This is a genomic window from Flavobacterium cryophilum (assembly GCF_048286555.1).
Lineage (GTDB): Bacteria > Bacteroidota > Bacteroidia > Flavobacteriales > Flavobacteriaceae > Flavobacterium.
In genome coordinates, this window is record NZ_JBLVPZ010000004.1 from 57,672 (window position 1) to 173,014 (window position 115,343).

The 115,343-nt window shown below is 34.8% G+C and carries 102 protein-coding genes, 1 tRNA gene and 3 pseudogenes (2 of these 106 cut by a window edge); 60 read left to right on the top strand and 46 right to left on the bottom strand.

The genetic code is table 11. The features are described 5' to 3' along the window. From ACNQGJ_RS08170 to ACNQGJ_RS08250, 17 genes and pseudogenes are all read left to right on the top strand, one after another. Window positions 1-670: the 3' portion of a glycosyltransferase family 4 protein gene (locus ACNQGJ_RS08170; protein ID WP_417974865.1), read on the top strand. 470 nt of this gene lie to the left of the window's left edge; the window shows 670 of its 1,140 coding nt (coding positions 471-1,140); the start codon falls outside the window, past its left edge; its stop codon occupies window positions 668-670. 294 nt (window positions 671-964) lie between these two features. After that, entirely contained in the window at window positions 965-2,215 is a 1,251-nt protein-coding gene (locus ACNQGJ_RS08175) for a glycosyltransferase family 2 protein (RefSeq protein WP_417974863.1), read from the top strand. After that, entirely contained in the window at window positions 2,212-3,207 is a 996-nt protein-coding gene (locus tag ACNQGJ_RS08180) for a glycosyltransferase family 2 protein (protein ID WP_417974861.1), read from the top strand. The genes ACNQGJ_RS08175 and ACNQGJ_RS08180 overlap by 4 nt, the downstream gene beginning before the upstream one ends. 89 nt (window positions 3,208-3,296) lie before the next feature. Beyond that, window positions 3,297-4,133 (top strand): class I SAM-dependent methyltransferase, encoded by an 837-nt coding sequence (locus ACNQGJ_RS08185; RefSeq protein ID WP_417974859.1) that lies wholly within the window; start codon window positions 3,297-3,299, stop codon window positions 4,131-4,133. Between the two features lie 17 nt (window positions 4,134-4,150). Further along, window positions 4,151-5,248: a glycosyltransferase family 4 protein gene (locus ACNQGJ_RS08190; protein ID WP_417974857.1), complete on the top strand. Its 1,098-nt coding sequence runs from the start codon at window positions 4,151-4,153 to the stop codon at window positions 5,246-5,248. Beyond that, on the top strand, window positions 5,245-6,381 hold the full coding sequence (locus tag ACNQGJ_RS08195; RefSeq protein WP_417974856.1) for a glycosyltransferase: 1,137 nt from the start codon (window positions 5,245-5,247) through the stop codon (window positions 6,379-6,381). The genes ACNQGJ_RS08190 and ACNQGJ_RS08195 overlap by 4 nt, the downstream gene beginning before the upstream one ends. Next, window positions 6,382-7,377 carry a glucosamine inositolphosphorylceramide transferase family protein gene (locus tag ACNQGJ_RS08200; protein WP_417974854.1) on the top strand — a complete coding sequence of 332 codons (996 nt, stop codon included), beginning with the start codon at window positions 6,382-6,384 and terminating at the stop codon, window positions 7,375-7,377. Next, window positions 7,374-8,447, top strand: a complete 1,074-nt coding sequence (locus tag ACNQGJ_RS08205) for a glycosyltransferase family 4 protein (RefSeq protein ID WP_417974852.1) — start codon at window positions 7,374-7,376, stop codon at window positions 8,445-8,447. Before ACNQGJ_RS08200 ends, ACNQGJ_RS08205 begins: the two co-directional genes overlap by 4 nt. 1 nt (window position 8,448) lies before the next feature. Further along, window positions 8,449-9,792 carry an O-antigen ligase family protein gene (locus tag ACNQGJ_RS08210; protein ID WP_417974850.1) on the top strand — a complete coding sequence of 448 codons (1,344 nt, stop codon included), beginning with the start codon at window positions 8,449-8,451 and terminating at the stop codon, window positions 9,790-9,792. A gap of 631 nt (window positions 9,793-10,423) precedes the next feature. After that, on the top strand, window positions 10,424-11,818 hold the full coding sequence (locus ACNQGJ_RS08215) for an exopolysaccharide biosynthesis polyprenyl glycosylphosphotransferase (RefSeq protein WP_417974848.1): 1,395 nt from the start codon (window positions 10,424-10,426) through the stop codon (window positions 11,816-11,818). 128 nt (window positions 11,819-11,946) lie between these two features. Further along, window positions 11,947-12,177, top strand: a pseudogene (locus tag ACNQGJ_RS08220) (sugar transferase); the annotation flags it as partial. 469 nt (window positions 12,178-12,646) lie between these two features. Continuing rightward, complete coding sequence (locus ACNQGJ_RS08225; protein WP_417980337.1) at window positions 12,647-13,069, top strand: endonuclease domain-containing protein; 423 nt, start codon at window positions 12,647-12,649, stop codon at window positions 13,067-13,069. 104 nt (window positions 13,070-13,173) lie between these two features. Next, entirely contained in the window at window positions 13,174-13,596 is a 423-nt protein-coding gene (locus tag ACNQGJ_RS08230) for an endonuclease domain-containing protein (protein WP_417974843.1), read from the top strand. A gap of 66 nt (window positions 13,597-13,662) precedes the next feature. Beyond that, a complete protein-coding gene (locus ACNQGJ_RS08235; RefSeq protein ID WP_417980346.1) occupies window positions 13,663-13,818 on the top strand; it encodes a DUF559 domain-containing protein in 156 nt (51 codons plus the stop codon). 119 nt (window positions 13,819-13,937) lie between these two features. Further along, a pseudogene (locus ACNQGJ_RS08240) lies at window positions 13,938-14,342 on the top strand (endonuclease domain-containing protein). Between the two features lie 103 nt (window positions 14,343-14,445). After that, window positions 14,446-14,868 (top strand): endonuclease domain-containing protein, encoded by a 423-nt coding sequence (locus tag ACNQGJ_RS08245; RefSeq protein ID WP_417980338.1) that lies wholly within the window; start codon window positions 14,446-14,448, stop codon window positions 14,866-14,868. Between the two features lie 66 nt (window positions 14,869-14,934). After that, on the top strand, window positions 14,935-15,090 hold the full coding sequence (locus tag ACNQGJ_RS08250) for a DUF559 domain-containing protein (protein ID WP_417973877.1): 156 nt from the start codon (window positions 14,935-14,937) through the stop codon (window positions 15,088-15,090). Window positions 15,091-15,158: 68 nt separating this feature from the next. On the opposite strand, the gene ACNQGJ_RS08255 is transcribed toward ACNQGJ_RS08250, so the two are convergent. Together ACNQGJ_RS08255 and ACNQGJ_RS08260 are read right to left on the bottom strand one after the other, a co-directional pair. Beyond that, window positions 15,159-16,295, bottom strand: coding sequence for a lipoprotein N-acyltransferase Lnb domain-containing protein (locus ACNQGJ_RS08255; protein ID WP_417973645.1), 1,137 nt, complete (start codon window positions 16,293-16,295; stop codon window positions 15,159-15,161). 25 nt (window positions 16,296-16,320) lie between these two features. After that, the gene (locus ACNQGJ_RS08260; RefSeq protein ID WP_470303341.1) at window positions 16,321-17,391 is read right to left on the bottom strand and encodes a putative type IX sorting system protein PorV2; all 1,071 of its coding nucleotides are present in this window, start codon (window positions 17,389-17,391) and stop codon (window positions 16,321-16,323) included. Between the two features lie 192 nt (window positions 17,392-17,583). On the opposite strand from ACNQGJ_RS08260, the gene ACNQGJ_RS08265 reads away from it, so the two are divergent. Both ACNQGJ_RS08265 and ACNQGJ_RS08270 read left to right on the top strand, forming a co-directional pair. Beyond that, window positions 17,584-18,300, top strand: a complete 717-nt coding sequence (locus ACNQGJ_RS08265; protein ID WP_417973647.1) for a CDP-alcohol phosphatidyltransferase family protein — start codon at window positions 17,584-17,586, stop codon at window positions 18,298-18,300. Window positions 18,301-18,309: 9 nt separating this feature from the next. Next, entirely contained in the window at window positions 18,310-19,173 is an 864-nt protein-coding gene (locus ACNQGJ_RS08270; RefSeq protein WP_417973649.1) for a glycoside hydrolase family 25 protein, read from the top strand. 157 nt (window positions 19,174-19,330) lie between these two features. On the opposite strand, the gene ACNQGJ_RS08275 is transcribed toward ACNQGJ_RS08270, so the two are convergent. The 7 genes from ACNQGJ_RS08275 to ACNQGJ_RS08305 all read right to left on the bottom strand — a co-directional run bounded on the left by ACNQGJ_RS08275 (window position 19,331) and on the right by ACNQGJ_RS08305 (window position 23,668). Then, entirely contained in the window at window positions 19,331-19,678 is a 348-nt protein-coding gene (locus ACNQGJ_RS08275; protein ID WP_417973651.1) for a HepT-like ribonuclease domain-containing protein, read from the bottom strand. Continuing rightward, complete coding sequence (locus ACNQGJ_RS08280; protein WP_417973653.1) at window positions 19,671-19,970, bottom strand: nucleotidyltransferase family protein; 300 nt, start codon at window positions 19,968-19,970, stop codon at window positions 19,671-19,673. The genes ACNQGJ_RS08275 and ACNQGJ_RS08280 overlap by 8 nt, the downstream gene beginning before the upstream one ends. 418 nt (window positions 19,971-20,388) lie before the next feature. Then, window positions 20,389-20,619 (bottom strand): DUF5808 domain-containing protein, encoded by a 231-nt coding sequence (locus tag ACNQGJ_RS08285; RefSeq protein WP_417973655.1) that lies wholly within the window; start codon window positions 20,617-20,619, stop codon window positions 20,389-20,391. Window positions 20,620-20,703: 84 nt separating this feature from the next. Continuing rightward, window positions 20,704-21,444, bottom strand: a complete 741-nt coding sequence (lptB, locus tag ACNQGJ_RS08290; RefSeq protein ID WP_066082639.1) for an LPS export ABC transporter ATP-binding protein — start codon at window positions 21,442-21,444, stop codon at window positions 20,704-20,706. A gap of 97 nt (window positions 21,445-21,541) precedes the next feature. Next, on the bottom strand, window positions 21,542-21,895 hold the full coding sequence (locus ACNQGJ_RS08295; RefSeq protein WP_417973657.1) for a carboxymuconolactone decarboxylase family protein: 354 nt from the start codon (window positions 21,893-21,895) through the stop codon (window positions 21,542-21,544). Further along, window positions 21,888-22,703 (bottom strand): twin-arginine translocase subunit TatC, encoded by an 816-nt coding sequence (gene tatC / locus ACNQGJ_RS08300; RefSeq protein ID WP_417973659.1) that lies wholly within the window; start codon window positions 22,701-22,703, stop codon window positions 21,888-21,890. Before tatC ends, ACNQGJ_RS08295 begins: the two co-directional genes overlap by 8 nt. Continuing rightward, on the bottom strand, window positions 22,703-23,668 hold the full coding sequence (locus ACNQGJ_RS08305) for a KpsF/GutQ family sugar-phosphate isomerase (protein ID WP_417973661.1): 966 nt from the start codon (window positions 23,666-23,668) through the stop codon (window positions 22,703-22,705). Before ACNQGJ_RS08305 ends, tatC begins: the two co-directional genes overlap by 1 nt. A gap of 85 nt (window positions 23,669-23,753) precedes the next feature. On the opposite strand from ACNQGJ_RS08305, the gene recQ reads away from it, so the two are divergent. Next, complete coding sequence (gene recQ / locus ACNQGJ_RS08310; protein WP_417973663.1) at window positions 23,754-25,949, top strand: DNA helicase RecQ; 2,196 nt, start codon at window positions 23,754-23,756, stop codon at window positions 25,947-25,949. A gap of 98 nt (window positions 25,950-26,047) precedes the next feature. Here recQ and ACNQGJ_RS08315 read toward each other — a convergent pair whose 3' ends face one another. Further along, on the bottom strand, window positions 26,048-26,287 hold the full coding sequence (locus tag ACNQGJ_RS08315) for a hypothetical protein (protein ID WP_417973665.1): 240 nt from the start codon (window positions 26,285-26,287) through the stop codon (window positions 26,048-26,050). 188 nt (window positions 26,288-26,475) lie between these two features. Between ACNQGJ_RS08315 and ACNQGJ_RS08320 the strand changes: the two genes are divergently transcribed. After that, complete coding sequence (locus ACNQGJ_RS08320) at window positions 26,476-28,038, top strand: NAD(P)/FAD-dependent oxidoreductase (RefSeq protein ID WP_417973667.1); 1,563 nt, start codon at window positions 26,476-26,478, stop codon at window positions 28,036-28,038. Window positions 28,039-28,184: 146 nt separating this feature from the next. On the opposite strand, the gene ACNQGJ_RS08325 is transcribed toward ACNQGJ_RS08320, so the two are convergent. From ACNQGJ_RS08325 to ACNQGJ_RS08355, 7 genes are all read right to left on the bottom strand, one after another. Next, window positions 28,185-28,562, bottom strand: a complete 378-nt coding sequence (locus tag ACNQGJ_RS08325; protein ID WP_417973669.1) for a cupin domain-containing protein — start codon at window positions 28,560-28,562, stop codon at window positions 28,185-28,187. Between the two features lie 624 nt (window positions 28,563-29,186). Further along, window positions 29,187-29,672: a nuclear transport factor 2 family protein gene (locus ACNQGJ_RS08330; RefSeq protein ID WP_417973671.1), complete on the bottom strand. Its 486-nt coding sequence runs from the start codon at window positions 29,670-29,672 to the stop codon at window positions 29,187-29,189. A gap of 51 nt (window positions 29,673-29,723) precedes the next feature. Further along, complete coding sequence (locus ACNQGJ_RS08335) at window positions 29,724-30,809, bottom strand: glycoside hydrolase family 130 protein (protein WP_417973673.1); 1,086 nt, start codon at window positions 30,807-30,809, stop codon at window positions 29,724-29,726. 428 nt (window positions 30,810-31,237) lie between these two features. Next, entirely contained in the window at window positions 31,238-32,548 is a 1,311-nt protein-coding gene (locus ACNQGJ_RS08340; RefSeq protein WP_417973675.1) for an amidohydrolase, read from the bottom strand. 635 nt (window positions 32,549-33,183) lie between these two features. Then, window positions 33,184-33,810, bottom strand: a complete 627-nt coding sequence (gene msrA, locus ACNQGJ_RS08345) for a peptide-methionine (S)-S-oxide reductase MsrA (RefSeq protein ID WP_417973677.1) — start codon at window positions 33,808-33,810, stop codon at window positions 33,184-33,186. 85 nt (window positions 33,811-33,895) lie between these two features. Continuing rightward, window positions 33,896-34,456, bottom strand: coding sequence for a peptide-methionine (R)-S-oxide reductase MsrB (msrB, locus tag ACNQGJ_RS08350; protein WP_417973679.1), 561 nt, complete (start codon window positions 34,454-34,456; stop codon window positions 33,896-33,898). Window positions 34,457-34,820: 364 nt separating this feature from the next. Further along, window positions 34,821-35,282: a GNAT family N-acetyltransferase gene (locus ACNQGJ_RS08355; RefSeq protein WP_417973681.1), complete on the bottom strand. Its 462-nt coding sequence runs from the start codon at window positions 35,280-35,282 to the stop codon at window positions 34,821-34,823. A 166-nt stretch (window positions 35,283-35,448) separates the two neighbouring features. On the opposite strand from ACNQGJ_RS08355, the gene idi reads away from it, so the two are divergent. The 7 genes from idi to ACNQGJ_RS08390 all read left to right on the top strand — a co-directional run bounded on the left by idi (window position 35,449) and on the right by ACNQGJ_RS08390 (window position 39,243). Next, window positions 35,449-35,976, top strand: coding sequence for an isopentenyl-diphosphate Delta-isomerase (idi, locus tag ACNQGJ_RS08360; protein WP_417973683.1), 528 nt, complete (start codon window positions 35,449-35,451; stop codon window positions 35,974-35,976). 265 nt (window positions 35,977-36,241) lie between these two features. Then, window positions 36,242-36,652: a 6-pyruvoyl trahydropterin synthase family protein gene (locus tag ACNQGJ_RS08365; RefSeq protein WP_417973685.1), complete on the top strand. Its 411-nt coding sequence runs from the start codon at window positions 36,242-36,244 to the stop codon at window positions 36,650-36,652. Further along, on the top strand, window positions 36,652-37,110 hold the full coding sequence (locus ACNQGJ_RS08370) for a peroxiredoxin (RefSeq protein ID WP_417973687.1): 459 nt from the start codon (window positions 36,652-36,654) through the stop codon (window positions 37,108-37,110). The genes ACNQGJ_RS08365 and ACNQGJ_RS08370 overlap by 1 nt, the downstream gene beginning before the upstream one ends. A gap of 94 nt (window positions 37,111-37,204) precedes the next feature. Then, window positions 37,205-38,167: a type I phosphomannose isomerase catalytic subunit gene (locus ACNQGJ_RS08375; protein WP_417973689.1), complete on the top strand. Its 963-nt coding sequence runs from the start codon at window positions 37,205-37,207 to the stop codon at window positions 38,165-38,167. A gap of 68 nt (window positions 38,168-38,235) precedes the next feature. After that, complete coding sequence (locus ACNQGJ_RS08380; RefSeq protein WP_099713324.1) at window positions 38,236-38,502, top strand: hypothetical protein; 267 nt, start codon at window positions 38,236-38,238, stop codon at window positions 38,500-38,502. A gap of 77 nt (window positions 38,503-38,579) precedes the next feature. Continuing rightward, window positions 38,580-38,653, top strand: a tRNA-Thr gene (locus tag ACNQGJ_RS08385). A 125-nt stretch (window positions 38,654-38,778) separates the two neighbouring features. Beyond that, on the top strand, window positions 38,779-39,243 hold the full coding sequence (locus ACNQGJ_RS08390) for a hypothetical protein (RefSeq protein WP_417973692.1): 465 nt from the start codon (window positions 38,779-38,781) through the stop codon (window positions 39,241-39,243). 531 nt (window positions 39,244-39,774) lie between these two features. Here the strand turns inward: ACNQGJ_RS08390 and ACNQGJ_RS08395 are convergent. The 9 genes from ACNQGJ_RS08395 to ACNQGJ_RS08435 all read right to left on the bottom strand — a co-directional run bounded on the left by ACNQGJ_RS08395 (window position 39,775) and on the right by ACNQGJ_RS08435 (window position 47,415). Beyond that, window positions 39,775-40,485 carry a DUF4369 domain-containing protein gene (locus ACNQGJ_RS08395; RefSeq protein WP_417973694.1) on the bottom strand — a complete coding sequence of 237 codons (711 nt, stop codon included), beginning with the start codon at window positions 40,483-40,485 and terminating at the stop codon, window positions 39,775-39,777. A 214-nt stretch (window positions 40,486-40,699) separates the two neighbouring features. Further along, window positions 40,700-42,568: a M61 family metallopeptidase gene (locus ACNQGJ_RS08400; protein ID WP_417973696.1), complete on the bottom strand. Its 1,869-nt coding sequence runs from the start codon at window positions 42,566-42,568 to the stop codon at window positions 40,700-40,702. A 54-nt stretch (window positions 42,569-42,622) separates the two neighbouring features. Beyond that, a complete protein-coding gene (locus ACNQGJ_RS08405) occupies window positions 42,623-43,570 on the bottom strand; it encodes an alpha/beta hydrolase (RefSeq protein WP_417973698.1) in 948 nt (315 codons plus the stop codon). Window position 43,571: 1 nt separating this feature from the next. Next, a complete protein-coding gene (locus tag ACNQGJ_RS08410) occupies window positions 43,572-43,916 on the bottom strand; it encodes a hypothetical protein (RefSeq protein ID WP_417973700.1) in 345 nt (114 codons plus the stop codon). A gap of 64 nt (window positions 43,917-43,980) precedes the next feature. After that, window positions 43,981-44,259, bottom strand: a complete 279-nt coding sequence (locus ACNQGJ_RS08415) for a DUF2805 domain-containing protein (RefSeq protein WP_066081282.1) — start codon at window positions 44,257-44,259, stop codon at window positions 43,981-43,983. Window positions 44,260-44,377: 118 nt separating this feature from the next. Further along, the gene (locus ACNQGJ_RS08420; protein ID WP_417973702.1) at window positions 44,378-45,205 is read right to left on the bottom strand and encodes a sterol desaturase family protein; all 828 of its coding nucleotides are present in this window, start codon (window positions 45,203-45,205) and stop codon (window positions 44,378-44,380) included. A gap of 45 nt (window positions 45,206-45,250) precedes the next feature. After that, the gene (locus ACNQGJ_RS08425) at window positions 45,251-45,859 is read right to left on the bottom strand and encodes an alpha-ketoglutarate-dependent dioxygenase AlkB family protein (protein ID WP_417973704.1); all 609 of its coding nucleotides are present in this window, start codon (window positions 45,857-45,859) and stop codon (window positions 45,251-45,253) included. Window positions 45,860-45,863: 4 nt separating this feature from the next. Further along, entirely contained in the window at window positions 45,864-46,217 is a 354-nt protein-coding gene (locus ACNQGJ_RS08430; protein WP_417973706.1) for a DoxX family protein, read from the bottom strand. Between the two features lie 301 nt (window positions 46,218-46,518). Then, a complete protein-coding gene (locus ACNQGJ_RS08435) occupies window positions 46,519-47,415 on the bottom strand; it encodes an EamA family transporter (RefSeq protein ID WP_417973881.1) in 897 nt (298 codons plus the stop codon). 843 nt (window positions 47,416-48,258) lie between these two features. Here ACNQGJ_RS08435 and ACNQGJ_RS08440 point away from each other — a divergent pair. From ACNQGJ_RS08440 to ACNQGJ_RS08480, 9 genes and pseudogenes are all read left to right on the top strand, one after another. Then, window positions 48,259-50,469, top strand: coding sequence for a fasciclin domain-containing protein (locus ACNQGJ_RS08440; RefSeq protein ID WP_417973708.1), 2,211 nt, complete (start codon window positions 48,259-48,261; stop codon window positions 50,467-50,469). A 1-nt stretch (window position 50,470) separates the two neighbouring features. Next, complete coding sequence (locus ACNQGJ_RS08445) at window positions 50,471-53,752, top strand: SusC/RagA family TonB-linked outer membrane protein (protein ID WP_417973710.1); 3,282 nt, start codon at window positions 50,471-50,473, stop codon at window positions 53,750-53,752. 18 nt (window positions 53,753-53,770) lie between these two features. Then, window positions 53,771-55,282, top strand: a complete 1,512-nt coding sequence (locus tag ACNQGJ_RS08450; RefSeq protein WP_417973712.1) for a RagB/SusD family nutrient uptake outer membrane protein — start codon at window positions 53,771-53,773, stop codon at window positions 55,280-55,282. A 10-nt stretch (window positions 55,283-55,292) separates the two neighbouring features. Next, window positions 55,293-57,089, top strand: a complete 1,797-nt coding sequence (locus ACNQGJ_RS08455) for a fasciclin domain-containing protein (protein ID WP_417973714.1) — start codon at window positions 55,293-55,295, stop codon at window positions 57,087-57,089. 48 nt (window positions 57,090-57,137) lie between these two features. Beyond that, entirely contained in the window at window positions 57,138-58,613 is a 1,476-nt protein-coding gene (locus tag ACNQGJ_RS08460) for a fasciclin domain-containing protein (protein WP_417973716.1), read from the top strand. A gap of 20 nt (window positions 58,614-58,633) precedes the next feature. After that, complete coding sequence (locus ACNQGJ_RS08465; RefSeq protein ID WP_417973718.1) at window positions 58,634-61,825, top strand: SusC/RagA family TonB-linked outer membrane protein; 3,192 nt, start codon at window positions 58,634-58,636, stop codon at window positions 61,823-61,825. Between the two features lie 85 nt (window positions 61,826-61,910). Continuing rightward, window positions 61,911-63,602: a RagB/SusD family nutrient uptake outer membrane protein gene (locus ACNQGJ_RS08470; protein WP_417973720.1), complete on the top strand. Its 1,692-nt coding sequence runs from the start codon at window positions 61,911-61,913 to the stop codon at window positions 63,600-63,602. A gap of 72 nt (window positions 63,603-63,674) precedes the next feature. Then, on the top strand, window positions 63,675-63,878 hold the full coding sequence (locus ACNQGJ_RS08475; protein WP_417973722.1) for a hypothetical protein: 204 nt from the start codon (window positions 63,675-63,677) through the stop codon (window positions 63,876-63,878). 17 nt (window positions 63,879-63,895) lie between these two features. Next, window positions 63,896-64,108: pseudogene (locus ACNQGJ_RS08480) on the top strand (IS3 family transposase); the annotation flags it as partial. Here the strand turns inward: ACNQGJ_RS08480 and ACNQGJ_RS08485 are convergent. After that, window positions 64,101-65,018, bottom strand: a complete 918-nt coding sequence (locus tag ACNQGJ_RS08485) for a LysR family transcriptional regulator (protein WP_417973726.1) — start codon at window positions 65,016-65,018, stop codon at window positions 64,101-64,103. The pseudogene ACNQGJ_RS08480 and the gene ACNQGJ_RS08485 sit on opposite strands and share 8 nt — an antisense overlap. A 275-nt stretch (window positions 65,019-65,293) precedes the next feature. On the opposite strand from ACNQGJ_RS08485, the gene ACNQGJ_RS08490 reads away from it, so the two are divergent. Genes ACNQGJ_RS08490 through ACNQGJ_RS08510 form a run of 5 tightly spaced genes read left to right on the top strand, consistent with a single transcriptional unit; the run spans window position 65,294 to window position 69,746 of the window. Then, window positions 65,294-65,596: a hypothetical protein gene (locus ACNQGJ_RS08490; protein WP_417973728.1), complete on the top strand. Its 303-nt coding sequence runs from the start codon at window positions 65,294-65,296 to the stop codon at window positions 65,594-65,596. Next, window positions 65,589-66,425: a DUF6671 family protein gene (locus tag ACNQGJ_RS08495; protein WP_417973729.1), complete on the top strand. Its 837-nt coding sequence runs from the start codon at window positions 65,589-65,591 to the stop codon at window positions 66,423-66,425. Before ACNQGJ_RS08490 ends, ACNQGJ_RS08495 begins: the two co-directional genes overlap by 8 nt. 3 nt (window positions 66,426-66,428) lie before the next feature. Further along, on the top strand, window positions 66,429-67,388 hold the full coding sequence (locus ACNQGJ_RS08500) for an L-threonylcarbamoyladenylate synthase (protein WP_417973731.1): 960 nt from the start codon (window positions 66,429-66,431) through the stop codon (window positions 67,386-67,388). A 3-nt stretch (window positions 67,389-67,391) separates the two neighbouring features. Next, window positions 67,392-68,744: a dihydroorotase gene (locus ACNQGJ_RS08505; RefSeq protein WP_417973732.1), complete on the top strand. Its 1,353-nt coding sequence runs from the start codon at window positions 67,392-67,394 to the stop codon at window positions 68,742-68,744. A gap of 36 nt (window positions 68,745-68,780) precedes the next feature. Further along, on the top strand, window positions 68,781-69,746 hold the full coding sequence (locus tag ACNQGJ_RS08510) for a sodium-dependent bicarbonate transport family permease (RefSeq protein WP_417973734.1): 966 nt from the start codon (window positions 68,781-68,783) through the stop codon (window positions 69,744-69,746). 468 nt (window positions 69,747-70,214) lie between these two features. Here ACNQGJ_RS08510 and ACNQGJ_RS08515 read toward each other — a convergent pair whose 3' ends face one another. Together ACNQGJ_RS08515 and htpG are read right to left on the bottom strand one after the other, a co-directional pair. Beyond that, window positions 70,215-70,739, bottom strand: coding sequence for a GNAT family N-acetyltransferase (locus ACNQGJ_RS08515; protein ID WP_417973736.1), 525 nt, complete (start codon window positions 70,737-70,739; stop codon window positions 70,215-70,217). A 436-nt stretch (window positions 70,740-71,175) separates the two neighbouring features. Next, entirely contained in the window at window positions 71,176-73,077 is a 1,902-nt protein-coding gene (gene htpG, locus ACNQGJ_RS08520; protein ID WP_417973738.1) for a molecular chaperone HtpG, read from the bottom strand. Between the two features lie 179 nt (window positions 73,078-73,256). Between htpG and ACNQGJ_RS08525 the strand changes: the two genes are divergently transcribed. The 3 genes from ACNQGJ_RS08525 (at window position 73,257) to ACNQGJ_RS08535 (ending at window position 75,494) form a co-directional block, all read left to right on the top strand. Then, entirely contained in the window at window positions 73,257-73,733 is a 477-nt protein-coding gene (locus ACNQGJ_RS08525) for a lipocalin family protein (RefSeq protein WP_417973740.1), read from the top strand. A gap of 13 nt (window positions 73,734-73,746) precedes the next feature. After that, complete coding sequence (locus ACNQGJ_RS08530; protein ID WP_417973742.1) at window positions 73,747-74,442, top strand: YiaD family glycine zipper/OmpA-like lipoprotein; 696 nt, start codon at window positions 73,747-73,749, stop codon at window positions 74,440-74,442. 104 nt (window positions 74,443-74,546) lie between these two features. Next, window positions 74,547-75,494 (top strand): ABC transporter ATP-binding protein, encoded by a 948-nt coding sequence (locus ACNQGJ_RS08535; protein ID WP_417973883.1) that lies wholly within the window; start codon window positions 74,547-74,549, stop codon window positions 75,492-75,494. A gap of 217 nt (window positions 75,495-75,711) precedes the next feature. On the opposite strand, the gene ACNQGJ_RS08540 is transcribed toward ACNQGJ_RS08535, so the two are convergent. After that, complete coding sequence (locus ACNQGJ_RS08540; protein ID WP_417973744.1) at window positions 75,712-78,123, bottom strand: alpha/beta hydrolase family protein; 2,412 nt, start codon at window positions 78,121-78,123, stop codon at window positions 75,712-75,714. 287 nt (window positions 78,124-78,410) lie between these two features. On the opposite strand from ACNQGJ_RS08540, the gene ACNQGJ_RS08545 reads away from it, so the two are divergent. Both ACNQGJ_RS08545 and ACNQGJ_RS08550 read left to right on the top strand, forming a co-directional pair. After that, complete coding sequence (locus ACNQGJ_RS08545; RefSeq protein WP_417973746.1) at window positions 78,411-79,418, top strand: 3-oxoacyl-ACP synthase III family protein; 1,008 nt, start codon at window positions 78,411-78,413, stop codon at window positions 79,416-79,418. 147 nt (window positions 79,419-79,565) lie between these two features. Continuing rightward, entirely contained in the window at window positions 79,566-80,561 is a 996-nt protein-coding gene (locus tag ACNQGJ_RS08550) for an isoaspartyl peptidase/L-asparaginase family protein (RefSeq protein ID WP_417973748.1), read from the top strand. 207 nt (window positions 80,562-80,768) lie between these two features. On the opposite strand, the gene ACNQGJ_RS08555 is transcribed toward ACNQGJ_RS08550, so the two are convergent. Beyond that, window positions 80,769-81,599 carry an outer membrane beta-barrel family protein gene (locus ACNQGJ_RS08555; RefSeq protein ID WP_417973750.1) on the bottom strand — a complete coding sequence of 277 codons (831 nt, stop codon included), beginning with the start codon at window positions 81,597-81,599 and terminating at the stop codon, window positions 80,769-80,771. A gap of 29 nt (window positions 81,600-81,628) precedes the next feature. Continuing rightward, window positions 81,629-85,915, bottom strand: coding sequence for a T9SS type B sorting domain-containing protein (locus ACNQGJ_RS08560; protein WP_417973752.1), 4,287 nt, complete (start codon window positions 85,913-85,915; stop codon window positions 81,629-81,631). A gap of 203 nt (window positions 85,916-86,118) precedes the next feature. Here ACNQGJ_RS08560 and argS point away from each other — a divergent pair, with 203 nt between their 5' ends. The 10 genes from argS to ACNQGJ_RS08610 all read left to right on the top strand — a co-directional run bounded on the left by argS (window position 86,119) and on the right by ACNQGJ_RS08610 (window position 98,815). Next, entirely contained in the window at window positions 86,119-87,897 is a 1,779-nt protein-coding gene (gene argS, locus ACNQGJ_RS08565; protein ID WP_417973754.1) for an arginine--tRNA ligase, read from the top strand. A gap of 52 nt (window positions 87,898-87,949) precedes the next feature. Next, window positions 87,950-88,666 (top strand): hypothetical protein, encoded by a 717-nt coding sequence (locus ACNQGJ_RS08570; RefSeq protein ID WP_417973756.1) that lies wholly within the window; start codon window positions 87,950-87,952, stop codon window positions 88,664-88,666. A 129-nt stretch (window positions 88,667-88,795) separates the two neighbouring features. Next, window positions 88,796-90,145 carry a signal recognition particle protein gene (gene ffh / locus ACNQGJ_RS08575; protein ID WP_417973757.1) on the top strand — a complete coding sequence of 450 codons (1,350 nt, stop codon included), beginning with the start codon at window positions 88,796-88,798 and terminating at the stop codon, window positions 90,143-90,145. Window positions 90,146-90,223: 78 nt separating this feature from the next. Continuing rightward, window positions 90,224-91,105 (top strand): bifunctional 5,10-methylenetetrahydrofolate dehydrogenase/5,10-methenyltetrahydrofolate cyclohydrolase, encoded by an 882-nt coding sequence (locus ACNQGJ_RS08580; protein ID WP_417973759.1) that lies wholly within the window; start codon window positions 90,224-90,226, stop codon window positions 91,103-91,105. Between the two features lie 222 nt (window positions 91,106-91,327). Further along, the gene (locus ACNQGJ_RS08585; protein WP_417973761.1) at window positions 91,328-92,254 is read left to right on the top strand and encodes a magnesium transporter CorA family protein; all 927 of its coding nucleotides are present in this window, start codon (window positions 91,328-91,330) and stop codon (window positions 92,252-92,254) included. Between the two features lie 279 nt (window positions 92,255-92,533). After that, a complete protein-coding gene (locus ACNQGJ_RS08590) occupies window positions 92,534-94,177 on the top strand; it encodes a M14 family metallopeptidase (RefSeq protein ID WP_417973763.1) in 1,644 nt (547 codons plus the stop codon). Between the two features lie 59 nt (window positions 94,178-94,236). Continuing rightward, on the top strand, window positions 94,237-95,991 hold the full coding sequence (locus ACNQGJ_RS08595; protein ID WP_417973765.1) for a M14 family metallopeptidase: 1,755 nt from the start codon (window positions 94,237-94,239) through the stop codon (window positions 95,989-95,991). A 472-nt stretch (window positions 95,992-96,463) separates the two neighbouring features. Beyond that, window positions 96,464-97,078: a hypothetical protein gene (locus ACNQGJ_RS08600; protein ID WP_417973767.1), complete on the top strand. Its 615-nt coding sequence runs from the start codon at window positions 96,464-96,466 to the stop codon at window positions 97,076-97,078. 2 nt (window positions 97,079-97,080) lie between these two features. Then, window positions 97,081-97,374, top strand: coding sequence for a winged helix-turn-helix domain-containing protein (locus ACNQGJ_RS08605; RefSeq protein ID WP_417973769.1), 294 nt, complete (start codon window positions 97,081-97,083; stop codon window positions 97,372-97,374). A gap of 55 nt (window positions 97,375-97,429) precedes the next feature. Continuing rightward, window positions 97,430-98,815 (top strand): DUF4153 domain-containing protein, encoded by a 1,386-nt coding sequence (locus ACNQGJ_RS08610; protein ID WP_417973771.1) that lies wholly within the window; start codon window positions 97,430-97,432, stop codon window positions 98,813-98,815. A gap of 36 nt (window positions 98,816-98,851) precedes the next feature. On the opposite strand, the gene rluF is transcribed toward ACNQGJ_RS08610, so the two are convergent. From rluF to ACNQGJ_RS08630, 4 genes are all read right to left on the bottom strand, one after another. Next, on the bottom strand, window positions 98,852-99,664 hold the full coding sequence (gene rluF / locus ACNQGJ_RS08615) for a 23S rRNA pseudouridine(2604) synthase RluF (RefSeq protein ID WP_417973773.1): 813 nt from the start codon (window positions 99,662-99,664) through the stop codon (window positions 98,852-98,854). Between the two features lie 145 nt (window positions 99,665-99,809). Further along, entirely contained in the window at window positions 99,810-100,658 is an 849-nt protein-coding gene (locus tag ACNQGJ_RS08620) for an alpha/beta fold hydrolase (protein WP_417973775.1), read from the bottom strand. Window positions 100,659-100,697: 39 nt separating this feature from the next. Then, window positions 100,698-101,477 carry a zinc ribbon domain-containing protein gene (locus ACNQGJ_RS08625; protein ID WP_417973777.1) on the bottom strand — a complete coding sequence of 260 codons (780 nt, stop codon included), beginning with the start codon at window positions 101,475-101,477 and terminating at the stop codon, window positions 100,698-100,700. Window positions 101,478-101,480: 3 nt separating this feature from the next. Beyond that, window positions 101,481-102,575 (bottom strand): Nif3-like dinuclear metal center hexameric protein, encoded by a 1,095-nt coding sequence (locus tag ACNQGJ_RS08630; protein WP_417973779.1) that lies wholly within the window; start codon window positions 102,573-102,575, stop codon window positions 101,481-101,483. A 115-nt stretch (window positions 102,576-102,690) separates the two neighbouring features. Between ACNQGJ_RS08630 and lpxK the strand changes: the two genes are divergently transcribed. Beyond that, entirely contained in the window at window positions 102,691-103,725 is a 1,035-nt protein-coding gene (gene lpxK, locus ACNQGJ_RS08635) for a tetraacyldisaccharide 4'-kinase (protein WP_417973781.1), read from the top strand. Next, complete coding sequence (locus ACNQGJ_RS08640) at window positions 103,688-104,500, top strand: purine-nucleoside phosphorylase (protein ID WP_417973783.1); 813 nt, start codon at window positions 103,688-103,690, stop codon at window positions 104,498-104,500. Before lpxK ends, ACNQGJ_RS08640 begins: the two co-directional genes overlap by 38 nt. A gap of 187 nt (window positions 104,501-104,687) precedes the next feature. On the opposite strand, the gene ACNQGJ_RS08645 is transcribed toward ACNQGJ_RS08640, so the two are convergent. The 5 genes from ACNQGJ_RS08645 to ACNQGJ_RS08665 all read right to left on the bottom strand — a co-directional run bounded on the left by ACNQGJ_RS08645 (window position 104,688) and on the right by ACNQGJ_RS08665 (window position 110,320). Beyond that, window positions 104,688-106,859, bottom strand: coding sequence for a tetratricopeptide repeat-containing hybrid sensor histidine kinase/response regulator (locus ACNQGJ_RS08645; protein ID WP_417973785.1), 2,172 nt, complete (start codon window positions 106,857-106,859; stop codon window positions 104,688-104,690). Further along, entirely contained in the window at window positions 106,860-107,882 is a 1,023-nt protein-coding gene (gene gap / locus ACNQGJ_RS08650; RefSeq protein WP_417973787.1) for a type I glyceraldehyde-3-phosphate dehydrogenase, read from the bottom strand. It lies immediately after the preceding gene. A 71-nt stretch (window positions 107,883-107,953) separates the two neighbouring features. After that, complete coding sequence (gene lipA / locus ACNQGJ_RS08655; protein ID WP_417973789.1) at window positions 107,954-108,853, bottom strand: lipoyl synthase; 900 nt, start codon at window positions 108,851-108,853, stop codon at window positions 107,954-107,956. Between the two features lie 292 nt (window positions 108,854-109,145). Further along, entirely contained in the window at window positions 109,146-109,967 is an 822-nt protein-coding gene (locus ACNQGJ_RS08660) for an energy transducer TonB (protein WP_417973791.1), read from the bottom strand. 188 nt (window positions 109,968-110,155) lie between these two features. Continuing rightward, window positions 110,156-110,320 (bottom strand): hypothetical protein, encoded by a 165-nt coding sequence (locus ACNQGJ_RS08665; RefSeq protein WP_417980341.1) that lies wholly within the window; start codon window positions 110,318-110,320, stop codon window positions 110,156-110,158. A gap of 262 nt (window positions 110,321-110,582) precedes the next feature. On the opposite strand from ACNQGJ_RS08665, the gene ACNQGJ_RS08670 reads away from it, so the two are divergent. Continuing rightward, window positions 110,583-111,335 carry a glycerophosphodiester phosphodiesterase gene (locus ACNQGJ_RS08670; protein ID WP_417973793.1) on the top strand — a complete coding sequence of 251 codons (753 nt, stop codon included), beginning with the start codon at window positions 110,583-110,585 and terminating at the stop codon, window positions 111,333-111,335. A 111-nt stretch (window positions 111,336-111,446) separates the two neighbouring features. On the opposite strand, the gene ACNQGJ_RS08675 is transcribed toward ACNQGJ_RS08670, so the two are convergent. The 5 genes from ACNQGJ_RS08675 to asnB all read right to left on the bottom strand — a co-directional run. After that, on the bottom strand, window positions 111,447-111,998 hold the full coding sequence (locus tag ACNQGJ_RS08675; protein WP_417973795.1) for an RNA polymerase sigma factor: 552 nt from the start codon (window positions 111,996-111,998) through the stop codon (window positions 111,447-111,449). Next, window positions 111,989-113,095 carry a glycosyltransferase gene (locus ACNQGJ_RS08680; protein ID WP_417973797.1) on the bottom strand — a complete coding sequence of 369 codons (1,107 nt, stop codon included), beginning with the start codon at window positions 113,093-113,095 and terminating at the stop codon, window positions 111,989-111,991. Before ACNQGJ_RS08680 ends, ACNQGJ_RS08675 begins: the two co-directional genes overlap by 10 nt. Before the next feature lie 99 nt (window positions 113,096-113,194). Then, entirely contained in the window at window positions 113,195-113,809 is a 615-nt protein-coding gene (locus tag ACNQGJ_RS08685) for an FMN-binding negative transcriptional regulator (protein WP_417973799.1), read from the bottom strand. A 110-nt stretch (window positions 113,810-113,919) separates the two neighbouring features. Continuing rightward, window positions 113,920-114,933 (bottom strand): UDP-N-acetylmuramate dehydrogenase, encoded by a 1,014-nt coding sequence (gene murB, locus ACNQGJ_RS08690; protein ID WP_417973801.1) that lies wholly within the window; start codon window positions 114,931-114,933, stop codon window positions 113,920-113,922. Window positions 114,934-114,982: 49 nt separating this feature from the next. Beyond that, window positions 114,983-115,343, bottom strand: the end of a protein-coding gene (gene asnB / locus ACNQGJ_RS08695; RefSeq protein WP_417973803.1) for an asparagine synthase (glutamine-hydrolyzing). 1,487 nt of this gene lie beyond the right edge of the window; only the last 361 of its 1,848 coding nucleotides appear in the window; its start codon lies beyond the right edge, outside the window; it ends in the stop codon at window positions 114,983-114,985.

The following is a 115,343-nucleotide window of genomic DNA, read 5'->3' on the forward strand; positions in this document are numbered from 1 at the left end:
AGCGGATACAACAAATGAAGTGTTTGGTTTGGAGAAGGACTTCACTATCATTCCGAACTCAATTGATATAGGTTTGTTTAGGCAGAATTGCACTGACGATACTACTGACGTTATTTTGTATTTTGGCAGTTTAATCCGGAAAAAAGGATTGTTGGAATTGCCCTTCATTTTTAATGTAGTGTTTGATAAATATCCTAAAGTAAAGCTTGTTCTTGTGGGAAAAGATGTTCCTGATATTATATCAGGGAATTCTTCGACCTGGCATATGATGCAGAAATTATTTACGGTACAAGCACTTGGCAATGTGGATTATTTAGGACCCGTACCCTATCAAGATATAAAAAATCACATCAACGAAGCAACCGTATGTGTATTTCCTACTTTTGCAGAGGCACTGCCTGTTTCCTGGATCGAAGCGATGGCATTGCAAAAAGCTATCGTAGCTTCTAATATAGGTTGGGCTCTAGAAGTTATAGATGATGGACTCAATGGGTTTTTAGTACATCCAACCCATCATTTGGAATATGCCAATAAAATTATTCAATTATTGGAAAATGTCCAATTACAAAAAGAATTTGGTATGGAAGCTAGAAAAAAGGTGACTGAAAATTTTAGCATAGCAGTCGTTGCAAAAGAAAGTTTGTCGTTTTATAACTCTTTAATTGGATAAATTTTGATTATTGTATACCATAAAAATGCTAAAATTACAGAAGTAGTAGCTTCCAATAATCAAAAAATTGAATATTATCCTCAAGGGACTATTGGAGGTGGTTTACAGGAGATTGCAAAACAATTTCCGAATGAAAAAATTGTTTGGTGTCACTCAGCGGTCAAAGAACAGTTAGATTTAGAGGGTCTAAAAACGTTGTTTCATCACGATAAAACGATGTTGTCTTTTTCCGCATCAGAACATAATTTTTTTGATACGAAGATAGGCTATGTAGAGGAGTCTTTATTTATTAATGTGAATAAAAAAGTATCCTATCCTACGTGGCAAATGAGCAGTGTTGTTGGTATTATTCATGCTTCTGTTTTAAATGCATTAAAAGATACAGTAATGTGCGATAGTGATTTTGATTATTATTTGTGTTCTATGGCAAAAACAGGAATGCCTTTAGGGTTACTTTGTTATTCGGAACCGAGACTATTACTAGCTGGCAAATTTAATAACCCGCCTAAAGCTAGCATTTATACTCTTTTTCGATTTGTTAAGCAGCACTATAAGACACGATGGGTATTTTTAATGGTGTTAAATTTGGTTTTATATGAATGGAAATTTCCTGTACTACCTTTACTCTTTTCATTTTTTTATAAGAATAGAAAAAACAATACTATAAATTTAGATTCTATACTTGTGCAGTCTTCAAAAAAAGCAATTGATACAGTTGCTGTTGATGTGATTATTCCAACCATTGGGAGGAAAGATTATTTGTATGATGTATTGAAAGATTTTTCGAAACAAACGCTTCTGCCTAACAAAATTATTATTATAGAACAAAATCCTGAAAAGCTAAGCACAAGTGAATTAGACTATATTTATCAAGAAAAGTGGCCGTTTAAAATAGAACATTTTTTTATACATCAAACGGGTGCTTGTAATGCCCGGAATTTGGCTTTAAGCCATACGGAAAGTGAATGGGTTTTCTTTGCTGATGATGATATAAGAATCTCTAAATTATTTATCCAGAAGACATTTGAAAGTATAAATAAATTCGGTGCAAAAGCGGTTTCAATTAGTTGTTTGCGAAAAGAAGAAAGACAAATTTTTAAAAATGTTTTTCAATGGGGAAGTTTTGGTTCCGGATGCAGTTTTGTTGAGACAGCAATTTTAAATAATTGTACTTTTAATATGGGTTTTGAATTTGGCTTCGGTGAAGATTCTGATTTTGGAATGCAGTTGCGAAATAAAGGTTGCGATGTGTTGTACTTACCTAAGCCTGAAATATTACATTTGAAAGCCCCAATTGGAGGTTTTCGGACAAAACCTGAGTTACAGTGGCAAAATGACCGTATCCAACCCAAACCATCACCAACCGTTATGTTATATATCATTTCGCACAATTCCAGCGAGCAGCTTAAAGGATATAAAACCACTTTGTTTTTCAAGTTTTATAAATATCAGAATATTAAAAATCCATACCGTTATTTTAGAATGTTTCAAAAACGATGGGGCCAGAGTGTATTTTGGGCTAGTCAATTAAAAAATGCATCATGAAATTTTCTCTAATTATTTGCACGTATATGCGTTCCAAACCTTTGCTCCAATTGTTGCAATCTGTGCAGGGTCAAATCGTATATCCGAATGAAATTATAATCATAGATGGATCAACAAATAAAGAAACTGAAGTAGTCTTAAATGAAAATCAATTTGAAAATTTAAACTATTTTATGGTTCCAGCTGAGCAACGTGGGCTGACCAAACAACGGAATTATGGAATAGAACGAGTAGGAGAAGAGATGGAAATAATTTGTTTTCTAGATGATGACATCGTTTTAGAAAATGATTATTTTGAGCAACTCTTAAAAACCTATCAAATTTATCCCGAGGCTTTTGGAGCTGGAGGATATATCGTAAATGAGTCTGAATGTGAATTTGTAGGGGTGGACTATCATCCCAAGATAGAGGAATACTATTTTGACGGATGGAAAAGAAAAGACGGCAGTCGATTTGTGCTACGAAAAAAATTAGGACTGGACAGTGATTGTCCGCCGGGCTATTCTTCCTTGTATTCGCATGGGCGTAGCGTTGGATTTTTACCTCCAAGCGGTAAAACCTATGAAGTAGAAATGCTGATGGGCGGTGTTTCGTCATTTAGAAAAAAAGTATTTGAAACTTTGCGATTCTCTACTTATTTTGAGGGTTATGGGTTGTACGAAGATGCGGATTTTACTTTGCGAGTTGCCAAAGAAGGAAAGTTGTATTTGAATACTTCGGCCAAACTGAATCATTATCATGATGCTTCAGGGCGACCTAACCAATATCAATACGGTAAAATGGTGGTGCGTAATGGATGGTATGTATGGCAAACAAAGAATCCAAAACCTCTTCTTGAAGCAAAACTGAAATGGCATTCCATTACGATACTTTTGACGATTATAAGATACAGCAATGCTTTTACCACCACTGAGAGAAAGGAAGCCTTTACCGAAGCCATAGGCAGAACAGTAGGATGGTGGAGTTTGATATTTAATAAACCAAAAAGGTAATAAAAGGATTTTTAATTATTCTAATAATTATGAGTTTATAAAATGATGATGATTTAAAGATTATTTTGAAACGAATACTTTTTTTAAAGATGAATAACTATACAGTATGTAAAGTTTGTAAAAGCGAAGTTACATTGATTAATAAGACGTATAATTTAGGACAATGTAAAAAATGTAAACTGATTTTTTGTTTAACAATTTATTCTCAAGATCAGTTTATTGCAGTTTATGACGAATTATATAATAAAGAGAATGCAATTTACCGGAACCATGCTGTAGTAGAGTATGCCATGCTTTTAGAAAATAAAAAAATTAAAGTTGGATATCACCGGTCAAGGCTTTTAAAAAAGCATGTTCTCAATGGGAAATGTGAATCTGTTCTTGAAATAGGAAGTGGTGTCGGTTTAATTGGTTCTTATATTCGTAATGAAAATGAAAATATTAAATATTTGGGTATTGAAATTGATAAAGAATCATACCAAAAATCTCAATTTTTAAAATTGAATACTATTAATGATGACTTTACTGTTATTGATACTATAGAAGAATCTTTTGATGTAATTATGTTATGGGAAGTAATAGAACATTTACAGGATTTAAAATTATTTCTGGAGTTGGCTTATAAAAAATTGAATAAAAAAGGAAAAATTATTCTTTCTACGCCTAATTACAATAAGATTTTTAATTATCCAAAAAGAGAGGAGGATGCGATATTTCAAGATAAACCACCCATTCATTTGAACTTTTTTACTAAAGAAAATATCACCGCTATATTTGAAATTAGTGAATTTGTTAAGTGTAAGGTTATGGTAAAGAAATTTCCGTATCTTGAAATAAAAAGCAAAAAATTTTATTTTTATTTTTTAAAATCTATATTTCATCATTATAACGGTTCTACTATTTATTTAGAAGTTACAAAAGCATAAAAAACAGGTTTAAATTAATGAAAACAATTCTTATAGCACATAATTACAGTGAAGTTTCGTTTTCAGCAATGAGTTATCATTTAGCGCATTATCTGGCTAACTTGGGACATCAAGTTGTTTTTGTTTCTCATCATCCTTATTTTGTAGAGGAAAAAGTAGTAAAAAAGGAAAACGGTAAAATTAGTATTTGTTCCTGGCCTACAACGAAAAGGCCCACTTTAATTAGAGATGTTTTTTGGTATATTTCCATATATTTTAAATATAAACCAGATATTATTATTGGTCATTTTGTGGGAAGTAATATTTCACTGAGTGTTTCGAAAGTATTGTCATTTGGTAAAGTAAAAACATTCGAATATTATCACACCTTGACTGATCAGCTTTTGGCTGATGTAAAAAAGACATCCACAAAACAAAAGATGTTGTTTTTTAGAAAAAAAATATTCTACAACTTATTTTGTGATATCATTATATGTCCCTCCGCATTAGCAAAAAAAAATTTGGAAGATTTTTATTTAATTGATAAGGGATTGGTACTACTCAATCCTATTAAAGATCGATTTAAAAATAAAATAGCTATCGATCCAGCTTCAATTACTATTTCATACCTTGGCCGATTAGATCCTTCAAAAGGGGTGGTTGATTTAATTATTGCTTTTACAGCTTATAAAAATAAAGTCCGGAATTCAAAAATTATTTTAAATATTGCAGGAACCGGTAGTCAAGAATTGGAAATAAGAGCGATGATAAAGGATAATTTGGACATACATTACCTTGGAGGATTGCCTTATGATACTATTGACGACTATTTGAATAAAAGTCATTTTGTAATAATACCTTCCAAATTTGATAACCTACCCACTGTTGGTTTAGAATCTATGATGAATCAGACCCCTTTGTTACTTTCTAATACAATTGGTTTGGCATCTTATTTAACTGATGGAAAGGAATGTTTTAAATTTGAGCCCAGTATAGATTCAATGGTGTCCTTATTTGATAAAATTGAGAATAATTTTAATCTATATGAACAAATGAGTTTTGACGCGAGAGCCACCTTTTTAGACAAATTTGGTGTGGATACCTACTGTAATGCTATTTCTAATTTGATACTATGAAATTTGCAATCATAACTCATGTACCTCATATCATTGATAAGAATAATTATTTTGCTTATGCTCCCTATGTTAGCGAAATGAATGTTTGGGCAAAGTATGTGGAGGAATTGGTAGTAGTGGCTCCTGTAGTAAAATCAAAAAAAACTGTTGTAGATACAACTTATCAACATCAAAACATTCAATTTATACCTATTGAGGGCTTTGATGTTTTGAATTTAAAAGGCCTTTTTAGTGCGATTTTAAAAATACCAGCAATAAGCTGGAATATTTTCAAAGTTATGCAAAATGCGGATCATATTCATTTGCGTTGTCCTGGTAATGTAGGATTACTGGGCTGTTTGCTGCAGATACTTTTTCCTAATACTCCCAAAACAGCCAAATATGCAGGCAATTGGGATTACACATCTAAACAGCCTTCGACTTACAAATTGCAGAAATGGATTTTAAATAATAGCTTTCTTACTAGAAATATGCAGGTTTTAGTATATGGAGAATGGAAAGGAAGTTCGAAAAATATAAAACCCTTTTTTACCGCGACTTATGTGGAAAAAGATATAGTGCCAATAGTTCCAAAAAAATTAAATGAAGTTATTGATTTTGTCTATGTAGGTACTTTAACGAAAGGAAAGAATCCAATGTATGCGATCCATTTGATAGAAAATTTATATCAAAAAGGGTATTCCGTACGTTTACGTATCTATGGGGAAGGTTTGGAACGGCGATCTTTAGAAGATTATATTTTAATACATCAGTTGGAAACAATAATTTCACTGAAAGGAAACCAAACTCAAGAGATCGTCAAAAAAGCCTATCAGGAAAGTCATTTTGTCATTTTGCCCTCAAATAGTGAAGGTTGGCCGAAAGCAATTGCCGAAGGCATGTTTTGGGGTTGCGTTCCATTAGCAACTCCTGTATCCTGCGTGCCTTTTATGCTAAATCAGGGAAAAAGGGGTGTTTTGCTAGCCATGGATTTGGAAAAGGATGTTGAAAAAGTAGAACTGATTTTGAAAAATCAAGCGGATTTTGATACTAAAAGCGAAAAAGCCTCGAATTGGTCCAGGAACTATACTTTGGATGTTTTTGAACGAGAAATTATAAATCTATTGAAACAAGAATCAAAATTGAAGAATTAAATGAAAAAGTACTACCTATTTGGGTTTCTTTTTTTTGCGATTGCCATGGTTACTGTAATCAACTATAGAACTCCTTTTTTTCAACAGGATGGCGGCGGGTGGTCTATAGGTTTTGGTGAATCAGTTGGTTATCCGGAAAAGGTTGCCGTGGAGAAAAACTCCATTTATTCTATCGAAAAGTTGAAAGCTGAAAATGACAGTACGGTATTTCTTGCAGATCCTTTTTTTGTCAAAGAAAAAGACACTTTTTATCTGTTTTTTGAACATAAGAAAATCAAACGCAATGCGGATATTGGTTTATTGACCTCAGTAGATGGAAAAAAGTATCAGTATCGGGGAACTGTTTTAACCCAAAAATTTCATTTGTCTTATCCTCAGGTTTTTAAATATAGGGGCGCTTTTTATATGGTGCCGGAGTCCAAACAGGCGAATATGGTGTTGCTGTATAAAGCACATCATTTTCCTTTTGATTGGCGGATTTGTGATACTTTGATTGACAAAGTTGCACTCGTGGATCCTTCCATTTATTTGTCGGACTCTTTGAATATTTTAGTTGGCACCGATTATAACAAAAATATGTACCTCTACGAAGCCGACTCTTTATTTGGGAAATGGAAATTACATAAAAAACCAATTGCTTTAATAGGAACTGAGGCACGAGCAGGAGGTCGTTTTTTTACCGATAAAAAAGGATTGCTTTTGCCGGTACAAAATTGTACCAAAGGCTATGGCTATGGGTTATCTTTGTACCGTTTTTCCTTTCATAGTGGAAGTTATAAAGTAAAAAGAGAGCTTCCTTTTTATTTAATGGCAAATGAAAATATAGCAGCGTTTAATGCGGGAATGCATCAATTGGATGTGCAGCGCATAGATTCAACTCATTACTATTATGTTTATGATGGTAATCGATTAAAAAGTAGTTCTAAACATCTCAATATTAGAGGACCGCTAAAATGGAGTTATTTGGATTTGAAAAACTGGATATTACAAAAATGAGAATACTTCAATTAATAGATAGTTTAGAAGCTGGTGGAGCTGAACGTATGGCGGTCAATTATGCGAATGCCTTGGCTAAACAAATTGATTTTTCCGGATTAGTGGTGAGTCGTAGAGAAGGATCCCTTCAGAATCAAATTGATGATGGTGTTTCGTATTTGTTTTTGAATAGAAAAAATGTCATTGATTTTAAAGCTCTTTTTAAGCTTAGAAATTATGTAGCAATACATAAGGTTACATTTGTTCATGCGCATAGTACTTCTTTTTTTCTTGCCTCTCTTCTAAAGTTACTTTGTCCTTCTCTTAAAATAATTTGGCATGATCACTACGGGGAAAGTGAATTTTTAAAGAAAAGACCGCTACTGGCTTTGCGATTGATTGCCCCTTTTTTTAGCGGGATTATAGCGGTCAATCAAAAACTAAAAGTTTGGGCGAATGAAAATTTACATTTTGAGAACTCTATTTATTTGCCCAATTTTCCAACTGAAGAAAAGAATATTACAGGACTTACGGCATTGAAAGGAATGGATGGAAAGCGTATTATTTGCTTGGCTAATTTGCGAACACAGAAAGATCATTTTTTATTGTTGGAAGTAGCTAAGAAATTAATAGTATCTTATCCAGATTGGACCTTTCATTTGGTCGGAAAAGATTTTGATGACGCCTATTCTAAACAGATTAAGTCTTTAATAGTTGAAAATAGTCTTGAAAAAAATGTATTCCTTTATGGCACGAAACAAGATATCAAAAATATTCTGAATCAATCGACAATCGCAATACTAACTTCTCAATCGGAGGGCCTGCCCGTGGCACTTTTGGAGTATGGGTGGCATAAAAAACCTGTAATAGTAACCGCTGTGGGGGAAATACCTTTGGTAATTCAAAATGGGGAAAATGGTTTTCTTATCCTTGCTAATCAGAAACAATTATTTCATGAAGCCGTCGTAAAATTGATAGAAAACGATACCTTACGACTAGATTTTGGGAATTTACTTTACCATACCATTAGAGAAAATTATTCAGAAAAAATAGTACTAAAAAATTATTTATATTGGTTGCACGCTATTTAAAATGAAAAAAGAAGAACAATTTTATTTTTATTTAATACTATCTCATGTTGTTATTGGAGTATTAGGATATGTATTGCCTTTTACCACTAAAATATATGGGTATACCATCTTTATAATTGGAGCTTATTACATTATAAAAAAACAAAACAAGAATAACGAAGCCCTTATAGTAGCAGCCTATGTGGTGGGCAGTGAAGTTTTTTTGAGAATGACAGGGGGGAACCCCCTATACGAAATTTCTAAATATGGGGTAATCGTTTTCCTTTTTATGGGCATGTATTTTAGCGGATTTTCCAAAGGTGCCACACCGTATTGGCTGTTTTTATTGTTATTGGTTCCAGGAGTGGTTATTTCCACTTTTGTATTAAATTTTGATACCAATATTAGAAAAGCTATTGCTTTTAATATTTCGGGTCCCGTCTGTTTAGGCGTAGCGTCTCTATATACGTATAGGAGAAAAATTGCATTAGATCAAATTAATAACATCATACTCAGTATGGGGCTTCCTATTATTGCGTGTATGGTTTACCTAACTTTATATACGCCTAATGTTCGAGATGTAATCACCAGTACGCAATCCAATTTTGCAACTTCGGGAGGCTATGGCCCGAATCAAGTGGCGACTTTTCTAGGGTTGGGCATGTTTATTTTTTTTTCCAGAGTTATATTAGAATCTGGCACTAAATTTATGTTAGTAACGAATTTGATTATTGCATTGAATATTAGCTATCGTGGCATGCTTACGTTTTCAAGGGGAGGGATGATTACAGGATTCCTTATGATTGTTTTATTATTGTTGTTCCTGTATTTTAAATCCAATTACAGAGGCCGAGTAAAATTAAATTACATCATTGTATTTATAATTCTTGCCATGATGGCAACCTGGGGTTATACCTCGTTTCAGACGGGAGGTCTTATTGATAAACGCTATGCGAATCAAGATGCCTCAGGCCGAGTTAAAGAAAGTCAATTTACAGGAAGGGAAGATGTAGCTCAAGATGAGATTAATACCTTCTTGAAGAATCCGATTTTTGGAGTAGGTGTTGGTAAAGGAGCCGAAATTAGAGAAGACGAAACGGGAATCAAAGTTTTATCCCATGATGAGATCACGAGAATGCTTGCCGAACATGGATCTTTAGGGATATTGGCTTTGTTAATTCTAATGATCACCCCGTTAATTTTGTATCTGGAAAACAAATTCAATATGTTTTTATTGTGTTTTGTCGCATTTTGGTTTTTAACCATTAACCATGCTGCTATGCGAACAGCAGCACCCGCCTTTGTGTATTCTTTGTCCTTGCTGAATGTGCAGTTGGGTTTTCCTACAAGAAAGAAGGAGGATTGATTTGTTATTCATTATTGTTAACCCGTTGGGTGTAATTCAAAAAAAATTTCTTTTTACCACATAGAAATAAAACTTATAATTAAAGAAATAATAGAAAATAGCACTATTTTTCGAATAGTTTGACAATGTTAAAAGTGAAACATCAATTAAACTCTTTTTAAACACTATAATTTCTATCTTCTATGTGGTAAAATCAATTACACCCAACGGGTTATTGTTATTTTTTATTAATGAAACCCGTTGGGTAAATTTAGTTTTTGATGATAATTTTTCGTCAGTTCGAGTGATTTTCTCCCGAAGCCTCGGGAAGAAAATCGTATCGAGAACAAAGAAAATTTCGTTAAAAACGGTTCTCGATACATTTTCAGTTCCGTTTTACTACACAAAAAACACTCGAACTGACGTTTTTAAAAATTACACCCAACGAGTTAATGATGGTATGTTACTGATGTATTTTGGACGTATTTTAATACGTGATCAAAGACGCTAATCGGTTTAATTGGTGCGCTTATTTGAAGTCGTGTTGGACTACATCGGTATGTACTATTGTTTTGTTAAAAAAAAGTAACATATCTTCAATTTTCTTCGGTGCAAAAGTACTAAATTGCACTCCTAAACGGAACTATCACCCATGTTGTCAATGGATAAAATGCATTTTGAGATATCAGAACGAAAGATGATTCTTCGTATTTTTGATGTGTTTTTTGTTTTTGGTTCTTTGTTTTTCATTGGAAATGTATTTGATTTTGACTATTTGATAATGTCTACCAATAATTTATATTGGATGATTATTTTGGGCGTTTACATCAATCTTTTCGGAACTATTTTCGAAATGTACAATCTACAGGTTGCCAGCAATCAACTTCAGGTACTAAAAAGTTCCATTCTCACCGTTTCAACGACCGTTTTAGTGTATTTATTAACGCCGTTTTACTCTCCAGAACTTCCTTCGAAAAGAATTCAGATCTTATTGTTTTATTTGGTGGTGTTTTTGGCTTTGTTTTTATGGCGCATGTTTTATGTTGCGTTTTTAGCCTCAAATCGATTTTTGCAAAATGCAGTTTTAATCTGTGATCATGAGCAAGTAGAGGAGTTGATATCGGGATTAGAACAGATTGATCCTCATTATAAAATAATTGCATTTGTCAATGCCGACGCCGCAGTAGATGAGATCGTCGACTATCCCTACGTGAAAAATATCCAGAGAGCGGCGCTGTTTTCTTTTGTAAAACAAAATGGTATCTCTGAAATTGTAATCGCTTCCCAAAAGACAGAAGGAATTACAGCTGAGTTGTATCAACAACTGCTTCAATTACTGGAGTCGGGCGCTGTAATTCGGGAGTACACGCAGGTGTATGAAAGTAAAACGCAGCGTATTCCGGTGCATTATATGTCCAGAGATTTTTATCGCTTTTTTCCTTTTAGCAGAAGTAATCACAATAAGCTGTATTTGATTGGTGCCCGGATTTTTGAAATCAGTGCCTCCGTGGTCGGGTTGTGCATAGGTCTGGTATTGGTTCCGTTAATACTTATTGGAAATGCAATAGGAAACCGAGGAAAGCTGTTTTACACGCAAGAACGTGTTGGTAAAGACGGGGTGGTATTTGAAATTTTAAAATTCAGAACGATGGTTTGCAACGCCGAGTGTAATGGCGCTGTTTTTACCACGACAAATGATTCTCGGGTGACTGCTTTTGGTAGATTCTTACGAAAAACCAGAATTGATGAATTCCCCCAATTTATAAATATCTTAAAAGGGGATATGGCCGTTATTGGCCCTCGTCCGGAACGCCCTTTTTTCGTAAAGGAAATTGCACAAGTGATGCCATTCTATGAAACAAGACATATAATAAAACCAGGTCTTACGGGATGGGCACAAGTGAACTATGCGTATGGAGCAACAATTAATGACAGTTTGATAAAACTGCAGTACGACCTGTACTATATTAAACACAGAAGTATTTTTCTGGATTTAAATATTGCGTTTAAAACAATTACCACCGTTTTGTTTTATAGGGGGCAATAATAGTACCTGTCTAACCCCTTGGGTGTACTTAATAAAAATTTCAATTAATCCTAAATAAAAAAATTGAACCACATAGAAGCATAGAAAAAAAGAGTCGGATAGCCCAAATCTTGTGTTCACATAGCTATTTTTTCGTAAAGGAAATTGCACAAGTGATGCCATTCTACGAAACAAGACATATAATAAAACCAGGTCTTACGGGATGGGCACAAGTGAACTATGCGTATGGAGCAACAATTAACGATAGTTTGATAAAACTGCAGTACGACCTGTATTATATTAAACACAGAAGTATTTTTCTGGATTTAAATATTGCTTTTAAAACAATTACCACCGTTTTGTTTTATAGGGGGCAATAGTTGTCTTTGTTCGGTGGTTGATGGTTCTGGCTCAAGAGAGTAATTACAGCTATAAATAACTCTTAGGGTATGTTAGCCCAAAAAACACACCCCTAGCCCCTCTCAAGAGGGGGAACTGAGAAGTGCAATTACAGCTATAAATAACTCTTATATTTTTATAAAGGTAATGATTTGTAATCAGATAGTTAGGGAATGACCTTTCTCAAAGCAAACTGTACTATATAGAGAACGTTCTGATTTTGTGTTTTTGAATCCCAAAAACGCATTGATTGCGCGGTCGTATTCCCCTCTTGAGAGGGGCTAGGGGTGTGTCCTTTTTTCAAAACAAACAACACCATTTTGAAACCAAACCTATAATGATCACGTGATCATATCCTTCTCTTTAAATCCCAGGGGAGTCGGGATTTTTTTGTTTTATTAAACTGCAAAATAATATAATTAAAAATCTTATTTTTTACCTATCAAAACAGTGACAGAATCTTCTATGTCTAAAAGAAAAATTATACCCTACAATCCAAAACTCAAAGGATTTGCCCGACAGCTTCGTAATAATTCGACAGAAACAGAAATTTTCCTTTGGTTAAAATTAAAAGGGAAACAGATGTACGGTTATGATTTTCATCGTCAAAAACCGATTGATAATTTTATTTTAGATTTTTTCTGCTATGAATTAATGTTAGGAATAGAAGTAGATGGATATTCTCATCAATTTTTAGAAGTATATAATAAAGATGGTATAAAAGAAAAACGAATGAATGAGTTCGGGATTACCGTTTTGCGATTTAGTGATGAACAGGTCTTAAAGGATATGGAAAATGTTATACTGGCTATTGAGTTTTATATTTATGAGTATGAAAAACACACCCCTAGCCCCTCTCAAGAGGGGAATTGAGCAATGGAATTACAGCAATAGATTTCCAGGGAGTCGGGATTTTTTTGTTTTATTAAACTGCATAATAATAGAATTAAAAAGCTTATTTTTAACCTATTAAAACAGTGACAGAATCTTCTATGTCTAAAAGAAAAATTATACCCTACAATCCAAAACTCAAAGGATTTGCCCAACAGCTTCGTAATAATTCGACAGAAACAGAAATTTTCCTTTGGTTAAAATTAAAAGGGAAACAGATGTACGGTTATGATTTTCATCGTCAAAAACCGATTGATAATTTTATTTTAGATTTTTTCTGCTATGAATTAATGTTAGGGATAGAGGTAGATGGATATTCCCATCAATTTTTAGAAGTATATAATAAAGATGGTATAAAAGAAAAACGAATGAATGAGTTCGGGATCATCGTTTTGCGATTTAATGATGAACAGGTCTTAAAGGATATGGAAAATGTTATACTGGCTATTGAGTTTTATATTTATGAGTATGAAAAACACACCCCTAGCCCCTCTCAAGAGGGGAATTGAGCAATGGAATTACAGCTATAGATTCCAGAGGAGTCGGGATTTTTTTGTTTTATTAATAAAGATGGTATAAAAGAAAAACGAATGAATGAGTTCGGGATTACCGTTTTGCGATTTAGTGATGAACAGGTCTTAAAGGATATGGAAAATGTTATACTGGCTATTGAGTTTTATATTTATGAGTATGAAAAACACACCCCTAACCCCTCTCCAGAGGGGAATTGAGAAGTGCAATTACAGCTATAGATTTCAGGGGAGTCGGGATTTTTTTGTTTTATTAAACTGCATAATAATATAATAAAAAATATTATTTTTAACCTATCAAAACAGTGACAGAATCTTCTATGTCTAAAAGAAAAATTATACCCTACAATCCAAAACTCAAAGGATTTGCCCGACAGCTTCGTAATAATTCGACAGAAACAGAAATTTTCCTTTGGTTAAAATTAAAGGGGAAACAGATGTACGGTTATAATTTTCATCGTCAAAAACCGATTGATAATTTTATTTTAGATTTTTTCTGCTGATTAATGTTAGGGATAGAAGTAGATGGATATTCCCATCAATTTTTAGAAGTATATAATAAAGATGGTATAAAAGAAAAACGAATGAATGAGTTCGGGATCACCGTTTTGCGATTTAGTGATGAACAGGTCTTAAAGGATATGGAAAATGTTATACTGGCTATTGAGTTTTATATTTATGAGTATGAAAAACACACCCCTAGCCCCTCTCAAGAGGGGAATTGAGAAGTGCAATTACAGCTGTAGATTCAGGGTAGTAGGGATTTTTTTGTTTTATTAAACTACATAATAATATAATAAAAAATCTTATTTTTAACCTATTAAAACAGTGACAGAATCTTCTATGTCTAAACGAAAAATTATACCCTACAATCCAAAACTCAAAGGATTTTCCCGACAGCTTCGTAATAATTCGACAGAAACAGAAATTTTCCTTTGGTTAAAATTAAAAGGGAAACAGATGTACGGTTATGATTTTCATCGTCAAAAACCGATTGATAATTTTATTTTAGATTTTTTCTGCTATGAATTAATGTTAGGGATAGAAGTAGATGGATATTCCCACCAATTTTTAGAAGTATATAATAAAGATGGTATAAAAGAAAAACGAATGAATGAGCTCGGGATTACCGTTTTGCGATTTAGTGACGAACAGGTCTTGAAGGATATGGAAAATGTTATACTGGCTATTGAGTTTTATATTTATGAGTATGAAAAACACACCCCTAACCCCTCTCAAGAGGGGAATTGAGCAATGGAATTACAGCTATAGATTCCACGGGAGGCGGGATTTTTTTGTTTTATTATTAAAGATGGTATAAAAGAAAAGCGAATGAATGAGTTCGGGATTACCGTTTTGCGATTTAGTGATGAACAGGTCTTGAAGGATGTGGAAAATGTTATACTGGCTATTGAGTTTTATATTTATGAGTATGAAAAACACACCCCTAGCCCCTCTCAAGAGGGGAATTGAGCAATGGAATTACGGACATAAATAACTTTAAATTTAAAACAGAAAAAGAAGGAATAGATTTCCGGCTGTTAAATAATAATTGGAATGCGTTTTTTATTCTGTATTGCGAGTCTGATTAAAACAATTCCGCTAGTAATTATTAATGGCAACACTAGTAAAAAATGCGCTTTGTTGATTACTACAAAGAAATAAATTCCCAACAACAGCAGCGTTACTAACGCCAGATTGTAAATTCCTTTTTTGTTTTTTGTCCAATAAAAGTAAAGCAGCCCTGCTAAAGTTGGATTAAAAAGTAAAATATTATAGTTGTATCCCAATTCCAGATGTGACGAATAAAATCCGACAAACGCAAAAAACATTCCTATTACCGCCATCAGGATGAGGTACAATAAATCGATACTTTTCTTGTTTATCAACACAATAAACCCAAGAAATACAATATACGTATAGGGATTGTTCCACCAAGAGAAGGGAATTTCCTTGTCGAATTCTAGTATTGTTTTGTTTTCCTGCGTCAACGGGTGGTTCTGATACGAAACTTTCTTCAGGCTTTTTTGCAGTTCAAAAGGTAAAAATAGTTGTGTCCCTAAACCATCTACTTTTTTACCAAAGATGATGCTCGTGCCTAATTTCTCGTAAAAGTGATTGTCAAAATACGGGTAAAGGATTGTTCTGTACGTGATGTCAGTATCCGTGTTTTTTACAATTGCGGTAGTGTCTATTGTTTTATTGATGATATCAACAACCATCGATGTGCAGTTTTTATCAATAAACTTATACGTATAATGACTTTCGCCGGAGGCCAATGAAGTGTTCAGATTGTCAAACAGTTTTTGTTTTAGAGAAGATGGGATGTTTAATTCCTGCTCGTAAACGGATCTTTTTTCATATTGATATTGACTAATGAAATCAGGATAGGAGTGCGCTACGGCAAAATATTGTAAGTCCCCTTTTATGAATTTCATGACAAAATTTGGGGTATTAAAATCAAAAGCGCCATAATTATACACCACATCAAGAGCGTTGGCGGTATCGCGTACGCGAATTGCGGTATGTCCAAAAAGAGAATAGGATTCGTTACCTGTTCCGCAAGTAAGGATACTCACCTGTGTGTTTTTTGATAATTCGATGCTTTGGCTAAAGCCGTGCAGAAATGAAAATAGTAATGCGAAAAGCGCTATTTTTTTTAACGAAGGTATACTCATTTGTGGAGGTATTGTTGTTTTTAAATTAATTTCTAAACATTGCCAAATCTACTTTAACTGAAAAAATGTTGGAATATAAAGCGGTACTTTGGTCGCCCAAATCAGTGAGTGCATAATCAATCTGGATGCCTTTGTACTTGAAACCCAAACCAATATTAGGCTGAAATCCTACTTTTTCAGAATTGTCCAGTTGTTGTACATTTTGAAAATTGCCCACACCTGCCCGTACAAATACCAAATCAGTATAGCCAAATTCAAGCCCCAAAGCAGGATCGATACTGACAAAATCGGTCGAGATAAGATCATTCGTTTTGGCAAATCGCATGTTCATATTGGCGGCAGCCAAAAGACTATAATCGTATCGTATGATGAACTTTTTAGCGATGCCTACTTGTACTTTTGGAGCGGTAATCTCCGTGCTTTCCGGTAATTCCTGGTTTTCTCCGGGAATAGAATTGGCAATTTTCTGATATTCGTCTTCATCAATATTCCATACGTTATAGGTGGTCGTTATGTCCCGAAGCATTAATCCAAAGTGCCAATTGTTCTTTTCGAATTGCAATCCCACATCAAAACCAAAACCCCAGGAATTGGCAAATTGGCCAATGATTCGTCGAATAATTTTCGCGTTTACCCCATATTGAAATCCAGGGACAGGAAGTTTTCGGGCATAAGAAAAAGTGAAACCATAGTCAGCCGTCGAAAAAAGACTGATTCTGTTGTAGTCAATATTGCCTTGGCTGTCGATAAGTTCCGTTGTATTTAAAATATCATCGACACCAAAACGAATTAATGAAATTCCCCAAGCGCTCCGGTCATCGATAGGACTTGCGTAGGCCAAGTAATCGTATTGGGCAATATTAGCAAAATAATTAGCATGCATTATTGACACTTGATGATCTTCCAGATGCAGCAGTCCTGCAGGATTCCAATACCCTGAATTCACATCATCGGTAGCGGCAACGACAGTATTTGACATGCCTAACGCAGCGGCATCCACGCCGATATTCATAAACTCATTCGAGTATTTTCTAACGGCTTGACTGTAATTGAGGGTACTAACCAAAACCGCTGCTAATAGGAAGCTTTTTTTCAATGGGGTCATTTTTACAAACGAAAAGTCTGTTTAATTTTTATCAAAAATATAATTTTTTACTGAGCTTATTTCTTCCTTTGGGTAAATATATCCAAACAAGAAATCACTGTAAAAAAAACTCTATTAAAAAACGTACTTCTCCTTCACTTATTATGTTAAATTTGCCAACTCGGGTTCACTAAATTTTACACTATGACTATTAAAAAGCACATCCCCAATACTATTACTTTACTCAATCTTTTTTGCGGTTGTGTCGCGTTGGTTTTTGTTTTTAATCAAGAATTTGAAATGGCATTTTATTTTGTTTGCCTCGGTATCTTCTTGGATTTTTTTGATGGTTTTTTTGCTCGATTATTCAACGTAACCAGTCCGCTCGGCTTGCAGTTGGATTCTTTGGCAGACATGGTTACTAGCGGACTTGTGCCGGGTTTAGTGCTGTCTCAAATGATGATTGATCACGCCTCAACAGCGGCAGTTGGTTATTTGCAACTTTTTCCCTATTTAGGTTTTTTGATTACCTTAGGGTCTTGTTACCGATTGGCTAATTTTAATATTGATACCCGCCAGACAGATTCTTTTATTGGTTTACCCACGCCTGCTAACGCGCTGTTTATTTTAAGTCTGCCGTTGGTTTTAAAATACACCGATTCTTTATTTATTATCGAAATTTTGACAAATCAATGGGTTTTATTGTCAATAGCAGTAGTAAGCGCTTACATCTTGAACACTGAAATTCCTTTGTTTTCCTTAAAAATCAAGAAGTTCAATGTTAAAGACAATGTGCTTCAAATTGTGTTTTTAATTTGTTCTCTTTTGCTATTGATTTTCCTCCAACATTTGGGAATTCCTCTCGTGATTCTCTTTTACGTTTTGCTGTCGCTGATCAATAATAAAGTGCTAAAAAAGTAGTTTTTTTGGATGAAAAGAAAAACGGTCAGAAGAAAAATTATGGTGATTCGTAAACCTAAAAAGAAAGCAACTGTTTTCTCTGGAAAGGTTTTGCGTTATTCTGTTATTACTTTTTTTGTGGTATTGATAGTTGCTTTTAGCTATCATTATAGAGATGGGTTCGCATACTATTTTAGTTTTAAATCGGATAAAATTCTAACAGAGGAAAAGGAAGCCAAGCGCATTTCTGATGTTCGAAACTATCAGGTTTTAGAAAAACACGAAGGGAAAAGCATTGGTTTGGATGTTTCGGAATACCAAGGAAAGATTCGATGGACTTATGTAGATACGTTAGAAAATAAATATCCGCTGCATTTTGTGTTTATTCGCGCCACGGTTGGAAAAGACCGAAAAGACCGTCAGTTCAATAGGAATTGGCTTGGCGCCAAAGAAAATAAAATGGTTCGCGGTGCCTATCATTACTATCGTCCCAATGAAAATTCAATCGAGCAAGCCGCACTTTTTATAAAAACAGTAACACTTGAAAAAGGAGATTTACCACCCGTTTTAGATATAGAAAAACTGCCTAAAAATCAGTCCATTGAAAATCTTAAATTAGGCTTGAAAAGATGGTTAAATGCGGTGGAATCCCATTACGGTGTAAAACCTATTATCTATACCGGCGAGCGGTATTATGATGATTTTTTAAAAGAAGAATTCAGCGATTATCTTTTTTGGATTGCTAATTATAATTTCTACCGGGAAGAAATAGCCGAGGATTGGTTGTTTTGGCAATTCACTGAAAAGGCATCAGTTCCGGGGATAAAAGGGAATGTCGATGTTAATATTTATAATGGAGATTTGCAACAGTTGCGGTATATTAGCGTGGAGTAATTTTTTTTTGTGAGAAGTGGTCAGTGAGCAGTGTTCAGTGGTCAGTGTTCAGTAGTCAGTGATCAGTGAATAGTGAAAAATAAATTAGTGAAAGGTTTTAGCTTCTTATTTGCAACTCTTACGATTTTAGAGTAAAATAAGTTATTGAATTTGTACTTTAGTTATTTTTCAATATTGTATCTATTTCGATTTTTAATTTTGGCAAGTGATTGGTAAGTATAGCCCAAATAGTTTCATCGGATATGTTATCGTAAGCATGAATAACTTGGTTTCTCAATCCAACGATTGCGGTTGCATCAGTAATTTTGGAAGTAAAAGAACTGTCAGTTTTTAAGATTCTGTTTATGGCTTCTCCTATAATTTCAAGATTCCGTTCTACGGCTCTTTTTCTCATTATGTTTTTTCTGTATTCAAAAAAATCCATCTTTTCATCTATATAATAACTGTTTATTTCATCAATAGATACTTTGACATCATAAAGCCATTTTAAGATTTTTTTATCCATAAATCAATTCTTTATTTTCTTCAATGGAACTGATTAAGTAGGGGTTTTTTAAAGTCTGTTCTTCCACTAAATCGATTTCTCGGTGTAGTAAACTTTTGAGTTTGTTTTTAAGGTCGATGTAGTTTATAAAGTATAGTTTTAGATCAAAAGATTTAAATTTTACTAAAAAATCAATATCACTTTTTTCATTAAAAGAAGAAGTTGTTGCAGAACCAAAAAGATATAACTTTTCTACATTATGTGTTTCACATAAATTTTTAATTGTTTCTTTATTTTGGCTTATTAGATTCATATATCAAAGATATAGATTTTTTCTTATATGTTGTGAGTTTCTGAAAAGGTCGCAGCTCAAACGCATTAAAAATTGAACCACACTTCGACTTTGCTCAGTGCTGGCTCGAAACATAGAATTTAATTTAATTTTTGACTTATATCTATTCCGAACAGTCAAAATTTAGGTAGCATAGAAAAAAAGCCAATGCTTTTTTTTTCTATTGTTAATCTTATCACCTTCATTTTTTTTACAGGAATAAATACTATGCTTCTATGTGGTTTAACTTAAATTTATTTTAATGCGTTTGATCGGAGGAGGTTGTTTTGGCAATTCACTGAAAAGGCATCAGTTCCGGGGATAAAAGGGAATGTTGATGTTAATATTTATAGTGGAGATTTGCAACAGTTGCGCTATATTGCTGTGGAATAAATTATTGCTATTTTAGGATAGAAAAGGTTACAAAGGTAAAAAATAATAGAGCTCCAATCAGAAAAAGTATTGATTTTGGATTGGCAAAGTTTATGGTGTTTCCCATCCAAGCATTTTTTTTAGGCGGTAAAATACGTTTATCTCCTTTGTTGTAATAAAACACTCCCCAAATCCAGTTGTCGGGATCTTTACTCCATTTCTCTAATGTCTCTTGACTTGGGTTGTCTTGATCTACCATTTTATGAATTTTAGGTTGTAATAAAAAATTATGAAATAGTAATTTTATACCCAAGCCTCTGATCACTCAAGAATTGACTACTTTTTAAAACTCCAATTTCTTCTTTCTTAATTCGAAATTTTGTCCAAGATAGACGCGACGTACCATTTCATCCTCTACTAATTCTTCCGGAATACCCGCTTTTAGGATTCCACCTTCAAACATCAAATAGGTTTTATCTGTAATAGCTAATGTTTCCTGTACGTTGTGGTCCGTAATAAGAATGCCGATATTTTTATTTTTTAATTGCGCCACAATTCTTTGAATGTCTTCAACGGCTACCGGATCTACACCAGCAAAGGGTTCATCCAACAAAATGAATTTGGGATCCGTGGCCAGACAACGCGCAATTTCGGTACGACGACGCTCCCCGCCGGAAAGTAAATCGCCACGATTGGTACGAATGTGTTCGAGGCTGAATTCATCGATTAAGCTTTCCATTTTAGCCTCTTGTTCTGCTTTGGAGAGTTTTGTCAATTGCAATACGCTTAATATGTTGTCTTCGATGCTTAATTTTCTGAAAACAGAAGCTTCTTGTGCCAAATAACCGATTCCTTGCTGCGCTCTCTTGTACATTGGGTAATCAGTGATATTCAAATCATCAAGGAATATGTTGCCTGAATTTGGTTTAACCAACCCTACAATCATATAAAAAGAAGTTGTTTTACCGGCACCGTTAGGCCCCAAAAGCCCTACGATTTCGCCTTGATTCACTTCTACCGAAATGCCTTTTACAACACTACGTCCTTTATACGTTTTGATTAAATTTTCGGCCCTTAATTTCATATTCGTTGGTTTAATCGTTTAAACGTGTTAATCGTTTATTTGTTTATTCGTGTCAAATAAACGAATAAACAAATAAACGATTATCCTTCTTAACAAATTATTTGGTTGTACTTTCTTCTAATGCTTCCCAAAATTCGTACGCTCTTCTTAAATGGGGTACTACTATAGTTCCGCCAACAAGTGTAGCAATTCCCATAGCTTCCATCATTTCCTCTTTGGTTACGCCTTCTTTAAAACTGGTTTCCAAATGGTATTTTACACAATCATCACAACGTAAAACCGTCGAAGCTACCAATCCCAGAAGCTCTTTGGTTTTCACGTCTAATGCTCCCGCTGCATACGCATTGGTATCGAGATTGAAAATTCGTTTTACAATTTTATTATTGTCGGCTAATAACTTTTCGTTCATTTTAGCACGGTACTCGTTGAATTCTTCTATTATATCAGCCATTTAATTTTTTTTGATTTTTTACTACTATTTTTGAAATTAAGATACTCGCTTCGTAGATTAACAACATCGGAATCGTTACTATGATTTGACTCACCACATCTGGAGGTGTAACAATTGCTGCAACTATAAGAATGATGATTACGGCATATTTCCAATATTTTCTTAAGAAAACCGGTGTTACCAATCCTAATTTGGTCAGGAAATAAATGATAATCGGCAGTTCAAAAAACAATCCGCAAGCAATAACACTAGTTTTTACCAAGCCAATATAGGAATCGATACTGAACTGGTTTATTACTACAGTACTAATCGTGAATGTAGCGAAAAAGTTGACAGACATGGGTACAATTACGTAATAGCCGAAGAGTACACCCAAAAAGAAAAGTAACGAGGATGAAAAGATAAAAAGTTTGGCATGTTTTTTCTCCGCGTCGTATAAGGCAGGGCTGATAAATTTCCACAGCTCCCATAGAATGAATGGAAAACCAAGAATAAATCCGGCTGTTACACATGTCCAAATCAAAACATTGATTTGTCCCTCCATGTTCGTATTTTGGATTATAAAAGGCATTTCGGTTACGCAAATACTCTCAGCAAAGCCCAATTGATTGGAGAGCTCGCAAAAAAAGCGGTAGGTTACAAAATTTGGACTTGTGGGGCCAAAAATGACGACATCAAAAATATAATCACTGATAAAAAAAGTGGCCGTAGCCAAAATTAGTATTGCAGCAGTGCTGCGCACCAGTAGCCATCTTAATTCTTCAAGATGATCTAAAAACGACATTTCGTTTAAGTTTTTTTTAGCCATTATAGTATCCCTTCTTTTAAAATATCGTGTAAATGTAATACTCCTTTGTACTCGCCATTATCAACAACTACTAATTGTGTGATGGAGAAGTCTTCTAAAACGTTCAATGCATCAGCAACCATAGCGGTTGATGGTATTAATTTTGGGTTTTTTGTCATAATATCCTTGGCCGTCAAATCAGCGAACGAATCTCTGTCGTTTAGCATTCTTCGAATATCACCATCGGTAATAATACCGATAACTTTTTCTTGATCGACTACCGCAGTTACGCCAAGACGCTTTTCAGAAATTTCGAAAATCACTCTTTTTATTGATGCGTCAGGCGATACCATAGGTTTCAAGGTGTGTTCTAACATGTCTTTCACTCGCAATAGTAATTTTTTGCCCAACGCACCTCCAGGGTGGTAAACAGCAAAGTCTTCCGGTTTGAAATCGCGCATTTCCATCAGGCAAATGGCAATGGCATCGCCCATAACTAATTGTGCAGTTGTACTGTTAGTGGGAGCGAGATTATTTGGACAGGCTTCCGCCTCTACAGCGGTGTTTAAAACAAAATCAGCGCCTTTAGCAAGAAAAGAAGCTGTATTTCCAGTGATTGCAATCAATGTGTTTCCAAAACGTTTTAAAAGCGGTACTAAAACTTTGATTTCGGGACTGTTGCCACTTTTTGAAATACAAATGATACTATCTTCCTTTTGGATCATTCCTAAATCGCCGTGAATAGCCTCTGAAGCATGAAGAAATAATGACGGTGTCCCGGTAGAATTAAAGGTAGCTACCATTTTTTGAGCAATTATAGCACTTTTTCCAATCCCTGTAACCACTAACCTTCCTTTAGAGTGGTAGATGTTTTGAGTTGCGTCAATGAAGTTTTCATCTAGAAAATCAGTTAGTTTGGCAATAGAGTCGCTTTCCGATAAAATAGTTTTTTTGGCACTGGCCAATATATTTTCTTTAGATATCAAAACAGAATGATTAAAATTTGTATGTGTAAAAGAAATTTGTACCTTTAGGTGTTGCAAATTTATACAAAATACCACATAATAAAGAATGAATTCAAACGAAATTGACATCCATAAAGAATTAAAGAAATATTTTGGCTTCAGCCAATTTAAGGGGTTGCAGGAACAGGTCATAAAAAGCATCCTAAATCAACAAAATACATTTGTGATAATGCCCACCGGAGGAGGAAAATCACTGTGTTATCAGTTACCTGCTTTAATTCAAGAGGGCACTGCAATCGTAGTGTCGCCCCTTATTGCTTTAATGAAAAATCAAGTCGATGCCATCAGAAGTCTGTCTTCTGAGAATGGTGTTGCCCATGTTTTAAATTCCTCTCTCACTAAAACCGAAATTACCCAGGTCAAAAAAGATATTACTTCGGGATTGACGAAGTTGCTGTATGTGGCTCCCGAGTCATTGACTAAGGAGGAGTATGTGAACTTTCTTAAAAATGTTCCGATATCTTTTGTAGCTATCGATGAGGCACATTGCATTTCGGAATGGGGACATGATTTTAGACCGGAATACAGGAATTTAAAACACATCATCAAGCAATTAGGCGATGTTCCTATTATTGGGCTTACTGCGACAGCTACACCAAAAGTACAGGAAGACATTCTGAAAAACTTAGATATGTCTGATGCGACTACTTTTAAAGCATCATTTAACAGACCTAATCTGTATTACGAAGTACGGACTAAAACTAAAAATATAGAATCGGATATTATTCGTTTCATAAAACAACATAAAGGTAAATCAGGCATAATTTATTGCTTAAGCCGAAAAAAAGTGGAGGCTATTGCCGAAGTTTTGCAGGTAAACGGCATCAGTGCCGTGCCGTATCATGCGGGGTTAGATGCGAAGACCCGTGCTAAACACCAAGATATGTTCCTTATGGAAGATGTAGATGTGGTGGTGGCGACCATTGCTTTTGGGATGGGAATTGACAAACCGGATGTGCGTTTTGTGATTCATCATGATATTCCAAAATCACTGGAAAGTTACTATCAGGAAACTGGACGCGGGGGACGTGATGGTGGAGAAGGCCATTGTCTGGCCTATTACTCGTATAAAGATGTAGAGAAATTAGAAAAATTCATGTCGGGGAAACCCGTGGCGGAACAGGAAATTGGATTTGCTTTACTGCAGGAAGTTGTGGCTTACGCCGAAACGTCTATGTCCAGAAGGAGATTCCTGCTTCATTATTTCGGTGAAGAGTTTGATGATGTCAATGGTGACGGTGCTGATATGGATGACAACGTTCGAAACCCGAAAACAAAAGTAGAGGCCATTGATGAAGTGGTGAAACTACTGGAAGTGGTTCGTGATACGAAACATTTATACAAATCGAAAGAAGTTGTATTTACCCTGATCGGTCGTGTCAATGCAGTTATAAAAGCACATAGAACCGATACACAGTCTTTTTTTGGATGTGGTTCCGATCACGATGAAAAATACTGGATGGCTTTGTTGCGACAAGTGCTAGTTGCAGGATTTTTATCGAAAGATATTGAAACGTATGGCATTGTAAAAATCACCACGAAAGGATTGGATTTTATTAAAAACCGAGAATCCTTTATGATGTCTGAAGATCATGAATACAATGAATCTGAGGATGAGGCGATTGTAACGGCTTCCAAATCTACCGGAATTGCTGATGAACTACTGATGGGTATGTTGCGGGATTTACGTAAAAAAGTGGCTAAGAAATTAGGCGTTCCTCCATTTGTGGTTTTTCAAGATCCATCATTAGAAGATATGGCTTTGAAATATCCTGTTTCTCAAGAAGAATTGATTAATATTCACGGCGTTGGGGAAGGAAAAGCTAAAAAATACGGAAAAGAATTCTTAGAACTGATCAGCCGATATGTAACAGATAACGATATCATCCGTCCTGACGATTTAGTGGTAAAATCGACAGGAGTAAACTCAGTAAATAAACTTTATATTATCCAAAATATCGACAGGAAATTATCTCTTGATGATATTGCTTCTGCCAAAGGCATTAATATGGATGCTTTGATTAAAGAAATGGAGCAAATTGTGTATTCCGGAACTAAACTGAATATAAAATATTGGATTGATGACATGCTTGACGATGATCAGCAGGAAGAAATTCATGATTATTTTATGGAATCGGAATCCGATAATATAGAAAACGCGCTCAAAGAATTTGATGGCGATTATGATATCGATGAATTGCGCTTGATGCGAATTAAATTTATCAGCGAGGTTGCTAATTAGTTAAAAAGTCGAAAGTCATAAAGTCATAAAGTCTAAAGTCATAAAGTCATAAAGTTGTACAAGGTTTGGCGTTTTTTACGTATTTCGACTTTATGACTTTAGACGACGTATAACTCTCCACGATGCGGTTTCAAAGCATCTCGAACCTGAATCATGTTTTCATCCGTTACAACCATAAAAGCAATGGCTTGCATTTCGCCTTGTATTTCGAAACCTGTTATTTTCAACGGTAATTTCTCAAGTGCAATGTATTCTTTTAGATGAATTTCATGGTGTTCAGCAGTTTTTGCAGCAGCTGGACCGCGGAAATCCCATATTAATTTTATTTGTCTAGACATTTTTTATGAGGTAGAAAGGTTTGTCGATTTAAAGTCCCAAAGTTACAAAGTCTATTTTGAAAATTAGGCATTTTGAAAATTTGAAAATGGATTCTCCTTTCAATAACAAGAAATCACTTCAAAATACTATTTTTGCACTTTGTTTTTCGAATAATCGATTAAACAAATCAACGAATAAACAGCACATAATGCCTCAAGAACTCTTATTACAAGTATCTCCAGAAATTGCAGCAAATGATTTGCTGCTGAAAAATTATTTGTCGAAACAAATTAAGGTCTCTGTAGATGAAATTCAACATGTATCTATCTTAAAAAGATCGATAGATGCACGGCAAAAAGCGATAAAAATAAATCTTAAGGTTGTACTCTATTTAAGAGGAGAATCTTTTCAAGCGCAAAAAATACAACTGCCAGATTATGGTAATGTGGCTGCAGCTCCAGAAGTTATTGTTGTTGGTGCCGGACCAGCTGGACTTTTTGCAGCGTTGCAATTGATAGAAGTGGGTTTGAAGCCTATAGTTATTGAGCGCGGAAAAGACGTGCGCGGCAGAAGAAGAGATTTGAAAGCCATCAATGTGGATCATCTTGTGGACGAAGATTCTAATTATTGTTTTGGCGAAGGCGGCGCAGGAACGTATTCGGACGGAAAATTATACACACGTTCTAAAAAAAGAGGTGATGTAACACGAGTTTTGGAATTGTTTGTCGCTTTTGGCGCTTCGGAGGATATTTTAATTGATGCGCATCCGCATATTGGGACCAATAAATTACCCCAAATCATTCAGGACATTCGGGAGAAAATTATTGAATGTGGCGGACAAGTTTTGTTTGAAACCCGATTGACCGATATTTTAATAAAAAACAATGAAGTGCAAGGGATCGTTACTCAAAAAGGAGATACGATTCTTGCCAATAAACTTATTTTGGCCACCGGACATTCTGCCCGTGATATTTTCGAATTATTGGATAGGAAAAAGATTTTTATCGAGGCCAAACCTTTTGCCCTGGGCGTACGGGCTGAGCATCCTCAATCTTTGATTGACAGTATTCAATACAGTTGCGATTATCGTGGGGAATTCTTACCTCCGGCTCCGTATTCTATCGTGAAACAAGTTGGAGGAAGGGGAATGTATTCCTTTTGTATGTGTCCTGGCGGCGTGATTGCACCTTGTGCGACAAGTCCCGGCGAGGTAGTTACTAATGGTTGGTCGCCATCCAAAAGGGATCAGGCTACTGCCAATTCCGGAATAGTAGTCGAATTGCAACTGGATGATTTTAAGCCTTTTGCTAAATTTGGTGCTTTGGCAGGTATGGAATTTCAAAAAAGTATTGAGCAACGCGCCTGGCATCTGGCAGGGGAAAGCCAAAAAGTTCCTGCACAACGGATGATTGATTTTACTCAAAGCAAAGTTTCATCGGATATTTCTAAAACATCGTATGTTCCCGGAACGACTTCAGTAGAAATGGGACAGGTTTTTCCCGGATTTCTAACGCAAATATTGCGTGAAGGATTTACTGAATTTGGAAAATCGATGCGTGGCTATTTTACAAATGAGGCCATTCTTCATGCACCAGAATCAAGAACGTCTTCGCCAGTGCGTATTCCCAGAGATCCACTGACCTATGAGCACGTTCAAATAAAAGGTTTGTATCCTTGTGGAGAAGGGGCGGGTTATGCCGGCGGAATTATATCTGCCGCAATTGATGGAGAGAAATGCGCATTGATGATAAAAGCGTGCATAGGAAAATAGTTTCCTGAACAACGAATATCAAAGGCTCTTAAAATATCGTATTACTACTGATAAGAAAGACACTAATAAAAAGATACAACCCGTTTTTTTAAAGAAAGCAGCCTTATTGAGGCTGCTTCTGTAGTATTATTTTAAATAGGAGTGGATTATTTTTTCTTGGCAGGTTTTACTTCGGTCACAACAATTTTGAATGTGGTGGTTCCTGTGTTTTTTGCCATGTGCGTTACGGGTGTGAAATATAGTACGTCTCCAGCTTTGATAGTAGATTCGGTTGCAGTCTTACCTTTTTCAGTAATTTTAATTTTACCCCCAGTTAAAGCATACACGGTGTGATGGGGATGGCTATGCCATGGCATTGTTGCGCCTGGGGCAAATTCAGCTGACATGACCCTTACTTTGTCATTGTCAAGGAGGATTTTTTTATACACTTTCGGACCCGCTTTCATAGGATCTTGTGCATAAACACTTGAGCTCAATAGTAGGAATAATCCAATGAGCAACGAGATCATTTTAATTGCTTTCATAGTATTTTGTTTTATAGATTAGACATAAAGTGGACAATGTTTTGTTGTCCATTGAAAAAATAGTTCTGTTGCATTCTGGAAGCATATTGACTTGCGTCAACGCATCATTTTTAAATAGAAATAAGGAATTTCGTGAAACTGTAACTACTATTTTTTTAATTTATTTTCGATGCCGTTTATTATAGAGGAAATTTCAATTCTTACCGACGATATAAATTTTTGCGGATCAATTCATAAGGATTATCGAAACGCGATAAATGATTTTGGGGACTACTAATTTACAAAAAAAATAGGTAAAATACTAAATATAGCATCTTTAAGTTTATTAAATAGCTGTAAGTTAAGTATTTGTGTAAAATAAGAGTACTTGAGACGAAAAAATCCGTTTCTAAAAAATTAAAAACAGATTTTGTACGTAAAATTATATCCAAGCACGATTTTTCAGTTTACTTCTAATCCAGTAGGAATCGATTTGGTTTGATTGCCATACATGATATTGAATGCAACTGCTTCTTCACTATTGTTTTTTGTGAAGTTTTTGTTTTAAGATACAAACAAAGAAAATAAAAGGATGGAATAACATCTTTTTACACTAAAGGGTAAAACAAAATTTGTGATTTAGATTTAATGATCGTAACTGATTACTCGTGCTATTTTCCACTGATTGTCTTGTTTCTTCCAAATCATTAGAAATTTAAACGTTCCGATTTCTTCTTTTCCGTTTTCCATATGTCGAAATTCGTGTACGCCAATTTCAATTGCTCCATAGTTTTTAATAGGATGAACTTCCAGAGTTCCATTGACCAGTTTTCGGGTTAGTTTATTTTCATTTGTAAACATATTCGAAAAATTAGTAAAAACGGTGTCGTACGAAAGCAATCCGTCATTGTCCTGAAACCATTCTAAATCCTCAGTAAATAAAGATTTGAATTTTTCGAAATCTTTTTTGTTGAACGCTTCGAACATTATCTCGTCCATTTGTTTAATTTCCTGATATAATTCTGCGGGTGTTGGAGCCACTTTTTTTTCTTGTGCAGTTACAGCATTGAAAAAAGCTGAAGCAAGAATAACATTTAAAAACAAATAAATTTTGAATCGGTTTTGTTGCATCGGAATTTACTTTGAATTGGTTTTTGTTGATTGCGAAATGCTTGTTTTGCTTTATTTTTTAACGGCAACGGCAATTTTTGAATCAGCAGTTCCATAATACAGAAACCATTGTTTTTTAAAATAAACCAATCCTTCGACAAAGCAAACTTCATTTACCTCCCCTGTTTTTTCATACGGCTTGTCTGGGTGAATGAAATAACCCTCCATTCGGTCTATTAATTTATATGGTTTTTCTTTATCAAATAGCGCTTGACTTGCTGCATACGTGAATTTAGGTAAACTGGAATCATTGTAATTGGCCGCATTACTTCCGTTGTAAATCAGCACAATACCTTGTTTTTGTAGTAAAGCAAAAGGACCGGGTTCTACTAAACGACTATCAAAATACCCCATCCGAGGGTGTAAAACGGTAATCATTTTTTTGCTTTCTTCATTTTCGGCTACTTTCCAATGGATGAGATCGTCTGAGGTTGCCAGATACAAATCAGTATCCCCAAAATACATCCAGTATTTGCCTTTGATTTTTGTAGCGATGATTTTATCTCCATCTAATTTACAAACGATGGCTCCAGATTTTGACCATAAATCTTTGTGTTTTTCCTCCTGTAGCATTAAACCGTGCTTTGTCCACGTTTTTAAATCTTTTGAGCTGGCTAAACAAAGTCGGGCTGTCTTGCCATCATAAGAAGTGTAGGTCATGATATACGTTCCATTTTCACTTTCTATAATTCTTGGATCCTCAACACCGCCTTTCCATTCATACTGTTTCATAGCGTCGTTGTCCGGATAAAATATCGGTGCCGGTTGTTTTTTAAAGTGCAGTCCATCTTCGCTAATGGCAAGTCCTAATCTTGATGTCATGTCCTTGTCCTGAGCTCTATAGATAAGATACACTTTTCCGTCTTTGACAATTGCAGATGGATTAAGGACATTTCGTTCTTCCCAATGTACTTGTTTGTTGCTTATTGGAGATTGAAAAACTTGATTTAATTGCGGTTCTAAAATAGGGTTTAAACTGTCTACTTTTACAAAGTCGAGCATCGCCCAATCCTTGTTATTAGTTTCAGATTTATAAATGGAATTACTGCCGCAACTCGCTAGCATCAAGAAGATTAATAGCGTAATGGTTTGTTTCATAGTTTTATACTATTTTAGAGGGAATACCCGATTCCTTCCGTTATTTAATATAATTTTGGTTTTTATTTTTCTCAAATATTTATAAAAGAGTCTACTAGGGTAAAGTTGCATTTATTTTGTTGAATAACAATTTCTTTTGCAAGTTAATATTACTATGGTTCCTAATACATAAATTAGGATGATCACCGTAAAAATCCATTAGAAAAAAAATCTTTCATCAAAATTATGCTCGTTACGCATGACCGTGTTTAAGTTTTGAAAATCAATAACAATAGGATGAATTTCAGCAGAGATATTAATTTAATGTCTTAGGATTTTTGCTGAGTTAGCTAAAAAAACGCCTCGTTGCAGCGAGACGTTTTATGTTTTTTCCTGCGAGGGATTGCTTGTAAATTTGCAATACTTCGGGATAAAATGGTTGTCGATAATTACTTATTTTTCATATTCATTTCCATATAATCGATTGTTAGGTTAGACATTGCTTTCATTCCTAATACAAAACCGCTTTCATCAATATAAAAATCAGGCGTATGGTGTGAGGCAGTTTCAGCGGGATTTTTTCCTTTAGGCATTCCGCCAAGAAAAAAGAAAAGTCCTGGTATTTTATCTTGGTAGTAAGAAAAATCTTCTGCTCCAGTAGCTGCGGGTGTCAGTATAACATTATTTTTTCCAGCTATAGCTTCCAGTGTTGGCACCATTTTTTCGGTCAATGTTGGGTCGTTATACGTTATTAATGTTTGTTTAGTAATACTTACGTCGGCAGTGGCCCCGGCACTTTCAGCGATATTTGTGGTTATTTGTTTCAATCTGCTGTGAATCATTTCCTGCACTTTTTTATCCAGCGTACGAATCGTACCGGCCATTTCGAGTTCCTCAGGAATAATATTGCTTCGTACACCGGATGTAATTTTCCCCACGCTGACCACAGCCGCAGATTCGGTAAGGTCAACATTGCGGCTAACAATAGTTTGCAAGCCCAGTATTATTTGGGAAGCCGTAACAATTGGATCTACGGATTGCCATGGACTTGCACCATGCGATTGTTTTCCTTTTATTTTAATTTTAAACCAGTCAGATGAAGCCATTGCTCCTTTTGGACGGTAATTAATTTTTCCAACTTCCGTATCTGCACTGATGTGCAAACCAAAAATAACATCTACTTTCGGGTTTTCCAAAACACCTTCTTTTACCATTAATGCGGCACCACCTTCTTCACCTTCGGGCGCTCCTTCTTCTGCGGGTTGAAAAATAAACTTGACAGTTCCGTTTAGTTCACTTTTGAGAGCAGCCAAAATTTCAGCAGTTCCCATCAAAATAGCGATATGGGAATCATGTCCGCAAGCATGCATAACGCCCACAGACTGGCCATTATATTCGCCTTCAGCTTTTGACGCAAAAGGGATGTTTACTCTTTCTTTTACCGGTAGGCCATCCATGTCTGCCCGTAGCGCAACAACGGGACCGGGTTTTCCACCTTTTAAAATGCCGACCACTCCAGTTTTGGCGACACCAGTTTGTACCTCAATCCCAAGAGAACGTAGGTGTACCGCGATTTTTTCGGCAGTTTTAAATTCTCTATTTCCTAATTCCGGGTTTTGGTGAAAGTCTCTACGCCAAGCAATAACCTTGGATTCTAAAGAAGCGGCCTTTTGAGCAACGGTAGCTTTTAGTGCTGTATTTTGCGCAGATACAAAGATGGAGAAGGTGAATATACCTGTAAAAAGAATAATTTTTTTCATTTGTTGTGGTGTGAATTTTGGTTCCCTAATAACAAATATTCCCATTGAAATTTAGGCTTTTTTGATATTAAATAAGGGTAGTTAAAAACAAATATAGAAAAAATATTTTGCCTTGCAGCAATTTAAAGTGTAGCGTCTGGACGAAGGCATGCGTTCCATTAAACGCTGATTCGTTAATTTTTACAGAAATGTACATCTGAAATTAATTGTTTTCAGCGGAAGTACTATAAAGTTCAGCTACTGTCGTAAAATATAAGTTCTAAATAAATGAATTTGCGGCCCAAGCAACATTAGGGAAGCAATCAGTAGTCATTTTATAAAGTGCCATAAGTAGGGCATCAGGATTGTTACGTATCTTGCTATAACCCGTTGGGTGCAATTGATTTTTACCACATAGAAACATAGAAATTATAGTATTTAAAAAGAGTTTAATAGATATTTTATTTTTCACATAGTCAAACTATGCAAAAAATAGTGCTATTTTCTACTACTTCTTTAATTATAAGTTTTATTTCTATGTTTCTATGTGGTAAAAAGAAATGTTTTTTGAATTACACCCAACGGGTTTGCTATAAGAATCATGTATAAAAAAAAAACCGCCTTGTTGTTGATAACAAGGCGGGTAACTTTATACTTTAATTTTTCTTCTTTAATCGGGTTTTAAATAGCTTTTCGAATTTTTCCATTTTGGGTTGAATTACCATTTGACAATAAGGTTGGCTTTTATTGTTTGCGTAATAATTTTGATGGTAGTCGTCAGCTTTATAAAATTTAGCCAATGGTTCTAGCGTTGTAACTATTGGACTGTCATAAACTCCTGCTTTTTTCATTGCAGCAATAATCGTTTTCGCTGCATTTTTTTGTGCTTCATTTTTGTAAAAAATAGCAGATCTATATTGCGTTCCTACATCTCCACCTTGTCGGTTTAACGTAGTTGGGTCATGAACTGTAAAGAAAACTTTGAAAATTTCATCTAGATTTGTGGCATTTTTATCGTAGGTAATTTGAACTACTTCAGCATAACCGGATCTTCCGGTAGAAACATCCTCGTAAGAAGGATTCGCTATTTTGCCGCCTGCGTAGCCTGATATTGCTGATTTTACTCCGATGAGATTCTCATAAACGGCCTCAACGCACCAGTAGCAGCCACCTGCCAATGTAATGGTTTCTAAATTGGATTGCTTTTTTGTTGTATCAGCTGTGCTTTTTTGTCCAAACATCCCAAACGATGTCAACAGCATAATTAAAAATATATTTTTCATAGGAAGCTAGTATTTGTTTTTTTAATGGAATATTGTACTGCCATTTTTCAGTATTGTTTTGACTTTGTACGCTGGTAACTGCATCTTATTTAGTATCAGGGATAAAGTCCAGTGCGATTGAATTCATGCAGTATCTTTTTCCGGTTGGAGCAGGTCCATCATCAAAAAGATGACCCAAATGACCGTTACATCTTCCGCAAAGGGCTTCCGTTCTTTCCATTCCAAGAGAATTATCGGTTTTGTAAATTACGCTGTTTTTATTCTCTTGTTCAAAAAAACTTGGCCAGCCACAATTGCTTGAAAATTTGGCACCTGAACGAAATAGTTTGTTGCCACAAGCGGCACAATAATAAGTTCCTTTTTCATCGGTATTCCAAAATTTCCCTGTAAAGGGTCTTTCGGTGTCAGCATTACGGGTTACCTCATAAACGTCTTCTGGTAAAACTTTTTTCCATTCGGCGTCAGTAACAGTAAGTTTTGTGGTGTCTGTATTAGAATAATACGGATTTCCTGGTTTGTTGATCGAATTTCCCATAGCGATAGATTTTTTTGTATTGTCTTTTTTAGTTGTCGTTTGTCCGCAAGCCGTGAACATAAATAAAGGAAGCAAAAATAAGATGCTTAAAAAACGGGTTGTTGTTCTCATAATTTTCTTTTTTTATAGTACAAATGTAAAGCGCTTTTGAATCAAATAATGTCGCGTACTTTGCAAATTAATAGTTATTTAAGTTAGTTTTAACTATGCTTATTTACGGGTAATATACCGATCTGGATTTAGAATTAACAAAACCTTATTACATTAAAATATGGCTTTCTGTATTCGTGGTAACTAATAGCAATAATTTTGCCACAGCTAACTGTTTTCACAAATTTTTTGTTTGTGAATATTTATGTAACCTGGGTTTCATTTCAGCAATGCCTGCAGCGTTTTGTATTGAGGTACTTTGTTCGGTCTAAATCTTTGAACTTGTAGAGAAAATAATGTTTGTTTACCGCATTGAAAGACATAATTACACGATCATTCGCATGTTAATGAGGTGTTTTTTGAAGCCTGCTTTCTCATAGGCCTTAATTGCCGAAGCGTTGTCATTGTATACATCCAGCCGAAGTTCAAATACGTCCTGAAGAATGCACCACTCCTTAAGCGCTTCAATAATTTTAGCGTTTACTCCTTTTCCTCGATGATTAATTTTAGTGTACATAAAACCTAAATAGGCATAATTCAGGTGATTCAAGTACGGCTTTGCAGTCTCAATCCGCGCATATCCGGAGCCTATGATTTCCAAATCCATTTCGGCTACTAAAACTTCTATATGAGGAACTAAAATCATTTTTTCAATATCGTAATAATTTATTTTTTCGGCTTTTAATGTTGGGTCAAATGGGCGTTCGGCAGTAATAATTCCCTGTTCAAATTCAAGTAATTTTTCTAAATCGTCCTGATGTGCTTTTCGAATAGTTATAGTGTGCATTTTGTACTTTATAATTAGGTATAAAAATACAAAAGAATTTTTGAAAGTAGGGGTCAATTTTATTTGGATAGCCTTGAAATAATTCTGCTTCAACAAATCGAAACAGAACGTTAAAGCCCCCGTCCCTAAGTATCTTTTTTGTATTTTTGACCAGTAATAGATTTATATGTTAGAAGAAAACGTTATATTAGTTAATGAAAATGATGAGCAGATAGGATTGATGCCTAAGCTTGAAGCACATGAAAAAGCAGTTTTACATCGTGCTTTTTCAGTTTTTATTTTAAACAGTAAAAATGAAATCATGCTGCAGCAACGGGCCCATAAAAAATACCATTCTCCTTTGCTTTGGACTAATACTTGTTGCAGTCATCAGCGAGAAGGAGAAACAAATATTCAAGCGGGAAGCCGCAGGTTATTTGAAGAAATGGGTTTTAAAACAGAACTTAAAGAACTTTTTCATTTTATATATAAAGCACCTTTTGATAATGGATTGACGGAGCACGAGCTGGATCATGTGATGATTGGTTATTATGACGATGCACCGGAAATAAACGTAGACGAAGTCGAAGACTGGAAGTGGATGAAAATTGAGGATGTAAAAGAAAACATGGCGGTTCATCCGGAGCTATATACTGTTTGGTTCAAGATTATCTTCGACGAGTTTTATCATTTCCTGGAGCAACATAAAATATAAGTAAGTCGAAAGTTTTAAAGTCATAAAGTCAAAAGTCTTATTGTGGTAAAATAATCACTGTAAAACACAAATAACACCTTTGTTTACAATAAGATACTTTAAATTAATATTGTTTTTTTTCTAAATTTTAAAATACGACATTAAATTACATGTAGTATTTAGAATTGGAAATAGCGGTTCAAAAGTGTATTAACATAAAAAAAATTTCAGATTTCGCAACTTTGAGAAATCTGATCCCGAAGCTTCGGGGCTAAAATCTGAGATTATGAAAGTTACTATATCCCGAAAAGCCCATTTTAATGCGGCACATAGATTACACCGAAAAGATTGGACTTTCGAGCAAAACGATGCCATTTTTGGGAAGTGCAATAATCCTAATTTTCATGGGCATAACTATGAACTAATCGTCAGTGTAACCGGTGAAGTTGATCCGGAGACGGGTTACGTAATGGATGTGAAATTCTTGAGTGATATCATCAAAGAGGATGTTGAGGATCAGTTTGATCACAAAAATCTGAACATGGACGTACTTGAATTTCAGGATTTAAATCCTACTGCCGAAAATATTGTTGTCGTAATTTGGAATAAAATTAGAAAAAGAATCAAGCCTGAATTTCAATTAGAAGTTGTTTTATATGAAACACCACGAAATTTTGTAACCTATAAAGGGGAATAATGGGACTAAAAGTAGGCGATATCATCCCCAATTTTAAAGCGAAAGATGCAAACGGCAATGCTTTTGACAGTCAAAACATTGTGGGGAAAAAACCGGTTGTTATTTATTTTTATCCAAAAGATAATACTCCGGGCTGCACCGCCGAGGCATGCAGTTTTAAAGATCAATACGAAGATTTTAAAGCGTTAGGTGCTGAAGTAATCGGAATCAGTAGTGATAGCGTCAGTTCTCATCAACAGTTTAGCAGCCAATTTAAATTGCCTTTTATTCTTTTGTCAGACACGGACAAACAAATCAAAAATCTTTTTGGGGTTGCCTCCGGATTGTTTGGATTGCTTCCTGGTCGAGTAACGTATGTTGCAGACAAAAATGGAGTCATTCAAATGATGTTCGATAGTATGTTAGCGACCAAACACATCCCGAAAGCACTTCAAGCCATCCAGCAGCTTAAGTCATAAAATTAAATTGTAGTATACATTTGTTTTATCTTAATTTGTTTGGCAATAAAAAACATTGAATTTATATATTTACAATTCGAAAAAAAACACCGAAATGAAATTTTATCCATTACAATTTGAGCCCATTTTAAAAGAAAGAATTTGGGGAGGTGAAAAACTTAAAACAGTACTTCATAAGCCAATTACATCCGCAATTACGGGAGAAAGTTGGGAGTTGTCTACAGTTGAAGGCGATATTAGTGTCATTGCGAACGGAGTATGGAAAGGGAAAACTTTGACTGAAATTATCAATGATTTTCCTGATGAAATCGTAGGAACAGAAGTTCATGCCCGATTTGGAAAACAATTTCCCTTGCTTTTTAAATATTTAGATGCCCGTGAAGATTTGTCCATACAAGTGCATCCGAACGATGAGTTGGCTAAAAAACGACATAATTCTTTTGGTAAAACCGAGATGTGGTATATTATGCAAGCTGATGATGAAGCCGAAATTATTGTGGGTTTCAAAGAAAAATCGAATGCTGATGACTATTTAGAAAATCTAAAAAACAAAACGTTACTTTCAATTCTGGATGCTGTAAAAGTAAAATCTGGAGATGTTTTCTTTTTAGAAACTGGAACGGTTCACGCAATTGGTGCCGGAATAGTAATTGCTGAGATTCAACAAACATCGGATATTACCTACCGTATCTATGATTTTGATAGAGTAGATGCTAATGGAAATACTAGAGAATTGCATGTTGATTTGGCTTTGGATGCAATTAATTACAATACGGTAGAAACTAAGAAAGAGTATACTAAGAACGTAAATGTTTCAAACGGAATTGTTGACTGTCGTTATTTTACCACTAATTTTATTCCGTTAGACGGAGCGATTTCGGTTTCTAAATCCGGAAAAACCTTTACGGTATATATGTGTACCGAAGGAACATTTGAATTGGAATACGACAATTCAAAAATGCACTATAAAAAAGGAGATACTATTTTGATTCCTGCGGCAATGAAAACATTCATTCTCCGTGGAAAAGCTTCAATTTTAGAAATTTATATTTCATAGTCGGTAATAGAAAGATTATGTGTACTTTTGCAGACGCAAATTAAAATTCAAATTTTAAAAAAATAAAAATGGCAAACGTTAAGAATTTAAAAAAAGACATCAACTACGTTTTAGGAGATATTATTGAAGCAGTTTACTTGTTCGAAATTTCTACAACAGGAAAACCAACAACTGAAACTAATGATTTAATTGATGAGGCTATCGCTGCTTTTGACGCTTTAATCACTAAAGTAAATGCAAAAAAGGTAGAAAATAAAAAAGCACACTTCAAGCAAATCAATGTTGAATTGGAACAAACTGCTAATCAATTGATTGCTAAAATCAACGAATTGTAGTGAAAAAAAAGTGAAAAAAGTTTGAATTTGTTTTGCAAAATAGAAATTCAGACTTATATTTGCACCCGTAATGAGTCGCCAGCGTAGCTCAGTTGGCTAGAGCAGCTGATTTGTAATCAGCAGGTCGTGGGTTCGAGTCCCTCCGCCGGCTCTTTGATAAAACCACTTAACTTTTGTTAAGTGGTTTTTTGTTTTTGGTAAAATGAGAATTGAATTCTATTTTAATTGAATGTCGTAATTTTTTTGTTAATTTGATACTTAACTTAAAAATAAACTATGGAAGAGCACTCAATTATTGAAAATTTTGAAATGAAACTAAATGAGTCTGCGAAGGACTTTTTAAAAGAAGCTGCAAAATGGGCTTATTTTTTATCAATTCTGGGTTACATAGGAATTGGGTTTATTGTTTTTGCAGCTTTATTTGCAGGTACATTATTCTCCGCTATGGGGAAAATGAATCCAGCAATGGGAGCCATGGGCTCGTCTTTTGGGATGGTGATGGCTGTTGTTTATTTGCTTATCGCAGCACTTTATTTCTTTCCAGTGTATTACTTGAATAAGTTTGCATCTAATGCCAAAGCTGCTTTTACTAACAACGATTCAGAAACACTGACCACTTCTTTTAGATATCTAAAATCACATTACAAATTTATTGGGATTATGACGCTGGTTATTTTCGCTCTTTATCTTTTAATGTTTGTAGGGATGATTGTTACCGGAATGGCTTTTAATAACGCTTAAGTAGATTTTACGTATAAGTAATTCGAAAGCTTTACAGTCGTAAAGTCAAAAGTCTATTGTGGTAAAAAATCACTATAAAACACAAACAACACTTTTGTTCCCAATAAGATACTTTAAATTAATATTGTTTTTTTCTAGATTTTAAAATACGACATTAAATTAATTTAACCCGTTGGGTGTAATTAATAAAAATTTCAATTAATCTTAAATAAAAAAATTGAACCACATAGAAACATAGAAAAAAAGAATAGGATAGCCTAATTCTTGGGTTCACATAGCTATAGTTTTCTCTAAAAAAGTGAAACGCCTTAAATAATTTTAAAATCGATGTTTCTATGTGGTTAAAAAATTAAACAAATTGAATTACACCCAACGGGTTAAATTAGTACTTAGTTACGATGAAGTTTTATTCAGTCAGGCTTCAGGGTTGGTTACTATACTTCTTCATAAAACAAAAAAATCATCTTGTTGAACAGCAAGATGATTTTTTTTATTCCAATTATGGTGTATAAATGTAGCCTTTAGAACTGTTTACTTTTGGTTCTTAATGCTGGTAACATATTCGGTCAATTTTTTACCATAAAGGGATTGTGCTACTTTAGGTGACATTGATTTTTGAATGGTGTCTAAATATTTGATATTGATGTCATATATTTCTGATAAGGCGATATATGGCGCCACTTCGAATTTTCTGTTGTTTAATGCAAAATTAGTGGCAAATAAGTATTTTCTTTTGATGTTTGAATCTTGTTTTGCGCTTAAACTATCTACTTTTTGTGTGTTTTGGCTTTTGATAGCATTAAATTTTTGCTCAATCAAAGTAAGATTTTCATCTATGAACCGGGTATTGATTTTTTTATATTCTTCAAATATTTCCTGATTTTTTGATCCTTTAATTTTGGCGTCAGACAAATAGTGATCTAAGCTAGTTTCAATAGTTATGTTTCCTGGCTCCGCAAAGAAGGGTAAATTATTGTCTAAGGAATTGCTTACTCCTCGGTCTAAAAATAAATAAAGCATTTCAGGAGACTTTAGGTCTAGATTGCTTTCAAATGAAGCGCTACCGTCAATATTAATGGTATCAATAGCTACCAGTGTAGTATCAACAATTCTTTGGATGTATAAGGTTCCTTTTTTTAATCCTTTAATATTTCCAGTAATATGTAAATTAGTTGTTGGTTCATTCTTGTTACAAGAAGCTAACAGGATAAGCGTAACGAATGCAATAATAGATTTTTTCATGTGCAGTTAAAATTTGTTTTTTTGAAACATGGTATCGCCATTCTTTTATGATTTGTTCCGAAACTTCGGGATTGAATCATGGCAATTTCATTGGTGTTTATATTTTGGCGCAAAATAAAGAAAATTGTTGGAATGATTTGACTAACGCATTCAAATTTGCCAAAAAAAATCCCAATCTATTTCTAAATTGGGATTTTTGGAATTATTTGTAAATTTATGATTTCAACCAAGCTTCTCTCAAAGCAATTTTGGTCGCATCTGTTGCCTTAAGTCCTTCTTTATCCTCATAAGGGAATTTCACTGTTCCTTTGATTAATTGTTCTTTACCGTCTCGTTTTATTTTAATAGAGATGGTCTCGTTTTCTTTCCAGTTTTGACTCTGCGCAATCATATCATAAATGTTGTCTAATGAATACGGTTTTTCATTAATAGAGACCAAAATGTCGCCTCCTTTAAGCCCTAAATTTGTATAAAAAACGTTTAATTCCATATTTGGAATAACAAGGATCTCTTTTGTTTGCGGATTTACCGTGATGTATGGTGATTGTCCCTTCAAGAAAATATTTCCCGGTACTTTCTCCATAAATTTAGTAACGCCAACTTTAGCCAAATAAGTTTCGTAGGGAATTGGTGTTGCACCTGAAACATAAGTAGTCAAAAAGGCTCCTACTTCAGGATAGGTAAATGACGTTATTTTAGCAAAAAGGTCCTTATCATTAAAGGGTTTTGAAACGCCATATTCATTAGATAATTTTTGCATTAAATCAAGAATCCCTCTTTCGCCATTGCTTTTTTCTCTAATTATAATATCCAAACACATTCCGATAAGGGCTCCTTTTTCATAAACGTTCAGGTATTGGGTTTTATAGGGTTCTGTTAATACATTTGCGCTCATCGTAGTGAAAGGCATCGTATCATTCATAGCATTTGCATGTTCAATTTTTTCTGCCATGCGCGTATAAAACTCTTCTTCAGTAATTAAGCCTTGATTGATCTGAAAAAGATTTGCAAAATATTCTGTAACCCCTTCATACATCCATAAATGTTCTGACATTTTAGGGGTGTTGTAATCAAAATTATGAATCTCTTGAGAATGTATTGTTAAAGGAGTTACAATATGAAAAAATTCATGCGAAACCACATCTTTCATTGATTTAACCAATTCTTCTTTTGGCAACATTTCCGGTAAAACAACGGTGGTTGCCGTTGGGTGTTCCAGTGCTCCAAATCCTTTAGCGTCAGTAGGTGTCATGCTTGACAAATACAATAAGACCGTGTATTTTTTTGTTGCATTGATTTTTCCTAAAAACATTTTCTGAGCGGTCATCATCGTTTTCATTTCCGGAGTAATGCTTTCTGCCGTCACTTTTCCCGTAGGAGAATAAACACCAATCAGAATTTCCATACCGTCTACCGTAAACGTTGTATAGTCCGGTTTAGCATACATAATAGGATTTTCAACTAATTCAGCATAGCGAGATGTTGCAAATACATCGGTTGTGGTGCTTGTATCTTGATCTGTCATTGAGGTTGCTCCCCAAAGCGTTTCCGGATGCGAAATAGTTACATTGTACGGAAGGTCTTTTTTGTCTTGAAAATAACCTGCAAAACCATGCATGTTCAACATAAAGTTTTTTCCTGCATCAATGTTTGTACCCGCTGGAGAAAAAATATCATTTTGACCAAAACCACCCCCTTTTTCAGTATCGAATGTGTCGTTTACCAAATACGTTATTTTCACTAACGTTTTTGCATTTTTAATATTCCACGTATTATCATCTGTTTTGGTAACGAGCAATAGATTTCCTTTACTGTCAAAGGCTTTAAAATCGTCGATATATTTTCCATAATCATCCACAGAATAGGTTCCGGGAACAATTTTAGGAATGCTGTATGTAATTTCCTCCGTGTTGATTTTTGGAGCAGTAATCGTGACAAGTACTTTGTCCTCTTTCACGTCATTTAAATTAATGGCAACTTTTACTATATCAGTAACAGACTTCGAGTCATTAGTTGACGTACTGGCAGTTTTACAGCCCATAAGAACCGATGCAACCGCTAGTGTAAAAAATATTCTTTTCATATTAAGTTGTTTTATTTTAGTTGTTAGTCCTTCAAATTGTCAAATTGTTACAATTTAAAGTACTTTCACAAACGTTATTATCGTGCTTGTTAATTTTGATGTTATCGGTACATCAGGACTGGAATAGGATTTCATATTTTCGGAGTCGTCCCCTTTGATTTCTTTAAAAACATGATTCATATTTTCGATTAAAACGAGTTCAGCCCCAGACTTTGCTTTTTTAAGTAGTTCAGCTTCTGGAACAGCTACTTGTAAATCCTTGGTTCCGTTTACTATCAATACTGGTATTTGTAATTTTGTAATTTCTATTTGTGGGTTGTATTTTATCCATGAAATCATATACGGCTGGATACTTTTTCTGAAAAGTGAGGCTAACATTGGGTTTTTTAATTCGAAAGTTTTTCCGCTTTTAAGGATATCTAGATTTTTCTGTACCTCTTCTTTTAGGAAAGGAGCTTGTTTTGCTATTTGCTCTACTAAAACAGCATCAATAGTTCTTCCGGCTCCAGATAATGAAATAAAAGCGTCTGCTTTGTCATTAGCGACTATCATTCCTATTAATGAACCTTCGCTATGTCCCGCAATTATTATTTTATTGTATTTTTTTTGATTTTTAAAAAATGACAAAACTGATGACGCATCGGTAATGAAATCATCAAAAGTTAGTGTTGCCTCATTTACGGTTCCAGTCTTCATTTGAGCAATAATTCTTTTATCGTAGCTAAAAACGGCAATGTCATTTTTTGCTAATTCTTCGGAGAGGTATCGTAAGGAATTATTGATCAAACCTTTTTGATTGCCATCTCTATCGGTAGGTCCTGAACCCGCAATGAGTATGACAAGATTAGTGTTCTTATTTTGTTTTAAAGGCAAATACAACGAGCCATTTATTAATGGATTTACAGCAATTTCTTCTGTATTAAAAGATTTAACTGCAATTTCTGTTTGAGAATAACAAAGTGCTGAAAAAAGTGTCAGGAATAAGAGTAGTGATTTTTTCATTTTATTTTCGGTTTAGTTCGTTCATTATTACTTCCGGATTTTCAACTTCAATGATGAGTTTATTGTAATAGGAATCTTTGAGTTCGACAATAATTGCATTTTTTTTATTGCAAACATCCCAAAAATTGCGTTTTCCTTTTTTTATATAAGTTCCAGCAGTAATAACCCATGGTAATTGGGTACCTGGCATTTTCCAGCCAATCCAAAAGGTAAATTCATCGTTGCTTTGATACGCTCGGATTATTTTATCTTTCGGTACTCTAATCTTATTTTCGAAAGCCCAAAATTTATGACTTCTGAGAATGTCAAAAATAAATTCGTTTTCGTTTGATGTTACTGCAACCATTATTTAGTTTGTAAAAGTTAGTTGGTATAAACGCAAAAACTCCCGAATATCAGGAGTTTTATTTTTAGTCTAATTTGTTTTTTATGTAATATTTACCATCCAAATCTTCATCAAAATCATCAATTTTAACGGGTTTTGGTTTTGGTTTATTCGCTGTTGCTTTCTTTTTCCACATTTCAAATTTTTCTGCCGGCATCTTCTTTTTCATGATTTCAAGAATCTCTTTTTCTGCCAGACCAAATTCTTTTTTGATGATCTCAAAAGGATTTTTTTCTTCTAAAGCCATTGTAACAAGTTTTTCTGTTTGCTCCCAGTTCAATTCTTTTCGGTTACTCTTTTTCATCACGTGAAAATTAATTCAAATAAGTTGTTAATGATTAATAAATTACATTTCTAATTAAGACCAATATTAAGAAAAAAAATAATTAGATTTTCTCAAAAGATGATTTTTTTTACACTTTTCACTTATTTTCTTTTAAAGGCGGTTTATGAAAGGGTATTTTTAATAAATTTTTTAACTGATTGTGCTCTTGAGGATTCGGGTGAGTGTCGATACCGTATCTAATTTCTTCTTTTGGAAGTGTCATAAAAGTTCCGAAAAGCCTGTCCCAAATTGAAAAGATATTGCCATAATTGCTATCCGTATAAGGCAAAACATAATGGTGGTGTACTTTGTGCATATCTGGAGAAACGATAAAATAACTCAAAATAGTGTCTACTTTTTTTGGAAGCGAAATGTTAGCATGATTGAATTGTGTAGCCACAACGGATAGCGTTTGGTAAAGAAAAACCATCCACATAGGACTTCCAATAATTAAGACGCCCATTGCCGTAAATGCAAACCGAATTACGCTCTCTCCAGGATGATGACTGTTTGCTGTTGTGGTGTCGATCCAAGTATCCGTATGATGTATCAAATGGAAACGCCATAAAAATTTAGTTTTATGTTCTACGAAATGGACTAGATAAGCCCCAATTAAATCCAATAAAAGTAACCCAACTACCGCGTAAAGCCACAAAGGCATTTCAAGGAGCCATTGTAAAATCCCAAAATCATTGGCAATTGTCCAGTTAGCTGATTTTAATAATATAAACGCCAAACAAAAGTTGACTACAATAGTGGTAAAAGTCATAAAAATATTAATACCCGCATGATGCCATTTTTTATAAGTAAAGTTAAAGAGTGGAAAAGCATTTTCTATCAACCAAAAAAAAGTGATTCCTCCTACAAGAATTAAACTTCGATGAGACGATGGAATAGTAGAAAAGTAAGCTATTATAGCATTCATAATTGGACGATTTATTTCAAATTTAATACTTTTTATTGAAAATAATTATATGATATCCCGAAAGGTAGCATTTATTCTGGGACCAATAAGTTTCGCTGTTTTTGGAATTTGATGTTTCCAGAAATGTTGCGTCGTTCCTTTCATAAGCAATAAACTTCCGTGTTCGAGAATGATACTTTTTTTTTGGTCTTTTTCCAAATTATGTTTCAGTTGAAACGTGCGTTCTGCACCAAAACTCAGCGAAGCAATTACAGGATTCATTCCTAATTCTTTTTCGTTATCGGCATGCCATCCGTTACTGTCTTTTCCATCGCGGTACTGATTTAGTAAAACGGTTGTAAAATTTACATCAGCGATAGTTTCGATTTCCATTTTCAGCTTTTGCAAAAGCAAATTCCAAGGATGCGGTTGCATGGTTATATTCGAATAGGAATACGATTTCCCTTCGTTTCCAAACAAAGCGGTTAAACGCGGTTGCGGATGAATTTTTCCATACACCCGAATTTCATCCTGTTGCCAGGGGATTTCTTGTAGTAATTCGGCAAAAATAATATCGGCTTGCTCTTTGTCAAAAAACTGAGGGTAATAGATAATTTCAGCATCTGGCAAGTTAAGGAATACAGGTTCTGACGCAGCTTCAAAGAGTGATTTCAATGGATTATGTGTATTGGTAGGCCCAGAAAATGAGCATTAATTGTAGTGGCATTCGTAAAAGTAAAATCCATTTAGGTAAACCCATTCTTGCTTTTTTATTGAAATACATATACAAATGCGTAGGGAAAACAGCAATTAGTAAGGCAATAACTCCCCAAGCGGCATAGTTTGTAACTAATGGAATGCAGAGAACAATGCCCAAAATGATCTCCGCTAAACCGCTGACGTAGTTTAATAATTTTGGATTTGGAAAATACGGAGGAATGATTTTCAGGTACAGTCTGGGGTTTCTGAAATGGTTTATTCCTGCCATAAAGTAAACAAAAGCCATCACGTATAAATGCCAAGGTAAATTCATAATAAATTTATTTGTCACGAATTTATAAAAATTTCAATGAAATTAATAAAATTGTCTTTAAATAGCAGGTCAAACGCATTAAAATAAGTTGAAGTTTAAACCACATAGATACATAGTGTTTATCCCTGCAAAAATAAATTTTGATGATGATAAGAGTTCACAATAGAAAAAAAGCATTGGCTTTTTTTCTATGTCACCTAAATTTCGACTGTTCGGAACCCATTTAAATCAAAAAATAAAATTAATTTCTATGTTTCTATGTGGTTCAATTTTTAATGCGTTTGACCTGTTTAAATAAAAATTAAGACGGTTTCTTTAAATTGACGTTCATCATCACAATTGCCAAGATGATTAAAACAATACCAATCCATTGGACTAAAGACACCTGTTCACTTAAAAGAAAATAGGCCATAAGTACCGATACGGGAAGTTCCAGTGCAGAAACTATACTTCCTAATCCAATTCCTGTTAGCGGAAAACCGGCATTGAACAATAACGGTGGGATTATAGTTCCAAAAAGCGCCAGTATTATTCCCCACTTCATGAAAATCTCAAAATTGAAAGCGGTAGTTTGTGTGGCAATTGCAAATCCGGTTACAATTACTGCACCACCAAGGAGCATAAATAAGCTGCGTTGCGCCGAAGAAACATGTGTTGCAATGCGGTTAGCGGTGAACATTGTAGTGGTGAAGGACGTTGCCGCCATAAGTCCTAAAAGGACGCCGCGCCAATCTAATTCTACTTTGCTTTGAATAAGATTTGTGGCAAGTGCCGTACCAATTAGTACAATAACAACAGAAACTATTTTTTGTGTGGAAGGCCTTTTCTTTTCTAAAATCATTTCAAATATAACGCCCATCCAAACGGTTTGCATCAACAGAACAATACCAATGGAAACTGGAATGTATTTTACGGCCAAATAATAAAAAATACTTGTCATCCCCAGAGAGGTTCCCGCCAGCATTAATTGAGAAATGTTTTTCTTAGATGCTTTTACAACATCATTTCCTTTTTTGGCTTTTTGAAACATATTGATTAGCAGCATTCCCGTGATTCCGTACGCAAATTGTGCAATAGTAACTTCGGGTGTGGTGAAACCTTCGCCGTAGGCTATTTTTACTAAAGTAGCCAGCATTCCATAACTCGTTGCGCCAAGGCCTACTAGGAACACTCCTTTTAATACATTATTGTTTGTCATTTCTTTTTTCATTTTAAAAAGCGGGCAAAGATAGGATTTTGTGCTGATTTATGTCTTTTTAAAATAGTCCTTCCACTACTTTGTTTCGTATTCCGATTTGAGAGGAATCAAAATTAAGATTGTTTTTCAAAAATGTACCATAAAGGCTTCTAAAATCAATCTCCTGTCTTAAGTTCCAATTTGCTATATCCGAAATATTGGGGTTTTATACAACGATTTTTCCTTAGTTATTTTGTCCAATAGTAAACATTGGAGTTGCCGTTGCATGGTCAGTTCCTTTTCCATTGTCTTTTACGCGAATAACTAATTGATCTTATTAATTGAATTAAAAAAATCTAATCTTATTTGAAATATAAATCGGATATGCATTTTTCGCATTTTAAAAAAGGTTAAGCACCGGCGACTTTGTGAAGCCGATATAGCTTCTGAGTCTAGGAGATTCAGTTAATAGTACAGCGTAGCTGCAGTATTAAAAACACTTACAAATTGTTCTCTTTTTGTTGTTGCCCAGGGTCCATAATCTATAAATACTGATGTATATATTTCATTTTTTGGAGTTGTAAAATAAATGTTAAATTATTAATTGTAATTTGCACACTTAAAACTTATGGGCGATCAGGAGACTAAACCCTAATAAACACAAGGGTTTTTATATGGTAAAATAATAGTTAATAGATTATGAAATTGATATTTAATTAACTTTTTTATTTTTAAAAGACAAAAAAACAGGATAGAGCAGGATAGAAGTAGTAATCTGAACATATACATTTGAAAATGTTACTATTCATAAAACAGTTAAAAAAAGTATAAATATTTGTCCAAAATTTTTTAAGTTAATCTATAATGAAGAAAAAAATTAATTACTATTTACTTGTGCTTCCGTTTCTAGCTTTCTTGACTAGTTGTAGTCAGGACGTGTTTGACGAATACTATGCTCGTCCGGAAGGTCTGGAAGCTCCTATTTACCAACAACTGGAGGCGCGAGGCAATTTTAGTAACTTGAAGGCTCTAATAGGAAAAGCGGGCTACAAAGATATTTTGAGCAAAGCAGGATATTGGACTATGATGGCTCCTAATGATGATGCGTTTACAAAATTCTTTCAGGAAAAAGGAATTTCGAATGTGACAGCCATTGATTCAGCTACTGCGGCAAAAATTGTAAGGTACGCTCTGATATATAATGCCTTTCGAGAAGAGCGGCTCTCGGATTATCAATCATCAAAAGGATGGATAGTAGATAATGCCTTTCGAAGAAGAACAGCATTTTATGATGGATTTCTGAGTAAAACTATAAACGGTCAACCCAAAGTGATAGTTGGCTCTAATCGTAATGGTTCTATCAACTATATTTCTGGCGATAATAATAATAAGTATATTACTTATTTTACAAAGGAATATTTTACAGCTAAAGGCTTAAGTTCTTATGATTTTAATTATTTCTATCCTAGTAAAGAATATACAGGATTTAATGTTTTGGATTCAAAAGTGACCGAGGCTGATATCATTGCTGAAAATGGGGTTGTTCATCAGGTAGATAAAGTACACCTTCCACTAGAGAATATTGATCAGTATCTGGAGCAAAATAGTAATTACAGTCTGTTTCGTAGTTTGCTAGAAAATAATCTGGTTACTTATGTTTTTAATCAAACTGCTACAACAACTTATCGTAATTATAGTGGAAAATTGGATGATGTTTTCGTTAAAGTGTATGATCCTGCTTTAGTATTTGCACCTAATAATGAAAATTATCTTAAAATAGACGATAATGATGGTCAAGCTGATGCTTATACTATGATTGTTCCTGAAAATGCTGTTTTGCAGAATTTCATAACTACTATTTTGCTTAAGAATTATTCATCTCTTGATAAACTACCTAGATATGTTTTTCAAGATCTAATAAATGCGCACATGGTACAAGGTGCGGTGTGGCCAAGTATGAAAGGGAATTTTATTAATGGTTTAAACGAGGATTTACGATTTGATTTCAATAGTAATATTACGGATAAAAAAGTTTTAAGTAACGGATTTTTTTATGGTTCTAACGCAGTGCAAAAATCAAATTTATTTTTTAGTGTTTATACTTCTGCTTATTTAGATCCTAAATATAGTTTTGCCACTAGAATATTTAATGACGGTTCAGGTTATCGGGAAATGATTAGTAATATAAATAAAAAATTTACAATTTTCTTACCATCTGACGCGATATTGAGAAGCCTTGGTTATGAATACGATGCTAACCGTTTGTATTGGGTTTATGTTTCTCCAACCAATGGAGCAACCATAACGGGAACTAATGCTAGAAATAGATTATTAAGACTTTTTTACAATTGTATTGTGTATACGCCTAATGGAGAGTTAGATAATATTGCCACTACTTCAGGAATTATTCGTACGGGCGATAGTGATCTTCCTGGTGAATATATAAAATGGAGCAATAACAAAATTTACGCAGCGGGTAATGTAGCATTAGGTACTGCTGTTAATGTTACAGGAAAAGAAGTACAACAGAATGGAGTAGCTTATTATGTAGATAATCTGCCTCAATATTCGGAGGAATTACAAGGTTTAGTAATCAAGCGTTTAGCAGCAAGTAATACACAATTTAATACCTTTTATCAATATTTATTAAAATCTTCAATATATAACGCAACTACTGGCAAAATTGAGGGCGTTGATTTAGGTACATCGTATACTTTTATAGTGCCCAATACTGCAGCTATTGCAAGAGCCGTAACGGCTGGAGTGCTTCCTTCTAATCCTGCTACAACAATACAGGGAGAAAGAGATTTGATTGCCGATTTTATCCATTACCATATCATATCTAATAAGACAGCTTCAAGTGACGGACTTGTTACCGGGCAGTATGAAACATTAAGAAAAAATACTCGAGGGGATAAAACTTATGTTGAAATAATTAGCATACCTGGTACATTATCATTTAAAGATAATTCAGGAAATAATGCGGCTGCTAAATTTATTACAGCCAGTAGTAATAACCTAGCAGATAGGTCCTTAGTCCATTTAGTAGACAACTATCTTAAATTTACCGAATAAAATGAAACAAAAAATTACAAATATATTTTGCAGTTTTACAATTGCCCTTGTTTTGCTGACAGCTATACCGGCATTAGCGCAACAGCCTACTTCTGCTACTTTGGTTCGGGGTCAGGTATTAGATGCAGCGGATAATTTAAGTATTCCTGGAGCAACAGTTGTTGAACAAGATGCTGAGAATCGTACTGTAGGGGGAGTAATAACTGATTCTGACGGAAATTTTGCATTACGTGTTAAAAATCCAAATAATAAATTATTTATTTCAACTATTGGTTATAAATCTCAAAGTGTGCCTATTAATGGCAGACAATCCATTAAGATTAAATTGGTTTCCAGTATTGAATCATTAAAGGAGATTGTTATTACCTCTACTAAGTCCTCAGATAATGGAATAATGAAAATTGCTGATCGTGACCGAACTACCAGTGCTGTCAGTATCAACGCTGCGGATTTAGAAAATACTCAAGCGGCCTCTATTGATGAGGCTTTACAAGGGCGTTTGTCTGGTGTCGATATCACAGCAACTAGTGGGGATCCTGGTGCTGGGATGCAAATACGTATTCGTGGAACATCTTCTATCACTGGTTCTTCTGACCCTTTGATAGTGGTTGATGGTATGCCTTTCGAAACTTCAATTCCGCAAGATTTCAACTTTGGTTCTGCTGATGAAAATGGTTATGCGGCTTTATTAAATATTGCGCCTTCAGATATAGAAACGATTACTATTTTGAAAGATGCTGCTGCTACTGCTATTTGGGGGTCTCGGGCTGCCAGTGGCGTTTTATTGATTACCACTAAACGCGGGGGAGTTAGTGCACCAAAAATCAACTATTTTTTTAAAGGAACTTATGCTGAGTTACCTCCAACTATTCCAATGTTAAATGGAGATCAATACTCACAATTGATTCCTGAAGAATTTATGAACAGAAATGGGGTGCCTTTGAATACATTAAATGTGAAGGAATTTCTATACGATCCACAAGAAGTTTATTTTTATAAGAACTATAGTCAAAATACCAATTGGGTAGGTGCTATTTCTCAACCAGCTTTTACGGGAGAGCACAACCTTGCTGTATCAGGGGGAGGGCAAAAAGCAAGATATTACACCTCCGTGGGTTATTATAAAGGAAAAGGGGTGACTGTAGGTACTAGTTTTGAAAGAATGAATGCCCGATTAAATTTAGACTACGTAGTTTCAGATCGTATTAAATTTAAAACGGATTTGTCGTATTCGTACACCGATACACAACGTAATTATTCTAATTCAAAGGATTCTGATGACCGACTAAGAGGTGTTGCCTACACTAAAATGCCTAATATGAGTATTTATGAGTATGATGCAATGGGAAATCTTACTCCAAATTATTTCTCTCCAGCTACAAACATTCAAGGTACTTATGGTGGAACTTACAATCCGTTAGCTATGGCTGATTATGCGACTAATGATCAAGTTGGAGTTCGTGTAGTTCCTCACTTTAATTTGAGTGTAGATATTATTCCTAAAGTTTTAATGTCAACTTTTGACCTTCAATTTGATTTTAACAGTACCAAGGCTAAATCATTTTTGCCACAAAATGCAACAGGTCGTCCTTTCACAGAAACAGTAGTAAATAGAGCTTCTGATGCTGATATTGATGCCTCTAGTGTTATTACAAAAACGAATTTTATTTATACACCAACTATAGGGATAAACCAAACTTTTCAAACTGTTTTGTCGTTACAATCTCTTGATTCTCGGTATACCTCGCATCAAGCATTAACCTCAAATACGGCTTCGTCGTTGCTTACAGATCCATCAAATCCGTCCAGAACACAAAATTCGGATTTGGCTTTGTTTACGAATAATATTCAATCCAGAAGTGTTGGTGCAGTGATAAGTGCTCAATATGGTTTGTTAGATCGTTATATTGTGAATGTTGGTTTGCGTGCTGATGGTAATTCAAAATTTGGTGCTAATAACAGATATGGTTATTTCCCTTCTATATCCACTCGTTGGAGAATTTCAGGGGAGTCATTTATGCAAAAATTAGATTATGTAGATGATTTAAGTATGAGGCTTAGTTATGGACATTCCGGTAGAGCACCTCGTTATGATTATCGTTATTTTAATATTTATGATAACTATGATAGTCAGTATTTAGGAGTTAATGGAGTTGTCCCAGTAAATATGGAGTTAACTAATTTACGTTGGGAGACAATAATTGGTAAAAACCTAGGGTTCAACTTACAATTGTTTAATAAACGTTTGTCTATTGATGCCGAAATATATCAAAATACTACTAAAGATTTGCTTTTTGAAAATCTTGCTTTAAGTACCGTTTCAGGATTTAATTCTATTTCTGATCAAAACGTAGGAACAATGGAAAACACAGGATGGGAAATAGGGCTTAATACTACTCCGTACAAATCAGGAAAATGGAAAGTAGATTTTAATTTTAATATTTCGGGTAATAGAAATACGATTACAGAGATCTCTGAGTATTATCCAAGTGAATTTGGAAACACCGATAGAAATGGTGAGTTCAAGCGTTTTCTTCAAGTGGACAATCCTTTTGGTTCCTTTTATGGATATAAATTCAAAGGAGTTTATACTGATCTTGAGGCAACAAAAGCCAGAGATGCCAGCGGGAATGTGATTATAGGACCTAATGGTCAAGAAGTATTGATGCGTTTCAATTATCCTAATACGGATTACGTGTTTCAACCAGGAGACGCTATTTATGAGGATATTAACAAGGATGGAAACATTGATAGTCGTGACGTAGTGTATTTAGGGAACAGTAATCCTAAATTATCAGGAGGTTTTGGCCCAAATGTAAGTTTAAACAACCAATGGAAATTAAATCTTTTCTTTACGTACCGTCTAAACTACGATGTTATAAATGGAACTGACATGAGAACTACTAATATGTATGGATACAGTAATCAAAGTACAGCGGTTTTATCAAGATGGCGTAATCCAGGAGATGTGACTAATATGCCGAGAGCTGTTTATGGTGCTGGATATAACTGGTTAGGTTCTGATCGTTATGTAGAGGATGCTTCATTTGTTCGTCTTCGTTCCGTTACCGTTAGTTATAATTTAGGACAGAATCTATTGAAAAAATTAAATTTAGAAGATTTAAGGTTTTATCTGACAGCTGATAACTTGTATACTTTTACAAAATACAAAGGACAAGATCCTGAGGTGAGTATGGGGCCTGGGCCTTTTGGTATGGCGATAGATAATGCTGCTACACCACCTACTAAACGTTTCACATTTGGTCTTACAACTAGTTTTTAAATAAAAAATATTTGATTTATGCAAACTAAAATAAAAACAATATTAGCAATCTTTATCCTTTTCGTTTCGGCAAGTTCGTGCGATGATTATTTAGATTTACGCCCTCAGGACGGAATTGTTCGTGATGAATTCTGGAAAACTAAAGAGGACATACAAGCTGCCGTGATAGGAATCTATTCGTCGATGCTAACCTCTCCTCCAGGAGTGAGAGATTTAACAATGACCCAATATTTATTTATGTATGGGGAATTGAGAGGTGGTATGGTGGTTGAAGATATATTTGTAACCGAGGATGAGAGAGATATTATTAACACTAATATCCTTGCATCTAATGATTTAACTAGTTGGGCTGCGTTTTACAGAACGATCAATTATTGTAATACAGTAATTGATTTAGCGCCTGCGGTTAAAAAAGTAGATCCAACCTTAACGGATAAGCAATTAAAATATTTTCTTTCCGAAGCCTTGGCAATTAGAGGGTATTTGTACTTTACATTGGCACGTACTTTTAAAGATGTACCATTAAAATTAACGGCTACTTTAAGTGATCAAGATAATTTTCAAATTCCGGCTAGTCCACAAAGTGAAGTTTTTGCTCAAGTAATTAAAGATTTGAAATTAGCGGATGAATATGCTGTTGAAGAGTATGGAGATATTGCTTCAAACAAAGGGCGTATAACAACGTACGCTATTAATGCAATGTTAGCGGATGTTTATTTATGGACAGAAGATTATCAATCAGCTCTTGCAGCGACCAAAAAGGTGACCGATTCAGGAAAATTTAAATTGGTAGAAGCTTCGGCTAGTACATGGTTTAATACCGTATTTGCTAAAGGAAATTCGACTGAAAGTATTTTTGAATTTCAATACACCGCATCTAATCGAGGACCATTTTATAATATGTTTCTACTAAGACCAGAATTTAAAGCGGATGGACTTTTGATGGAGAATGTTTTTGGAATTGATTTTGATGATCCTGTTAATAAAAAAGATATTCGTGGGGATAGAGCATCATTAGTTGGCGCAACAGGCGAAATTTATAAATTCACTGGTTTGAATAGTGATGATCGAAAAGCCTTGCAAGATTCTGATACGCATTGGTTTGTGTATCGTTATGCTGATGTGATGTTGATGCAAGCTGAAGCACAGGCAAGAATAGGAGGGAATGATAATGGGCTGGCTGCAATTAAGAATATTACTGATATTCGAATTAACCGTAAAGCCCTTCCGCAAACAGCGCAAGTTGTTGGTTCAAGTGATACTAACGGTATTATTGATTACATATTAGCGGAACGTGCCCGTGAATTGGCTTTTGAAGGAAAACGGTGGTATGATGTATTGCGTGTTGCCCGAGCTAACAACTACGAACGTAAACAGTTGTTAATTGATTTAGCTGTCGCGACTGCACCAGCAAATCAACAACAATCAATTATTGCAAAATTAAGGGATTCAAACAGTCACTATTTACCTATTAATACGTATGAACTTTATACTAATAAAGCGCTGGTACAAAATCCATTTTATAAATAAAAAATAAGTCATGAAAAGATTTTTAAGATTGCCTAGCCTATTGAGACTTACTTTAGTATTTTTTACAACTATACTGTTTCTGAACTGTACTCAAGAAAAGATTAAAGAAAGTACTGATGAAACTCTTAACATAACCGAATATTTAAGAGCGAATGCTGATTATTCTATGTTTTTAGAAATTCTGGATATAACGAATTATGCTTCTTTTATGAATACGTATGGTACGTATACCTTATTTCTTCCTACTAACGATGCTGTAAAGCAATATTTAACAGATATTGGTGCTACTTCATTAAAGGAAGTGCCATTAGTAGATTTACAAAATATAGCTAAACTGCATATTTTAGATAAAAAAATTAGTACTACTGATTTTACTGATGGGAAAATAGCAACGCCTACCTTATATGGTCAATATTTAATAACTGGAGCAGCTAATAGTAATGGCGTTTCTAGTACAACGATCAATAAAACATCAAATATTGTTGCTTCTAACGTAGTAGCAGGGAACGGCGTGATCCATGTCATTGATAAAGTGTTGCGGGTTGCCAATAAAACTTTGGCACAAACTATAGAAGCTGATCCAAATCTATCTTTATTTACTGAAGTTTTAAAAGCTACTGGATGGTATGAGAAACTAAATCAACCAATTACTTATGATGCTAATAAAGTGGGTAGTTTTTTTACAGTTTTAACACAATCTAATGCCGTATTTGAAAATACTACATGGAAAAACCCTAAAAATAATGTTACAATTAAATTAAATACTTTAGACAATTTAAAACTAAGATACAGTCATTTAGGAGATCCTACGAAAGCTGCAGATAGTTTGAATTTGTATGTACAATATCGTGTAATACCTGGTTTAAGTTATTTAGCTGATTTTGCAACAACCCCAGTGTTTATAACAAAGGCTCCGTTGGAAGTAATTAGTTCAAAATTAGTTAAACAAGATATTTTATTAAATGAAGATGTTTTTAATGGAATACTTGAAAAAGGGGTTGGTATTATAAGAAATAGTAGTGACGAGACTTCTTCTAATGGAGTACTGCATTATGTGGATGGAAATTTCTCAATTAAAAAGCGTCTTGCATCACCCGTTTATTTTGATTTATGTAATCAACCAGAAATGGCTGCAAATGTTGCTAATTATAGAAAAGTTGGAGGAGTACCTTTCGGTTTTGTATATGGAGGACTTAGTGATGTTACCTGGACAGGAAATAAAACATATCTTATGGATTGGAATCCGTACGGTGGAGCATTTAATGGAGATCTTTTTAGGATTTTTCGTTTTCGTACTGGTTCAGGAGGTTTGAATGATGTTGAATTTAAAACTCCGGTAATTATTAAAGGGCGTTATAAAATATGGGTTTCTTATCGTCAAAATTCGAGAGGATCTAGTAATACAAAGGTATTTTTTGATGGTGTACAAACGTCTAGAATTCTCAATCAGAAAGAATCTCCAAATGACCCTAGTAATCTTACAACAGGTATAGTTGATAGAGTGCTAGAGTCGCAAGGTTACAAACGTTATATCTATCCACATGTTCAAGCAGATCAGCTTTATTCCAGACTGGTAGGTATTGTAGAAGTACCAACAACGGGTAGACATACAATTAAATTTACTACAGATGCTTGTGCAGGGTGCGGTGGGGCCGATGCCGATAGGTTGGACATGGTTGAATTACGTCCAGTAGAGATGGATCAGATATGGCCAAAATTTAAAAAAGGTTTTCCAGTACCAGGCACTAGTAATTTAGTTCAAAGAGAAGATGCCACAAAAGGCGATAATAGCAATAGTGGTTATTAAAAGTATAAAAGTATAAAAGTGTACAAGTACAAACTTAATCAAGTAAAAATGATCGTATTAAATTTAAATTATAAAAGACTATTGGTTAGTTTGTTAACTATAGCCTTAGTCTCCTGTTCTAATCCTTGGGATGATCGTGAGGATATTGACGATGCCAATCTAGGTTTTAATCTTAGCGAGGCAATAACCAAAACAGCCGAAACATCCCAATTTGGAAAGTTATTAGTCCAAACGGGTTATGATAAAGTATTAGCTGCCTCAAAAACCTATACCGTTTTTGCTCCTACTAATGAAGCAATGGCTCAGGTTGATGGAGCAATATTGAATGATCCTGGAGCTGTTAAGCAATTTGTGGCCAATCATATAGCTTTAATCGCTTACTCTTCTGTAAGAAGTGGTGAGCAAACACAAATAAAAATGTTTAGTGATAAATACTTAACATTCAAAGGAACTACCATGATTGATGACGCTACTATTGTAACGGCGGATCACTATGCGGCTAATGGAGTGTTTCATATCATTAATAAATCATTGACTCCAAAATTAAATATTTGGCAATACATCATTTCTCAAACTGGTGTTTCGGCAACGAGCGATTTCTTATTGAGCTTAAAAGGTTTTAGTATTTATAAAGCTGATATTGATGCTAAAGCCTTGTCGGTTGAAAGGGGTGTAGGTTATCTTGCTGATTCATTATCGAATTCGTACTTAAAAAATGTTTATAATTTGAATAACGAGAAAAATTCGTATACGTTATTCTTGATGCAAGATGCTGGCTATAATGCTGAAGTGGATAAGATGAAACCTTATTTAATTAAAACATCAAATGTCCCTACAACTGATTCAACAGCAATTTATTCAAGGTATTTTACATTAAGAGATATGGCTTTTCCAAAAAAGTACGAATTAAATGAATTACCTGCTACTTTAACATCAAGATTTGGAATAGAAGTTCCTATCGACAAGGCCCAAATTGTTGGAAAGCCTATCCGTTTGAGTAATGGTATCGTTTACATCATGAAAAAAGTAGATATTCCTTTAACAAAACGTTTAGTGACTACAAAAATTGAAGGAGAAAAGAATATTAGTTACTTTAATGGAGGTCTTGGTGCGATTTATTATCGTGATAAAAAAGATCCATTTGGAGTGTTATTCAATGATATCATTGTACAAAACCCCGGCACGGCAAGGTTTATGTTGAATTATAATGCGAAAGATTTATACAGTACTACTTATAAAGTCTATTGGAGAGCAATAAACGATTTCCAGACCAATGTGGTGCAACAAAGTTTAAATTTTTATGGGAAGTATTTAATTACCAATAATACTGTTTCTGATTTTATTGGGACTTTAGGTCCTATAAGTGTTCAACCCAATTTTTATGATGAAGTATATATTGGCGAATTTACACTAGACAAGGCGCGCAATATCGAATTGATTTCATTGATTGCTGCTAATACTACCGTAAATGGGAACAACTCCCTCACTCTTGATTATTTGAAATTTGTTCCTGTCCTTAAATAATATTCTATAAAAAATTAGTTATGCTAAAAATTATAAAACTAACCTGCTTAGTAAGCATGTTTTTTGTCGGGGAGCTCTATGTGCCGTTGTACGCACAAGAGACTCAGGATTCAACAGCTACTGCAATCACAACAATAAATAAAAAAGTAAAAGGAATTTTAGTTAAAGGCGTTGTCAAAAATGCAAAAACCAAAGTTGCTTTATCAGGAATAAACATCGCTGTCGAACGATTTTCGGCAGCCATTACTAATGATGATGGTAGCTTTGAAATTAGAGTGCCAAATTTAGAAGCAATACTTAAAATTAGTAGTGAGGATTTTCAAGCTAAAGTATATGCTTTAAAGAGACAAGAGTCAGGGATAGAAATATTCCTTAGTGAGCCATATTATGCTCCAGCTTATCAAATCGCTAATCTTCCTTCTGGAGACAAAATTCAATTTGATAATACGGGTGCAACTAGCGTTGTTAATTTCAAAAAAAATCAATGGTCTAGTCCCGTAAATGAGTCTATTGGAGGTTTCCTTCAAGGAAAAGTGGCCGGGTTAAACACTGTTAGGAACTCTGGTACTTCTGGAGCGGGTACCTATTTATCACTACGTGGTTTTAATTCATTGTATGCAACTAATAAGCCATTAATTATAGTAGATGGAATGATCTATGAGGATGAAGATTATGGATCAGGAATTGTTCAAAATAATATTTCTTCTCCTCTAACTAATATAGATGTAAAAGACATAGAGGATGTAACTGTTATTAAGGACGGCTCTTCACTATATGGAAGCAAAGGAGCTAATGGAGTAATTAATATTACTACTACTCGTGCTACTGAATTATCAACTAAAATTGATTTTACTATGTATGGAGGAATAAATCAAGTTCCTGATCAGTTGCCTTTGCTAGATGCCGGTGGTTACCGTACGCATCTATCTCAATTAGAAGCTTCTCGTGGTCTTTCGCAACAGCAAGTTGCTGCATTGCCTTATATGAACGATAATGTAGGTTCTGTAGGGTATTATAAATACCACAATAATACGAATTGGCAAGATCAAGTTTTTAAGGCAAGTACAAATCAAAATTATTTTTTAAAAGTTCGTGGAGGAGATGATATAGCAAAGTTTGGTTTGTCTGTAGGTTATCTTGATAGTAAGGGGATTGTTCAACAAACCAATACTACAAGATACAGCACACGTTTAAATGCAGCATTAAGATTATCAGAGAAACTTATTGTAGATGCTAATCTGTCTTTTATTAATAATACTCAGAATCAATGGGATCAAGGATTTGCCTACAAAACAAGTCCTATTTATTTAGCACTTACTAAGTCACCATTTTTAAATCAGCATAATATTGATGACGCTGGTGAAGTATCGCCAAATTTAGCTGATGTAGATTATTTTAATGTAAGTAACCCAAATGCGATTTTAAAGAATGGTTTTGGAACGAACAATAATTACCGCTTCTTTGGTAATTTTAAATTCAACTATACTTTAAATAGTGCTTGGAATATTAATTCTATCTTAGGATTAACATTTAATAAAGAAAGAGAAACCTTTTTTATTCCAGATTATGGAGTAGCTAATATTGTTCTTCCCACTGCTATAGGAACGAATCGTTCAGGAAGTGAAGTTCAAAGTTACAAAAGTCTTTACACAGATACTTATGCTAACTACTTTAAAAATTTTAATAATGACCACAACTTAGAGGTTCGTTTTGGAATTAGAACTCAAAGTAATAAATCAGAAAGTGATTTAGGTTTAGGGTACAATTCTTCTACGGATGATTTTAAAAGTGTAAGTGCTGGATCAAACTTGCTACGTCAAGTAGGAGGAGCCTTAGGAGAATGGAATTGGTTAAATGTTTATGGCAGCGCAAATTACAACTATCGTCATAAATATTTCTTGACAACAAGTTATGCGGTTGATGGATCAAGTAGATTTGGAGATGAAAAGTCAAATGGCGCTGATAAATTTGCATTGTTGACTTCCATAACGGGAGCTTGGTTAGTGTCATCTGAAGGTTTTATGAAAAATTTAAAGGCTATTGATTATTTAAAGCTTAGAGCTAGTTATGGCCATAGCGGTAATGATGATATTGGAAACTTTACTGCACAACAATATTATGTCTCTCAAAATTTATTAGGTGTACAAGGTCTGGTTAGAGGAAATATTGGAAATCCAAACTTAGAGTGGGAAACTGTAAAAAAATTCAATTTAGGAGCTGATTTAGGTATAATGAGTGAGCGTATTAATGCTTCATTTGATGTGTTTTCCAATACAACTGAGAACATGATTATTTATGAAACTGTTAGCAATACCAGTGGATTTGATTATGCTGTTTCCAATAGTGGGGCAATGCGTACTTTAGGGGCCGAATTGGCATTAAAAGTACGTGTAATTAATTCTGCTGATTTTACTTTTGATGTTGATTTAAATTTAAGTCGTTACAAAAACGAAATTCAAAGCTTGCCAAATGGTGATATACTTACTCAATTTGCTGGAGCTACATATTTGACATCAGAAGGTAAAGATGCTAATTTATTCTATGGTTTAAATAGTACCGGAGTATATAATACTACTGCTGAAGCTACTACAGCGGGTTTAAATAAGCGTTTGTCAAATGGTGAATTAGTTCCTTTTACAGCTGGTGATATGCGATTTACAGATACTAATAATGATCAGATAATTGATAACAAGGACCGTGTGGTCATTGGGAATCCTAATCCAGAGGTAACGGGTAGTTTTGCCACTAATATTACTTACCAGCGTTTTAGTCTTCAGGGATTGTTTAATTTCTCGATGGGGAATGACATTTATAATGGATTGCGTTACAATCTGGAAAAAATGAGTGGATACGAAAACCAAAGTACTGCTGTTGCTAATCGTTGGAGAGCAGAAGGTCAACAAACTAATATTCCAAAAGCAACTTGGGGAGATCCAATGGGGAATGCTGAATTTTCAAATAGATGGATTGAAGACGGTTCTTATTTAAGACTTAAAACGGTAGTCTTAGAATATGATTTTGCTGTAAACGACATGAAGCATGTTAAATATATCAAGCTTTATGCCAGTGCTAATAACTTGTTTACGTTCACTAAATATCTTGGGTACGATCCTGAATTCAGTGCTACTTCCTCTATATTTGGTCAAGGAACAGATATAGGTTTAGCGCCTCAGTTCAGAACATTGCAACTAGGACTACGTCTAGGACTTTAATTATTTACACCACAGAAATAACTTACAGATGATAACAACTATTAAAACAAAAACAACAAAAAACCTCATATCCAAACTATCAGTTATGGTGCTTCTACTTAGCCTAGGCTCTTGTTCTGACTATTTGGATGTACAACCCGAGGATAAGCTCACGGAAGATCAAGTATATCGAGATGTATTTGATGCTGATGCTGCCGTAATAGGGATTTACGGTAAATTCATGGCTCTCGCAGAAAAGCACGTAATTCTTAACGAAATGCGCGCGGATTTGATGACTACAACAAGAAATTCAAATCCTTATTTAAAGGAGTTGTCTGAGCATAATGTAACGGCAGAAAATCCATATATAAGTCCTAAGCAATTTTATGAAGTAATCCAAAATTGTAATGATGCGTTAAAAAATTTCGAAATCATGCTTGCTAATAAGAAATTTACTCAGGCGCAGTACGAGCAGCGTTACGCCGATGTGGGATGCATTCGTTCTTGGGTTTACTTGCAATTAGGGATACACTTTGGAAGTGTACCGTATATCACAGAGCCTATTGAAACGTTGGATGATGTTAAAAATATAAGTAAATATCCAAGAATTCCTCTTAGTGAACTCGTGGATAAACTGGTTGCTTTTACAGAAGGACTTACTTATAAAAAGCAATATGAAGCTGGAAGTAGTTTAGTAATAACGGTTGATGGTTATAATACGGCTAAATTTTTTATTAATAAGGAGTGTTTATTAGGAGATTTAAAACTTTGGAAAGGCGATTATTTAGCGGCAGCTTCACATTATAAAACTGTTTTGGAGACTGCGTCTACTAGCGGAAATGATGTTGAGCGTTATGAGGTGTATCGTATAAGTACTTTTGCGGGTAGTGGTAATAATGATTTACTTGTTAATTATACAAGAAGTCCTGATGCGACCACTTTGCTTAATACTGATACACAAGGTTGGAGGTCTATTTTTGCAAGAAGTAAAGATGCTGTATGGAATACCGAATGGATTTGGTCATTGCCTTTTGATAGTAGGTTTGCACCTTCAAATCCTTTTCTCTCTATTTTTTCAAAAACATCGGGTAATTATTTGGCTAAGCCATCACAACGTGCTATCGATCTTTGGAATAGTAATACCCAGATTAACGGTATTCCTTATGATGCACGTGGTTCAAAATTTACTTATAAGATGGTAAGTGGTGATCCTGTTATTATGAAATACCTTTACAAATATGAAACTGTTGCCGATCAGTTTAAGACCGAAGGAGATTGGTTTTTATATCGTGCAGAAAAATTGCATTTGCGTTTTGCTGAAGCTGCAAATAGAAATAATCAACATCGAATCGCCGATGCAATTTTAAATTATGGTATAAAAAGTGCTTATAATCGTGGGGGACTTAATAGTGCTACAGCTGATGTGACAAATGCTATGCAGACTAAGCAAGGTTTTCCTTATGATTTTGATGCGCGTCAAGGAGAATTTCCTTACTATAGAGCTAATTGGTATCGTGGTGGCGGTATTAGAGGTCGTGCCTATTTAACAAGAGCTGCAGTAGTTGGGGATAGTCTAATTTCAATTGAAAATAACATCATTGATGAAGCTGCTTTGAATTTGGCTTACGAAGGAAACCGTTGGGAAGATTTAGTGCGTATTGCAAGACGTAGAAATGATCCAGCTTTCTTAGCAGATAAAATCTATGATAAACTTAGCAAGGAAGGAAATTCCCATGCTGCCACAGCAAGAGCTAAATTAATGAATGTTAATAACTGGTACTTGCCGTTTTCTTGGTAATTAGATTAAATAATTTATAGAAAAGAGGTTTGTTGGTACTTACCGATATACCTTTTTGTTCGCAAATTTAACTTGAGCGATAGCAAACAGGCCAAGCAAACTACGTTTGGAGCTTGGAAAATGGCGGTTAAAAACCGAAATATTCGGGAAGGTTTAATTTTTTATATTGATAGAGGTGTCCAAGATGCGAGTAAAAAATTTATAAAAGTTCTTGACTCCTATAAAAAAATAACCCGCAGTATGAGTCGCAAAGAAAATGTTGCGACAATGCGGTAGCGGAAAGCTTTTTTAAATCCTTGAAAACTGAATTGATTTATGGAAATAAACTGATTTCTAATGAACAAATGAAACTGGAAATCCTTGAATACATTGAAATTTGGTACAACAGAAAAAGAAGACACTCTGTTTTGGATTCATTTTCTACTGTAAGTTTTAAATTGTATTGGAATAGGGAGTTTGTTCAAAGCAACCGTTTGATCCTTAGTTTTTCCTCTTGCACTATTTAATCCAGCTAAATTTTTGTTCAATAATTCTGGTTTTTTCTTCTTGAACAAATTTCAAGTATGCAGCGGCTACGGGTGAAAATTTCTTGCCTTTTAACCAGATTAAATTCCAGTTGGATCGAATAGGTAAGCCGTGTACAGCAATGATTTGCAAGTCACCATTATTGAGTTCATTTTTTATACCGATTATGGGCATAATAGAACATCCAAGTCCAGCTAGTACAGCTTGTTTTACCGCTTCATTAGTAGTGAGAACCATTTTATTTAGGACCGTCAATTGATTGTTTTCTATAAATTTTTCCATTACATATCTTGTTCCTGATCCTTGCTCACGATAAATCATCGGTAAGGTTTCGATAATTTTTTTATCTTGAATACCGTTCCCTATTTTTTGATCAATGTTAGCAATAAGGAAAAGGGCATTAGGCATAAGCTCCACTTTTTCAATTTGCAGCGTTTCTGGTAAAACGGAAACCAAGGAAAAATCAACTTCATTCCTTTCGAGATTTTTCAGTACTTTAGTCTTATTGGTCACATCCAAAATTAATTCGACTCCCTGATTTTGTTTTAAAAAATCGGATAAAAAATAAGGAATAACATACTTCCCTGTTGAGACTACGGAAATTTTTAATCTTCCCGCTAGCTGCCCCTTGAACGCCATTGTTTTATAGTTAATAGCATGTACTTCATTTAAAATTTTCTCGGCCGCTATAGATATTTCTTTACCAAAATCAGTTACATATAGTTTTCTGCCAATAACTTCTGTTAAGGGGACATCAAATTGGTCTTGAAAATTTTTTAACTGAATGGATACCGCTGGTTGTGAAAGATGCAGTTCCATCGCCGCCTTTGTGACGCTGTTGTTTTGGGTAATTTTTAAAAATACGTGTAACTGATGGAGCGTGTAATTCATAAATATTTTTTATGCAAATCATTACAAATATAAATAAAAATATATGAATATCCGATTTTACCTTTGTGAAAAATAAAGTAGGTATTATGAAAAATGAAAATAAGAACAAAAAAATACGTCTATTCTTGGCAATGGTTTGGCTAATCTGTGGAATACTCTTATCAATACGGGATCATCAAAACATGTTTTGTACAATTTTTTTAGGAACAGGGATCTTTTTTAGCAGCCACATGCTCATGAAGAATAAAAAATCAAATCTATTATAAAAAGAAGCCATGAAAAAAGAATATCAATTTAAATTAATAGAAGGTGAATTTGCACCATCAGAGGCAGGGAAAATTCTTTTTTCTTTGATCAACAGTAAAATTAATTTTCATAATTTGGAGACATTTAGCAACCAGATTCGAAATAATCAAGAAAATCCACACTCAAAAATTAGACTTGAAACTCTTTTAGCCTCTTCTGAATACATCAAAGAACTGATTGAAGAAGCTTCGTCAAAAGGTATGGAATTAAGAATTGACAGTGTTATTCAAATTGTTTTAACGACCAAAGTAAAGGCAGAATTGGATGTTTAAAAATAGAAAGTTGCTTATTGCAACAAAGCATCATAAAGAGATCGTGATTGTGCCAATTCTTGAAAAAGGTTTGGGCGTTCACTGTTTTGTACCTCAAAATTATGATTCGGATATTTTTGGAACTTTTACGGGAGAAGTGGAACGAGCGGCTAGCGCATTGGAAACCGTAAGAGCTAAATGTTTGGCGGCAATGGAAGAATTTGATTGCGATTTGGGAATAGCCAGCGAAGGCTCTTTTGGTTCGCATCCTTCTATTTTTTTTGCGCAGGCCGATGATGAGTTTTTAATTTTTATCGATAAAAAAAACGATTTAGAAATCATTGCCAGAGAACTTAGTTTGGAGACTAATTTTTATGGCGAAAACATCCATAGTAAAGATATGCTCTTGAATTTTGCCAATAGGATTCAATTTCCTAGCCATGCCATAATTTTGAGAACGAAGGCGGATGACCGTACTGCAATAATTAAAGGGATTACCACAGGGAGGCAATTAGAGGATTCTTTTCAACACCTAATGAGCGTTTATGGTAGTGTATATGCGGAAACGGATATGCGTGCGCTGTATAACCCCACCCGAATGAACGTGATTGAAAAAGCGACACAGAAATTATTGGAAACAATAAAAACAGCCTGTCCAAGTTGTAAAAGACCTGGTTTTAGTGTTACAGATGTAAAGCCGGGCTTGCCTTGTTCCTGCTGTTCAGCACCTACTCGTTCTACACTAAGTTTCATATACACCTGCCAGAAGTGCACTTTTAGTTCCCAAAAAATGCATCCTCATCAAAAAATAACCGAAGAACCCGGATATTGTGATGCCTGTAATCCTTAAATTATGAAATCAATATGTAATTCAATTTACAATGCCGTAGCGCTTTTAAATAACGACCAAATCATCGGTATTCCTACCGAAACAGTTTATGGTTTGGCCGCCAACATCTGCAGTTCTAAGGCGGTAGAGCGTATATTTGCGATTAAAAAACGGCCGTTTTTTAATCCGTTAATTGTTCACATAAAATCGGCAGCTTCTCTTTCTGAAATAGCGAGAGACATTCCTGAAAAAGCCTTTATGTTAGCGAAAGCTTTCTGGCCGGGACCTTTGACTTTAGTTTTAAAAAAGCAAATTGCCATTCCGGATTTAGTTACTGGTGGCAAAGATACGGTAGCAGTCAGAGTTCCAAATCATCCATTGACATTAGCGCTGCTGAATCAGTTAGCTTATCCTTTAGCGGCTCCAAGTGCTAATCCTTTTGGCTCTATTAGTCCAACCACGGCAGCACATGTCGCCGGCTATTTTGAAGAGGTGTTGCCAATGGTATTGGATGGGGGAGCTTGTCAAAAGGGAATAGAATCGACTATCATAGGATTTGAAAACGGAGAGCCTGTTGTATACCGCTTAGGTTCTTTGGCAATAGAGGATGTTGAATCAATTGTTGGGCCGATAAAAATGATTACCCATGATGATATTGCTCCAGCGGCACCAGGCATGTTTTCTAAACATTATGCCCCTTTAACGACCACTTTTTTGACAGTTGATGTGACGGAGAAGTTGAAAACGTTTCCGGATCAAAAAATAGGAGTTTTAGTATTCCAAAAAGGGATTGATGATCCAAGAATTGTACAACAGGAAATTTTATCTTCCACAGGAAATTTAGCAGAAGCAGCTTCGCAATTGTACGCTGCTTTGCATAGATTGGATAAGTGCCATCTCGACTGCATTATAGCGGAAAGATTTCCAGATGTTGGCTTAGGCAAAACAATAAACGATCGTTTAAAAAGAGCCACTAAAAAATAGAATATGGATACCATCATAAGAAATGCGGAAGTGGTCAATGAGGGGGAAATACGTGTTTTAGACGTGTTGATATCAGCAGAAAGAATTGAAAAAATAGCTCCATCGATTGTCGTAAACCCAGCTAAAAAAGTAATTGAAATTGACGCAACTGGACTTTATCTGTTGCCCGGCGTGATTGATGATCAAGTTCATTTCAGAGATCCTGGACTTACTCATAAAGGCACTATTTTTTCAGAGTCAGTCGCCGCTGTGGCGGGAGGAATCACCTCCTTTATGGATATGCCCAACACGATTCCCAATACGCTGACTCAAGAGTTATTAGAAGAAAAATACACGATGGCGGCTGAGAAATCAATTGCTAATTATTCGTTTTTTATGGGAATTTCTAAGCATAACTTAGAAGAAGCTTTAAAAACTGATACTGAGAATGTATGTGGGATCACGGATGATGGACTCTATTTTAACAATGACGAGGGTATTTTGGCAAATTATCCAGATTTTTTAGAGCAGCTTTTTTCAAGAACGAATACGCTTATCGCCTTGCACAGTGAAGATGACGCTATTATAAAAGCAAATACGCAGAAGTTCAAGCTTCAATATGGGGCCGACATTCCTTTTTTTTGCCATTCCTTGATCCGCGATGAACTCGCTTGTGTAAAAGCGACCAAAAGAGTGCTGTCTATTGCTGAAAAACACGATAATCGTTTGCATCTGTTTCATATTTCAACTTTGGCGGAAGCTAAATTATTTGATAATAAGACGCCAATACGCGAAAAGCGAATCACCGCCGAGGCTTGTATCCATCATCTTTGGTTTTCGGATGTCGATTACCATAAATTGGGTTCCAAGATTAAATGGAATCCCTCCATTAAAACACATCAGGATCGGAAAGGTTTAATGCAAGCATTGCTAAACAATAGAATAGATATTATTGCTACGGATCACGCTCCCCATACTATTGCGGAAAAATCAGGAAATTATTTTCAGGCACATTCGGGCGGACCTTTAGTGCAGCACGCGCTTTTGGCAATGTTAGAATTATTTCATCGCGGTGAAATTCCTTTGGAGAAAATTGTAGAAAAAATGAGCCATAACGTAGCCGAAATCTATAGAATTAAAGAACGAGGCTTTACACGAGAGGGCTATTTTGCCGATTTAGTTTTAGTCGATTTAAATAAAAAACAGGAAGTAACCACAAGCTCTCTTTTATATAAATGCAAGTGGTCTCCTTTTGTAGGACAGGTTTTTAAAAGCAGCATCAATTCAACTTTTGTAAATGGAAATGTAGTATATGAAAAAGGAATTGTCCAAACGGATGTAAAGGGGAAAAGATTAAAATTTGAAAAGATTAGATAATCAAAATGTATAAAATAATTTTAAAATAATTAAAATATGAATCTTAGTTTATTATTGGATAATTTAACTAATCCGGCCTTATTGTTTTTTGTGTTGGGAATTATAGCCGTCTATGTAAAAAGTGATTTAGAAATTCCGGAGAACACCTCTAAATTTATATCGCTATACCTTCTGTTTTCGATCGGTTTTAAAGGTGGACAGGAACTGGCTCACAGTCATTTTACTGTTGACATACTTTGGTCTATTGTTTTTGGGGTATTGATTGCGGTGTTAATTCCATTCTACACATTTTTTATTTTAAAGAAAAAGTACAGCATTGAGAATTCGGGCGCGATTGCTGCGGCATATGGATCCGTAAGTGCGGTGACCTTTGTAACAGCCATCTCTTTTTTAGAAATTCAAAACTACAATTTTAGCGGTCACATGGTTGCTGTAATGGCTTTAATGGAGGCTCCGGCCATTATTATTGGGGTAATCTTAATTCGCCTTTTTAGTAAAGAACATGTTCAAAAAACTAAAATGAGTACAATTGTTAAACACTCTTTTACTAACGGAAGCGTACTCTTGATTCTTGGAAGTTTGGTTATTGGTTTTTTGGCCAGTGAGCAACAGGCATTAGGAATTAAGCCGTTTACCACTGATATTTTCAAAGGGTTTTTGGCTTTATTTTTATTGGATATGGGAATTGTTAGTGGACGAAAATTAAATGATTTTTTCAAAAGTGGATGGTTTAGCGTCTTTTTTGCTATTGTTTTCCCCTTGATCAATGGATGTATTGTTGCTTTCTTAAGTCAATTCGTTACCGATGATGTTGGGAATCGTTTTATTTTTGCTGTACTAGCGGCGAGCGCTTCTTATATTGCCGTTCCGGCCGCGATGAAAATAGCAGTTCCAAAGGCGAATCCCGGAATATTTTTACCCATGGCTTTGGCAGTAACGTTTCCTTTTAACATTACTTTTGGGATGCCTATTTATTTTTCAATTGTATTGTCTCACATTTGATATGTTGCTTCGTCCAATGTGCTATACTTATTAATTGTTTCAGAAACTATAGTTAATAACAAGAATTAGTATAAATGTTAAGTTTTTGAAGCAAAAAAACCTGCAAGGGTACACTTGCAGGTTTAATTTATAGTTATTTACTCTTGAGTAGGTTCACGAGTGGGACACTTGCGCTAGCTGGGGTCTTCGGTTGTTGTGGCTTTTTACTTTGTGGACATTTTTGTGTTATTTGCATTGTTTGCTCACTATTGTGGGCACAGTTTGCAAAACTGCGCTAACAATTTTGGTATATCGGTGCGATCAAGTTTTAACTTTGTGGACATTTTTTGTGTTATTTGAATTGTTTGCTCACTATTGTGGGCACAGTTTGGAAAACTGCGCTAACAACTTTGGTATATCTGCGCGATTGAGCTTTTGTCCAGCTTGCTTGAAGCCGCTGTCGTGCGATCGCTTTTTTGTCTTCTAATTTCAATTTTTAAGTAATTTTTTCCATTTTGATTTGTTCAAAACCATATTAAGGGAAATCCATTTCATTCCTTTTACTTCAATTTCGCTAACCTTATTTGGATTTATTTCAAAACCTGTTTTTTCGTAACATATAATTGCAGATTTGTTCCAATCATAAACATTAAGTTCTATTTTTTCCGCATTTAGTTCCTTGTAACTATATTTCACTAATTCATTGATAATTTTTTTCCCAATTCCATTTCCTCTTTGGTTTTTATTACCAATTAAAATTCTACAAAGTTTAACTTCATTATTTTCAGTTTTATAAATTTCGGAATGTCCGATTATTTCGTTAGTTTCTACTTTTATGACTTTAAATGCAATTACATTTTCAGAAGATAAATAGTCGTTCAATTGTTCCTTGGTTAGTGGGAATTCAAAAATTGGTCCAGAAAACTGAGCTAAAATCTCTTCATTTTCAATCCAATTTATTAATCTTTCAAAATCTATCTCGGTAAACTTTTCAAGTTTTATTATTAATTTCAAATCAATTTTTAATTTAATTTCCTTTCGGTTTTCTGTTGCTCGAAAGTGTCGCATAACTTACTTATATTTATAATAGAATCACGCAAAGTCAGCCAATTTTGGGTATAGTAGGTATAATTAACTACAGACTTTACTTTATTCCAAATATATAAATAATCCTTTACAAATTATCAATTGGTTATTCCTTTTGCTAAACGAAGTTATAACCCTAAAATGCCTGTAAATAGCCCCGATAGAAGTGAAAATCCTTTGCTTTGGCGAGAGCCAAAAGCAAAGATTGCAGCGCATAGCGGGACGAAAGTGATTCAGGAAAACAATCGTTTTGCTCCAAAAAAAAAGCTGCCCAAGGTTGGACAGCTTTAGTATTTTGGATATTCCGAAGCAAATTCGGAATAAGCGATTCACACAATTTTAGTTCATAAAATTGGGTCTCTGCTTATTTAATCAACTCAAAACTTCTTTTTACGAAAGCAGTCAATGCTTCTCCTTTTAATAGGTTTTGTGATAATTTAGCTAAGTCAAGCGCTTGTTTTATCAAACTTTCCTGAGCGTCTTTGTCTTTGTTATTTAGAATGCTTGTTGCCAACTCAGAATTAGTATTTACTACCAAATTGTACATTTCCGGCATATTTCCCATTCCGAACATTCCACCGCCACCAGACTGACTCATTTCTTTCATTCTACGCATGAATTCCGGTTGCGTAATAATAAATGGTGAAGCATTACTATCTAAAGCTTCCAGTTGTACGGAATACGTTTGTTTAGGAACAATGGCTTCTAAAACGGTTTTCAAGTTGGTTTGTTCTTCCTCTGATAATTTAGAAATTGTAGTTTCCTCTTTCTTGATCAAATTATCAATATGATCTGAATCTACACGTACAAAAGTCATGTTGCTGTTATCGCCTTCAATTTTTTGAATTAAATGCGAGATAATTGGAGAATCAAGCACTAATACTTCATATCCTTTGTCTTTTGCAATTTCGATATAAGAGTGTTGCGCTTCTTTGTTTCCAGCATATAAAACTACTAATTTCCCGTCTTTATCCGTTTGATTCGCGGCAAGGTTTTCTTTTAATTCTTCCAGCGTATAATATTTTCCATCCACTGTTGGATACAAAACAAACGCTCCTGCTTTTTCGTAGAATTTATCTTCAGAAAGCATTCCGTATTCTAAAACGATTTTGATGTCGTTCCATTTTTGTTCAAAATCTTCACGGTTTTCAGTGAACAATGATTTTAATTTATCGGCGACTTTACGGGTGATGTAATTGGAGATTTTCTTCACCGCAGCATCTGCTTGTAATCCAGAACGAGAAACGTTTAACGGAATGTCTGGTGAATCAACAACACCTTTTAGCATCATTAAAAACTCAGGAACAATTCCTTCTACATTATCCGTTACGTAGACCTGATTTTGGTACAATTGGATTTTGTCTTTTTGAATTTGTAAATCCGAACCTAATTTTGGGAAATACAAAATACCAGTTAGATTGAACGGATAATCTACATTTAAATGAATGTGAAATAAAGGTTCTTCAAATTGCATTGGATACAATTCATGGTAGAAATTCTTGTAGTCCTCCGCTGACAATTCAGTTGGCTGTTTCGTCCAAGCCGGATTTGGATTGTTGATGATATTGTCTACTTCTACTTCGGTAAAAGTTTTATCGATATCTTCTGCAGCAACTTCTTCACCCTTTTTTTGCTCTATTTTCTCTGTTTTGGTTCCAAATTTAATTGGAATAGGCATGAACTTATTGTATTTATTCAGTAGCTGATTGATTTTAGAATCTTCTAAAAATTCTAAAGAATCTTCGGCGATATGCAAGATAATTTCTGTTCCACGAGTGGTTTTGTTAGAAGGCTCTAAGGTAAATTCCGGGCTACCATCACAGGTCCAGTGTGCTCCAGGTTCGTCTTTAAATGACTTAGTGATGATTTCCACTTTTTCGGCAACCATAAAAGCAGAATAGAAACCAAGACCAAAATGACCAATAATCCCAGAATCTTTAGCAGAATCTTTGTATTTATCCAAAAATTCTTCTGCTCCAGAAAACGCCACTTGGTTGATGTATTTCTCCACTTCATCCGCAGTCATACCTAAACCTTGATCGATGATATGTAGTTTCTTACCTTCCTTATCAATTTTCACCTCAATAATTGGGTTTCCGTATTCTACTTTAGCTTCACCAATGCTTGTTAAATGCTTTAATTTTAGTGTTGCATCCGTTCCGTTAGAAATTAATTCACGCATGAAGATTTCGTGATCACTGTATAAGAATTTCTTGATTAAGGGAAAGATGTTCTCTACCGAAACATTAATTTTGCCTGTTGTCATATTTTGAATTTTTACGTTTATTTTAATGGATATAATTCTTTCAAATAGAATACCAATTACCAGTAAAGTGACAAATTGTCGTAAGCGTTAATTATGATACAAAATAATTTAATTTTGAAACTATTTTCTTTAGTTGCATTGTATCTTTGTGTAAGTATTAATTCATTAAATTTAAGAAGATGAGAAAAATAATTTTATTATGTACATTAGCTGTTTTGATGTTTGCATGTAAATCAAAATCAGTAACAAGCACGAACACAGATAGAAAGGCTCAGGTTGCAATGAAAGGAAATTGGGCAATCAATGCTGTAACGTATCCAGGTTCGGAATATATCAAAGTGAATAGTTTTCAACTTGCGGATTCAGAATGTTTTGTAGGAAGTACATGGAAATTTGTCTCCAATAATAATAAAGGAAATATGGCTTTGACGAAAGCAAATTGTACGTCATTTAGTTCACCAATTACTTGGTTTGTGAATAAGGATGGTCAATTTGTTTTAAAAATTCTTAATGCAGGTGAAAAAGCACGAAAAGTTAGAGATGGATATATTTTACAAGTAGCCAATCAAACGGAGTCTTCGTTTCAATTAATTGATAAAATCGATGTTGGAGGAAAAATGACTAATGTAGTGTACCAATTTCAAAAAGTTAACTAATAAAAATTAAGATATGAAAAAGATTTCAATAGTTGCAATAGCAACAATAATGGTAATAGGTTCCATCTTTACAAGTTGTGAATCATTAAAAAATACTAATAAAACACAAAGAGGTGCAGGAATAGGTGCTGTTGCAGGAGCTGTATTAGGAGGTGTTCTTGGGAACAATCTGGGTAAAGGTGGCAACGGTGCACTTGGTGCTGTATTGGGTGGAGTTGTAGGTGGAGTTGCCGGTGGCGTTATTGGTAACAAAATGGACAAACAAGCTAGAGAAATTGATGCTGCACTTCCAGGCGCTGAAGTGGTTCGTGTAGGAGAAGGTATTAAGTTAGTACTGAATGAAAATGCAGTGCGTTTTGATACCAATAAATCTTCTTTAACATCTATGGCAAAAGCAAATTTAGATAAATTAGTACCAGTTTTTGCAGAATATCCAGATACAAATATTACGATTTACGGATATACTGACAGTACTGGTCCAGCTGATTATAATTTAAAACTTTCAGGAGACAGAGCGGCATCAGTTAGAAATTATTTAAATAGAAAAGGAGTTTCTTCAAGCAGATTTCAAGTTACTGGTTTAGGAATTGCTGATCCAATTGCTTCAAATGAAACTGTTGAGGGCAGAAGTCAAAACCGTCGTGTTGAATTTGCTATTACAGCAAACGACAAAATGATAAAAGATGCCGAAGCGGAAGTGAAAAACTAAGCAAAAAATACTAAGTAACAAAAGGCTGTTTCATTAAGAAGCAGCCTTTTTTTGTGTCTTAATGTGAATTAAACATTGTAAATTTGCATACTTAAATAAAGATGATGCTAGAGATAAAAGACATATCGTTTACTTACATTGACAAGCCAGTAATTGAAAATGTTAGTTTCACTATTGCCAAAGGTCAGAACACCGCTATTATTGGCGAAAGCGGCTGCGGTAAAAGTACATTGCTAAAACTCATATATGGATTATATGATTTGGATAGCGGAGCAATAATCTATAATAAAAAACCTATTTTGGGTCCAAAATACAATTTGGTCCCGGGAGAAGATTACATAAAATATTTAGCACAGGATTTCGATTTGATGCCTTTTATAACTGTCGAAGAAAATGTGGGCAAGTTCTTGTCGAATATGTATCCTGACGAAAAGAATGCCCGCGTTCAAGAGTTGTTAGAAATGGTTGAAATGACTGCTTTCGCAAAAGTAAAAGCGAAATTCCTAAGTGGCGGACAGCAACAGCGTGTGGCTTTAGCCAGAGTTTTGGCTTTGGAACCCAAAATAATTTTACTGGACGAACCTTTCAGTCAAATAGATTCCTTCAGAAAGAATTCGTTGCGACGCAATTTATTTTGGTATTTAAAAGATAAAGGTGTGACTTGTATTATTGCCACGCATGACAGTACAGATGCTTTGTCGTTTTCGGATGAAACAATAGTGGTTCAAAACGGAAAAGTAGTGGTACAAGGCAACTCAAAAGCGTTGTATGAAAACCCCGCTAACAAATACATTGCTTCACTTTTTGGAGAAGTAAATGAGTTGAAATTGTCTCAGTTAATAGCGCTTGAAGATGACGACGATGCCTCGCTTTTATTGTATCCACATCAATTGAAAGTGGTGGACAACGCCATTATGAAAGCAGTTGTAAAAAAATGTTATTTTAAAGGAAGTCATTATTTGGTAAAAGCAGCTTTTGAAAGAAGAGCGATTTTCTTTGAACACGATTCGGAATTAGAACTTAATCAAGAGGTATATTTGATGTTATCATAAAAGCAAGAAGAGGTATTCAGTAACCAGTACTCAGTATTCAGTGATTGTCAATTCTGATAACTATTTGAATTAGAAGCCTTTTTCAACTTTTATAACTGTATTGTTATAAAAAAGTAAACCCCAAAATCAATAAAATTTTGGGGTTTTGTTTTATGTTCATTTTTCAGGTTCTACTTTCTGATCATTGAATACTGATCACTGTCTTCTGGAATCTGGATTAATTCTTCAAATACTTTTCTAAGAATTGGTCTTGTTCCCAAAGCAAATGCAAAATATTCTCTTTGGCTACATAACCGTGTGCTTCTTTTGGTAGAATCACCATTCTTGCCGGGGCGCCTAAACCTTTCAAAGCTTGAAAATAACGTTCCGTTTGCAAAGTGAACGTTCCCGGATTGTTATCGGCTTCACCGTGTACTAAAAGCATGGGCGTTTTCATTTTATCAGCATTCATAAATGGTGACATCGTGTTATACACTTCAGGAGTTTCCCAGTAGTTGCGTTGTTCCGTTTGAAAACCAAAAGGAGTTAACGTTCTGTTGTAGGCACCACTTCGAGCAATTCCACAAGCAAAAAGATTAGAATGAGTCAATAAATTAGCAGTCATAAACGCGCCATAGGAATGACCGCCAACGGCAACTTTTTTTCTGTTGATATACCCCAAAGCATCTACAGCATTTATCGCCGCCTCAGCATTGTCAACTAATTGCGTCATGAAATTATCATTTGGTTCCGTTGTTCCTTCGCCAATTATTGGGAAAGCAGCGTCATCGAGAACTACATAGCCTTTGGTGACCCAATATACAAAGGAACCATAACTAGGAAATGTAAATTCGTTCGGGTTTTGCGTGCTTTGTCCCGCTGAATTTTTGTCTTTGTATTCTGCTGGATAGGCCCAAATCAACAATGGCATTTTCTCTTTTTTTGCTTTGTCATAACCAACCGGTAAATACAACGTTCCAGATAATTCAACACCATCTTTACGTTTGTATTTAATCACTTCTTTACTCACATTTTTGATGCTTTCAAAAGGGTTTTTGAACGAGGTAATTGGTGTTAGTTTGTTTTTTTGTTTGATGTTTCTAAGGTAATAATTAGGGTATTCATTTTTAGACTGAATTTGGACTAAAACAGTTCCTTTTTTGAAGTCTTCAATTTCTAATACATCTTCTTTTTTATCGGTGTAAGTCGAAGTATACAGTCGTTTTGCTTGTAATGTCTTCAAATTATATTCACTTATAAATGGAAATTGACCATTTTTAGTAAATCCGTCTCCAATGAGGAATGCATTGTCATTTTCGATCGCCAAAACGTACCTGTTGTATTGGTTTTTTCTGGTTTCAAAATTTCCTGGATCGGAATACACATCTTGTGAGTTTCTGTCAAAAATTACTTTTGGAGCCTGACTAGGATTCGATGGATTGATTAAATAGGTTTTGGTACTGCGTGTGTCGTACCATTCATCTGAAACAATGGCGGTGTTGTCATTTCCCCAAATGATTCGGTCGTAGCGTTGCGGTGTTTTCATCAATGAAGTAGCTGCGGCATCAAATGGTGCGTTCCAAAGAAAAACTTCATCTCTGAATTCCACTTTATTTGCTGGATCTCCTGCGTCTAACGCTTCGGCATATGCTAATGTTGCCGGTTTGTCTGTTCTCCAGCTCATGTTTCTTTTTCCTTTTCGAACAGCCATAAAACCTTTGGGAATAATTTCAGTAAGCGGTACTTCATTGACCACTTTTACTTCGTTCCCGGCCTTGTCATAAATAACAGATTTTGATGGAAAACGACTCAGTGGAACGATATATGAAAATGGTTTTTGAATCGTAGTCAGCATCAGATAATTGCCGTCAGGGGAAAAACTTTCTCCGGCATACATGTCGGCTTTTTTGAATAAAGTAGCCGCTCCATTCAAATTCACTTTGTATAATTCAGAAGTCATGATGTTCTCAAAATTGATTTCATCATTCTTGTTTTTTAACATGTCCGGATAGGTTCTGTTTTGGGATTTTTTTCCATCTGCATTCGAAATAATCGGACCAGCGGGCAAATCTTTTTTAGCATCCAAAAGTGCTGCCCTATTTTTTGGCAACATTTTAACCAAAATAGTTTCGTTGTCATTCATCCAGCTGAACGGACTTCCTATGTTAGCATTAACTGTCGCATCAGTTAATTTTGTGGCTTTTGCCGAAGCAACATCGATGAACCAAAGTTCAACTCCGGAAGCTGTTGTGTGTGAAAACAAGATTTTTGTGTCATTGGGTGACCAAGAGATATTGCTGATACGAGGATTTGTTGGCAATCCTAAAACGGGTACTTCATTTTTGTCTTTTATTTTACGTAATTTCAGGTTGTTCACATACGTGACTGTACTGGAAATATTCGTAATTGGGTTAATCCGCAGTCCGCCTAAGCGCAGTTCGTCCTGGTTTAAATCGTCCAGTGATTTATACGTATTTCTGTAGGTAAGCAACATGTATTCTTTTTTAGTATCCATCGATACTGAAGGTGCTCTTTCATAATCCGCTAAATCCAATATGGACTGAGATGGTTTTTGATAGGTTAAGTTTTCTTGTGCAAAAGTGGTTAAGCTCAGTCCAAGAAATAAAAAAAATGGAATTTTTAACTTCATGATTTGAATGATTTTAAATTAGTGTTGGAAGTGTCAATAATTGGTCTAAAATAAATCAATCTTGTTACATTTGGGAAGAAAAAACTTTTTTAACGTTTGAGTTCGTTTCAGTAGCTTTATTATGATTTCATTTTTCCACTGCGATCTATGTTTTTAGTACTAATGAAAAATGCACAATGCGGTAAAAACTATAAAACTTGTAAATTCCTAAAAAAGTAGTAATTTGTGAGCACAAATGTTTAAGTATGTTTAAATTTGTAACTTTATTTTAATACAATAACAAAAGTATGTTTCATTCAAAAATAGCAGGATTAGGTTATTATGTTCCCGAAAATGTGGTGACAAATGATGATTTATCGAAAATCGTTGATACCAGTGACGAATGGATTCAGGAAAGAACAGGAATTCAGGAGCGAAGACACATTATAAAAGGAGAAGATACAACCACTTCAATGGGAGTAAAAGCTGCGCAAATTGCTATTGAGCGTTCGGGTGTTGCTAAATCAGCTATTGATTTTGTAGTTTTTGCAACACTAAGTCCGGATTATTATTTTCCTGGCCCAGGTGTTTTAGTACAACGTGATTTGGGTTTGAGAACCGTAGGCGCTTTAGATGTCAGAAATCAATGTTCCGGATTTATTTATGCCTTATCCGTTGCGGACCAATATATCAAGACTGGCATGTATAAAAACATATTGGTTATAGGATCTGAAGTACATTCTACGGGATTAGATATGACGACACGCGGTCGTGGGGTTTCGGTAATTTTTGGAGATGGGGCAGGAGCGGCTGTTGTGAGCAGAGAAGAAGATTTGACCAAAGGAATTTTATCCACACACTTACACTCTGAAGGACAACATGCCGAAGAATTAATTGTAAAAGCTCCAGGTATGGGAGGTCGATGGATCACGGATATTTTAGCGGATAATGATCCTGATGACGAAAGTTATTTCCCGTACATGAATGGGCAATTTGTATTTAAAAATGCCGTAGTTCGTTTCAGTGAGGTAATTAATGAAGGCTTGCAAGCGAATAATTTGCAGGTTTCAGATATTGATATGTTGATTCCGCATCAGGCCAATTTAAGAATTTCTCAGTTTATTCAAAAGAAATTTAACTTGACAGACGATCAGGTATATAATAATATTCAGAAATACGGAAATACTACAGCTGCTTCTATTCCTATTGCGCTAACAGAAGCATGGGAAAAAGGGAAAATAAAATCAGGGGATATTGTTGTTTTGGCAGCATTTGGCAGCGGTTTTACTTGGGGAAGTGCTATTATTAAGTGGTAAATAGCGGTACATGAATGGTATTATAATAGCAGTTTTTACGCTATTAATAGTTTAAGCCTGCGCATTGTGCAGGCTTTTGTAATTAAAGACGATGATTTAGATTTGACGTGGCAAATAAACATAAAGGATTACTACAAAATGGAAAATATGAGAAACCGTAGAAATTTTATAAAAACAGCGGCGATTGCTTCTGCAGCTGTGGCGCTGCATTCCTTCAAAGGGAAACCAGAACAAGAAAATGATTTCTCAATTAAAAAAGGAATTAAACCCATTGTAATTTCTACATGGAATTTCGGAATACAAGCCAATGCTGTCGCTTGGGAAATTTTAAAAAATAATGGAAGAGCTTTAGACGCTGTTGAAGCAGGAGTGAAAGTTCCCGAAGGTGATCCAAAAGAACGAAGCGTTGGCTATGGTGGAAGACCGGATCGAGACGGTCGGGTTACACTCGATGCTTGTATTATGGATGAAAATGCAAATATTGGATCAGTAGGATGTCTAGAATTTATAAAACATCCTATAGCTGTGGCTCGTGCAGTGATGGAAAAAACGCCGCACGTAATGTTAGTAGGTGATGGAGCATTACAGTTTGCACTTTCACAAGGTTTTGTAAAAGAAAATTTATTGGTCGAAGAATCCGAAAAAGAATGGGCAGCATGGCTTAAAACCAGCCAATATAAGCCTGTTGCTAATATCGAAAATCACGATACAATTGGGATGATTGCTTTGGATGCTCACGGCAATCTTTCCGGGGCGTGTACCACAAGTGGAATGGCTTTCAAAATGCATGGGCGTTTAGGGGACTCCCCAATCATAGGAGCCGGTTTGTATGTCGATAATGAAATTGGCGCTGCCACAGCCACTGGTCATGGAGAAGAAGTGATTCGGATTTCAGGCAGTCATTTGGTTGTTGAATTGATGCGCCAAGGAAAATCACCGCAAAAAGCCTGTGAAGAAGCCGTTGCCCGAATTGTAAAATTAACAATAAACAGAAAAAAAGAACTGAAAGATATTCAGGTTGGTTTTATTGCCTTAAATAAAAAAGGAGAATATGGCTCGTATTGCATTCAAAGCGGCTTTAATTATGCCGTTAATGATGCAACTGGAAACCGATTAATCGATGCCGATTATTTTTTGAAATGAATTAAAAAAGAGAAACTGGTAACAGCGCGTTTTATATCTTGAATAGGCTATTACTGCGCAAAAAAAATGGTGCTGATCGAGTTAAATTGTTTGCCAATAGGAAAGAAGGCTGAATAACGTTACATCTTAAGAATTTAAAATTTAAATTGAAAAACCCAGAGTTGGCATACTCCGGGTTTTTCTGACTACAACTATTAAAACTAATTCTTATAAAAGACCACCGCCTCCTTGTGTCTCATTTTTATCCCTCTGCTTACGCACGGTTGCTTTGTTTTTTCCGCTTCCAAATCTATAATTGAAACCTAAATATACGGTTCTGCTTTCCCAGTTGAATTCGCCATTTGTTTTGTAAGGACGTTCTCCATCAAAAGCAAAATGCATGGTTTTGAAAATATCGCTAAATCGGGCACTGATAGTTCCGCTTCCTTTCAATACGTTATAACTGCTGCCAATATCCATTTTCCACTTTGGGCTTCGGTCAAACTGAAGGCTTAAATCTCTCCCTCGGTACATTCCAAATAATTGAAAACGCAAATCTTTTGTCACTTTAAATGTATTGTTGATGCGGGCATTAAAAGTGGTAACATCAATTTCTACAAATTCATAAATTCCTGGTGTGTCTTCAATAGTTCCTTTGGTTTTCTTATTGTACGCATCAAAACTTACATTTGCACTCCACCATTTTTTAAAATCTAAGCTTCCTGAAACTTCGATACCGTACGCATTATTATTGTCACAATTATCGTACGAGATGATTTGCCTGTTCGAATTATTTGGATTTGTAAAAATCACTCGTGTTATTTCGTCCTGAATTCGTCTGTAAAAAATTCCGGAAGTAATAGAACCAATTTTAGTTTTTCGAGTATAATTTAATTCAAATGAATTGGTAAATTGAGGAACCAAAAACGGATTTCCTTCAGAATCAATCGTTGGTGTACTCCACTCTCTAATAGGATTTACTTGTGAAATACTTGGTCTGTCCACTCTTCGAGAATAATTCAAGCTGAAAGAGTTGTTTTCACTTGGATTACACATCATAAAAGCCCTTTTAGAGATTACAGTGATATTTATCGTTTTAGAGAAAAATGGGATTTATATTCTTTGGTGATAGTGTCTTCAGTATACGAGATTGAAAACCAATAATCATCCGCAGGTAGCATATAACCATTGAAGGTTCCATCCCAACCAGAGCCATTTGGGAATAATTCTTTTAACAGTTTTCCATAGCGATCAAAAATATATAATTTTAAATTTTCGCTATGTGGTATTCCAGTAATATTCCAAGTGTCATTAAAACCATCTCCGTTTGGAGTGAAGAATTTGGGGCTATTTATAAGCTTAACTGTTATTGGATTGGTGAAGTTTCCACAATTGGCATCGCTAACCATTATTTCGTGAAGCCCAGAGCTTACATTGTTAAATAGGTTACTACTTTGAGGGGAACCTCCATCTAATGCATACAGGAAATTACTTCCATCTCCTACAAATGGGACGGCATTTACAGTTATGGTTTGGTTATCCGTAAACCATCCGCTGGTCGTAAATGTTACGGAAGCGGGTATCGAAGATTTAATAACCGTAAAAGGGACGATGTCAGAGGTACAGCCAAAAATCGATAAGTTGGTAACCGTAAGTGTGTAGTTACCAGGTTCGTTTGTTGAAAAATTTTCTTCTATACTTACCAAAGTTCCGTCTACGTTTTTCCATTCAAAAGAGAATTGAGGTGTAGTAAATCCGCTTTTAATAAAAGCATCAGTAGTGATTCCGGTATCGATATCTATACAAATAGCTGGAACGGTAAGTACTAGTTTTGGTTTTTCGGTGATAGTAACTACCATTGGTTTTTCAGCAGGACAAATAACCGTTGCAGATGTTCCGGATTCAGCATACGCATAAATAGTGGTTGAAGCAGTGATGAAATCCCCCGGAAATTTTTCAGTGTTGTTGCTTCCCGGACCACCTGAATTTGTAAAATATCTTGTTACAGGAGCTGTATAAAAAGGAAGTTCATAAGATGCGCATCTGGTTACAGGCGCATTAGTTGCTATCATAGGGCTATTATAAATGGTTATGATGAAAGGGTCTTCATCAATACAAGTAACTCTGTTGTTATTCTCGACATAAACATATATCGTTCTCGTGGTAGTTATTGGGGAATAAGGAGGAAACAATCGTACTCCAGTTCCATTTGGACCATTTGGAGCGGTGTAATAACGTCCCATACCCTCTATGGCTGGTAACTTGAAACTATCGCAAGCATATTGATCTTCTATGTCATTTACAAAAGTAACTAAAACGTCTATGCTGTATTCTGAAATGCAGGTGTTAGGTGCTGTAGCTGCGACATAAACATAGATTATTTTTGAGGTTGTCAAAACGGTACCAGCCGGTAAAACAGGATTCGTTGGTGATGGACCACCGGCAAATTCGTAATATTCCCCATTTCTTAAATCATCTAAAATATAACTTTGACCACATCGAATAACTTCCACAGGTTTTGCATCAATTGCAGGGGATTTATTAATGGTAATTAGAAATTCTTCTTCAACATAACAAGGTCCACTTACAGCTTTATCATAGAAGTACATTTTTTGAGTTGTGGTAACCGGATATCCCACTAAACGAAGTTGTCCAGTTCCTAAAGGTCCGGTATAATAGTTGCCTGAATGTGCCACAGTAGGCAAATAATAGACGTCGCATTGTGGGGAGGTATCTGGTATAACTGGTATAGGAGCAATATTTACCGTAACAGTAAAGTCTAAATTATCGGTGCACGTTTGTCCTGGAACATAAAACCAAAGTGTTGTAGTTGTATTAATTAATGTTCCAGCAGGAACAATATTTCCTCTGCCTGCAGCAGCAGTTCGATATTCGCCAACGCTCAATTCAGGGAGCCTATATGCAGAACAAGAATTAACATCTGCTGGAGGTGTAATACTTCCCACGCTAATAAAAACCGTGAAGTTTTTTTCGTCAGCACAATTTTTTGGAGACGTGCCACTCTCTTTATATACATAAATTAAGGTTGTCGTATTTAGTACTGTTCCTGCAGACAAAAAAGATCCACTTTTATTAGTGCCAGTATAATAAATTCCATCATTTGGATTAACTGGCAGCGTGTAGGAAGTACATGCAAATTGATTTGGATAATTAGGCAATACATTAAATGGTATTATTGTTATATCAAATGGGTTTTCTTGCGTACAAGATGGTGTAACAGTGGTATCTTCAAACCATACATATATTCTGTTTACTCCTGCAATATTCACTGTGAATCCAGCTGATAATTGGATATTTCCAAGAGTATTAGGACCTCCGCTTTGAGTGAAATATTTTGCATACGGTAAAGCTGGAAGTGAATATTGTATACAATAAGTTTCAGAAGCTGGTGTGATTGTGTCTAAATCAGCAATGGTAACATTAAAAGAATCTTGGTTGGTACACACTCCAGATTGATTGAAAACATAGAGGTTCAATGTGGTAGTAGTTATAACATCTCTGGCAAAAAGTTGTGTTCCAGTTCCGTTATTTCCAGTCCAGTATTGTGCTCCAGCTTTTGTTAATGGTGGCAGTGTATAAGAGGTGCATACAAATACATCTGGTAATATATCTACTTCTGGTAAAGGCGTGACAATCAAATTAAAACTGGTAATAACATAGCAACTGGGATTTGAAATATTTTGTAATCGGACCCATAATGTTGTACTTGGCGATAATAATTGGTTACTCGAATTTAGCGTTATACTATTAGTATTGCTGTTTGCTCCCATTTCTGAGGGGTGAAAAGAGAGGATGTTGTATGAGGTGTTTTGAGAACCAGTAATGGACGCAATTTGTGACGTTAAGTTAAAATTAGCTTGCAGAGGATTTTCAGATAAATTTCTGGAGCACGATGTATTATTAGCAGGCATATTTGCAATTAATGGCGATGCAACAATCAGCAATTGAAAAGACCTAATTTCGTAACACAACGTGTTGGGATTTTGAATTCTGACAAAAATTTGCTTGCCACTTTCCGCGCTCAAAATAGTCTGAAGAATTGATATTGCGGCAGTATTTCTCCTAGCATCTGCATCATTAAAGTGATATGTAATAACAGTATTTGTGGGTAAATCATCTAAAACACCAGTTGTGTTAGTAGATTGGTTAATTCCAGCCAGAATGATTGAACTGTTTTTATTGAGATTAAAATCGTAAGACGAAGCTCCTGAATCACACACATAAATGTTAGGAACAATTGTAATCACTCCAATCTTGGGATAAATTTCTATTGTGATATCATCCGTGACTTCGATGCAACCAGGTTCTTTGTATGTGACGCTGTAAGTATGAATTCCAGAACTAACCAAAGGAGTAATTGTGTTGAGGTCTAATGTTTCCCCTGTTTGTGGCGGTAAAAACGCTACTCCTTGTTTTTTCCAAACGAAAGTAGTTCCGGAATCTAAACCTGCGGCTGAGAATATTGGTAACGTATTTCCCGGACAAATTGCAGCATTGTTTGCCGTTGAGTAATCCAATCCTAAAACATCTTGCCCGATATTAAAACTATTGGCTTCTAGAAAAATGGCAGAATCATAACCCGTACTATTTCCTCCGTCAGCAATAACTAATTTAATGCGATACACGTGTGTAATGTCTAATCCAGTTGCCGAAGCTAGCATTGAAACTGTCTGTCCGTTGAAATTTATGGCAGGACCAAATCCACCTCCATTGTAAGCACCAAAATAGTTTGGATTGGCGGAAGGACAACTAGGATTGTAAGCATTGTCTCGTATGGTTTCAACAGATACCGGGATGGCTGTGCTTGGTATTATTGCTAAATTTACATTAGTACCTCCTGCTGTTACATCTTTTAAAAGGAAAGCAAAAGCATCAGAGAAGCTACATTGGGAAGTCCCATATTCTTCAGAAGCAAAAAGAAAAGAAAAATCGAAATTTGGTGTTTTGGGTTGGAAGTCAAATTCAATATAACTGGCATTTATTGAATTAATAGTTATTCCGGACTGCGAAAGTAAATTAGCTTCTAAATCTGAATCGCCTAACCATGCTGGAATACCATCACTTAGAATAGTAGTATTGGGTGCCGGAATTTTAGTCACATCTCCCGTGCATAATACAACTCCGTTGGAAAATGGAAAGGCAGAATTAGTATTTTCAAAATAACCTATTCCGTTGGACGACCCGTAATTTGTTCCTGTTCTTGAAGTTACATTGGTGCCCTGAACACATGGCGAATTCACTAGTACTTGATTCACCAATTGATCAATCGTGTATTTCGTAGTGTTTACGGTAATTGACTGGGAGTGACCAGTATATAAAACCATCAACAGTATAAAAATAAGTGTCTTTTTCATGTCTTAGGTTGTTAATTTGCATAGTAAAAATAGTGAAAATTGAATTATTATTTTTAAAAAATGTTAAAATTTCGTTAACTCAATCGTTAATATAGCAGGAGAACGGTTTTTTTTGATTTGTTAGTCTTTTTAAAACGCAATTAAGTAACTTTTCTAACCAGATTAAAGAATTAGAATTATCTTTGCACTTTTAAATTTATACCATGACATTACCACAGATTCTTACTCCCTCTATTATAAAAGCTGTAAAAGTTTTATTTGACGTTACAATTGATAAAGTTGAATTTCAAACTACACGCAAGGAATTTGAAGGCGATATTACAATGGTTATTTTTCCATTGTTGAAAGTTGTTAAAAGTAATCCAGTAGAATTGGGAAATAAAATAGGGAACTATTTAGTTGAAAATGTAGCTGCGGTAAGTCGGTCTAATGTAGTTTCCGGATTTTTGAATATTGTTATTTCAGATGACTATTATTTGGATTTCTTTGGAGAAATAAAAGATGACCATACCTTTGGTTTCGTTACTCCAAATCCCGAAGATACAGCGGTATTGGTGGAGTATTCTTCACCAAACACCAATAAACCCTTGCATTTAGGTCACGTACGTAATAATCTTTTGGGATATTCGGTGGCAGAAATTATCAAAGCTTCTGGTAAAAAAGTGTACAAAACTCAAATCATTAATGATAGAGGAATCCATATTTGCAAATCAATGTTGGCGTGGCAAAAATTTGGAAACGGACAAACTCCAGAATCAACCGGTTTAAAAGGAGATAAATTAGTTGGGAATTATTACGTTGCATTTGACAAAGCATACAAAGAAGAAATAGCGCGATTAATGAGCGCCGGTAAAACGGAAGAAGAAGCCAAAAAACAAGCGCCAATCATTTTGGAAGCGCAGGAAATGTTACTAAAATGGGAAGCAGGTGATGAACAGGTAATCACGCTTTGGAAAACCATGAATCAATGGGTCTATGATGGTTTTGCCATAACCTATAAAAATTTAGGTGTCGATTTTGATTGTTTTTATTACGAAAGTAACACGTATTTATTAGGGAAAGACGTGGTTCAGATTGGTTTGGACAGAGGCGTTTTCGAAAAAGATCCTGACGGTTCCGTGTGGATAGATTTAACGGACGAAGGTTTAGACCGTAAAATTGTATTGCGTTCAGACGGTACTGCGGTTTATATGACACAAGATATTGGAACTGCAATTCAGCGTGTTAAGGATTATCCAGATGTAGGCGGAATGGTTTACACCGTAGGTAACGAACAAGATTATCACTTTAAAGTGTTGTTTTTAATTCTGAAAAAATTAGGGTTTGACTGGTCTAAAAACCTATTTCATTTGTCTTACGGAATGGTAGATTTGCCTTCTGGAAAGATGAAAAGCCGCGAAGGAACGGTTGTCGATGCCGATGATTTGATGCAGGAAATGACAGATACAGCACAAAAAATCGCAGAAGATTTAGGAAAATTGGATTCCTATTCTGCTGATGAAAAAGCAAAATTATACAACACGATTGGTTTAGGGGCATTGAAATATTATATTTTAAAAGTAGATCCAAAAAAACGAATCCTCTTTAATCCGGAAGAATCGGTTGATTTTGCTGGAAATACAGGTCCGTTTATTCAATACACGTATGCCCGAATTCAATCTATTATTCGTAAAGCTAATTTTGACTTTTCGAATAAATCAAAAGCGGCAGTACTTCATGAAAAAGAGAAAGAATTGGTGAAACAGTTAGCGTTGTTTCCTGAAGTGATACAAAATGCAGCACAGCATCACAGTCCAGCTTTGCTTGCAAATTTCACCTATGATTTAGTTCGCGAATACAACTCATTCTACCAGGCGGTTCCGATTCTTGGAGAAGAAGATTTAGAAAAGAAAATTTTCAGAGTTCAATTGTCTAAAAAGGTGGCAGATACTATTGCGGCTTCCTTTAGACTATTAGGTATTAGTGTGCCGGAAAGAATGTAATAATGGCATATTTTTTGCGTTAATATTAACTTAATAATTTAAAAATACAATTATGAAAAAAATTCCAATTTTAGCTTTACTTGCACTTGTCATAAGTTCTTGTACAAATGATTCCGCTTCAGAAGGGAATGTAACCTTGAAAGCCTCTGCGGTGTCCACAACAGGTAAGACTTCTCTAACTGCCCGTACGGCTGCCTCTACAGTAGTTTTAACTGATTTTAGGATTAATATTGGGAACATCGAATTTGAAACCGACATGGAAGATGCGATGTACAGTATGGATCCCATGTATGATGACGTTAAACTTAATGGGCCCTTTTTATTGGACTTGCTTGATCCAAACCTAACGTTAAGTCCATTTATTACTTCTGTAAATGTTCCGAATGCGAGATATGAGGAAATCGAATTTAAGTTCGAAAAATCTATTTCAGTTGGTGAAATGAACGGCAAGACTTATTTGATAAAAGGAACCATAAATGGGACACCATTTATTATCTGGAGCGATGAGGATGCCGAACTTGAATTGGATTTTGAAGACCAAAACAAAGATTTCACAATAAATAGTAATGATATTTCTTTAAACATTAAAATACAGCTTGATGCTTTATTGAATAAACTAACAACTTTGGCAAACCAAGGTCTATTGTTAGATACCGATGGAGACGGAGTTATCGAAATTAGTACTGGTAATGATGATAGTCACAACGATATTGGGGACTTCATAAAAGATTTACTAGAACAAGAAACAGATTTAGATGATAATGATTAATCTTCAGTTTGATTGATTTCATAATAAAAGAGGCTATCTTAAGAAGACAGCCTCTTTTTATTTATAATACTATTTAAACTTCAAAATCAAATGCTTAAATTTGCGCCTTAATTAAAGAGAAAAAAAATTATGTTCGATAATTTAAGCGATAAACTAGATAAAGCCTTTCATATACTTAAAGGTCACGGAAAAATCACCGAAGTAAATGTAGCCGAAACGCTGAAAGAAGTTCGAAGAGCCTTACTTGATGCGGATGTTAACTTTAAAATTGCGAAAGATTTTACCACCAAAGTAAAAGAAAAAGCAATTGGTCAGGATGTATTGACAACACTTCAACCAGGACAATTACTGGTAAAGTTAGTAAAAGATGAATTGACAGAATTGATGGGTGGCGATGTTGCCGGAATCAATCTTTCCGGGAATCCATCGATTATTTTAATGGCTGGTTTGCAAGGTTCCGGTAAAACTACTTTCTCGGGAAAACTCGCCAATTATCTTCAAACAAAAAAGAACAAAAAGCCATTATTAGTGGCGTGTGATATTTATCGTCCTGCGGCTATTCAGCAATTATACGTAGTTGGAGATTCGATTGGGGTTGAGGTATATTCTGAACCAGAAAATAAAAATCCAGTTGAAATTGCTCAAAATGCAATCAAACATGCGAAAGCAAACGGGTTTAATGTTGTGATTGTCGATACAGCGGGCCGTTTAGCAGTCGATGAAGAAATGATGAACGAAATAGAATGCGTTCATAAAGCAATTCAGCCTAATGAAACGTTGTTTGTAGTTGATGCAATGACAGGTCAGGATGCTGTAAATACAGCAAAAACCTTCAACGAAAGATTAAATTTTGACGGGGTTATCTTAACTAAATTAGATGGAGATACCCGTGGTGGAGCAGCAATTTCGATTAAATCGGTTGTTAATAAACCAATCAAGTTCGTAGGTACAGGCGAAAAGATGGATGCCATTGATGTGTTCTATCCAATTCGTATGGCCGAAAGAATTTTGGGAATGGGAGACGTTGTGTCTTTGGTAGAAAGAGCTCAAGAGCAATTTGACGAAGAAGAAGCAAGAAAAATCCAAAAGAAAATCGCCAAAAACGAATTCGGTTTTGATGATTTCCTTTCTCAAATTCAACAAGTAAAGAAAATGGGTAATATGAAAGACTTGGTTGGAATGATACCAGGTGCTTCAAAAGCCATGAAAGATGTAGAGATAGAAGACGATGCTTTCAAACATATCGAAGCAATTATTCACTCCATGACTCCAATTGAAAGAAGCAAGCCGACTCTAATTGATGTAAAAAGAAAAGCCAGAATTGCTAAAGGTTCCGGAACCAAAATCGAGCAGGTCAATCAATTGATGAAACAGTTCGAACAAATGAGCAAGATGATGAAAATGATGCAGGGACCTGGAGGGAAGAACCTGATGAAGATGATGGGCGGTATGAAAGGTGGAATCCCAGGAATGAAATAAAAATGAGTCAAAAGTCGAAAGTCTTAAGGTTGTAATGACTTTAAGACTTTTGACTTTAAGACATTAAACTAAATAAAAATGCAACTACTAGACGGAAAAAAAACTGCGGAGGATATTAAGAGTGAAATCGCTGCGGTAGTTCAAAAAATGAAAGACAATGGGGAGAAAGTACCTCATTTAGCAGCCCTGATTGTTGGTAACGATGGAGCGAGTTTAACTTACGTAGGAAGCAAAGTAAGATCATGTCAGCAAATAGGATTTGAATCAACTTTGGTGAGTTTACCAGAAACTATTACGGAAGCAGACTTACTCGAAAAAATAAAGGAACTAAATGAAGATGATGATCTAGATGGTTTCATAGTTCAATTGCCATTGCCAAAACACATTGATGAGCAAAAAATTCTAATGGCGGTAGATCCAAGTAAAGATGTTGATGGTTTTCATCCTACTAATTTTGGAAAAATGGCTTTGGAAATGGAAACATTTTTGCCGGCAACTCCTTATGGAATAATGGAATTATTAGAACGTTACAAAGTGGAAACGTCGGGTAAACATACCGTAGTTATTGGTCGTAGCCATATTGTGGGTCGTCCCATGAGTATCTTGATGAGTCGCAAAGGATATCCAGGAGATTCAACAGTAACTCTTACTCACAGTAGAACCAAAAATATTGAGGAGTTTACAAAAAATGCCGATATTATCATCACAGCCCTTGGTGTTCCGAATTACCTTAAAGCCGATATGGTAAAAGATGGAGTTGTAGTAATTGACGTTGGTATTACCAGAGTGGAAGACACTTCTCATCCAAAAGGATATGTAATCACAGGAGATGTTGATTTTGAGCAAGTGAGTAAAAAAGCATCATTTATTACCCCTGTTCCCGGTGGAGTAGGACCTATGACCATCGCAATGTTGTTGAAAAACACGCTTTTGGCCAGGGAAATGAAAAGAAATAAATAAAAAAATAGTTTTTGATAGAAAGCCTTAATTAACTTTAAGGCTTTTTTTATTTTAAAAATGTATTAAATTCTGATAATCGATGCTGAAACGGAATTTAAAGAATACTTTTGCACCACTTAAAAATGACCTTTAAAATGGATGATTATTATTCGGAAATGTTGAACTAACTATAGCACTTGAACTGTTTTCAAGAGGCTATAACTAAACCCATAGAACTTTGAAATGAGAGCTTTTTACAAAAACAATAACGGATTAATTGCCACCTCTGAATGGACGCCAAACTGCTGGATAAATATAGAATGTCCTACCGAAGCGGAAAAAAAATATTTACTCGACGAATTACAAATTCCCGAAGCATTTTATAATGACATTGAAGATATTGACGAAAGACCAAGGATAGAAATTGAAAATGGTTGGACTTTGATAATTATGCGGATTCCTGTGAATAGCAATGACGTGAAATTACCTTTTCATACCATTCCGGTTGGAGTTGTCTTTAAAGGAGAAGTTTGCATCACCATTAGTTTTCACAAAACGGAAATGCTTACGGATTTTGTGGTCTACACCAAACGTAAAAATATAAACATTAAAGACAACTTCGATTTAGTGCTGAAATTATTACTTTCCTCCAGTGTTTGGTTTTTAAAATATTTAAAGCAAGTCAATCAAAAAATAAGATTAGCCGAGGATAATTTAGAAAAGTCAATAAAGAATGAAGAGTTGCAAGCGTTGCTTCAAATAGAAAAATGTTTGGTATTTTTTATGACTTCTTTGAAAGGGAATGATATCTTGCTACATCGCATCAAGAATATAAAATCCCAAAAAGGACATTTTGATCTGGATTTACTGGAAGATGTAGAAATTGAATTGCGTCAGGCACAAGAAACTACTAATATTTATAGTGATATCTTAACGGGAACTATGGATGCCTATGCCTCTGTAATTTCTAATAATATGAATACGATTATGAAGCAGATGACTTCGATTTCAATCATTCTGATGATTCCAACATTGATTGCCAGTTTGTATGGAATGAATGTACCCAATGATTTAGAAGATAATCGCTATGGAATATGGATTGTCATTTCTGTTTCCCTTCTACTATCCGCTTTTGGTGTGTTTTTGTTCAAAAGAAAAAGATGGTTTTGATAAAAACAGATTTCAATGTCACTTTTTTACCATTCCTGACAAGAATTTCCTTTAATTATCCTTTACACTATTTTAATTCTCTTAGAAATAATGGCAAATGGAAGTTTAATCTTTTGTTTAATATTTAAAAGTAATGCGCGTTTCATCAATCACCTTGAATAGTGAGTAGTTTTACAGCAAAAGTCCTAGTATCGGAGTGAGTAAATAACTATTTTTCGCGTAATTTAGGATTGGCCATATTTATAAACTACATTTATTTCTTAAAGAAATTACTGTCTAATGAGAAAAAAAATACTCTTTTTATTTGTACTCTGTTTTGGCATCGCTCATGCTCAAAATGACTACCTGAACTATCAAAATCTAACTAAAAACCTAAAGGAGCTTGACGCCAAAAGTAAGTATTGCACCGTCAAATCTATTGGTACAAGCAGTGGCGGAAAAGAAATATGGTTGATAACGATTTCCGAATCAACTACTCCAAAACCAGCTTTGCTTATCACAGCCGGGCTTGACGGAAAATACCGTGCTGGTACGCAGATTACCTTAAAAATGATTGATAACTTATTAAATAGCGATAAGTTACCAAAGATTTTAGAGGAAAAAACACTTTATTTTGTTCCATCTGTAAATCCGGATGCCATAGATGCTGCTTTTGCCAATGTAAAAATGGAAAAGAGTGGTAACGACACAAAAACTGATGATGACAGAGATGGTAAAATTGGAGAAGACGCTTTTGAAGATTTAAATAAAGATGGTTTAATTACGCAACTTCGCATTGAAGATGTAACAGGAAGTTTAATTGAAAGCCCAGAGGATTCCCGTGTTTTAATAAAAGCGGATCCAACAAAAAATCAGGTCGGCAAGTATGTTTTGATTTCAGAGGGAATTGATACCGATAAAGACGGTATGTTTAATCAAGATTTTTCTGAAGGAGTCAACATCGATAAGAATTTTACCTATGACTATCCTGCATTTGAAAAGGGAGCTGGAGTCTATGTGGCTTCGGAACCAGAAACAAGAGCACTTCTTGATTTTTTATATTTAAATCAGAATATATATGGTGTACTAACTTTTGGGATGCACAATAATTTATCTGAAACTCCTAAGTATGACAGTAAGTTAACCAGTTCCCGAATTATAAAGGGATGGTTAGAAAAAGATATAAAAGCAGCTGAACAGGTTTCTAAATTATATACGCAAAAAGCAGCGATCAAGGACGGCCCCAAAATGCCAATGACCAAAGGGAATTTTGCACAAACCGCTTATTTCCATGCGGGCAGATTTAGTTTCTCTACACCTGGATGGTGGGTTCCTAAAGTTGAAGCTAAAAAAGATTCGCTTGATTCTAAATTAGCTACCCCAAAAGATAAAGATAAAGAGTTAGTGAATTCAGAAGTCTCTTTTTTAAAATGGGCTGATAGCCAAAATATTAAAAGTGCTTTTGTCGACTGGTCAGTCATCAAACATCCAGATTTTCCAATTCAAAAAGTAGAAGTAGGAGGTTTTTCGCCTTATGCTTTGAATAATCCACCCGTAAATTTCTTGGAGGAAACAGCCATTAAACACGGACTTTTTGTTGAAGAACTTTTGACAGCAATGCCAAAAATTGAAACAAATGTTCCCGAAATTAAAAAAATAAACGATAATTTATATCGCATTACTATAAAAGTAGCCAACAAAGGATTACTGCCTACCTATACCGAAATTGGAGACAAAATCCGATTTGTTTCTAAAATGAAAACAGAGATTCTACTTCAAAAAAATCAAACGATGGTTTCTGGCAGGAAATATTTTATTCGTAAGAGCATGCAAGCTGATGAATCAGAAGAATATTCATGGCTGATTTCAGGTACAGGAAAAGTGACTATTACAACAGGTTGTGCTACTGCAGGATTCAAAGAAGTAATTGTTGATTTGAAATAATAATTTGACTTTAAAAATTAACAAGGGATTTTATATCCTTACATATAAAAATTAATGCAATGAAAAAGCACATACTACTCAGCTTGCTCAGTTTTGTTTTTTGGGTTACCAATGCTCAAAAAAGTAATATCGCTCCGCAAGATTTAAATGGCATCCGTGCTATTGGTTCGCCAGCTAACCCCAAAGTAAAAATGGCTTGGGATAGTTACCATGATTATGCACAAGTTACTCAGTTAGGGAGAGATTTAGTGAAAGCCTATCCTGATTTGGTTAAAATGGAATCCGTCGGTAAATCCTATGAAGGAAGAGATATTTGGGTTTTAACCATATCCGATTTTAATTCAGGTGAAACAGAAAATAAACCAGGCTTTTATGTAGATGGTGGAATTCATGCGAATGAAATGCAAGGTGTTGAGGTCGCCATGTACACGGCGTGGTATTTAGCAGAGAGTTTTCAAAATATTAAATTCATCAACACTTTGTTAAAAGAAAAAGTGTTTTATATTGTAATGACAATCAGTCCTGATGGGCGGGAAAATTTTATTTATAAATCGAATAATGCTAATACCTCTCGTTCAGGAATGCGCCCTTTTGATAATGATGGCGATGGTCTTGTCAATGAAGATAAGCTCGATGATTTAGATAATGACGGGCATATTGTAATGATGCGCAGAAAATCAAAAACAGGGCGTTGGAAAGTAGATCCTAAATATCCTACCCGAATGTATCAGGTAAAAGGAGATGAAATAGGGGAATATGAAATGTTAGGTTATGAAGGTTTAGATAATGATAAAGATGGTTTAGTAAATGAGGACTTAATCGGAGCCTATGATCCAAATCGCGATTGGGGTTGGAATTGGCAACCTAATTATGTTCAAAACGGTGCATTGTTTTATCCAGGGACGTTACCGGAAACCCGTGCTATAAAAGCCTTCATTGTCAATCATCCCAATATAGCAGGAGCTCAAAGCTATCACAATAATGGCGGAATGTTTCTAAGAGGCCCTGGTGCTGCGGAAGATGATGCTTTATTTGCACCTCAGGATATTGAAGTGTATGATAATATAGGAAAGTTAGGTGAAAAGATGATTCCGGGATATAATTATTTTGTAATTCATAAAGATTTATATACCGTTTATGGTGGAGAAATCGATTTTTTGTCCTTAGCTCGTGGTATTTTTACTTTTAGTAATGAGCTAATGACTTCATATAAATTATTTAATCAAAAGAATATTGCAGGACGATGGGATAATGATGAATTCAATGAATTTGATAAATATCTTTTGTTCGGTGATGGTTACGTCGAATGGAAGACGTTTAATCATCCTCAGTTTGGTGATATTGAAATTGGTGGCCCCAAAAAAAATTATATTCGGAATCATCCAGGATTTATGATTCAGGAAGATGCACATAGAAATATGGCTTTCTCATTGTACCATGCTTACCAGACTCCAAAATTAGAAATTGTCAGTGTTGAAACTGCAAAACTTGCAGGGGATTTGGTAGCAGTAACTGCTACAATTATGAACACTAGGATTATTCCAACCCATTCTCAACATGATGTAAAAAATAAAATAGAGCGTCCAAATTATATCAGTTTGACCGGTAGTGTCGTGGTGGCAGGGATGACAGTTCAAAATGAAGATTTAAATTTATTTACAGAACAAAAATTCAGTCCTGAAACAATCGAAATGCCTAATATTGAAGGTATGGGTAATGTAAAAGTAAGATGGATCATTAAAGGAAACCCTTCTGGAGCAACCGTTACAGTTTCCAGTGCCAAAGGCGGAACAGTGTCTGAGAAAGTAAAATAAGTCAATTTGTAATGATGTATAAAGAGGTTATTGAAAGTTAATTTTAATAATCTCTTTTCTCTTTCCTTTCTTTTGAAGAGTCGATATTTATTGGATATTATAAAAAAATAGCATCAATTATATTTATAATCTTACTTTTTCATGTCTTTGATCGAATAGATTTATATATTTAGAAAAATTATTAAATACTATAAAAATGAAAATTTCAAACAGAGACATAAAAATATTTTTCTTAGGATTTGCTACCCTTTTTATCGTACAATCAATTTACGACTGGGATTCTACTATTGGTGAGATTCAAAGAGGTTGGGAAGCAAGCTCAAAATAGATTCTGAGAAAACGAATCTTTTACGCTAATCTTTTCCTTTAAATAGAAGAGAGTTTCATTTTATAAAATTTATTAAAATTAAATGAGTTTTTAATCTGCAATCTAAATATAATACATAACTTTGTAACTCAAAGTACTTTATTTATGAGTCAAAAAATTCAAGAAGATTTAGCGCACATTCGATCCATGATGGAGCGCTCTTCAAGGTTTATTTCTTTAAGTGGCCTTTCAGGAGTATTTGCGGGGTTATTTGCTCTAGCCGGATCAATTTATGCATATCAATTGTTTAAAATTAATGGCATCGAATATTTTGATGGTACGCAAAAGTTGTATCGCTACGATTTAATAATGGAATTAGTTTTCATTGCTTTGGCAATTTTGATTTTAGCAGTGGGATCCGGGATATTTTTCACTTGGAGAAAAAGTAAAAAGTTTGATTTGCCGGTTTGGACTAATACGACTAAAAAAATGTTACTGAATCTAGCGATTCCTTTGTCGGTTGGAGGCATATTTTGTATGGCACTTTTATACCATCAGTTATTCGCTCTGATTGCTCCGGTTACCTTATTGTTTTATGGCTTAGCACTTATAAATGCTGGAAAATATACTTTTTCGGATATAAGATATTTGGGTACTTGTGAAGTTGTTTTAGGATGTATTTCTCTTTTTTATCTTGGTTTTGGGCTTATTTTTTGGGCAGTAGGATTTGGAATTTTGCACATCCTGTACGGAATAATTGTGTTCAAAAAATACAAATAGAAATGGGAATTATTGATTCATTAAATAAAGATTTCGAAAGTCGGGTCAGATTAGGCATTATGTCTGTTTTGATGGTAAACGATTGGATTGATTTTACCGAAATGAAATCGTTATTGAATATTACGGATGGTAATCTAGCGAGTCATTCGTCGGCACTGGATAAATCGGGATACATAGAAATAAAGAAAGAGTTTGTTGGTAAAAAACCAAAAACTTCGTATCGAGTTACCAATATGGGTAGAGCTGCTTTTGTTTCCCACTTGAATAGTCTTGAAAAATTAATCAAATCTAAATAAACACCTTTTTTTAACCTTTTACTTTGAAATACAAAGTACTTTTAAATTTTTTATTGTGAAAAAACACCAATTAATTTTAGTCTGTAGCTTGATTTTTACTTTGCTTTTTTACAAGCAAGAAGTTGGAGTAAATCTGGCAATTTTCGGTTTGGTATTAACTGGAATGATTTGCTATTTCTTTCAAGAACGATTTACCAGTCGTTTGCATATAGGATTAGTAATCACCTCTGTTTTGTCGTGTTGTGCTTTTGCCTGGTTTGGCGATTTTGTGTCTTTTTTGGCTTTAGCCATGTCCATTCTTTTTTTACAATTTAAAACCTCTGAAGTAAAACTTAAAATACTACAAATTTTCCCCATTGTATTTATCAACGGATTTGCTTCTTTAGTTCGCATATTTATATTTAGTCAATGGTTTCCAAAAAGAGAAATCAAAAATGATTTTATTAAAAAAATTATAGCGTACGTTATTATTCCAGCGGTATTTATAATTATGTTTTTTGTGGTGTACGCTTTCGGGAGCGACCATTTTTCTACTCTTTTCACCAATTTTACTTTGGATCTGGATGTTTTTGATGTCGTTCTGATTGCTTTGTTAGGGTTCTATATTTCGTTTAGTTTTTGGAATTATTGGATTCCTGATATTTGTTATGAGTACAATTCAAAATTAGATAATGATTTTAGTACCGAAATTAAAACTCAAAATGAAAAGACATTTTCATTTCTTGATTTGGATTTCGAAAGAAGGAGCGGCGAGATTACGTTTGTACTTTTGAATGTTATGCTTTTGATTTTTATAATTACCTATAATTACGAGCAGTTTTTTGAAATAATTGAAACGTCTAAACTAAGTTCAGCCACTCACGAACGCGTAAATGCTGTAATTTTCTCCATTGTAATGGCAGTAGGTGTAATCATGTTTTATTTTAAAGGAGGATTTAATTTTGATGAGAAAGCGAATAACTTGAAACTATTAGCTAAGACTTGGATTCTTTTAAACGGAATTTTAATACTATGTGCCATCATCAAAAACTCAGAATACGTTTCCTACTTTGGTTTAACCTACAAAAGATTGGGAGTTTATGCTTTCTTGATTTTAGCGATTATTGGATTGGTTTTTGCCTTTTTGAAAATTATCAATCAAAAAACTAATGCTTATCTTTTCAATCAAATGGTTTGGTGTTTTTATGGAACGATTCTATTATGCAGTTTTGTGAATTGGGGAAATATAATTACGAAATACAATATCACTGTAAATAAAGGGGTGGAGCCAATATTTTTATCAAGACTGAATTTTAATGATGAAATGCGCAGCAACTATTTTTCACAAAATAAATTAGATGGACTAGACATTGCACTTTCGCGAGAGAACGAGATTAATGTCATGCAATCAAAGCCCTTTTTATCAAAAGCCATGTATTACGAATTTATTACTGGTCAATAAACGCAAAATCCCGTTCAGAAATGGTTTTTTTATAGCCTAATAATCCCCTTTTCCTTTAAATCTCGGATCATCTCTTTTTATGAATTCCGTTCTTCTTTTTGGCGCTTCTGTTTTGGGCAAACTCGCTTCTTCGGTTTTGCTCGAAGGCTCGATAAGTTCGTTTAATTCTTTAATTTCGGCATCGGTTAAATCTCGGTAACGACCGACAGGGATATCAAGTGAAATATTAATAATTCGGATGCGTTTTAGCGCTGTGACATCGTAGCCTAAATACTCTGTCATTCGACGAATTTGACGGTTTAAACCTTGTGTCAATATAATTTTAAAAGTAAAGTTACTAATTTGTTCTACTTTGCATTTTCGGGTAATTGTGTCCAAAATAGGAATTCCATTGCCCATTCTTTCTATAAAACGAGCGGTGATGGGTTTGTTTACCGTTACCGTATATTCTTTTTCATGATTGTTTCTGGCACGTAATATTTTATTGACAATATCCCCATCATTAGTCATAAAAATCAATCCTTCACTGGCTTTGTCTAATCTTCCGATAGGGAAAATACGTTTGGGATAATTGATGTAATCTACAATATTATTGCGAACATCAAGGTTTGTGGTACATTCAATTCCTACTGGTTTATAGAATGCAAGATAAACGGGTTTCTCGTTTTTTTCACGGATTAATTTACCGTCAATACGCACTTCGTCATTTGGGGAAACTTTTGTGCCTAATTCCGGAACGATTCCATTGATGGTTACGCGACCTTCTTCAATGATTTTATCAGCTTCGCGGCGGGAACAATAACCAGTTTCTCCGATGAATTTATTGAGGCGTTTTACATTTTCTTCCATATTGCAAAAGTAGTCATTTTGTTTGTTAGGTTTTTAGAGTTCTTAGATTTTTAGACTTTTTGGATAAGAAAAAGGTACGTAGTAAACAGAAGATGGCTACGTGCAATCCATCTAAACTTTCTAACAATCCAAAAATTTATAGAGTCTATTTTTCATCAAACAAAAAACGAAAGACTTTTTCATATAATTCAGCGTCGTGCATGCTGTGGCCTAGACCTTTGGTTTCAATAAAAACCGCATTTTTCCAGGTACTGGCAATTTTCTTTCCTTCTTCAAATAAAACTACCGTATCATCAATATCATGAGCGATTAGTCCTTTGATGTTCAGTTTTGAGGCGAATAATTTTCCTGAAAATTGTTCCAGATTGAGTTTAAAATGATTCAGGTAATGATCTTCCAAAGATTTTGATATTTTAGAATTTAAACTCAACAACGCAATGTAATTGTTTACTATAATTTTAAAATCACTTGGAGATCCTAGAATTACCATTTTTTTTAGCTTGTCGTTTTGATAGACAGACTGATAATACAAACAGGTTTTTCCGCCCATAGAATGACCTACTAAGTACTGAGGTTTGAATTTTTCGACAGCAACATGAATAAATTCGGCATATTTAGGAATGCTAAATTCTTTGCCGCTCGATAATCCATGAGCCGGGCCGTCAATCGCAATAATAGTGCTTCCTGATTTTTTTAAATAGGGCAGTAAGTTTTCCCAGCGAGAAGCGTTGCTTTCCCAGCCATGAACCAACAGGATTACGGTGTCATTTCCTTTCCAAGTATAAGTGTGTAAGGAATGTTTGCCATGTTGGAATGTCTTGGATTGTGCTTCTTGAAGAATTTCTGGAAGATGGGCTTTTGATAATTTGCCTTCTCTAGGTTGACTAAAAAAAGCATACGCAAGTTGCGACGCTTTTTTTGGAAATACAAAACTTAGAACGTTAATGTATAAGCCAATAGATTTAGTGAATATAAAAAATAATATCTTTTTCATAAAAAAAAAGTCCCGATAAATATCGGGACTTAAATATTTTTAGAATTTAGAAAACAACTGTTCCATTTTCTCTTTTTCTTCGTCAGCCAATACGCTGTCTACTAATATTCTTCCGGAATGTTCATCAGTAATGATTTTTTTTCTAGAAGCAATTTCTACTTGTGTCTGTGGCGGAATTGTAAAGAATGATCCTGCAGATGCCCCTCTTTCAATAGAAACAACCGCTAATCCATTACGAACGCTAGTTCTGATTCTCGTGTAGGCCTTCAATAAGCGTTCTTCTATTACAGCTTGAAATTCTGCCGATTTCTCTGACAAGAAAGCTTCTTCTTTGGCAGTTTCAGCCATGATAGCGTCTAACTCTGATTTTTTATGCTTTAAATGATTAGATTTTGCTTCTAATCTTTCTTTAGAACTTGAAATTACTTCTTTCTTATGTTCAATTGAAGCTTTCATTTCTTTAATTTGTTTTTCAGACAATTGAATTTCTAATTCTTGAAATTCAACCTCCTTAGTCAACGAATTAAATTCTCGGTTGTTACGAACCGTTTCTTGTTGTTTCGTATATTTTTTGATAGCCTCTTTGTGGTCATCAATTGCATTCTTTTTTGATTTGATTAGATCCTCGATAACTTCAAGTTCACTTTTCAATTTCTCTGAACGGGTGCTTAAACCTGCAACTTCATCTTCTAAATCTTCTACTTCTAAAGGAAGTTCTCCTCTTACGTTCCTGATTTCGTCAATTCTAGAGTCAATAAGTTGTAAATCGTAAATTGCTCTTAACTTGTCCTCAACACTTAATTCTTTCGTATTCGCCATATTCTATAAGTACTTAACTGGATTTGAATTTTCTTCTGATAAAATAACTGCAAAATTAAGGATTTTTTTCCGAAGATACTCTACAATATAATTTTTTGTATAGCGTTCGCTTTCAAAATGTCCAATATCAGCCAAAAGCAACTTGTTTTCGGCTTCATAAAACTGATGGTATTTTAAATCCGCTGTCAAATAAGCATCTGCTCCGGCCTGAATCGCATTTTTTATGGCAAAACTTCCTGCTCCGCCAAGAACTGCTACTTTTTTTATTTGCTTTCCTATAAAATTGGAATGTCTAATGCCACCACATTGCATTTTTTCTTTTACAAACAATAGAAAATCTTTTTCTTCCATGGGATTTTTTAATTCCCCAATCATGCCCAAACCAATATTTTGATGCTTGTTTAGCAACGCGTAAATTTCGTACGCCACTTCTTCGTACGCGTGGCTAGCGAATAATGCTTTTAAGATTTTATTTTCTAAATGTTTTTCGAAAGTGACTTCGATTTTGATTTCGTCGCCTTGTATAAATTCAAACCGTTCACCTACTTGTGGATTGCTGTGCTCATTCCCCCTGTAAGTTCCGATTCCTTGCGAATTAAAACTGCAGTTTTCATAATTCCCAATCGTTCCTGCCCCAGCATTAAATAAGGCATTCCGTACGTGTTCCGCATTGGCAGGAATAGTGTAGGTCACTAATTTATGGATCAAATTTTCCTTTGGGATAAGGATTTTGGTGTTTATTAATCCAAGTGCATCGCTAAAAATTTTATTTACACCATCTTGATGATTGTCCAGTGCGGTGTGCACTGCATAAATCGCAATATCATTTTTTATAGCTTTAATCACGGATCGTTCCACGTAATTTTTTCCTGTGATTTTTTTTAAACCTGAAAATAGTATCGGATGAAAACAAACCACCAAATTGCAGTTTTTTGCAATAGCCTCGTCAATTATATTTTCCAGTGCATCATGGCAAACCAAAATTCCTGTTGCTTCTGATTCTTGGTTTCCAACCAATAATCCCACATTGTCAAAATCTTCAGCATAGGCGAGTGGCGCCATTTCTTCAAGCACCGATATTATTTCTTTGATTTTCATGTTTTTGACACAGATTTACACAGATTTTATTTTACACAAACATTCAAAGTATTTTTAATTTATGAAATCTGTGTTAGATTTTTATTTCAAAGATAATTTATTCTACTTTCGTAAAATGAATATATTGCGAAAATTGCTGTTTCCGTTTGCCATCCTATATGGTTTGATAACGAGTATTCGCAATTTTCTTTTCGACACCGGCATTAGAAAATCCTATTCGTTTGATATCCCTGTCATTGCTGTTGGAAATCTTAGCGTTGGCGGAACCGGAAAAACACCCCAAATTGAATATTTGATTCGGTTGCTTTCTGATAAATACAAAATTGCAACATTAAGCCGTGGTTATAAAAGACAATCTACAGGTTTTATTTTGGCGCAAGCCGATTCCAATGCCAAAATACTTGGTGACGAACCTTTCCAGTTTTTTCAAAAATTCCCGTCAATTGTGGTTGCCGTTGATGCCGATCGAAAAAATGGAATTGAACAATTGCTTTCACAATCCATAAAACCAGAAGTGATTCTGCTTGATGACGCTTTTCAACACCGAAAAGTAAAAGCGGGATTTTATATTTTATTGACCTCATACGGGGATTTGTATTCGGATGATTTTGTGTTGCCAACGGGAGATTTGCGCGAAAGTCAAAGCGGAGCAAAAAGAGCCAATGTAATTATTGTAACTAAATGTCCTTTTAATCTTTCGCTTGACGGACAGAATGATATTAAAAAGAGGTTAAAAGTTGCTGTAAATCAGGAATTGTACTTTACTTTTATTGCATACGAAGATTTTATTTATGCCGAGAATCGAAAGATTACTGTCAATGAAATTCAATCGGCAGCAAAATTACTGGTGGCAGGAATTGCAAAACCGGAATCGTTTTTTGCGTATTTACAAGATAGTAATGATGTCTGTTTGTCTTTTCCGGACCATCATAATTTTACCGATAAAGACATTTTGGAAATTAAAAAATTAGCGCAAAACAACATTATCATCACCACCGAAAAAGATTATGTACGGTTGAAAGGAAGTTTGCCAAGCGAACAACTTTTCTACTTACCAATACAAAGTTCGTTTGTTTCGGGAAGTGAAAATTTTGATAAAACAATTTTAGATTATGTGGGAACAAGTACAAGAAACGGTCAGTCAAATTAGAGGAAAAATAAATTTCACACCAGAATATGGCGTGATTTTAGGTTCAGGTTTAGGGAGTTTTACAGAGGAAATGAAAGTAGAATATACATTACCGTACAATGAAATTTTAAATTTCCCTGTTTCAACAGTTCCAGGTCACAAAGGGGCATTAGTTTTTGGAACAATAGGAACCAGAAAAGTCGTTGCTATGCAAGGACGATTTCACTTTTATGAAGGGTACTCGATGAAAGAAGTTACTTTCCCGGTGCGGGTAATGAAGTTTTTAGGTGTTAAGAAATTAATAGTCTCAAACGCTTCTGGTGGTGTAAATCCAAGTTATAAAGTAGGTTCTATTGTCATGATTACAGATCATATCAACATGACGCCGGAACATCCTTTGCGTGGAAAAAATGACGATCGTTTTGGACCTCGTTTTGTAAATATGAGTGAGCCGTATTCGAAAAAAATGATCGCCAAAGCTACTGAACTGGCACAAAAATTAAATGTTGAGGTTCAGGAGGGGATTTATCTGGGTTTGCAAGGTCCAACTTTTGAAACCTTGGCAGAGTACAAAATGGTAAAAATTCTTGGAGCAGATTGTGTGGGAATGTCAACGGTTCCCGAAGTGATTGTGGCACGTCATATGGATTTAGAAACATTTGGTATTTCAGTAATTACCGATATGGGAAATGAAGAAAGCATTGGAACTATTTCACATGATGAAGTATTAGAAGCGGCGAAAAATGCCGAACCAAAAGTAAGAAGTCTTATTAAAGAATTGATTTTAAGCTACTAGGAACCCGTTGGGTTTTTTGATGCTAATATTTGTCAGTTCTGCTAATTTTGATCAAGTAAATGATTTGAGTGAGAATTAGAAAAGTAGCGTTAAACATCCATCTCGATGCATTTTTTTGTTCTGTTTTACGGCATACAAAACCATTCGAGCTGATTTTATAATAATTGCGACCATGAGCATCAATGGGCTAAATATATTCAGCGATTACACTGTAAAATTCCTCTGGCACAAATGGCTTAGTGATTACTTCATTCATTCCAAATGATAAAAGCATTTCGCGGTTTTCATGTAATGAGATTGCTGTAAGAGCGATAATGGGAGTGGTGCTGTCAAACGTTCGTATTGTTTCTGTTGCAATTGTTCCGTTAATGCCCGGTAAGTGAACATCCATCAGGACTAAGTCGAATGCATTAGTTTTTAATAAATCGATTGCATCCTCACCGTTATCAATTATTTCGCAGATAATTCCTTTATTATCCAGCATTTTCTTGGTAATCATTTGATTGATTTTATTATCTTCAACCAATAATATTTTCTTGTTTATTAATTTAGACGAATCGTATTTTATCATTGGTTTTATTTCACTTTTAGACTCTTGCTGCGCACTTATTTGGAATGCTAAATAAAATGAAAAGGAAGATCCTTCACCGACCACACTTTTAAGTTTGATTTGTCCGCCAAGGATTCTAATTAATTTTTTTACAATCGTTAATCCTAAACCGGTTCCCCCATATTTACGATTCACTTCTATCGAGCCTTGCGAAAAACTATCAAATACACTAGCTAGCTTGTCTTCGGGTATTCCTATTCCTGTGTCCCGTATTTCAAAATACACGGTTGCATTTTTATCTTCTAAGGTTTCCAGATTGCTGATAATGGTTACGTTTCCGTTTTTTGTAAATTTCAGGGCATTGTTGATCAAATTCAGTATAATCTGTGATAATTTTGTGGGATCACCAATTAAATAATCGGGGATTGCCTGATCAACTTCAAGTTTAAAATTATTGTTATTCACCACGGCCAATTCTTTCAAAGAATGTTTGATGTCCTCTAGCAATTTTTTAAGATTAAAACTGGTGTATTCTATTTCTGATTTGTGAGAGTCAATTTTATTAATTTCTAAAATTTCATTAATGAATTTTGTTAAGTAGTCTCCCGAAAATTTTAAGGAAGTCAAATAGTCCATTTGATTCTTCTGAGGATTTTCTTCCAATAATAAATGAGTGATACCGTTGATGGCATTCAAGGGCGTTCGGAGCTCATGGCTTACAGTCGATAAAAATTCAGATCTCGCTTTTGATGCTTTTTCTGCTTTGTCTTTAGCGATTTCTAATTCTTTGTTTTTTTCTTGCAGTAATAGATTAGACTGATTTCTAATGATGTTATTTTTATACAAGGATAGACTTAATAACGATAAGATTGAAATTAAAGCAATTGCAAAAATACTGATTAATTTAGAAAATTTTTTGGCCTTTTCTTGCTCCTTATTTTCAAAATTGCCTTGTGCAATTTCTTTTAATTTTTCAGACTCTTTAAACTTTTGGTAATCATCTATTCCCAGCCTTTCATTGTTCAAAATTGTAATGCTCTCTTTTAAATTGAGATGCTGTTTTAAATAGAAATACGCGTTGTTTTTATCTAACGTCTTCTCATAAACAGCACTTAAGGCAAGTAAAATATTTGATTTCTGATCTAAATTTTTGGTTTTACTGTTTAATTCGAATGATTTGTTTAGATAGTTTAAAGCTAAATTATATCTATTTCGGCTGGCCTCAATTTTTCCTAAATGGTATGAGGCTTCCGCTTTTGTGTTTGTCAAAGCGGGATTGTCAGGTTTTGCAATTATAATTTTAAAAGAATATAATGCTTCATCTACTTTATTTTTTGATATGTATATTAACCCTTTTTGGAGGTTAAATAATTCAGCAATGTCAGGAATTCTTAATTTATTATTAATAGATTCTGATCGCTCAAAATATATCGAAGCTCTATCGTAATTTTCCTTTTGCATGTAGCATAAGCCAATATGGTAATAGGTTGCGGAACGCTCTGGACTTGGCTCAAAATTTGAAAATAATGCAGCACTTTTGAGTAGTGCTTCTACCGCATCATCGTATTTTTTTAGATCAAAATAAATTTTCCCAAGATTGAAGGTTTGCTGCGCTTGGTCTTTGATGCTTTTGTCTATTTCAGCGTTACGTATTGCTTTTTGAGTATATAATAACGCTTCTTTATAATTATTTTTAAGAATACTGGAATTACTTAAACTGCTATAGTAGGCTGTGCTGTCTGTTTCCTCATTAGGATGAGCATACAATGTGGAGTAAAAAAAAATAATAAAAGCAAAAAAACACTTCATTTATTGCTGAATTTTTTCTTGGGGTTTATTTTGATTTTTTGTCAGCAGAATTAAATCAATAATTCTACACGAATAGCCTATTTCATTATCATACCATCCTACTACTTTTACCATTTTATCAATAACAGAAGTGAGTTGAGCATCAAATATACATGAATTTTTATTGCCAATCACATCAACAGAAACAATAGGATCTTCGGTGTAATCCAAAATTCCCTTTAAATTTGTTTGCGAGGCAATTTTAAAAGCAGCGTTAATCTCATTTATGGTCACCGTCCGTTTAACATTAAAAGTAATATCAGTCAAAGAACCATCTGGAACGGGCACTCGTATACCACAACCACCAATTTTTCCTTCAAACTCAGGGAATATTTTTGTCAATGCTTTTGCTGCTCCAGTAGTTGTAGGTACGATTGACTGGCTCGCTCCGCGTGCGCGACGTAAATCTTTATGCGGTTGATCGTGTAAACTTTGGTCTGTTGTGTAGGAATGAATGGTAGTGATGTACGCTTGTTCTATGCCGCAAAGTTCATTAATTACTTTAATCATTGGTGCTGCATTATTGGTCGTACAACTTGCATTGGAAATAATTGTTTCAGTCCCGTCTAAAATAAAATCATTTACACCGAGCACAATCGTTTTTATGGTGTCAACCTCTGAAGGTGCAGAAAGAATGACTTTTCTCGCGCCAGCAATTATATGGGAATTCAGTTCTTCAAAAGTTTTGTATTTACCAGTGGATTCCACAACGTAATCAATATCTAAACTTTTCCAATCCAGGTTTGCAATGCTTTTTTCGTGAAAAAACAGAAAATGATTTCCATCCACCAGAATTCCTTTTTCGTCATCGCTGACCGCAAATGGTAAAACACCGTGAATACTGTCATATTTCACTAAATGCGCCATTGTTTTTTTATCAGCAATATCATTTATGGCTATAACTTCAATCAAAGGATGGTTTAAAAGTAATCGAAATAAATTCCTGCCGATTCTTCCAAAACCATTTATGGCAATTCTTATCATATGTCTTAAAGTCTTAAAGTCTCAAAATCGCAAAGTCAAGCCTTTCGACTTTCTCACTGTACGATATTCGACTATAATATGTGTTTTTGTGCTTTATAGGAGGAACGAACTAATGGTCCGCTTTCGACGTGACGGAAACCTAATTCCAAACCAAATTGTTCGTATTTTGCAAATTGTTCCGGCGTTATAAATTCCTTTACAGGCAAGTGTTTTTTACTTGGTTGCAAGTATTGACCTATCGTAACAATATCAACATTAGCTTCCCGCAAATCTCGCATCGTTTGATACACTTCTTCTTCTTGTTCTCCAAGACCAAGCATAATTCCTGACTTTGTTCTGTTGATTCCTTTTTCTTTCAAGTAACGCAATACTTCCAGACTTCGGTCGTATTTTGCCTGAATTCGTACTTCACGTGTCAATCTGCGAACGGTTTCCACGTTGTGTGACACTACTTCCGGATTCGCTTCCACAATTCTATCAATATTTCTCTCGATACCTTGAAAATCAGGGATTAATGTTTCAAGTGTTGTGTTTGGGTTCATTCTTCGAATGGCTTTTACGGTTTCAATCCAAATAATAGAACCTCCGTCTTTCAAATCATCTCTGTCAACGCTGGTAATTACAGCATGTTTAATGTTCATGATTTTGATAGAACGCGCCACTTTTTCCGGCTCATCCCAGTCCACCGTTTCTGGTCTCCCGGTTTTTACACCACAAAAACCACAAGAACGAGTACATACATTTCCTAAGATCATAAACGTTGCAGTTCCCTCACCCCAGCATTCTCCCATATTTGGGCAGCTTCCCGAAGTACAAATTGTGTTCAAACTATATTTATCAACTAAGCCGCGAAGCTCTGTATATTTTTGGCCTATTGGGAGTTTTACCTTCAGCCATTTCGGTTTACCTCCGCTCAGTTCGGCTCCGCCTCGGGCTCCTACTGGTAAAGTATTTTCTAAAACAGTTTCCATATATTAATTTTCAAAGCACAAAGATAAGGAATGTAGTTTGTTTGTGGATTCCTTTACTTGTTTATTTGAATAAAGTGAAACGGATGCTTTAGGAACACAATAGTACTTGTTTTTAGGGATTAGTCGTCCTGCTTTCCGTTAAATTCACGCTGATTGCTACGTTCCTCACATTGACAGTACAGGACGCCACTGCAATTAGGAGTTCGGACTTCTTGTTGGTTGAAGATCGGATGGTAAAAAATAAGGAAAAATATAAAAAAAGCTTCAAAATTACTTGAAGCTTTTCATTTGTTTAATTCATCTGTACCGTAATGGGAAGGTTATAGGCGGTTCGCACTGCTTTTCCGTTAATCATTCCCGGCGACCATTTTGTTTTTAAGGATTTTAACACTCGAATCGCTTCTTTCCCCAAGCTGTAACCAGGATCTCTTTTGACCTGAATGTCAGTCATGCTTCCGTCTCTTTCAATTACGAAAGAAACATATACCCGGATCGAACCGCTACCTTCGATTTCTTGTTTTTCAAAATTATTGCCCACGTAAGTGTAGAACTTATTAATTCCACCGGGGAATTCAGGAAGTTTATCCAAAGAAACGCTGCTGACAATAGTATTTCCCAGGTCAACTGGCGTTAAAGTGTCCGTGCCTGTTCCTGATGATGCAGTTGGATTTATACCTACAGTTCCAGTTCCTTCAGTGCTTGTATTTGTTACGCTAGTATTGTCGGTGTTTTTTGCAATGTCCTGATTTGCCTGTGAAGCCTGAACAATTATCGGATTAACAAGTTTGTCACTCTTGATAGGAATATCAACACTTTTGGTTTTTATCTCAGGAAGACTCTTTTTTTCTTCAAGCTGATTCGGAATTATGTCAGTAACTTGGACGACAGTATTTGTAAATTCAGGAATACCGATGGTGATTCCTTTAATTGGATTCAAATAGGTAATGATTACGGGAATACTTAAAGCTCCGAAGATAAACAACACACCCATAAAAAGAGCTGTTAATGCCGTTTTAGTACTTTCTTGGCGCAATTGATACGCTCCATATTCTTTGTTTCGGTCTTGAAAAACAAGGTTAATCCAACCGGTCTCGTAAATGCTTAGTTTTGACATAATTTATGGATTTAATGGTTAAGTAGTAATTAAATCATAAGCAGCGATGTTTGATTTTGAACTTTCTAAAATAAGAATTTTAGTATATAAATTTAATTATTATTTTTGATATAAATGATTTTATCTTTATTTATTTAACGATAATTTTGATTAATTATTTATAAAATTCTTAAACTTGAATTAATTAATTAATTAAAAAAGTACATCCAAATCAATGAATACGCTTTGCTGTTGTATTGAACGATGAAATAAAATATTTTTGCTGATTCTGTCATCAACAAGACCGTAAAACCCATGTATTCTTCCATTTCTTTAGGCAAACTTTTCGGAGTATTTATCGATAATCCTTTCAACTTTGACTTGCATCCAAGTTGTTAAGTATGTTTTGTAATCCCGTTTTTACATTTTTGGGAACCGCTGAATTTATGTCTGTTCACAGTGAGAATTTGATATTTAAAGAGATTTAGCGAAATCAGTTTAATTCTCGTTGATCGACTACTAAATAATCTCAAAAATAAAATCATTTAATCACACCCAACAGTTTAATTTAATCCTTTCTTAATATTTGAGCTTACGGAATACGTTATTTTTACCGCAAAAACGTAAAAGAAAGTTATGAAATTTACCACACTACTATTGGCTTCATCAGTAGCCTTATTATTTTTAAATTGTACTGCTGACAAATTTGTTGTTTGTGGTCATAGAGGAGCAATGGGCCATGCCACAGAGAACACATTAGCATCAATAGAAAAAGGAATCGAATTGAAAGCCGATATGGTGGAAATAGATGTTTATAAAATTAAAACGGGTGAAATGGTTGTTTTTCACGACGATGATTTGAATCGAATCACTAATGCTAAGGGAAAAATTGAGGATTACACTTTCGATGATTTGAGAAAAGTCTTAGTTGGAGGGAAACATCAAATCCCAACTTTGCAAGAAGTTATTGACGCTATTGATAGAAAAGTAGTGCTTAATATTGAATTGAAAGGGAGAAACACCGCCACGGACACTTATAAAATAATAGAAGAATACAAGAAAAAAGGATGGAGAAATAAAAACTTTTTTATTTCTAGCTTTCGAATAGGAGAATTGCAAAAAATGAGGTCTTTAAGTACTAAAATAGCTATTGGATTACTTACTTATAAAGAACCAATTGAAAGTAGTATCAAAACAGGAAAACACCTTAATGCGCAGGCAATAAACCCGTATTATAAAACTTTAACTGCTGAAAATGTTGCTGTAATGAAAGCTAATAATTTTAAAATTTATCCTTGGACTGTGAATGAACCCGTGGATATCAAGAATTTACAAGAGCTTAAAGTAAGCGGAATTATTACGGATTATCCGGAAAGAATTATAAGATAATTTTTTAGAAAGCGGTACTTGCTTTTGATTTAAAAAAGTGGTCTATCAAGAATTAGATCACTTTTTTGTTTTTAAACAATTAAGAATCGATACTGTTGTGCTAAAATAAGGCTATCTTTTATTTTGAATAATTGCTGCAAGAAGTTTTTTGGCGCGAAGCAATTTAATCTTCACATTACTCAATGGTTCGTCAATTTTATTGGCAATTTCCTGATAACTCATTTCTTGGAAATAACGCAGCTGAATCACTTCTTGATAATGTGGTTTCAATTCTTTGATGAATTCTAGTAATCGAGAAAGGTTTTGTTCCGTAATCAATTCATCTTCTGCAGATGGAGTAGTGTCGGCAATATTGTAGGCTTGCTGATCATGCTCATCGGTAATTTCGACAAAAAGACTTGATTTCTTTTTTCGCAGTAAATCAATGTGTACATTTTTTGCAATAGCAATCAGCCATGTGTTAAACTGGAATTCTGAGTTGTAAGTGGCTATTTTATCGAACGCTTTCGAGAACGTTTCGATGGTAATATCTTCGGCATTGGTTTCATTTTCGGTACGTTTTAGCATAAATCCATACACTTCATTCCAATAATAATCCAATAGAAAAGTAAAGGCAACCTGATCGCCTTGTTTTGCCTTTTCTATTTGTTTGTTTATTTCCAATGTACTGGTTTTGAGAATGTATTTGTTATAAAGATATTGATTTGTGTGAAGATAAGAACTATCTCAACGATAGGAAACCAGAATTTAATATCGTGTTCCTTAAGTTTACCTGCCGAAAATCCCACCACAAGCCATGCCGTAAGATAGCGTAATGCAATTAAACTTAAAACAAGTATCCATTGAAACTGAAAGGCTAATAATATAATGGGTAATAAAATAAAGAGTAATTGCGAACAATAGAATGCTCCTAACTGTACTTTATCGGAAGATTTATAATAGTTTGCAGTAGCAATATGCCGTCTTTTTTGAATCAACCAGTCTTTATATGTTGTTTTTGGTTTAGAAATCGTAAAACTGTCTGGTGTATAGGCAATAGTTGTGTTTTTAGCTTTTGAAGCTTGGTTTACAAATAAATCATCGTCACCAGAACGAATTTGCATGTGATCTATAAAGCCATTTACAGAGAAAAATTCTTCTTTTTTATAGGCTAAATTTCTTCCAACGCCCATATACGGATGTCCAATTTTGGCCCATGAAAAATATTGAATTGCCGTTAATAAAGTTTCATAACGTATTATTTTATTCAAAAATGAATTAGGAATTTTTTCATATTTACCATAACCCAAAACAATTGTTTTTTGCATTGTAAATTGAGAACTCATAGCTGTAATCCATTCTTTTGAGGTTGGATAGCAATCAGCATCTGTAAATAATAGATACTCTTTTTTGGCGGCTTTTATTCCTAAAGTCAGGGCATATTTTTTGTTTCCCCAAAAGGCTTCATTGTTCTCTACTTTTACTAAACGAACATTTGGATATTGCCTTTCAAAACCTTCAAATATCTCCAAAGTAGCATCACTTGACGCATCATCAATCAGAACTATTTCAAAGTCCGGATAGTTTTGCTCCGCAAGCAGAGGAATAAAATTAGCAACATTTTTTTCTTCATTTTTGGCGCAAACAATCACCGAAATCGGGATTCTTTTTGGTGTGATATTTTGTGCTTTAATGAAAGCAAATTTTCTAAAAACACCTAAATAATATGAAATTTGAACAACAACGATAAAAATAAAAAAGTAAAGAATTAGTATAAGCATCTGTGTTTAATGAGTTATTAATTCCGAAATTTCGGGAGAGTGCAAAGGTATGAATTGAATTGTGAATTGTTAAATACAATGTGTGAATTTCGAAAGAATTTATATTGGGCATTTCTTCATCTCATTTGCAATAGCGATCGATTGATTCGTGTTGGTTTTTTCTAGCTCAGAAATGATGTTTTGATAATTTTTTTGATCCCTGTTTTGAGATATTTTTTTAGTGGCTTGAATTTCGGTTATTTCAATTTCAAACGCTACAATACCACGAGTTTGCATCATGGTTTTCTTAGACAAATCTTCGATGCGAACTGGGTTTTCTGAATTTTGTTCGTACTTGTCGACTAGCTTTTTCAAGGATTCAATAACGGCTTCTCCTTCGATAATTTTGATTTTTCCGTACACATGAACGGCAATATAATTCCATGTTGGCACATTTTCATGGTCGTACCAAGAAGAAGAAATATAAGAATGTGGTCCTGAAAACACGGCTAAAACTTGGTCATTGTCTATAAAACCATTCCACTGTGGGTTTTCTTTGGAAATGTGCCCGCATAAAATGTCCTTGCCTTCTTCATTAGCCTCCAGTTCCAAAGGAATATGTGTTGCGCACAATTTACCATTGGCTTGATTGATTAAAATACCAAAGCTATTCGCTTGAATAAATTTTCTAATTTCTTCTTGATTTTCGTTTTTATAGATTTCTGGAATGTACATTTTATGATTGGGTTTTAGGTGTTGGTTTTTTGGGAATTAGTAGTAGGGATTAGTAAAAGGGTTTTTTTTAGAATTTATTTGTGTAATGCCTAATACCTATTACCTAGTTGCTAAATTATATTTACTTCGGCTTCAATATGAATGCCAAACTTTTTAAAAATTGTCTCTTGAATATCTTTAGAAATATTCAAAATTTCTTGTCCGGTCGCACTGCCATAATTCACTAAAACCAAAGCTTGATTTTTATGAATTCCGGCATCGCCAAACCGTTTTCCTTTGAAACCAGCTTGCTCAATGAGCCAGCCAGCGGGAACTTTTACTTCAGTTTCAGAAATATCAAAATATTTCATTTTGGGAAATTGCTGATGAATTTTTTGGAAATCTGATTTCAGAAGAATTGGATTTTTAAAGAAACTACCGCTGTTTCCCAACTGTTTTGGATCGGGTAATTTGCTTTGTCGAATAGTAATTACGGCATTGCTGACGTCCTTTAAAGTAGGATTATTGATGTTGTTTCTGGCTAATTCAGCCGAAATATCTCCGTAAGATGTATTGATTTTATGGTTCGTTTTTGTCAATTTAAAGACAACCGACGTAATAATATATTGGTTTTTCACTTCGTTTTTAAAAATGCTTTCTCGGTATCCAAAACGGCATTCTTCCTTTGTGAACGTTTTCATTTTCTGGCTTTCTATAGTCATTGCTTCACAGGAAACAAAAGTGTCTTTAATTTCGGTTCCATAAGCACCAATATTTTGGACTGGCGTTGTTCCAACGTTTCCCGGAATGAGTGACATGTTTTCCAATCCGCCAAAATTTTGGTCGATGGTCCAAAGCACAAATTCATGCCAGCTTTCACCAGCCTGACTTTCGACCCAAACAAAATCACCGTTATCTTCAATAATTCTCTTGCCTTTCAAATCGATATGAACAACCAGTGCATCAATGTCTTTTGTCAAAAGCATATTGCTTCCGCCACCTAAAATAAATTTTTGCTGCGGTTTATTTTCCTGTAAAATAGTTTTCAAATCTTGAACAGAATGAACGGCAACAAACTGTTTTGCTTTGGCTTCGATGCCAAAAGTATTGTATTTTTTTAAAGAGAAATTAGGTAATATTTCCATAAAAGAAAGTGCGGTTTAGAATAGTTTAATTGTAAGCTAAAAGTAAGAATTAAAATTTAGTTGTATACGTTTTCATCCAGATATGCATCATAAACAAGGGCATAATGTACGGAGTCATTCGGGTGTCTCCTTTTTGTAAATTTTGAACGAGTTTTCGAATGTTTAGATGCTCAAAATAAGGAATTTGAAATAAATCACTTTTCGTGAAAGATTCTAATTCTTCTTTAAAAGCAGGACTTTTTGTGATGTAGTCACCCCAGGGAGCACTTAGCCCCACTTTTCTGAATTTAAGAATTTCATCTGGCAAACGTTCTTCCATTGCCTTTTTTAGAATGAATTTCCATTTTTTTCCTTTAAAAAGCCATTTATCTTCCAATGAACCTAATCCAACAACTAATCTCGGGTCCAAA

Excerpts from the sequence above, each read along its gene's own strand:
- ACNQGJ_RS08180 (WP_417974861.1), top strand. The coding sequence starts at position 2,212 with ATGAAATTTTCTCTAATTATTTGCACGTATATGCGTTCCAAACCTTTG.
- ACNQGJ_RS08185 (WP_417974859.1), top strand. The coding sequence starts at position 3,297 with ATGAATAACTATACAGTATGTAAAGTTTGTAAAAGCGAAGTTACATTG.
- ACNQGJ_RS08190 (WP_417974857.1), top strand. The coding sequence starts at position 4,151 with ATGAAAACAATTCTTATAGCACATAATTACAGTGAAGTTTCGTTTTCA.
- ACNQGJ_RS08195 (WP_417974856.1), top strand. The coding sequence starts at position 5,245 with ATGAAATTTGCAATCATAACTCATGTACCTCATATCATTGATAAGAAT.
- ACNQGJ_RS08200 (WP_417974854.1), top strand. The coding sequence starts at position 6,382 with ATGAAAAAGTACTACCTATTTGGGTTTCTTTTTTTTGCGATTGCCATG.
- ACNQGJ_RS08205 (WP_417974852.1), top strand. The coding sequence starts at position 7,374 with ATGAGAATACTTCAATTAATAGATAGTTTAGAAGCTGGTGGAGCTGAA.
- ACNQGJ_RS08210 (WP_417974850.1), top strand. The coding sequence starts at position 8,449 with ATGAAAAAAGAAGAACAATTTTATTTTTATTTAATACTATCTCATGTT.
- ACNQGJ_RS08215 (WP_417974848.1), top strand. The coding sequence starts at position 10,424 with ATGTTGTCAATGGATAAAATGCATTTTGAGATATCAGAACGAAAGATG.
- ACNQGJ_RS08255 (WP_417973645.1), bottom strand. The coding sequence starts at position 16,295 with ATGAGTATACCTTCGTTAAAAAAAATAGCGCTTTTCGCATTACTATTT.
- ACNQGJ_RS08265 (WP_417973647.1), top strand. The coding sequence starts at position 17,584 with ATGACTATTAAAAAGCACATCCCCAATACTATTACTTTACTCAATCTT.
- ACNQGJ_RS08270 (WP_417973649.1), top strand. The coding sequence starts at position 18,310 with ATGAAAAGAAAAACGGTCAGAAGAAAAATTATGGTGATTCGTAAACCT.
- ACNQGJ_RS08275 (WP_417973651.1), bottom strand. The coding sequence starts at position 19,678 with ATGGATAAAAAAATCTTAAAATGGCTTTATGATGTCAAAGTATCTATT.
- ACNQGJ_RS08280 (WP_417973653.1), bottom strand. The coding sequence starts at position 19,970 with ATGAATCTAATAAGCCAAAATAAAGAAACAATTAAAAATTTATGTGAA.
- ACNQGJ_RS08285 (WP_417973655.1), bottom strand. The coding sequence starts at position 20,619 with ATGGTAGATCAAGACAACCCAAGTCAAGAGACATTAGAGAAATGGAGT.
- lptB (WP_066082639.1), bottom strand. The coding sequence starts at position 21,444 with ATGAAATTAAGGGCCGAAAATTTAATCAAAACGTATAAAGGACGTAGT.
- ACNQGJ_RS08295 (WP_417973657.1), bottom strand. The coding sequence starts at position 21,895 with ATGGCTGATATAATAGAAGAATTCAACGAGTACCGTGCTAAAATGAAC.
- tatC (WP_417973659.1), bottom strand. The coding sequence starts at position 22,703 with ATGGCTAAAAAAAACTTAAACGAAATGTCGTTTTTAGATCATCTTGAA.
- recQ (WP_417973663.1), top strand. The coding sequence starts at position 23,754 with ATGAATTCAAACGAAATTGACATCCATAAAGAATTAAAGAAATATTTT.
- ACNQGJ_RS08315 (WP_417973665.1), bottom strand. The coding sequence starts at position 26,287 with ATGTCTAGACAAATAAAATTAATATGGGATTTCCGCGGTCCAGCTGCT.
- ACNQGJ_RS08320 (WP_417973667.1), top strand. The coding sequence starts at position 26,476 with ATGCCTCAAGAACTCTTATTACAAGTATCTCCAGAAATTGCAGCAAAT.
- ACNQGJ_RS08325 (WP_417973669.1), bottom strand. The coding sequence starts at position 28,562 with ATGAAAGCAATTAAAATGATCTCGTTGCTCATTGGATTATTCCTACTA.
- ACNQGJ_RS08330 (WP_417973671.1), bottom strand. The coding sequence starts at position 29,672 with ATGCAACAAAACCGATTCAAAATTTATTTGTTTTTAAATGTTATTCTT.
- ACNQGJ_RS08335 (WP_417973673.1), bottom strand. The coding sequence starts at position 30,809 with ATGAAACAAACCATTACGCTATTAATCTTCTTGATGCTAGCGAGTTGC.
- ACNQGJ_RS08340 (WP_417973675.1), bottom strand. The coding sequence starts at position 32,548 with ATGAAAAAAATTATTCTTTTTACAGGTATATTCACCTTCTCCATCTTT.
- msrA (WP_417973677.1), bottom strand. The coding sequence starts at position 33,810 with ATGAAAAATATATTTTTAATTATGCTGTTGACATCGTTTGGGATGTTT.
- msrB (WP_417973679.1), bottom strand. The coding sequence starts at position 34,456 with ATGAGAACAACAACCCGTTTTTTAAGCATCTTATTTTTGCTTCCTTTA.
- ACNQGJ_RS08355 (WP_417973681.1), bottom strand. The coding sequence starts at position 35,282 with ATGCACACTATAACTATTCGAAAAGCACATCAGGACGATTTAGAAAAA.
- idi (WP_417973683.1), top strand. The coding sequence starts at position 35,449 with ATGTTAGAAGAAAACGTTATATTAGTTAATGAAAATGATGAGCAGATA.
- ACNQGJ_RS08365 (WP_417973685.1), top strand. The coding sequence starts at position 36,242 with ATGAAAGTTACTATATCCCGAAAAGCCCATTTTAATGCGGCACATAGA.
- ACNQGJ_RS08370 (WP_417973687.1), top strand. The coding sequence starts at position 36,652 with ATGGGACTAAAAGTAGGCGATATCATCCCCAATTTTAAAGCGAAAGAT.
- ACNQGJ_RS08375 (WP_417973689.1), top strand. The coding sequence starts at position 37,205 with ATGAAATTTTATCCATTACAATTTGAGCCCATTTTAAAAGAAAGAATT.
- ACNQGJ_RS08380 (WP_099713324.1), top strand. The coding sequence starts at position 38,236 with ATGGCAAACGTTAAGAATTTAAAAAAAGACATCAACTACGTTTTAGGA.
- ACNQGJ_RS08390 (WP_417973692.1), top strand. The coding sequence starts at position 38,779 with ATGGAAGAGCACTCAATTATTGAAAATTTTGAAATGAAACTAAATGAG.
- ACNQGJ_RS08395 (WP_417973694.1), bottom strand. The coding sequence starts at position 40,485 with ATGAAAAAATCTATTATTGCATTCGTTACGCTTATCCTGTTAGCTTCT.
- ACNQGJ_RS08400 (WP_417973696.1), bottom strand. The coding sequence starts at position 42,568 with ATGAAAAGAATATTTTTTACACTAGCGGTTGCATCGGTTCTTATGGGC.
- ACNQGJ_RS08405 (WP_417973698.1), bottom strand. The coding sequence starts at position 43,570 with ATGAAAAAATCACTACTCTTATTCCTGACACTTTTTTCAGCACTTTGT.
- ACNQGJ_RS08410 (WP_417973700.1), bottom strand. The coding sequence starts at position 43,916 with ATGGTTGCAGTAACATCAAACGAAAACGAATTTATTTTTGACATTCTC.
- ACNQGJ_RS08415 (WP_066081282.1), bottom strand. The coding sequence starts at position 44,259 with ATGAAAAAGAGTAACCGAAAAGAATTGAACTGGGAGCAAACAGAAAAA.
- ACNQGJ_RS08420 (WP_417973702.1), bottom strand. The coding sequence starts at position 45,205 with ATGAATGCTATAATAGCTTACTTTTCTACTATTCCATCGTCTCATCGA.
- ACNQGJ_RS08430 (WP_417973706.1), bottom strand. The coding sequence starts at position 46,217 with ATGAATTTACCTTGGCATTTATACGTGATGGCTTTTGTTTACTTTATG.
- ACNQGJ_RS08435 (WP_417973881.1), bottom strand. The coding sequence starts at position 47,415 with ATGACAAACAATAATGTATTAAAAGGAGTGTTCCTAGTAGGCCTTGGC.
- ACNQGJ_RS08440 (WP_417973708.1), top strand. The coding sequence starts at position 48,259 with ATGAAGAAAAAAATTAATTACTATTTACTTGTGCTTCCGTTTCTAGCT.
- ACNQGJ_RS08445 (WP_417973710.1), top strand. The coding sequence starts at position 50,471 with ATGAAACAAAAAATTACAAATATATTTTGCAGTTTTACAATTGCCCTT.
- ACNQGJ_RS08450 (WP_417973712.1), top strand. The coding sequence starts at position 53,771 with ATGCAAACTAAAATAAAAACAATATTAGCAATCTTTATCCTTTTCGTT.
- ACNQGJ_RS08455 (WP_417973714.1), top strand. The coding sequence starts at position 55,293 with ATGAAAAGATTTTTAAGATTGCCTAGCCTATTGAGACTTACTTTAGTA.
- ACNQGJ_RS08460 (WP_417973716.1), top strand. The coding sequence starts at position 57,138 with ATGATCGTATTAAATTTAAATTATAAAAGACTATTGGTTAGTTTGTTA.
- ACNQGJ_RS08465 (WP_417973718.1), top strand. The coding sequence starts at position 58,634 with ATGCTAAAAATTATAAAACTAACCTGCTTAGTAAGCATGTTTTTTGTC.
- ACNQGJ_RS08470 (WP_417973720.1), top strand. The coding sequence starts at position 61,911 with ATGGTGCTTCTACTTAGCCTAGGCTCTTGTTCTGACTATTTGGATGTA.
- ACNQGJ_RS08485 (WP_417973726.1), bottom strand. The coding sequence starts at position 65,018 with ATGAATTACACGCTCCATCAGTTACACGTATTTTTAAAAATTACCCAA.
- ACNQGJ_RS08490 (WP_417973728.1), top strand. The coding sequence starts at position 65,294 with ATGAAAAAAGAATATCAATTTAAATTAATAGAAGGTGAATTTGCACCA.
- ACNQGJ_RS08495 (WP_417973729.1), top strand. The coding sequence starts at position 65,589 with ATGTTTAAAAATAGAAAGTTGCTTATTGCAACAAAGCATCATAAAGAG.
- ACNQGJ_RS08500 (WP_417973731.1), top strand. The coding sequence starts at position 66,429 with ATGAAATCAATATGTAATTCAATTTACAATGCCGTAGCGCTTTTAAAT.
- ACNQGJ_RS08505 (WP_417973732.1), top strand. The coding sequence starts at position 67,392 with ATGGATACCATCATAAGAAATGCGGAAGTGGTCAATGAGGGGGAAATA.
- ACNQGJ_RS08510 (WP_417973734.1), top strand. The coding sequence starts at position 68,781 with ATGAATCTTAGTTTATTATTGGATAATTTAACTAATCCGGCCTTATTG.
- htpG (WP_417973738.1), bottom strand. The coding sequence starts at position 73,077 with ATGACAACAGGCAAAATTAATGTTTCGGTAGAGAACATCTTTCCCTTA.
- ACNQGJ_RS08525 (WP_417973740.1), top strand. The coding sequence starts at position 73,257 with ATGAGAAAAATAATTTTATTATGTACATTAGCTGTTTTGATGTTTGCA.
- ACNQGJ_RS08530 (WP_417973742.1), top strand. The coding sequence starts at position 73,747 with ATGAAAAAGATTTCAATAGTTGCAATAGCAACAATAATGGTAATAGGT.
- ACNQGJ_RS08535 (WP_417973883.1), top strand. The coding sequence starts at position 74,547 with ATGCTAGAGATAAAAGACATATCGTTTACTTACATTGACAAGCCAGTA.
- ACNQGJ_RS08540 (WP_417973744.1), bottom strand. The coding sequence starts at position 78,123 with ATGAAGTTAAAAATTCCATTTTTTTTATTTCTTGGACTGAGCTTAACC.
- ACNQGJ_RS08545 (WP_417973746.1), top strand. The coding sequence starts at position 78,411 with ATGTTTCATTCAAAAATAGCAGGATTAGGTTATTATGTTCCCGAAAAT.
- ACNQGJ_RS08550 (WP_417973748.1), top strand. The coding sequence starts at position 79,566 with ATGAGAAACCGTAGAAATTTTATAAAAACAGCGGCGATTGCTTCTGCA.
- ACNQGJ_RS08555 (WP_417973750.1), bottom strand. The coding sequence starts at position 81,599 with ATGATGTGTAATCCAAGTGAAAACAACTCTTTCAGCTTGAATTATTCT.
- ACNQGJ_RS08560 (WP_417973752.1), bottom strand. The coding sequence starts at position 85,915 with ATGAAAAAGACACTTATTTTTATACTGTTGATGGTTTTATATACTGGT.
- argS (WP_417973754.1), top strand. The coding sequence starts at position 86,119 with ATGACATTACCACAGATTCTTACTCCCTCTATTATAAAAGCTGTAAAA.
- ACNQGJ_RS08570 (WP_417973756.1), top strand. The coding sequence starts at position 87,950 with ATGAAAAAAATTCCAATTTTAGCTTTACTTGCACTTGTCATAAGTTCT.
- ffh (WP_417973757.1), top strand. The coding sequence starts at position 88,796 with ATGTTCGATAATTTAAGCGATAAACTAGATAAAGCCTTTCATATACTT.
- ACNQGJ_RS08580 (WP_417973759.1), top strand. The coding sequence starts at position 90,224 with ATGCAACTACTAGACGGAAAAAAAACTGCGGAGGATATTAAGAGTGAA.
- ACNQGJ_RS08585 (WP_417973761.1), top strand. The coding sequence starts at position 91,328 with ATGAGAGCTTTTTACAAAAACAATAACGGATTAATTGCCACCTCTGAA.
- ACNQGJ_RS08590 (WP_417973763.1), top strand. The coding sequence starts at position 92,534 with ATGAGAAAAAAAATACTCTTTTTATTTGTACTCTGTTTTGGCATCGCT.
- ACNQGJ_RS08595 (WP_417973765.1), top strand. The coding sequence starts at position 94,237 with ATGAAAAAGCACATACTACTCAGCTTGCTCAGTTTTGTTTTTTGGGTT.
- ACNQGJ_RS08600 (WP_417973767.1), top strand. The coding sequence starts at position 96,464 with ATGAGTCAAAAAATTCAAGAAGATTTAGCGCACATTCGATCCATGATG.
- ACNQGJ_RS08605 (WP_417973769.1), top strand. The coding sequence starts at position 97,081 with ATGGGAATTATTGATTCATTAAATAAAGATTTCGAAAGTCGGGTCAGA.
- rluF (WP_417973773.1), bottom strand. The coding sequence starts at position 99,664 with ATGGAAGAAAATGTAAAACGCCTCAATAAATTCATCGGAGAAACTGGT.
- ACNQGJ_RS08620 (WP_417973775.1), bottom strand. The coding sequence starts at position 100,658 with ATGAAAAAGATATTATTTTTTATATTCACTAAATCTATTGGCTTATAC.
- ACNQGJ_RS08625 (WP_417973777.1), bottom strand. The coding sequence starts at position 101,477 with ATGGCGAATACGAAAGAATTAAGTGTTGAGGACAAGTTAAGAGCAATT.
- ACNQGJ_RS08630 (WP_417973779.1), bottom strand. The coding sequence starts at position 102,575 with ATGAAAATCAAAGAAATAATATCGGTGCTTGAAGAAATGGCGCCACTC.
- lpxK (WP_417973781.1), top strand. The coding sequence starts at position 102,691 with ATGAATATATTGCGAAAATTGCTGTTTCCGTTTGCCATCCTATATGGT.
- ACNQGJ_RS08640 (WP_417973783.1), top strand. The coding sequence starts at position 103,688 with ATGTGGGAACAAGTACAAGAAACGGTCAGTCAAATTAGAGGAAAAATA.
- ACNQGJ_RS08645 (WP_417973785.1), bottom strand. The coding sequence starts at position 106,859 with ATGAAGTGTTTTTTTGCTTTTATTATTTTTTTTTACTCCACATTGTAT.
- gap (WP_417973787.1), bottom strand. The coding sequence starts at position 107,882 with ATGATAAGAATTGCCATAAATGGTTTTGGAAGAATCGGCAGGAATTTA.
- lipA (WP_417973789.1), bottom strand. The coding sequence starts at position 108,853 with ATGGAAACTGTTTTAGAAAATACTTTACCAGTAGGAGCCCGAGGCGGA.
- ACNQGJ_RS08660 (WP_417973791.1), bottom strand. The coding sequence starts at position 109,967 with ATGTCAAAACTAAGCATTTACGAGACCGGTTGGATTAACCTTGTTTTT.
- ACNQGJ_RS08670 (WP_417973793.1), top strand. The coding sequence starts at position 110,583 with ATGAAATTTACCACACTACTATTGGCTTCATCAGTAGCCTTATTATTT.
- ACNQGJ_RS08680 (WP_417973797.1), bottom strand. The coding sequence starts at position 113,095 with ATGCTTATACTAATTCTTTACTTTTTTATTTTTATCGTTGTTGTTCAA.
- ACNQGJ_RS08685 (WP_417973799.1), bottom strand. The coding sequence starts at position 113,809 with ATGTACATTCCAGAAATCTATAAAAACGAAAATCAAGAAGAAATTAGA.
- murB (WP_417973801.1), bottom strand. The coding sequence starts at position 114,933 with ATGGAAATATTACCTAATTTCTCTTTAAAAAAATACAATACTTTTGGC.